Consider the following 115,343-nt stretch of genomic DNA (forward strand, 5'->3'; position numbering starts at 1 on the left):
GTACGCAACGGTGCCTTCGGGTCAATGATGATGACACTGTCGTTGTCATCCACCCTTACCTCGAACCAACGCTCACCAACCGGTGCATACCACTTGTCTGCAAGTGGATACAGGTTCAAGTGGCGCCCGGGCGTTTTGTTTTGTTCGCCAAGGTTATCGGGTTTGGCGACGTTGAAGCCGTCAAGTGTCTTGGCCAGGCCCAAGCGGCTATGGCTCAGGGCCCCCAGGATGTGTACGGCGTCTTGATGCTTGGCGGGCAGTTGGCTGTCGGGAATATTTGCTTGTTGCACAGCAGTATATTTTTTCTCGGTGACGGGTGGTTTATTGGCAGTTTCGATCGGTGTTGACTCGGATTCAGTTTCGATCTTCGGCGCCTCGAACTGTTCCAGCGGGCGCGGATGGCGCAGGGCGATGTGCAGGGTCAGAGCCATGCCCAGGTTGAGGAATACATCGACTAACGCTGTCCACGAAGCTTGTTGATCCCCCTTGTTCACAGCCTCCTCGGTGGCTTGCAGGTCGTCCATGATTTGCCAGACCCAGGCGGCAATTCCGACGGTACGGCCCATGAACGGCAGGGCAGCGTTGAAGATTTGCCAGCCAGTGTGTCGAAACGTCGCCCAGCGTTTCTGCACATTGGACACCGACTGGCGGTCCGCCAATTCGACCATGGCGGTGGCGTTGGCCTTGAACAGCATTGCCAGGGCGTCATTGCCCACTTCTTCATCGGTCAGGGTCACGGGGCCGCTCATGTACAGCACGGTAAGGGGTTCGACCAGGGCTCGCACCACCGTCCAGGGCGAGGGCAAGGTGTCCGGGAACACATATTGGGCGTAGTTGAAGCTTTGCGCTTGCGGCAGCCAGGCCAGCACCGATTCGCGCAAGGGGCGGTCATGTTTGATGGCGTACAGCAGGTTTTGCCGTGACGGGAATTGCATCAGCATCGGTTCCAGCAACGGGCGATAAAGCAGGCACGGACCGGCGCTGGCGTTCCTTGGACCGATCACGAACATATTGGCGACCACGTCGCGCTCATGGCCGGGGCGCAGGGTGGGCACGAAGGCCAGGGCGCGGATAACAATGGGCTGCCCGTCTACATGCCGGTCGTATTCATCGGCGTGCATCACGGCGGCAACGTAGCGGTAGCCGAGTTCATCAATTGCGCCCTGTTGGCGGATTTTCATTTGCAGGGCCAACAGCGGCAGTTGCAGGCGCAGGTGGTTGATGTAGAGCTGCTGGCGGTGACTGGATTGCGCCGGGTCATCGAGCAGTTTCTGTTTGATCAGCACGGGATAGTGCTTGCCGATATCAACGTCTTCGATCAGGTCTTTCAAATAGCTGAAGGTCAGCCAACTGGGGACGCCATCGTCATTGCCGTTGTAGTGCACCGTGGTGTTGCCGGTGGGCAGGCCGGTGAGGTTGTCCAACGCCAGATCGATCAGGCTGCGACGGGTGATGTCCACGCTGCCCGGCACGACGAGCGTGCCCCACACCACCGGGCTTTCGATCACCACCTCGATTTTGTCCAGGTTCAGGCTCGCACCGTCTTTATGCGAGTGGATGCGGCTTTGCAGTTGTGTGCGGGCATAGTCGCGAATGGGGGCAATGCCGTCCCGGAATGTTTCGCCGTGATAATGGGTATGCAGTTGGGCCAGGTCGATCATGTAGCGGCTATAGGCGGCGGTGTCCGAGTCCGATGCCGAAGCGAGCCAGTCGGGCAGTTGATGATGAACGTCTCGGATACTCGAGAGTTGGTGATCGCTCATCTCTTCGATGCTGGGCACAATGCGGGCGACGGTGGCCGGGCTTGCCTGCTCCTCTGCCGGCTCCTCGACAAAGGCCTGGCCGTAACTGCCGATGGCGCGGATTTGTAGTTCGATCAGAGTACAGGCCAGTGTGTCGAAAAAGTTGCCATCGGGTTCATACAAGCGCCATTGCAACGTGGTATCGCGCTTTGGCGCACTCAACCGGGCGGGCAGCGAGGCGCCGAATGTTTCAAGTGACTCAAAGGTTTCGTAACCGCTTACCAGCGAGTGCGTCAGGATCAATGGGCGTTTGTCATGCTCGCCAACCAACACGGCGATGTCCATGAAACTGACGTGGGTGGACTCGCCGTCCCGGAGTAGATCGACATCAACCAGGTAGGCGTGACTCTTGTAGCGATCATTCAACGAGCGTCTGTCCCGGTCGGGTTTCTGGAACACTCCACGGGCCATGGCCGCTTGGTGCTCATCCAGGCCTTGCTCTTCGGTGACGTTCCACACTTTCCTCAGCGAGTTGGAAAACGTCTGCCAGCGTGGTCCGCTGCTACCGTTGGAGGCGTTCCAGAAGTTAAGTTGCTGTTCCTGAAACGCGATGAACAGAAAGTCGGATAACTCATTGATCAAGCGCGCGATGGCATCGATCTTCACCTCAAGGTGCACAGGCGCCGCCGCGTACGGCTGCAAAGTGAGGAAGTGCTCGCCATCGATGTAAGTTACCCGCTCGCGGGACAGCGCTTGATGAGCCAGCACTGAGGTCAGGGATTGGAGAACGGCTGGCGCCGGCTCGACAGTGCTGCCCACGACATTCCAGCGAGGGCTGATCACCATGGCCAGGTCGGGGTCGATATTGAGGGTGGGGTAGAGTTCTTTGAGTGCCGCGCGCAACGTGGTGGCGGCGACCTCGTGGGTGGTGGGCCCGGTGGTTAACTGGGTGAGCAGTTCATAGGTGCTGGGTGGGCGATGATTGTTGTTAAGTAGATCGTTGGGCATGTGTTGCTCCGCTGCAATCGCTAGCCTGGACGGGCGTTGAGGATGTGCAAGGTAGCGATGGCCGTTGCCGGGAGGACGGTAGATAAATAGCGGTGGCGCCGCTAAATCAGATCAGACGCGTTCGCCCGTGAAGGGCCGGTAGAGAGCTGGGTGAGCAGCGCTATCCGTGCATCCGGACGCGGTGTGTTGGTGGGCGTGGTGCTTGAAGCGGAGGCGTTCATGATGAGGCTTCCCTGTCTGGCCGTTTGGTGGAACTAGCCTGAGGTAAAGGCCAGGCGTTCCATGCCAGGGCGCGGCCACACAGAGAGGCGGTGCTTGGATAGGCCCACCTTCACGAGCGCATTTGAAGGCGCCCGTCAAACCAAGGTGCTTCAGGTGCCGGATTTGATCTTGGTCCAGGCCCTTGTTCTGGCGCGTTCGGCTTTGCTGTCCAGAGGTTTAAGGGTGTAGAGCGTGGCCATGGCGGTGTCGGTCGGATACAAGTTGGGATTGTGGCGAATGGCAGGGTCGACGCTCTCGGTAGCGTCCTTGTTCGGATTGGGATAGCCGACAAAGTCACTGATGGGCGCGATCACTGTGGGTTGCAGCAGGTAGTTGATGAAGGTGTAGGCGTCGTCCGGATTTTTAGCGCCTTTGGGGATGGCGAGCATGTCGAACCAGATCGGCGCGCCCTCCTTGGGTAGACGCATGTCCACGGTCACGCCATTTTTGGCTTCTTTGGCACGGTTGGCGGCCTGGGAGAAACTGCCTGAATAACCCACCGCCACACAAATATCACCGTTGGCGATATCGGCCATGTACTTGGAGGAGTGAAAGTAGGTGATGTAGGGGCGGATCTTCATCAGCAGCGCTTCGGCCTTGTCGTAGTCCTTGGGATTGCTGCTGTTGGGGTCCAGGCCCAGGTGCTGCAAGGCCAGTGGCAGGATCTCGGAGGGCGAGTCCAACAGCGCCACACCACATTGCTTGAGCTTGCTGATGTTCTCTTCCTTGAAGATCAGATCCCAACTGTCTACCGGCGCATTGTCGCCCAGGGCGGCCTTGACCTTGGCCGGGTTGAAGCCAATGAGGATGGTGCCGTACATGTAAGGCACGGCGAATTTATTGCCGGGGTCGTTGGCTTCGATCAGCTTCATCAGCTTGGGGTCGAGGTGGTTCCAGTTTGGTAGCTTGCTGCGGTCCAGCGGCTGGAACACGCCGGCTTCGATCTGCTTGGCCAGGAACACGTTGGACGGCACCACCACGTCATAGCCGGAATTGCCGGTGAGCAGCTTGGCTTCCAGCGCTTCGTTGGTGTCGAAGATGTCGTAGACCAATTTGATCTTGGGGTTCTGCGCCTTGAAGTCTTCCAGGGCTTTGGGCGTGATGTAGTCGAACCAGTTGTAGACCTTGAGGGTTTTCTCTTCGGCGTGGGCCGCGCCACCGATGACGGCGGCGCAGAGGACGAGTGACTTGAGCCTGTTCATTGGGCTGCTCCTTCAAAACCTTCGAGGACGTTGACGGCGTTGATGCCGATTTCTTCCACTGCGTAGCCGCCTTCCATCACAAACAGCGTGGGCTTGCCCAGCCGGGCGATGCGCGCGCCCATGGCCAGGTAGTCCGGGCTGTCGAGCTTGAACTGCGAGATAGGGTCGTCCTTGAACGTGTCCACGCCCAGGGACACGACGATGATGTCCGCGCCGTAGCGCTCGATCTGGGCGCAGGCTTCTTCCAATGCGGCACTCCAGGCTGCCCAACCGGAACCGGCCGGCAGTGGATAGTTGAAGTTGAAGCCTTCGCCTTCACCTTCGCCCAGCTCGTCGGCATAGCCCAGGAAGAACGGAAACTCTGCTTCCGGATGGCCATGAATCGAGGTGAACAACACGTCGCTGCGTGCGTAAAAAATCGACTGGGTGCCGTTGCCGTGGTGGTAATCCACATCCAGGATCGCGACGCGTTTGTGGCCTTGGTCGAGGAAGGCCTGGGCGGCAATGGCGGCGTTGTTGAGGTAGCAATAACCGCCCATCAAGTCGCCCGCAGCATGATGCCCAGGTGGGCGGCACAGGGCGAATGCACTGTGGGCGCCGCTCTGGATTGCTCGTTGCGCCGTGAGGGCGACTTGCGCCGCGCTGTAGGCGGCTTGCCAGGTGCCGGCGGTAATCGGCGCACCGCCGTCGAAGCTGTAATAGCCCAACTGGCCATGCAGGCTTGTGGGGATCACCCGGCGCAGCGTGCGCGCGGGCCAGGTGTAGGGCAGCAAGTCGCCCTCCTGGCCGTACTCGGTCCAGCGCTGCCAGGCGCCTTGGAAGAAGTCGAGGTAGTCGTGGCTGTGGATACGCTGCAGCGGTGCCAGGCCGAAATCCTGCGGCGCGTGTACCGGGCCCAGTTCTCGGTCTTTGACCCGTTGCAACACGTGGTCGGCGCGCGAGGGCATTTCAAAGCAGGGCATCAGTTGCCCGTCCATCAATTCACAGCGGCCATGGTGCAGGTGGTGATCGTCCGAGTAGATCGTCAGCATTTGTTGTTCTCCGCAGGCTGTATCGGTGGGTCCAGTCTTGCGGCGGGCGTGCTTTAAGAGAACGGCAGGAGCGGCCAAAAGGGGATAATTATGGCCAAATTATCTGTCCTGAATTCGCCCCTCAATGAAGCATCATGCGCGAAATTGGCTCGGCGCCACGCCACTCCAACGCACAAAGGCATGCCTGAAACTTGCCGTTTCGCTGAAGCCCAGTGCCTCGGCAATCCGGTAAATCGGCCAGTGGTCCTCAGCCAGCAGTTGCTTGGCGCGCTCGAAACGCAGCTCGTCCAGCAGCTCCTGGTAGCTGCAGCCCAGGTCATGCAGATGCCGGCGCAGGGTGCGTGCCGAACAGTTCATCTGCTCGGCCAAGCCCTCCAGGCCCGGCGCGGCGTTGAGCTGTGCGGCGAGCAGCTGGCGAATTCTGCCGAGCCAGGCCTGGCGCCCGGTGAACTCCAGGTTTTGTTTGCGGCAACGCTCGGCCATCGCCTGGTGAGTAATGGCGTCGGCCAGGGGCAGCGGCTGGTCCAGCCAGTGTTTGTCGAAGGCAAAGGCATTGGCGGTGGCCTGAAATTGCAGCGTGCAGGGGAAGCGCTCGGCGTAGCGCATGCGATAGTCGGGGGCATCATGTTCAAAGCGCGCAGCCAGTAAGGGCAGAGGCTGGCCGAGCAGGTCGTCGCAGATCACTTTCAATGACGCCAGGCACAGCTCGACGTTGAACATTTCCAGGCTGGGGTTTTCCCGATAGTCGCCGGCGGTGAACCAGATTCGCTCACCGTCCTCTTCAAGGCTCAACTCGAACAGTGTTCCCAGCAGCGCCGGATACCGCAGGGCCAAGCGTAATGCGTCACCAAAGGTGGCACTGGTGAGCAGGGCGTAACCGAGCATGCCGTAGGCCGACACATGCATTTGTGCGCCCAGCTCCAGGCCGACATCGCGGCGCAGGGCCACGGCATTGGCGCACACGCGCATTTCCTGATTGGTGGTGATGCGCGTGTCGGCCCGGCTCAAGTCCGCCGCACAGATGCCGCTGCCGGCCAGCAGCGCCTCGTGCGGCAAGCCTTTGAAGGTGTTAAGCACCAGCGAAACAGCATTGAGGGTGGTGAGGTGGGAATGCAGCATGGAAACTTCCAGCCAGGGGATGGCTGGAAGTGGAGCAAGTTACATGCCGGTCAGCTCAGTTCGCCGCACAGGTCCAGTTCCACCAGGCGGCGCACTTCACTGGCCTCAAGCCCGGCGCCGAGCAGGGCATTGAGCTTGCCGAACGCCGCTTCACGGGTCATGCCGCCACCGGACAGCACGCCCACGCCGCGCAGGCGGCTGCCGGCTTCGTACACGTCCAGTTCCACGCCGCCTTCATGGCATTGAGTGATTGCCACGACGGTTACACCCAGTTCCTGCGCACGCTTGAGGCTGGCGAGAAAATCAGGGTTATCGCTCGGCCCGGTGCCGCTGCCGAAGCATTCCAGCACCAGCGCCTGGATGCCGCTGTCGATCAACGCGTTCAGTTGCGCGGCAGCGATGCCCGGCACCAGCGGCAACACGCCGACATTGGCCAAGGCTTTGGGCTGGCGGTAATGCAGGGCGGCCGGGATCATGTCGGCCTGGGCGACGCCGCCATTGCGCTGCAGGGCCGCAAACGGGTGGCGACCGAAGCTGCGGATTTTCGCGCAACGGGTCGGTGCCATCAGCGCGCCGTGGAAGTACAGCTGCACGCCCGGCGCCAGGCCTTCGCCCAAGGCTGTCAAGGCGCCGCTCACGTTTTCCCAGGCATCGCTGTCGGGCACGCCGGCCGGCAGCATGGAGCCGGTGAAGACTACCGGCGCCGGCAGGCCCAGCAGTTGAAAACTCATGGCTGCCGCGCTGTAGGCCAGGGTGTCGGTGCCGTGCAGGATCAGCACCGCATCGCAGCCTGCGTCCACGGCCTCGACCACGGCGCTGCGCAGATGCTGCCAGTAAGTGGGCGTCATGTTGGCGCTGTCGATCAGCGGCGACATCTCTTGAAAGCGCCAGATGGGCACTGCTGCATCGGTGAGCTGTTCGCGCATGCGCGCCTCAAAACCCGACGCAGGCGCCAGGCCGTTGGCGCTGGCCTGCATGCCAATGGTGCCGCCGGTGTAGAGCACCATCACGTTGTTAGCTGGTTGCATGAAAAATCTCCTGAACGAAAAACGCCGCCGGGCCCAGAGCATGCCCAAGGCCGGGCGGCGTGTCATCTAGCGGTGATTAACGTTGCGCTTGAGCGCTCAGTTCAGCCGAGGTGACTTCTGCCGGCTTTGCCGGGTTGGCCGGCCAGGCCTTGCGGTCCAGGTCCAGGTCAGGGAACTGGCTGGAGTCGAACACCGGCGTCTTGATGCCTGCGGCACGCTGGTTGTCGTAGTCATTGAGGATGCGCATGGCAATCTTGAACAGGAACGCCAGGGCGAACAGGTTGACGAACGCCAGCAGGGTCATGGTGATGTCGGCGAAGGCGAACACGGTGCTCAGGTTCTCGATCGAACCCCAGAAAATCAGCACCAGCACCAGCGCACGGTAGCCCATCAGCACCTTGCGGTTGTTACCCACCAGGAAGCGCAGGTTGCTCTCGCCGAGGTAGTAGTTGTACATGATCGAGGTGAACACGAACAACGCCAGGGCCACCGAGATGAACATCCGGCCCCAGTCACCGACCACCGCCGCCAGGGAGTTCTGGGTCAGGGCAATGCCGTCGCCTTCAAAACCTGGGGTGTAGAAACCGGAGAGCAGGATCAGCAACGCGGTGCAGGTACAGATCACGAAGGTGTCGAGGAACACGCTGAACGCCTGCACCACGCCTTGGGCGATCGGGTGTTCTACCGAGGCCACTGCCGCCACGTTAGGCGCACTGCCCAGACCGGCTTCGTTGGCGAACACGCCGCGCTTCACACCCATGATGATCGCGCTGCCCACCAGGCCACCGAAGGCTTGGTCGAGGCCGAAAGCGCTTTTGACGATGGTCGCGAGCATGGCCGGCACGTGGTCGAATTGCAGCACGATCACGTACAGGGTCACAGCGATGTAGACCAGGGTCTTGACCGGCACCAGCAGGTCGGCAATCGAAGCGATGCGCTTGATCCCGCCGATAAACACCAGGCCCAGCAATACCGCCAGCGCCAGGCCGGTGTAGGTGGTGTCCAGGCCAAAGGCGTTGTTCAGCGAGTGAGTCACGGCGTGGGCTTGCAGGCCGTTGAAGGCGAAACCGAAAGTCACCAGCAACAGGAACGCCATGACCATACCCAGCCAGCGCTTCTGCAAGCCGTGCTGGATGTAATACGCCGGGCCGCCACGGTAGGTGCCCTCGGCATCGGTGCGCTTGTACAACTGGCCGAGGGAGCACTCGATAAAGCTCGAGGACATGCCCACCAGCGCGGTGACCCACATCCAGAACACGGCACCCGGGCCACCCAGGGTCACGGCAATGCCGACACCGGCGATGTTACCGGCACCCACGCGGCCGGCCAGGCTGAGCATCAGCGCCTGGAAGGAACTGAGCTGGCCGGCGCTGCTCTTCAGGCTGTCTTTGAACACCGAGAACATGTGGAAAAAGTGACGCAACTGTACGAAACGCGAGCGGATCGTGAAATAACCGCCGAGCCCGACAATGAGCACGATCAGTACTTTCCCTGAGAGGAAGTCGTTGATGACTTCGAGCATGGAGTGTTCCTCGCTGATTTTTCTAATGGCAAACGCAGGACGGTCCGACGCGTCGCTCAGCACCAGGCAGTGCACGACGCTTCGCTCCAATCCTTTTGCGGGTGTTGTTATTCATGCGCTTTCGCGATGTCTGCGGGCCTCGTTACCGACGGCCGCAGACGCGAAGAGGGGCGGCACTATACCTAGGCGAGCGTGATCCGTCTGCACGGGGCGATTAAAGGTTTCAGCCAGGCGGTTGCAGGCAAGGAGGGTTTGCAGGGCGATATTGGATTTTTTATGGGCGTCATTTCACAACCTTGGGGCAAAAAAAAGGGCCTGAAGAACGAGCCTTCAGGCCCTCAAAAGGTGAGAGGTGTCTAGTCCCTCAACCTGGTGAGCGGTGCATCAAACGCTTAGGCCTTCAGCGGGACCAAACGTGGAGCAATCATGTTTTCGGGGCGCAGGATGTCGTCGAGCATGGCGTCGTCGAGCAAGCCTTCTTCGCGCACCAGTTCCAGCACGCCGCGGCCGCTTTCGAGGGCGATACGCGCAATGCGGGTGGCGTTTTCATAGCCGATGTACGGGTTCAGCGCGGTGACCAGACCGATGGAGTGTTCCACCAGTTCGCGGCAACGGGCTTCGTTGGCGGTGATGCCGACGATGCAGTGTTCGCGCAGCATGTCCATGGCGCGTTGCAGCAGGCGGATCGAGTCGAAGATCTTGAAAGCGATCAGCGGCTCCATCACGTTCAACTGCAGTTGGCCGCCTTCGGCTGCCATGGTCAGGGCCAGGTCGTTACCGATAACCTGGAACGCAACCTGGTTCACGGCTTCCGGGATCACCGGGTTAACCTTGCCGGGCATGATCGAGCTGCCTGGCTGGCGTGCCGGCAGGTTGATCTCGTTGATGCCGGTGCGTGGGCCGCTGGACAGCAGACGCAGGTCATTGCAGATCTTCGACAGCTTCACCGCAGTACGCTTGAGCATGCCGGAGAACAGCACGAAAGCGCCCATGTCGGAGGTGGCTTCGATCAGGTCGGCAGCCGGAACCAGCGGCTGGCCGCTGATCAGCGCCAGGCGTTGTACGGCCAGGGCCTGGTAACGCGGGTCGGCGTTGATGCCGGTGCCGATGGCGGTGCCGCCCAGGTTCACTTCGGTCAGTAGCTCTGGCGCCAGTGTTTTCAGGCGAGCCAGGTCTTCACCCAGGGTGGTGGCGAAGGCGCGGAATTCCTGGCCGAGGGTCATCGGCACGGCATCTTGCAATTGGGTACGGCCCATTTTCAGCACGTGGCCGAACTCGATGCCTTTGGCGGCGAACGCCTGGATCAGGCTGTCGAGGCTGGCCAGCAGCGCGTCATGGCCCAGCAGCAGACCCAGGCGGATCGCGGTTGGGTAGGCGTCGTTGGTCGACTGCGCCATGTTCACGTCGTTGTTGGGGTGCAGGTACTGGTACTCGCCCTTGTTGTGGCCCATGGCCTCCAACGCGATGTTGGCGATGACTTCGTTGGCATTCATGTTGGTCGAAGTGCCAGCGCCGCCTTGAATCATGTCCACCACGAACTCTTCGTGGAAATCGCCGCGGATCAGACGGGCACAGGCTTCGCTGATGGCAGCGTGCTTGGCTTCGCTGAGCTGGCCCAACTCGCGGTTGGCGTCAGCGGCTGCTTGCTTGACCATTGCCAGGCCGACCACCAATTTCGGGTAATGCGAAATCGGAACGCCCGAGAGGCGGAAGTTGTTCACCGCTCGCAGGGTCTGGATGCCGTAATACGCTTGAGCCGGTACTTCGAGTACGCCAAGCAGGTCTTTTTCTGTGCGGAATGATGCAGCGGAGGACATGACGGAAATCATCTCGATATGGACCCGGAACAGGCCGGAACGCTGCGAATGCTAGGCTTGTAGAAGTTTTTGGGCCAATGCTGTTCAGCACTGGCCTATGCACAAACGGCATAATGTTGATGTGACCCGGTTATCATGGCGGGCGTGTGTGCCAAAATGGTGCGTGTCCGTGGGAGGAAGCGATGAACCTTGAGAGCAAATGGCTGGAAGACTTCAGCGCCCTGGCGGCAACCCGCAGCTTTTCCCAGGCAGCGGAGCGGCGCTTTGTCACCCAGCCAGCGTTCAGCCGGCGTATCCGTAGCCTTGAAGCCGCGTTGGGCCTGACGTTGGTCAACCGTTCGCGCACGCCCGTCGAGCTGACGGCGGCGGGGCAGCTGTTCCTGGTCACCGCGCGCACGGTGGTCGAACAGCTCGGTGAAGTGCTGCGCCATTTGCATCACCTGGAAGGTGGGCAGGGCGAAGTCATGCAAGTGGCGGCCGCGCACTCCCTGGCATTGGGCTTCTTCCCGCGCTGGATCGCGCAACTGCGTAACGAGGGCCTTAACATCGCGACCCGACTGGTCGCCACCAACGTTGGCGATGCAGTGCACGCCCTGCGCGAAGGCGGCTGCGACTTGATGCTGGCGTTCTACGACCCGGATGCGGCCATGCAGATGGACGCGGAAATCTTCCCGTCGCTGCACCTGGGCAACACCGAGATGCTCCCGGTGTGCGCCGCCGACGCCGACGGCAAACCGCTGTTCGACCTGGAGGGTGAGGGCAGCGTGCCGTTGCTGGCCTACAGTGCCGGCGCCTTTCTCGGGCGCTCGGTAAATTTGCTGCTGCGCCAGCGCGCCCTGCGTTTCACCACCATTTACGAAACTGCCATGGCAGACAGTCTCAAGAGCATGGCCCTTGAAGGCTTGGGTATCGCCTGGGTGCCGCAGTTGAGCGTGCGTGCCGAACTGGCACGTGGCGAACTGGTGGTGTGCGGCGGCCCGCAATGGCATGTGCCGCTGGAGATTCGTCTGTATCGCTGCGCGTTGGTGCGCAAGGCGAACGTGCGGCTGCTGTGGCGCAAGTTGGAAGGCGGGGCTGCACAAAGCACCTGAGCGCAATGCAGATCAACTGTGGGAGCTGGCTTGCCTGCGATGCAGGCGCCTCGGTACATCAGCCATAAGTGAGGTGATGCTATCGCAGGCAAGCCAGCTCCCACATTGACCCTTTTTCTCAGGGGAAATTTGCGCCGGTTTCGCTGACTCGGAAGTCAATAAAACCGCCGCTTTGCGCCGTAAGACAGATGGTCATTCCAGGGGCTGTTTATCTGGATTATTACGGTATACTGCGCGGCCTTCGGCCGGTCCAACCGGCCTTAATTCGTACACCAAGCCACGCCGGATTTCCCGCGTGGCTTGTTGTTTTTTGACGCGCCTGCGGGCGCCCAGAGAGAAGAGGCACGACGATGAGTGCATTGGTTGGCGTGATCATGGGCTCCAAGTCCGATTGGTCCACCCTTAGCCACACCGCCGATATGCTGGAAAAACTCGGCATTCCGTATGAAGTGAAAGTGGTCTCTGCCCACCGCACCCCGGATTTGCTGTTCCAGTATGCCGATGAAGCAGAATCCCGTGGCATCGAGGTGATCATCGCCGGTGCCGGCGGTGCGGCGCACCTGCCAGGCATGTGTGCGGCCAAGACCCACCTGCCGGTGCTCGGTGTGCCGGTGCAGTCGTCGATGCTCTCGGGCGTGGATTCGCTGTTGTCCATCGTGCAGATGCCGGCCGGTATTCCGGTGGCTACATTGGCAATCGGCAAGGCCGGCGCGATCAACGCTGCGTTGCTGTCCGCCAGCATCCTGGGCGCCAAGCACCCGCAGTTCCATGCGGTGCTGAAAAAATTCCGTGCTGAGCAGACAGACAGCGTGCTGGACAATCCAGACCCACGTATCGCCTGAAGGTATTGATTGATGAAAATCGGTGTAATCGGTGGCGGCCAACTGGGTCGCATGCTGGCCTTGGCGGGCACCCCGCTGGGGATGAACTTCGCTTTCCTGGACCCGGCGCCGGACGCCTGTGCCGCTGCCCTGGGTGAACACCTGCGCGCTGACTACAGCGACCCGGACCATCTGCGCCAACTGGCCGATGAAGTCGACCTGGTGACCTTCGAATTCGAAAGCGTCCCGGCCGAAACCGTGGCCTTCCTGTCGCAGTTCGTGCCGGTGTACCCGAGCGCCGAAGCCTTGCGCATCGCGCGTGACCGCTGGTTCGAGAAGAGCATGTTCAAGGACCTGGGTATCCCGACCCCCGCCTTCGCCGATATCCAGTCCCAGGCGGACCTTGACGCCGCCGTTGCCAGCATCGGCCTGCCAGCCGTGCTCAAGACCCGCACCCTGGGTTATGACGGCAAGGGCCAGAAAGTCCTGCGCACTGCTGCCGATGTGGTCGGCACTTTTGCCGAACTGGGCAGTGTTGCCTGCCTGCTGGAAGGCTTTGTGCCGTTCACCGGTGAAGTTTCTCTGATCGCTGTGCGCGCCCGTGACGGCGAGACCCGCTTCTACCCGTTGGTGCACAACACTCACGACAGCGGCATTCTCAAGCTGTCCGTAGCCAGCACCGACCACCCGCTGCAGGCCCTGGCCGAAGACTATTCCAGCCGCGTGCTCAAGCAGCTGGATTACGTCGGCGTGATGGCGTTCGAGTTCTTTGAAGTCGACGGCGGCCTCAAGGCCAACGAAATCGCCCCGCGCGTGCACAACTCCGGGCACTGGACCACCGAAGGTGCCGAGTGCAGCCAGTTCGAAAACCACCTGCGGGCGGTGGCGGGCTTGCCGCTGGGTTCCACAGCGAAGGTCGGCGAGAGCGCCATGCTCAACTTTATCGGCGCAGTCCCGCCGGTAGAAAAAGTCATCGCCATTGATGACTGCCACCTGCATCACTACGGCAAGGCTTTCAAGGCCGGGCGTAAAGTTGGCCACGCCAACCTGCGTTGCAAGGACCGTGCGACCCTTGAGGCGCAGATCCTCAAGGTCGAAGCATTGATCGCCGAGCAATAACCTTGAGGGCGGCGGGAACCATTGGTTATCGTCGCCTCTCTGATTGCAGGACGCTAAAGTCTGACTAGGCTTTTGTGTAGTTCACATCATTCAGAGGGAAATGCCATGGGTATCATCGGAACCATCTTTATCGGCTTGATCGTCGGCCTGCTGGCTCGTTTCCTCAAGCCTGGCGACGACAGCATGGGCTGGATCATGACCATCCTGCTGGGTATCGCAGGTTCCCTGGTCGCCACCTACGGTGGTCAGGCCCTGGGCATCTACCAGGCGGGTCAAGGCGCGGGCTTCCTCGGCGCGCTGATCGGCGCCATCGTGCTGTTGGTGATCTACGGCCTGCTGAAAAAGAAATGATCTAAGCGACAAAGCCCTCTGCGCTGCGCAGGCGCAGAGGGCTAGAATGCTCGGCATCTGAACTTGCCGAGCTTTTTCATGCGCCGTCTTTTATTCACACTCCTCCTGTTGGGCTCAGGCCTGGCGCACGCCGGTGAACTGCCGGAAACCGATTGGCTCGACTTGATGCCGCTTTCAGACCAGAAAGCCCTCGAGGCCATGCCCGAGATCGACCACAACTCCCCCGAAGCCCAAGGCACCTTCACCGACAAAGGTGGCTTGAAGCAGAGCAAAGGCTTGCCGGCGGTAATGTACTCGACCAAGACCGTGGCCGCCATGAACGGCAAGAACATCCGCATCGGTGGCTACCCGGTACCGTTGGAAACCGACGCGAAGGGCCGCAGCACCCTGTTTTTCCTGGTGCCGTACCCAGGCGCCTGCATCCACGTGCCGCCACCGCCGCCTAATCAGTTGGTGCTGGTGCGTTATCCCAAGGGGCTGAAGCTGGATGATATCTACACGCCGCTGTGGGTGACGGGCACGTTGAAGGTGGAGAAGGTCAACAATGACCTGGCAGATGCGGCGTATGCGCTGGATGCGGGGAAGGTCAGGGTAGTGAAAGAGTCCGATCTCTAGATCATGACGCAGAACCCAATGTGGGAGCGGGCTTGTGTGGGAGCAGGCAAGCCAGCTCCCACACAAGCGTGCTCACACATGTTGATTGGTTTTTACAGGGCGATACTGTTGATGCTCACGCCCAAAGTATGGCTTTGACCCGGCGCCAAGCTCACCACATCATCCAGCACATTCGCCGTTTCGATGCACAGCATGCCCTGCCAGCCATCATCGGCCATGTCGTCAAACGCCTTGGCGCGTTCGGTCCATGGGTTCCAGATCACGGTCGAGCTCGAACCCTGGCTGGTGAGCTGAATGCGGCGCTGCCAATCCTTATCGACAATATCCAACTGCGCCGGAGTATCCAGGTAGATACGATCAGTCTCGGCACTGAAGTGCAGCAGGCCGGACTGCTTCTTCTCGGCCCAGCCATCGGCGGTGTCGATATACGCCAGCCCATCCAGCCCTTCGACCTGCACCTTGCGTACGTCACTCACGGCGAAGTAAGTGTGCAGCGCCTGGCTGAGGGTCACGGTGTCGGTGCCACGGTTGTGACTGGTCAGGCGAATATGCAGTTGATCGTCCAACAGCAGGCTCAGTGTCAGGTCGACCTGATGCGGCCAGCCGGGGAAGCCGCCCTCGGGAACCGGCAGCACCAAATCCACCCGTAGCGCCTGGCCTTCGAGTTCGCTCGCAGCCAACTCCCACTGTGCCGTGCGCACAAAACCATGGGCACCGGCCGGTTGCTCGCTCTGGCGCATTGCCTTGACGCTCTGCGGGTTGCGGTCAAACACGCCAAACCATGGCCAGCATACCGGCACGCCGGTACGGATGCCTTTGCCTTGCTTGAACACCGCCGCAGGGTTTGGCCATATCAGCGGCTGCTCGCCCTTGCGCTGGTAACTGAAGATGTGCGCGCCCTGTTGGGCCACCATCAATTCAGCGCCGTTGTGGCGAATGCGCCAGCAGTCCAGTTCGTCGATTTTTACGCTTTCAACGTGGGGCACAGGCATACGAAGCACTCTTTAATGGCAGGCAATGGGGCAATTGACCGTCAAAACCCGACGAGGTTTAACGCGCGCGCGACGGTACCGAGCGCGTGCGGCCGCTGCCATCGATGGCGACGAACACGAACACCGCCTCGGTAACTTTGCGCCATTCACTGGACAGCGGGTCGTCGCTCCACACTTCGACCATCATCTGGATCGAGCTACGGCCAATTTCCAGGGCTTGGGTATAGAAGGACAATTGCGCACCGACGGCGACCGGCACCAGAAAGGCCATGCGATCAATGGCCACGGTAGCCACGCGGCCGCCGGCGACCTTGCTGGCCATTGCCGTGCCTGCCAGGTCCATCTGCGCGACCAGCCAGCCGCCAAAAATATCGCCAAAACCATTGGTTTCACGTGGCAATGCGGTGATTTGCAGGGCGAGATCGCCTTGCGGGATAGGATCTTCTTGTTCGAGTTCGATCATGCCAAGGGTGCCTCTGACCCGTAACGCTTCATGGGTGTTTCAAGTGGATAGCCGTCTTCGGGAAAAACGTTTCAGCACCAACATACACCGCTCGATACGTTTCTCGTAAGGCGCACTAAAGGGAAACTCTGCCAAAACGGCTGGGTGGCACCCAACGACGTTTTGGCACAGCAGCCCCTCAAGACAGCGGGTTTGGCGCTTGCAAGGGCCGAGTATATCGAGACGCTGGCGCCGCGACGACCTCCCGGCGCTCATTTGGTCGGCAAATCGCGGCTGTTATGCGGCTTTTTCGCGCAACTGTGTTTCTGATTGCAGGGAAAGCGCACGAATGGGGAATATTTCGCCCATTTGAACTGTGATTCGGTAGACGCTGTGCTTTTTCAAACGATTTGCTATCTTGCCAAACCTGCCGCAAGTCCCGGGCTTGCTGTTCTGATTACTATAAGAGAAGCCTTGCCATGTCCTCCGTGCCCGCAAGCAGCGCGCAACCTTCGCGCCCGCTGACCCGCAACGACTACAAAACCCTTTCGCTGTCTGCCTTGGGCGGGGCGCTGGAATTCTACGACTTCATCATCTTCGTGTTTTTCGCTACCGTGGTCGGGAAGCTGTTTTTCCCCGTCGACATGCCCGAATGGCTGCGCATGATGCAGACCTTCGGCATCTTCGCCGCCGGTTACCTGGCACGCCCGCTGGGCGGCATCATCATGGCGCACTTCGGTGACCTGCTGGGCCGCAAGAAAATGTTCACCCTGAGCATCTTCATGATGGCCGTGCCGACCCTGATCATGGGCCTGCTGCCGACCTACGCACAGATCGGCCTGTGGGCGCCGCTGCTGTTGCTGCTGATGCGCGTCATCCAGGGCGCCGCCATTGGCGGCGAAGTACCTGGCGCCTGGGTGTTTGTCTCCGAACACGTGCCGCCGCGCCACATCGGCTATGCCTGCGGCACCCTGACCAGCGGCCTCACCGCCGGTATCCTGCTGGGTTCGCTGGTGGCTACCGCCATCAACACCCTCTATACCCCGGAGCAGGTCTCGGATTACGCGTGGCGTATCCCGTTCCTGCTGGGGGGGGTGTTCGGCCTGCTGTCGGTGTACTTGCGCCGTTGGCTGCACGAAACACCGATCTTCGCTGAGATGCAGCAGCGCAAAACCCTGGCTGCCGAGTTGCCATTGCGCGCGGTATTGCGTGACCACCGTGGCGCCATCGTGCTGTCGATGCTGTTGACGTGGTTGCTGTCGGCGGGTGTGGTTGTGGTCATCCTGATGACCCCGACCGTGCTGCAAACCGTCTACCACTTCAGCCCGACGGTTGCGCTGCAAGCCAACAGCCTGGCGATCGTTACGCTGAGCCTGGGCTGCATTGCGTCCGGCGCGCTGGCTGACCGTTTTGGTGCCGGTCGCGTTTTGGTCACCGGTTGCGCGTTGCTGCTGGCCACTTCCTGGACGCTGTATCACAGCCTGATGGCCCACCCGGACTGGTTGTTCCCGCTGTACGCGTTGACCGGCCTGTTTGTGGGCACCATCGGTGTAGTGCCTTACGTGATGGTGAAAGCATTCCCGCCAGTGGTGCGTTTCAGCGGTTTGTCGTTCTCCTATAACGTGGCCTACGCCGTATTTGGTGGTTTGACGCCACTGGCGGTATCGCTGCTGATGAAGGAAAGCCCGATGGGGCCTGTTTACTACGTGGCTGTCCTGTGTGTAATGGGGATGGCGGTGGGCGGCTACCTGTGGAAGCGCGGGCGCTGAATGATCGTTCCCACGCTCTGCGTGGGAATGCCGGCCTGGACGCTCTGCGTCCGCTTTTGAAGGTCGTGACGCAGAGCGTCACTGGATGCGTTCCCACGCAGAGCGTGGGAAGGATCAATGCCAGCAACGATTACAGAGTGTTTCCGAAACATCGCTCCAGCCGCCTAAACCTCCTCGCAAGCCCCGGATTTATTGCACTTCCCCCTTCCTGTCAGGTTTTTCATAAATACTGGCCTTTCATCTAATTGTCATATTCCAGACATAGAGTGTTCACACGGCCTACCGATACTTGGCCCCGATCCAACTATCCCTATCTGCTAGGAGCAAGGCATGAAACTGAAACGTTTGATGGCGGCAATGACTTTTGTCGCTGCTGGCGTTGCGACCGCCAACGCGGTGGCCGCTGGTGTTGATCCGGCAATCCCGGCTTACGTTAAGACCACTGGTGTGTCGGGCAACTTGTCCAGCGTCGGTTCCGATACCTTGGCTAACCTGATGACCCTGTGGGCCGAGGGTTACAAAAAGGAATACCCGAACGTCAACATCCAGATTCAGGCTGCCGGCTCCGCCACTGCACCTCCTGCGCTGACTGAAGGCACCTCCAACCTGGGCCCGATGAGCCGCAAGATGAAGGACACCGAACTGGCGGCCTTCGAGCAGAAGTACGGCTACAAGCCAACCGCTATCCCGGTTGCCGTGGATGCCCTGGCTGTGTTTGTGCACAAGGACAACCCGATCCAGCACCTGACCATGGAACAAGTCGACGCGATCTTCTCCTCGACTCGTCTGTGCGGCGCTAAAGCCGATGTTAAAACCTGGGGCGACCTGGGTGTGACCGGCGACCTGGCCAACAAGCCGGTTCAGTTGTTTGGTCGTAACTCGGTATCCGGCACCTACGGCTACTTCAAAGAAGAAGCCCTGTGCAAAGGCGACTACAAGCCAAACGTGAACGAACAACCAGGCTCGGCTTCGGTCGTGCAGTCGATCAGCTCCTCGCTGAACGGCATCGGTTACTCGGGCATCGGCTACAAAACTGCTAGCGTGAAGACCGTGGCCCTGGCCAAGAAAGGCAGCACTGACTTCATCGAAGACAGCGAAGAAAACGCCCTGAACGGTAAATACCCGCTGTCGCGTTTCCTCTACGTGTACGTCAACAAAGCCCCGAACAAGCCTCTGGCCCCGCTGGAAGCTGAGTTCGTGAAACTGGTTCTGTCCAAACAGGGCCAGGAAGTAGTAGTGAAAGACGGTTACATCCCACTGCCAGCCAAAGTTGCCGCCAAGGCACTGGCTGACCTGGGCCTGAAAGAAGGCAACTAAGCCTGCAATACCGGTGTAGCAGCGGGCCCTGTGGAAGCGGGCTTGCTGTGGCGAGGGAGCTTGCTCCCGTTCGACTGCGTAGCAGTCGCAAGCCTTGGGGGCGCTTCGCCCCCCAGCGCAAGCAAGCTTGCTCGCCACAGTAACCCCTTACTCTTCAAGCCCGTCTACACCTCTAATTCTTTAATCCGCTGCCAGCCCTGCTACGCGGCGGATTTCTTGCGTCACTGCATTGTCATCTTTCTGTCATACAGGATCGCTAGGGTGTGCGCATGAATGATCTGGCCAATTCCACCATGACGACGACTTCTCCCCCCAAGCGTATTGATTTCAATACGCCTGAGCTGCAACGCAAGCGCCGCATTCGCGCGCTCAAAGATCGCCTGACCCGTTGGTATGTGTTGATCGGCGGCCTCGCCGTGCTCGGCGCAATTACCCTGATCTTCTTCTTCCTGGCTTATGTCGTTGCACCTTTGTTCCAAGGTGCTTCGCTGACCAAGGAAGACGCGCTGACACCCGCCTGGATGCAGGACGCCGGCAAGCCGTTGATGATCTCCCTCGAAGAACAGAACCAAGTTGCCATGCGGGTTTCCGACAAGGGCCAGGCGCTGTTCTTTGATGTGAGCACCGGTGCCGAGCTCAAACGTGTCGACCTGCCTTTGCCTGCTGGCGCCACTGTGGTCTCGATCGGCAAGGACCAGCCAGGCAGCCCGTTGGTGATCCTCGGTTTGTCCAATGGCCAGTCCCTGGTGTTCCGCCACACTTATAAAGTGTCGTACCCGGACGGCAAAAAGACCATTACGCCGGCCATTGAATACCCCTACGGCGAAACGCCCATCGTCCTCGACGAGCAGGGCCGCCCGCTGGAGCACGTCGCCCTCAACGCCACTGACTCGTCGCTGGTGGTTGCAGGTTCCGCGGGTTCGTACTTGAACGTACTGAGCCTGAGCCGCGAAGAAAACATGATGACCGGTGAAGTCACCAGCGAGCAGAAGCGTATCGAGCTGCCGCAAATGACCGAACCGGTGAAGGCAATCTTCATCGACCCACGCCAGCAGTGGTTGTATGTGATCAACGGTCGTGTGCTCGCCGATGTGTTCAGCCTGCGCGACAAGAGCCTCAACGGTCGTTACAAACTGCTGGAAGACGGCAACGCCGAAATCACTGCCAGCACCCAGCTGGTGGGCGGTATCTCGCTGATCGTCGGTAACTCCAAGGGCGGCCTGGCCCAATGGTTCATGGCCCGTGACCCGGACGGCGAGCAACGCCTGAAGCAGATCCGCACCTTCCAGATGGGCACCGCGCCAATCGTTGAAATCACCGCCGAGGAGCGTCGCAAAGGCTTCACCGCCCTGGACGCATCCGGCAAGTTCGGCGTGTTCCACAGTACCGCGCACCGCACGCTGCTGGTCGATCCGGTGGTGGATGGCCAAGGCCTGTTCGGCATGTCGCCACGCGCCAACCGCGTGATCGTCGAAGCCGGCGGCAAGCTGCAACCGCTGCTGCTCGACAACCCGCACCCGGAAGTGTCCTGGAGCGCGCTGTGGAGCAAGGTCTGGTACGAAAACTACGACGAGCCTAAATACGTCTGGCAATCGACCGCCGCCAACACCGACTTCGAACCCAAAATGAGTTTGGCCCCGCTGACCTTCGGTACCCTGAAGGCTGCGTTCTACGCCATGTTGCTGGCGGCGCCACTGGCAGTTGCCGCGGCAATCTACACCGCTTACTTCATGGCCCCGAGCCTGCGCCGGAAGGTCAAGCCGGTGATTGAACTGATGGAAGCGATGCCGACGGTGATCCTCGGCTTCTTCGCCGGCCTGTTCCTGGCGCCTTATGTAGAAGGGCACTTGCCGGGGATTTTCAGCCTGCTGATGTTGCTGCCGATTGGCATCCTGGTCGCCGGGTTTGTCTTCAGCCGCCTGCCTGAATCGCTGCGCCTGCGCGTTCCGGATGGTTGGGAAAGTGCGATCCTGATTCCGGTGATCCTGTTTGTGGGCTGGCTCTCGCTGTACATGAGCCCGTACCTGGAGACCTGGTTCTTTGGCGGCGACATGCGCATGTGGATCTCCCACGACCTGGGCATCACCTACGACCAGCGCAACGCCCTGGTCGTCGGTCTGGCCATGGGTTTTGCGGTGATCCCGAACATCTACTCCATCGCCGAAGACGCCGTATTCAGTGTGCCGCGCGGCCTCACCCTGGGCTCATTGGCCCTGGGCGCCACGCCATGGCAGACCATGACCCGCGTGGTGATCCTGACCGCGAGCCCGGGCATCTTCTCCGCACTGATGATCGGCATGGGCCGCGCAGTGGGTGAAACCATGATCGTGCTGATGGCCACCGGCAACACCCCGGTGATGGAGATGAACCTGTTCGAAGGCCTGCGCACATTGGCGGCCAACGTTGCGGTGGAGATGCCTGAGTCGGAAGTCGGTGGCAGTCACTACCGCGTGCTGTTCCTCTCGGCGCTGGTGCTGCTGCTGTTCACCTTCATCATGAACACCCTCGCCGAGCTGATCCGTCAGCGTCTGCGCAAGAAATACTCGTCGCTTTAAGAAAGGTAGAAGTCTGTGAAACAGAACTCCCTGAATGGATGGTTCAAGAGCGGCGCCCCCGGCGTCTGGATCAGCGGTGGCGCGGTGTCCATCGCGGTCATCATGACCATTGGTTTGCTGGCCGTGATTGCCGTGCGTGGTCTGGGCCACTTCTGGCCGGCCGACCTGATCCAGGCCAACTACAGCGTGCCTGGCCAGGAAAACCATATCGTCATCGGCGAAGTGGTGCAGAAGGAAGAAGTGCCGCGCGAACGCCTGAAAAGCGCGGGCCTGCCGGTGCCGGACCAAGGCCCGGAATTCATGACCCGCGAGCTGATCAAGGTCGGTAACCGCGACTTGAATGGCAACGACTTCACCTGGATCGTCGGCGAGTGGTTGAAAGACCAGACCACCCCGAAGAACCTGATGGCCATCGAGCGTCGTGAGTGGGGCAACTTCTACGGCACCCTGGTCAACGTCAAGCAAGATGGCAAGGTGATCGCCGAAGGCGAAGCCGCATGGCCGGAGCTGCAAGCCCGCGTCGATCGTGTGAACAAGTTGGCGGCCCAGCTCAAGAGCCTTGAGAAAACCGACATCGGCGCGATCAACGCTGGCCTGGAACGCATCCGCCTGCACGGGCGCAAGCTGGAGCTGGAAGGCAAGCTCGACGCTGCCGCCCAGGCCGACATGGACTCCGGCCGCGCCGAGCTGAATGCCCGTTACCAGGACATCGAAGCGCGCCTGGCCGACCTGCACACCCAGTTCAACCGCGACAGCCTGACGGCCCGCGACGGCAACGGCAAAGAAATCGAAATCGGCATCGGCAAAGTGGTGCACGCCTACCAGCCGAACGCCATGGGCACCCTGACCAAGGTGGGTTTCTACTTCAGCAAGGTCTGGGAATTCTTGAGCGACGACCCACGGGAAGCCAACACCGAAGGCGGGATCTTCCCGGCCATCTTCGGCACCGTGATGATGACCCTGATCATGGCGATGATCGTGACCCCGTTCGGCGTGCTGGCGGCGGTGTACCTGCGTGAATACGCCAAACAGAACACCCTGACCCGCATTATCCGTATCGCGGTGAACAACCTGGCCGGCGTACCGGCCATCGTTTACGGCGTGTTCGGCCTGGGCTTCTTTGTGTATGTACTGGGTGGCTCGGTCGACCGTTTGTTCTTCGCTGAAGCTCTGCCGGCGCCGACCTTCGGTACGCCTGGCCTGCTGTGGGCTTCGCTGACCCTGGCGCTGCTGGCGGTGCCGGTGGTGATCGTGGCCACCGAAGAAGGCCTGGCGCGGATTCCTCGTACCGTGCGTGAGGGTTCCCTGGCACTCGGCGCAACCAAGGCGGAAACGCTGTGGAAGATTGTGCTGCCGATGGCCAGCCCGGCGATGATGACCGGCATGATCCTCGCCGTGGCCCGTGCCGCCGGTGAAGTGGCGCCGCTGATGCTGGTGGGTGTGGTGAAACTGGCACCGTCGCTGCCGCTGGATGGCAACTACCCGTACCTGCACCTTGACCAGAAGATCATGCACCTGGGCTTCCATATTTATGACGTTGGCTTCCAGAGCCCCAACGTCGAAGCCGCACGACCGCTGGTATACGCCACCGCCTTGCTGCTGGTGCTGGTGATCGCCACGCTCAACCTGTCGGCGGTGTGGATTCGTAACCACCTGCGCGAAAAATACAAGGCGCTGGACAGCTAAAGCGATCCCCTGTGGGGCCGGCTTGTGTGGGAGCTGGCTTGCCTGCGATAGCATCATCGCGGTGTGGCTGACACACCGCGGTGCCTGCATCGCGGGCAAGCCCAGCTCCCACACAAGCCAGCTCCTCAAGGGTCCAGAGACAGACACAGATTTTTGAGTAAACCGCCCCGGCGGTTCAACCAAACGAATTGGTAGCACAGGGAGCATCCCATGCAACATGAAACCCATACCCACGGCATCAACATGTCGGCCCTGGGTCGCGACAAGCAGAGCCTGAGCCTGGCCCAGGAAACCGTGGCCATCGAAGTTCCGGGCCTGAGCCTGTACTACGGTGAAAAGCAGGCGCTGTTCGACGTCAGCATGAACATCCCCAAGCAGCGCGTGACCGCCTTTATCGGCCCGTCCGGCTGCGGCAAGTCCACGCTGCTGCGCACCTTCAACCGCATGAACGACCTGGTTGACGGTTGCCGCGTAGAAGGCGCGATCAACCTGTACGGCACTAACATCTACCGCAAGGGCGAAGACGTGGCCGAGCTGCGCCGCCGCGTGGGCATGGTGTTCCAGAAGCCGAACCCGTTCCCCAAGACCATCTACGAAAACGTGGTGTATGGCCTGCGCATCCAGGGCATCAACAAAAAACGCATCCTCGACGAAGCCGTTGAGTGGGCCTTGAAAGGCGCGGCGCTGTGGGACGAGGTTAAAGACCGCCTGCACGACTCGGCACTCGGCCTGTCCGGCGGCCAGCAGCAGCGTCTGGTGATCGCCCGCACCATCGCCGTGGAGCCGGAAGTGTTGCTGCTCGACGAACCCTGCTCGGCACTCGACCCGATCTCGACGCTGAAAGTCGAAGAGCTGATCTACGAACTCAAGTCCAAGTTCACCATCGTCATCGTGACCCACAACATGCAACAGGCGGCGCGGGTTTCCGACTACACCGCGTTCATGTACATGGGCAAGCTGGTGGAGTTCGGCGACACCGACACCTTGTTCACCAACCCGGCGAAGAAGCAGACCGAAGACTACATCACCGGTCGTTACGGCTAGCCCCAGCTGCAAGCCGCAAGTTTCAAGCGGCAAGTGGAAGCAGTTTGATCAACGACACACATCAGCTTGCAGCTTGTAGCTTGCGGCTTACAGCTTTTGCGGAGCAAACCCATGATTAGCAAAGAAGGCCTTACCCACCACATCTCCGCGCAGTTCAACGCCGAGCTTGAGGAGGTGCGCAGCCACCTCCTGGCGATGGGCGGGCTGGTGGAGAAGCAAGTCAACGATGCCGTTACTGCGTTGATCGAGGCCGACTCTGGCCTGGCCCAGCAAGTGCGCGAGATTGATGACCAGATCAATCAGATGGAACGCAATATCGATGAAGAATGCCTGCGCATTCTGGCCCGTCGCCAGCCGGCGGCCTCCGACCTGCGTTTGATCATCAGCATCTCCAAGTCGGTGATCGATTTGGAGCGCATCGGCGACGAAGCCACCAAAATCGCCCGCCGCGCTATCCAGCTGTGCGAAGAAGGCGAGGCGCCACGCGGTTACGTGGAAGTGCGCCACATCGGTGACCAAGTGCGCAATATGGTGCGCGATGCGCTGGACGCTTTCGCCCGCTTCGACGCCGAATTGGCGTTGTCGGTGGCGCAATACGACAAGACCATCGACCGCGAATACAAGACCGCACTGCGCGAGCTGGCCACCTACATGATGGAAGACCCGCGCTCTATCTCGCGGGTCTTGAACATCATCTGGGTATTACGTTCCCTGGAACGGATCGGCGACCACGCGCGCAATATCTCGGAATTGGTGATTTACCTGGTGCGCGGCACCGACGTGCGGCACATGGGCCTCAAGCGCATGAAAGCCGAAGTTGAAGGCACGGCCGATCAAATCCCTAATGTTCCGGGCGAAACTGACGATAAGTAAGGTTGCCCGAGACATTAACGCCCGGCCTTTGGTCGGGCGTTTTCGTTTGTGGCATCTGAATTTATTTGCGCAGCAGGAGCAATAAGTCCTTCTGTGACCAGCGAGTTTTGGCAAAATGCCATCAGTCAGGCGTTTTGCATGCCGAAGTTTTAATAGGATGAAGGGTCGATGAGTAAAGTCAGTGTATTGGTGGTGGACGACGCCTCGTTTATCCGCGATTTGGTGAAGAAGTGCCTGCGCAACTACTTCCCAGGCATCAAGATTGAAGACGCGGTAAACGGCAAAAAGGCGCAATCCATCCTGATGCGTGAGACCTTCGACCTGGTGCTGTGCGACTGGGAAATGCCTGAGATGTCTGGTCTTGAGCTGTTGACCTGGTGCCGTGAACAAGCCCATCTCAAAGCCATGCCGTTCGTGATGGTGACCAGCCGTGGCGACAAGGAAAACGTTGTGCAGGCGATCCAGGCCGGGGTTTCCGGTTACGTCAGTAAGCCGTTCACCAACGAGCAACTGCTGAACAAGGTCAAGCAGGCTTTGCACAAGATCGGCCGTCTCGACGCCCTTATCGCCAGCGCGCCGACCAAGATGAACTCGGCCTTCGGCAACGACTCTCTCAATGCCTTGACCGGCGGCAAGCCCGAGGCGGCCAAACCGGCGCCGATAGCTGCGCCGAGCAAAGGCCTGCTCAACAGCCAACCGGTGCAAGCGCCTGCTGCCTCGCCTGCCGGCGGTCGCGGCCAGGGCCAACTGCGGCTGTCCAGCGGCAACCAGCAATGTGTGATCAAGGCGCTGAGCATTAAGGAAGCGTTGCTGGTGGTCCGTCGCGGTGAAGTGCTGCCCCAGGTGCTGGAAAGCGCCGTGCTCGACCTTGAGCAAGGCGAGAACGCCGAAGTCGCGCGCCTCAACGGCTACCTGCACGCCATCGTCGCCTATGAGCCACGGCCTGACAGCGACTGGCTGCAACTGACCTTCCGGTTTATTGACCAGGATGCGCAGAAGCTCGACTACATCTCCCGCCTGATCGCGCGCGGTACGGCGCAGAAGCACTTCGTGCCGGGAGCTTGATCGCCTGAATCAAGGGAATCGACCGACCGTCTGATTCCCGCTGGGTCGCTTGATTTATATCCATTTCGATATAGTCTCTCGATAACGCGTCAGTGTTATCGAGCCTTTGCTATGCCTTGAAACACACCTGCACCGCCTTTGGCTGAATCGTCGATTAGGCTTCTTCTTTCCAGGAAAGGAGAAGCAAATGCCAAGGCATAAGGATGTGGTGTTTTTAGGAATCTCGCTCAAGGATCTCAACGAATTCCCTCTCGACGCCCGAAGGGCTGCCGGCTTTCAGTTGGATCTCTTGCAGCAGGGTGAACAGCCTTTTGATTGCAAACCGATGAAGACTATCGGGAGGGGCGTCAGCGAAATTCGGATCACTGAGGAATCAGGAGCGTTTCGAGTGTTCTATGTGATTAATCGGCCGGAAGCAGTCTATGTGCTGCACGCGCTGCGCAAAACCACACAGAAAACCGAAGGGCGGGATATCGAACTGGCTCGTGCCAGATTGCAGGAGATAGGTTAAGCCCATGACAGACTCAAAAATTCACACCGAACGTTTCAGCAGCGTCTGGGATGCTCTGGAAGACACGCCCCAACAAGCCGCCAATATGCGCATGCGCTCAAAGTTGTTGTTGGAGTTGTGCAACACCATCCGCAGCTGGGAGCTTTCTCAGAAAGACGCGGCACAAAGGCTCGGTATCAGTCAGCCGCGCTTGAACGACGTGCTCAACGGCAAGATCGACAAGTTTTCCCTTGATGCGCTGGTCAACCTGTCGGCCGCCGCCCGGATGAATGTGGATATCTGCTTTACCGCGCTGCCCGCTTAGAGCTGTCATCAACCCTTGCTAGCCTGCCGAACAGTCCTCCCGGCAGGTACGTCATGTTCATTCGCCTAGTCCTGTTCTGTGGGCTGGCCACGGTTTGCACTTCGACCCTGGCCATGACCCTCTACAAAACCACCGATGCCAATGGCGTGGTGTCTTTCAGCGACCGGCAAACGCCGGGCGCCCAGGCATTTGTGATGCAGGAGCGCCGGGTGGAACGGACCAAACGGCCGGTGCTGGATATGCCCACATCAAGTTATCCACAGCAAGCCTATCGCTATCCTTTGCCTTGGCGTGGTGGGCCGTTTCGCTTGACCCAAGGCCCTAACGGCAGCTTCAGCCACACCGACGCCAAGAGCCGCTACGCCATGGACATCGCCATGCCCGAAGGCACACCAATCATTGCGGCGCGTAGCGGGATGGTGGTGAAGACCGAAAATAACCAGGCCGGGCGCGGTAATGACGCGTCCGGGAATTTCGTGCGCATACGCCACGATGACGGCACCGAGGGCGTGTATTTGCACCTCAAGCAAGGTTCGGTCAGCGTAAGGGCAGGGCAGCGTGTGGTGGTGGGAAGCCCACTGGCGTTGTCGGGCAATACCGGCAACAGCAGCGGGCCGCATCTGCATTTTGTGGTGCAGAAGGCTTCCGAGGCCGGGCTGGTTTCGATTCCGTATGAGTTCAACCAGCCGCTTGGCAAATTGCCCAACTTTGCGTTGGGCAATTGAGGCGTCAATCCAGCAGCAACACCTTGGCCAGGACGATCTTCGGCCCTTTCATCTTCTTGATGATGATGCGCAAGCCTTCAACTTCCAGCACTTCTTCCTCTTCCGGCACGCGTTTCAACGTGTCGTAGATCAAGCCGGCCAGGGTTTCGGCTTCGATGTGGTCCAGGTCCACGCCCAGCAGGCGCTCCACCTTGAACAGCGGCGTGTCGCCACGCACCAGCAGTTTGCCTGGCTGGTAGGCGAGGATGCCACGCTCGGCCTTGCGGTGTTCGTCCTGGATATCGCCGACCAGCACTTCCAGCACGTCTTCCATGGTCAGGTAGCCGATGACTTTGCCGTCGGCTTCTTCCACCAGGGCAAAGTGCGCGCCGCCTTTGCGGAACTGCTCCAGCAACTGCGACAGCGGCATGTGCCGCGAGACACGCTCCAGCGGGCGGGTCAGCTCGGCCAGGTTGAACGACTCGGGGATGTGGTCCAGGGCAGCCAGTTCCAGCAGCAGGTCCTTGATGTGCAGCAAGCCGACAAACTCGTTGCGATCGGCGTCATACACCGGGTAACGGCTGAATTTGTGGCGGCGGAACAACGCGAGGATTTCCTTGAGCGGGGCGTTGAAGTCCAGGGTCACCAGGTCTTCGCGGGAGTTGGCCCAGTCCACCACTTCCAGCTCGCCCATTTCCACAGCCGAAGCCAGTACGCGCATGCCTTGGTCGCTTGGGTCCTGGCCACGGCTGGAGTGCAGGATCAGCTTGAGTTCTTCGCGGCTGTAATGGTGCTCATGGTGCGGGCCGGGCTCGCCTTGGCCGGCGATACGCAAGATGGCGTTGGCGCTGGCATTGAGCAGGTAGATCGCCGGGTACATGGCCCAGTAGAACAGGTACAGCGGCACCGCCGTCCACAGCGACAGCAGCTCGGGTTTGCGAATTGCCCAGGACTTGGGGGCCAATTCACCGACCACGATGTGCAGGTAGGAAATCACGAAGAAGGCGGCAAAAAACGACACGCCTTTGATCACTTCAGGCGATTGCACGCCGATGGCGCCCAGCAATGGCTCGAGGATGTGCGCAAAGGCCGGCTCACCGACCCAGCCCAGGCCCAGGGAGGCGAGGGTAATACCCAATTGGCAGGCCGACAGATAGGCGTCGAGCTGACTGTGGACGGTGCGCAGGATCTGCCCGCGCCAGCCGTTCTTGTGGGCGATGGCCTCGACCCGGGTGGCGCGCAGTTTGACCATGGCAAATTCCGCTGCAACGAAGAAACCGTTGAGCAGTACCAGGATCAGTGCAAAAAGAATCATGCCGAAATCGGCGAAGAGTGTAGCGAGGGTGATACCAGGGGAAGGGTCCATGATGGGGTTTTGCAGGTTCCGTGTGTTCAATAAGGGGTGACAGACAGGCCTGAAAGGCAGGCGCAAGTCGGCCAATGTAGCGGCTGACGGGGCGCTTGCCTAGTGCCCGCTGCCGGGCGGAGCCTGGAAAGCCTTCTGCCAAACCATGCAAATCCAATGTAGGAGCTGGCTTGCCTGCGATAGCGGCCTGCCAGTTGAGGTGATTTCAGCTGACCCACCGCCATCGCAGGCAAGCCAGCTCCCACACTTAGATTTACGTTGTTTTCGGGTTATTCATCTGTGCCGATCACCCGCGAACGGGTCATCTGCGCCGGTGGGAAATGGCAGGTAAAGGTGCTGCCATGCCCCAGCACGCTGCTGATCTCCAACCGTGCGCGGTGGCGCAACAGCACGTGTTTGACGATCGCCAGGCCCAGCCCGGTGCCGCCGGTGTTGGAGTTGCGGCTTGAGTCGACGCGGTAGAAGCGTTCGGTCAGGCGCGGCAGATGCTTGGCGTCGATACCGATGCCGGAGTCCTGCACGCTCAAGTGTGCGCCGTGCTCATCGCTCCACCAGCGGATGCGGATATTGCCCTTGTCCTGGGTGTACTTCACGGCGTTGAACACCAGGTTGGAAAACGCGCTGCGCAACTCACCTTCGCTGCCTTTGAGCAATACCTGCGAGTCGGCCTCCAGTGTGATCTGTTGCCCGCGCTCGCCGGAAAGCGCCTGGGCGTCATTCTTGATGGTCTGCAGCAGGCTTTGCACCGCCACCGGATGGTTGTCCGATGGGTAATCGGTGGCTTCCAGCTTGGCCAGCAACAGCAGGTCATTGAGCAGGGTTTGCATGCGTGAGCCCTGCTGTTGCATCTGCTGCAGGGCACGGCTCCAACGCGGGTTGATCTCGTCGACGTTGTCCAGCAGCGTCTCCAGGTAGCCGCAGATCACCGTCAACGGCGTACGCAGTTCGTGGGAGACGTTGGCGACGAAGTCTTTGCGCATCTGTTCCAACTGGTGAATGCGGGTCACGTCGCGCACCAGCATCAGGTGCTCGTTGTTGCCATAACGCGTCAGGTACAGCTGGATGCGCACGCGGTCATTGGTAGGCGAGGGGATTTCCAGCGCTTCTTCGTAGTTTTCCTGCTCGAAATATTCCTTGAAGCGCGGGTGGCGCACCAGGTTGGTCACCGGCTGACCGCTGTCCTGGGGCGTCTTGAGGCCCAGCAAGGTCTCGGCAGCGCGGTTCCACCACTCCAGGTTGCCGTCGCTGTCGAGCATGATCACCGCGTCTTTGAGCGCAGCGGTAGACTCCTGCACCCGGTCGATCACCGCCTGCAGGCGCCCGCGAACCCTTTGGTCGCGGCGTTGCAGGTGGTAGATGCTGTCGAACACTTCGCCCCACAGGCCGTAGCCGTCGGGTGGTGCTTCGTCGGGTTTGTGCTGGCGCAGCCATTCATGCAGGCGCAGCAATTGTTTGAGGGTCCAGCCCAGGTACAGGCCGATACCAACGGCCAGGCTCCAACCGTAATAACCGCTGATCAAACCCACCACCAAGCAACCGGTGATCAACAGAAGCATGTGGCGAATCAGGGTGCCATGCCAGTTCTGGTTCACTTAAACATGCGTCCTTGTCAGCTGTTAAGGAAAGGAAGGGCCGGCTCAACCTTTGGTGGAAAAGCGATAGCCGGTGCCGCGCACGGTTTGTACCAGATTCTCGTAGGCATCGCCCAAGGCTTTGCGCAGGCGGCGGATATGCACGTCAACCGTGCGCTCCTCCACATACACATTGCCGCCCCACACCTGGTCCAGCAATTGCCCACGGGTATAGGCGCGCTCCTGGTGGGTCATGAAAAATTGCAGCAGGCGGTATTCGGTCGGCCCCATCTCGGCCGGCTTGCCGTCGATGGTCACGCGGTGGCTGATCGGGTCCAGGATCAGCCCGTCGACTTCGATCGGCGCTTCGCCATCGGTAGGGCCGGCACGGCGCAGTACGGCCTTCAGGCGCGCTACCAGCTCACGTGGGGAAAACGGCTTGGTGATGTAGTCATCAGCGCCGACTTCCAGGCCCTGGATCTTGTTGTCCTCTTCACCCTTGGCGGTGAGCATGATGATCGGGATATCCCCGGTCAGCTCGTCACGCTTGAGGCGACGGGCCAGTTCGATGCCGGAGGTGCCGGGCAGCATCCAGTCCAGCAGGATCAGGTCCGGCTTGCGGTCGACGATAATGGCATGGGCCTGCTGGGAGTTCTCCGCCTCCAGGCAGTCATAGCCGGCCATTTCCAACGCAACGGCGATCATCTCGCGAATGGGCGCTTCGTCGTCAACGATCAGAATGCTCCTGCCAACCATGCTCAAAATCCTCTTGTCATTTAACTGTCTTGCGCCGCATTAGATAACGGAATTATTGCAGTCGTGTGACAGTAATTTAGACGATCGGGCAATTCACGGCACTCTGGACTACCCTTTGGGTCCGAATCCTGACAACCACAAAAGGAAGGTTCCGATGACTTACAGCACTGTTTCATGGAAAGCCCTGTTGGTATCGGCGGCGTTGACGCTGCCGGGCCTGGCGTTTGCGGCGGAGCCGGCGATGACTCACGACGGAATGTTGGTGGATCACAAGGGGCTGACCCTCTACACCTTTGACAAGGATGCCGACGGCAAGTCGGTGTGCAAAGACCAGTGTGCGACCAACTGGCCGCCGCTGAAGGCTGAGTCTACTGACAAGTCGATGGGTGATTGGACAGTCATTACCCGCGACGACCAGACCAGTCAGTGGGCTTACAAAGGCAAGCCTGTCTACACCTACAAGGATGACAAGAAGGCGGGTGACAAGACCGGTGATGGCAAGGGCGGGGCGTGGCACGTAATCAAGCCCTGACCACGCAGTGCGGCTGAAACCATCGCGGGCAAGCCCGCTCCCACAGGGGAATGCGTTCCAAATGTGGGAGCGGGCTTGCCCGCGATGGCGTCAGCACTGACTTACCGAAACCCGTAATCCGCCACAATCCCGACAAAAATCGCCAACCCCGCCCAGTGGTTATGCAAAAACGCCTTGAAGCATTTCATCCGATCCTTGTCCCGGGTGTACCAGAATTCCCAGGCAAAACAGCCCGCCGCCGCCAGCAACCCCAGATGGAACCAGCCACCCAGCTCGAACCGCTGCCCCGCCAATAGCAGGCACACCAGCGATAAACCTTGCAGGGTCAGAATGATCACGCGGTCCGCATCGCCGAACAGAATGGCGGTGGATTTCACCCCGATCTTCAAGTCGTCATCGCGGTCGGTCATCGCGTAATACGTGTCGTAGCCCACCGTCCACAGCAAGTTGGCGATGTACAGCAGCCACGCCGTGGCCGGCAAATGCCCGGTCTCGGCAGTGAATGCCATCGGCATGCCCCATGAAAACGCCGCGCCCAGCACCACTTGTGGGTAATAGGTGTAGCGCTTCATGAACGGGTAGCTCGCCGCCAGCGCCAGGCCGCCCAAGGACAGCAGGATGGTGGTCGCGTTGGTCAGCAGCACCAGCAGAAAACTGATGCCCATCAGCACCGCAAAAAACACCAAGGCCTCTTTGGAACTGATCTTGCCGCTCACCAGCGGCCGTTGCTCGGTGCGTTTCACATGGCCGTCGACCTTGCGGTCGGCCCAGTCATTGATCACGCAGCCGCCGGCGCGGGTCAGCACCACGCCCAGCACGAAAATCACGATATTGAGCAACGACGGCGAGCCCTTGCCCGCAATCCACAGCGCCCAAAGCGTCGGCCACAACAGCAGGTAAATGCCGATGGGTTTGTCCATGCGGGTCAACTGAATGAAATCCCACGCCCTGGGGTTCAGGCGGTTCAAGGACTTGAGCAGACGTTGATACATCAGCAGTTCTCCGGATGGTCATGCAGCGCATGCCAGAAGCTGGGCAGGAAAATTTCCGCGACCAGCACGCTCAACGGCCCGCGATCAAAGCGCGAGCGGCGCGCCCACAGGCCATCGGCCTGGTCGGCGCTCGGCAGCCATTGCCGTGGGTAATGGCATACCTTGATCGCCTGGCGAGTGAAGGCCTGATCGCAGAACAGCAACTCGCCCAGCGAACGGCTGCCCAATTCGTCCATGTGCAAGCCATCGCCCTGCAAGGCACTGCGCGCCGCCACGCTGCGGGCAAACACCCACGGTTGGCCATGCCCGCGCAAATACACCTCGCGTACCCAGCCGACCGTGGCCGGGGCCATACCCAACGCCGCACATTCATCCTCGCGCAGTGGCTGCCAGCCTTCGAACAGTGGCGTCACGCTGAAGCCGTCGTTGGAAAGCCACGTAAGCCGGCGCGTCAGCGAGCCTTCGTCGAACAGCCAGTTGAGGGTCAATGGCGCGGGCATTGGGCTCAGAAGGCTCTGGGTCAGCCATTGGCAAGCATCGGGACAGGCGATTGAGTGCGGCACGGTGAGTCAGTTTTGGCAGTAAAAGAGGCGGCGAGCTTACCATGGCGTCCTGAACTTTTGCCGGGCTGAACCGGCCGTTTGCGCCGAACATGCTTGCATCTGCCGGCCCCGATCAGTACAAAACGCCCTGAGCCGCACGGCAACGTTGGTCTATCGACCGTCGGCCAAGATGCCTGGACCCTGAGGAAGCAAGTAATGAAGAAGTGGCAATGTGTAGTCTGCGGCCTGATCTATGACGAAAAAGACGGCTGGCCGGATGACGGTATCGCACCGGGCACCCTGTGGCAGGACGTCCCGGAAGACTGGCTGTGCCCGGACTGCGGCGTGGGCAAAATGGATTTCGAAATGATCGAAATCGGCTAAACATCGGTTTAAGAAACGTACTACAAGGAGAAAGGAATGAACGCACCTGTCGTGATCATCGGCACAGGGCTGGCCGGTTACAACGTGGCCCGGGAATTTCGCAAGCTCGACAGCGAGACCCCGTTGCTGCTGATCACCGCGGATGACGGGCGCTCCTACTCCAAGCCCATGCTCTCCACCGGCTTTGGCAAGAACAAGGAAGCCGATGGCCTGAGCATGGCTGAGCCGGGCGCCATGGCCGAGCAACTCAAGGCCGAAGTGCGCACCCACACGCGCATCAGCGGCATCGACCCGGGCCACAAACGCCTGTGGATCGGCGAGGAAGCGGTAGCCTACCGCGACCTGATCCTGGCTTGGGGCGCAGAAGCCGTGCGCGTGCCGGTCGAAGGCGATGCGGCGGAACTGATTTTCCCGATCAATGACCTTGAAGATTACGCACGCTTCCGTGCCGCTGCTGCCGGTAAGCGCCGTGTGCTGCTGCTGGGCGCGGGCCTGATCGGCTGTGAATTCGCCAACGACCTGATACTTGGCGGCTATGAAATTGATCTGGTCGCACCCTGCGAGCAAGTCATGCCGACTCTGCTGCACCCAGCAGCGGCTGGCGCTGTGCAAGCCGGGCTGGAAGGCCTCGGCGCGCGGTTCCACTTGGGCCCGGTGCTCAACCGCTTGCAGCGCACGGCGGATGGCCTGGAAGCGCACCTGTCGGATGGTGAAGTGATCCACTGCGACCTGGTGGTCTCGGCCATCGGCCTGCGTCCGCGCGTGGACCTGGCTGCTGCCGCCGGCCTGCAGATCAACCGTGGAATCATGGTGGACCGCCACCTCAAGACCTCCCACGCCAACATCTACGCCCTGGGCGACTGCGCCGAGGTCGATGGCCTCAACCTGCTGTACGTGATGCCATTGATGAGCTGCGCCCGCGCCCTGGCCCAAACCCTTGCCGGCAACGCCACCGCCGTCAGCTATGGGCCGATGCCGATCACCGTCAAAACCCCGATCTGCCCTCTGGTGGTATCGCCGCCGCCACGCGGCACCGAAGGCGTGTGGAGCGTCGAAGGGCAGGGCGCCGACATCAAGGCCTTGTGCCGCGACGCCAGCGGCCGCCTGCTGGGTTATGCGCTGACCGGCAGCGCCGTCATGGAAAAACTTGCCCTTAACAAAGAACTTCCGCCATTGCTGGCGTAAATGCCGGTCGTTCTGTCGGAATCAGCACCTTCTTACCCCCAGAAAGGTCGCCGCGAGACTGGCGGAGCGTGCGAGGGCATGCCATCCTCACTCCCGTCTGCCGCAGAGTAGAGCCTGCGGCGCCTTGGGCGCTGCTCCACCAGAGAGCAGCACGGACATAACAACAAAAAACCGTCAAAGAGGCTTCACTTATGCGTAAACCAGAACTCGCAGCCGCTATTGCAGAAAAAGCAGACCTGACCAAAGAGCAGGCCAACCGCGTCCTTAACGCCGTTCTCGAAGAAATCACCGGCGCCCTGCACCGCAAGGACAGCGTCACCCTGGTGGGCTTCGGCACCTTCCTGCAACGCCACCGCGGCGCCCGCACCGGCAAAAACCCGCAAACCGGTGAGCCAGTGAAAATCAAGGCGAGCAACACCGTTGCATTCAAGCCGGGCAAGTCGCTCAAAGACAGCGTCAACCCGTAATAGCAGGACCGTCTGAAGGGAGGCGGGTTGGTAAGAAAATGGGCACGCCGACTGGGTTGGGTGCCCATTTTTGTTGGGCGTCGTTAAAGCGGGTGATGGCACCGGCACTTCAATGGCTCTAAAGGTGGGGGGCAAAGCAACGGGTCGTCTCGATGTTTTTTATAACTATTTAAATATTCAGATTCAGCGCAGTAGTCACGCGTACGGAGTTAGGCTGCTATTTGAATTGGAACGGTTTTGCTTTATGCAACCACGTATAGGCTGAGGTTGCAGGGAGCCCTCCTTAAGTCGATAACTTACTTGGAGAAAAAATGAAACTATCCAATCAAGCCTATGTTCCCCTCCTTCCGCCCCTGACTAACGTCGATGTGGCACAACCAAAACTACCGGTGCCACCAGGACTACTCGATCAGTCCTCCCAACCGACTAAACCGGGCGCGCATACATTAGATCCAAATGCTTACCCTGAAGGTACCGCTGAGGAGCATAGTAATAGAACGATCAGGGGTTTTAGGTTTCGCCCCAGAATACCTGCAACAAGGCCACTCAAACCGCCAAAACCGCTAGCGCCACCTAAACCACCTAGGCCCGCACCCTCGGCGAGTAGGCCAAGCAGTGTCGCGAATGCTGCCAATACCGCCAGGGCTGTTGGCGCTTTGCAGTTCCCTCCCATTGCCTCCTCACTGGCCACTCAGGCGCGAAACTCGTTCGTTGAGGCGGGTGTAAGTACCCTGATCAACCTTCCACTCAGCGTTGCCCAGCATGTAACGTCGAAAGCCATGACGGATAGAATTGACGCGCAATCGAAAATGCCCGGCGCAGAGAAAAAGAACGTAGACGGAACAAAGAGTACTGTAGATCCGTCCGCGACAGATCAACAAAAAATAGAAGCACGCCTGGAAGGTGCTGAAATAAAAACAGAGTTATTGGCCAACACCATTCTGTCCATCAACGAAGGGGCAGACGCTAACGCGGTAGGTAAAGACCCCGCGGCGTCAACCGACATCAATGCGCGATTGACCGGCCTTGAGAAGAGGATGGACACAATAGAGGGGCAGATGGAAGGCATCGCTGAACGATACGGACTTGTCTACTGCCCCTATTCCGAACCTGAATCTTCGCAAGCACCGACAGATAAGTCTCGTGTAGAGACTATTGAGCAGCGCTACAAGTATATGAATACAATGGTTAAAAAATTGAAAGCTGCCAAGGAAATCGATAAAGAGGATGATGCGGAATAAGATTTTTTAAGAAAGGGAGGAGGGGACAGATTTATTTAATTTTGCTGAGTTTAATAAAGTTGTCTCCTTTTCCGTTGTTGTTGCAGGGTAGGTGTTAGCGGAAAAGGGGACGCATTTATTTAAGAGCTAGAGTGAGATGAGAAATAAATCTGTCCCCATTTTTCCCCTCAACCAACCGACTTTCCGCGTCATACGCAAACCGCTGCACCCCTCGCTTGGCGCTGCGCTTCTCGACCATTCGCCCAAACGCGTCGTAGCGATAACGCTTGTCCTGAAACGTCAGCAGCTTGTTATGCACCACCAACCCGGCGCCTGCGTGCGGGCTATCCAGCAGGTTGGCGGCGGCGTCATAGGCAAAGGTTTCGCGCTGCCCATGCAGGCTGTCCTGGCTGGCGATGATGCGGCCGGTGGCGTCGTAATGCAGCAGTTGGCGATGTTGCGCGGCGGGTTGCTGGTCGAGTTTGCCGATCAGGTTGTCGGCGGGGTCATATTCGAACTGTTTTTGCGCTGTCGCCGGCATCAACGATGGCTGAGCCGCAAGACGCCGTTGGCGTGAGCGCAGGCGGCCGCTGCGGTCGTATTCGCTGCGGGTGCTGAGCTGGCCCTGGGTGCGCAGCACTTCGCGGTGCAGGCGGTCGCGCTCGAAATCGCTGATGACCTGGCCGTCGAGGTTGATCTGGTGCAGGTGGCCGAGTTCGTCGTAGTGATGTTGCAGGTTGCCACCGGCACTCTGTTCGGCAAGTAACTGGCCGAGGGCGTCGTAGGCGAAACCCAGCGCCTGGGCGTTGCCTTGCAGATCAGGTCACAGCCGTGAGCTGATCTACCGCATCGTAGCTGTAGTCGGTGCGGCCATCGTCGGTGGTTTTGGCGACCAGTCGGCCGACCGCATCACGCTCCAGCCGATGAACGATGGGCGCGGGTGGCGTCTCGGGCACCACCGCCAGTCCATTGCCATAAGGTGCAGGATGAGCAGTCACCGCGGTGATGTTGTCGAGCAAGTCATAGTTGTAGCGTTTGGCGCTGCCGTCGAAGTCTTGCTGCTCGGTCAGCCGATCCCCGACGTCCCATGCGAACCGAGAGCTCTCACCGTTCTCATTGACCAGCGCTTGCAGCCGCCCGTAGCTGTCGTAACCAAATTGCACCTGCCGCCCATGGGCATCGGTGCGCTGGCGTACCTGGCCACGCCGGTTGTGTTGGTAGAGCGTGGTGTGCCCGGCGGGGTCGGTATAGCCATAAAACCTGCCCTCTTTTCTCCCGTTTTTATTGGGCGGCGAATAATGCTTGTGCGCTGAGTGCGGCCTTATTTACTCGTTCTGAGGCGATGGTGCTATCAATGCGCAAGTCGGGGGGTAACTTCTCATAGTCCATCGGCTCAGCATCAGAGATCGCTCCACGTAAGTGTGCGATCACCCTGAAAATAATGTGATGCATGCGCCAGCAGATGGATGGCTCAATGTTGTTCAGCTGTTGCTCTGTAGCGGGCTTGCTGACACCGCCTACCCAGATTTCTGACTCGAACGCGAATTGAATTTCGTCATATCCAGAGGACTCTTTTTTGTAGTCCGGATCACTGAAAAGGATCTTCCATCGAGGAATTTCCGAGAAAAGCATGCTGCAGAAAATCGGTCGGAACAGACGTGTGGAGGTGTCTACCTCGCTCAATGACACGGGTATTTGCGTATAAAATTTCGCAAAAACCTCGATCAGATGCCCCAGCGCAGGGGGAATGAGCTCGATATAGCGGGCAATAACAAACCCAGTCTCATCTGAAGAATTGAGGGCCGGGATATAAAAAAGATCGCCCGGTTTAGGTGACTTCAGGGTTTTCATGCAATGGCCTCATTTATGTACAGGATTTGACTTTGCTTGGTTTGAGGCCCAGCGCCTTCGCCGCAACTTTATAGTTTTTATAGTGAGATTTTCCACGCGCATCAGTGCGGCCTTTATTAATGGGTTCAATGACGTTGCCTGGGAATTTGCCCTTCGTTTTATATTTCTCGCGATACGCTTGTTCATAGCCCTTGGCTTGAGTGTAAGTCATCTTGCCATCCTGGCCCTTCAACACTCTAAGCTCCCCTTTTCCGAGACGTGTGGACCTGTCGTGCTGTTTTTCACGTGCGGCGGGAAGTTGCTCTGTGTGACCAATGTAATACGGTGTTTTGGCATTGGGGGCGTAGAGTCCGTATACATAAAAACCAGGTTTGTTCAGCGGTGTTTGAACCCAGCCTAGTGGATCGCTCCAAGTAAAGGGATTTGCGCCGTACAAGTAGAGATTCAGGCCACCTTGCAACCCAATCGGATCCGGCGTCGTAAACCGTCCCATATCCGGATCATAAAACCTGAACGTATTAAAATGCAGCCCCGTCTCCCGGTCCAGATACTGCCCCTGAAACCTGAGGTTCTGCTCCTCAATGTAATAAGGCTCACGCACCTCTTCCAGCGTGTTGCCCCACACCCGATAAGTCGCCTGCCAGAGCATGTGGCCATCCATCTCTGTCAGCTGCTCCGGCAACCCATTCAGGTCGTTATGGTAGTAACGAATCTTCTGCAACGGCCCGGCACCGTCAACGCGAGCCAAGGGTTGGTAGCCTTCATCTTCATAGACGTACAGGCTTGTTTGACTGTGCTTATGCTCCTGCAATAACCGCAAGCCGTCCCAGGTAAACCGCGTTTCCCCCAGTGGATATCCATCACCGCCATGCTCGGTTTTTTCTATCCGACGGCCTAGCGGGTCATACACCATCCTGACCACGCTACCATCGTCATTACGCACCTCAACCAACCGGCTCTCAGCGTCATACGCAAACCGCTGCACCCCTCGCTTGGCGCTGCGCTTTTCAATCATCCGCCCAAACGCATCGTAGCGATAACGCTTGTCCTGATACGTCAGCAGCTTGTTATGCACCACCAACCCGGCACCCGCTTGCGGGCCATCCAGCAGGTTGGCGGCGGCGTCGTAGGCGAAGGTTTCGCGCTGCCCGTGCAGGCTGTCCTGGCTGGCGATGATGCGGCCGGTGGCGTCGTAGTGCAGCAGTTGGCGATGTTGCGCCGCGGGTTGTTGGTCGAGTTTGCCGATCAGGTTGTCGGCGGGGTCGTATTCGAACTGCTTTTGCGCCGCTGCGGGCATCAGCGTTGGCTGGCTGTTCAGGCGGCGCTGACGTGAGCGCAGGCGGCCGCTGCGGTCGTATTCGCTGCGGGTGCTGAGCTGGCCTTGGGTGCGCAGCACTTCGCGGTGCAGGCGGTCTCGCTCGAAATCGCTGATGACCTGGCCGTCGAGGTTGATCTGGTGCAGGTGGCCGCTGCCGTAGTACAGGCGGTTGAGCCAGCGGCCGTCCGGCAACTGGGTCTGGATCAGGTTGCCGAGTTCGTCGTAGTGATGTTGCAGGTTGCCACCGGCACTCTGTTCGGCAAGTAACTGGCCGAGGGCGTCGTAGGCGAAACCCAGCGCCTGGGCGTTGCCTTGCAGATCAGTGAAGGTCACAGCCGTGAGCTGATCTACCGCATCGTAGCGGTAGTCGGTGCGGCCATCGTCGGTGGTTTTGGCGACCAGTCGGCCAACTGCATCACGCTCAAGCCGGTGAACGATGGGCGCCGGTGGCGTCTCGGGCACCACCGCCAGTCCATTGCCATAAGGTGCGGCAAGCGCAGTCACCGTCGTGATGTTGTCGAGCAAGTCGTAGTCGTAGCGTTTGGCGCTGCCGTCGAGGTCTTGCTGCTCGGTCAGCCGGTCACCGGCGTCCCACGCAAACCGATAGCTTTCACCGTTCTCATTGACCAGCGCTTGCAGCCGCCCGTAGCTGTCGTAACCAAATTGCACCTGCCGCCCATGGGCGTCGGTGCGCTGGCGTACCTGGCCTCGCCGGTTGTGTTGATAGAGTGTGGTGTGCCCGGCGGGATCGGTGTAGCCCACCAACTGCCCGCTGGCGTCGCGCTGATACTGCTCGGTGCGCCCATCCGGTAATTGGCTGCTGAGCAAACGCCCCTGGGCGTCGTAGCTGAACTGCGTGCGTTCACCCAAGGCATCAGTGATGACCTGCAAATAGCCACGGTCGTCGTAGCTGAAACGCGTCGGGTAGCCCGAGCAGTCGATATGCTCGACCAACTGCCCAAACGGATTCCAGCGCAGTTGTTTGCTTTTGCCAGTGGCATCAATGATTTCTACTGGCTGGCCGTGGGCGTCATAGCGGTAACGGGTGATATAGCCCAGCGGATCGGTCTCGGCGATGCAATTGCCGCGAGGGTCGTAGCGATACTGCCAACTGTTGTCGGCGGCGTCGGTTTCCACCAGCGGTAAAGCCCAATGCTCCAGCCACAAGGTCGAATCACTGCGGCCCAGCGGGTCGGTTTCGCCAATTACGTTACCGCTATCATCGTAGCTGTACTCATAGCGCCCACCCAGCGGGTCAGTCGCGCTGAGCAACTGACGTTCGTCGTTCCATTCGAACAGCCAGGTTTGGCCGAGGTTGTCGCTGTATTGAGTGATCTGGTGCTGAGTGTTCCAGTGCCGCGTGCTCACGCGCTGCAGGCCATCGGTGATGCGCGTTAAGCCAGCCTGCAGGTCATAGTCGAACTGGTAAGCATCGCCCTCATCGGTCCAATGCCGAACCACGCGCCATTCCAGGCCTTCGATCAACGCCCACTCATAGAAACAGCGCAATCCGGTGGGTAATTGATGCTCCACCATTCGGCGCCCGGCATCGTAGGCAAAACGCCGCTGCACTTGATCGGTTGCATCACGCACTTGCACCAGATTGCCCGCCGCGTCGTAGCCATAGCTCACCAGCACTTCGCGACGTTGATCCGGGTACAGGCGTTCGATGCGGCTCAGATAGCCCTGATCGCGGATCAGCTCAACCTGTACCAGATCGAACGTGTCGCGCAGACGCACCAAACGTCCGGCTTCGTCATAGTCGATATAGATACGGTTGTCGTTACGATCACCCAGTTGGCTCAGGTGCAGTCGTGCCGAGTTTGCGGGGGCCGGCTCGAACAAACGATACATGCCGTCGTCGCTTTCGATCAGCAATTGCCCATTCAGGTGTCGCCGCACCGCAAGCCCTTCGCCCGGGCTGAACACTGCGCCGCCCAACGGAATGGCGCCCATGTCGATGGGCCGGCCCTGCTCGTCGGTATACACGAGCGTTTCTCCGCCTTCGGGATGCGGCCGAATGTCGACGCACACCTCGTAGGGCACGCTCCAGCCGACGCCAAACAGGCTGCCCTGGCGTTCATCACGGCTGTTGTAGAAGCGCTGCCAGTCAATCGGGAGGATACCCGGCAGCACGAAATCCAGGTCGTCGACGTCGCCCAATACCTTCGCACCCGTCGCGGCATGCACCGGGTTCGACGAGCCCATCGCGGCGTTGGCCGCAGCGCCCATCGCGCTGCTGATGGCCATCGAAGTGGCGCCGCTGACCAACATGCACGGCAACTTGCTGAAGAACTTGCCCTTGCCACCCTTTAGCATCAACAACGCCGTAACCGCCAACCCGACGCCAGGCGTCTTGCCGCTGCGAATCTCACGCACCACCACCGAACCGCCACCAATGGTCACGTTGGAGGAAATCAGCCCGGACGACACCACCGTCGCATCGCAGGTACTGCGATCACCACTGCGCACGGCGGGTTGGCCGTTGACCGTGACTTTTTCCGACCCCTCGGCCAGAAACTGCGGCGGCATGGGCGGGTGCTTCATACACACCACCAGGTCCAACGGCTTGGGCACAGCGCCTGGCGCAGGTGTGGCAACGGTAGGGCGCCACATCTGCGAGAAGAACCCCTCGGCCATGTCCAGGAAGCTGGGTTCCGGTGCGGGCGGGGGGGCTTCCAGCTCGGTACCGGCCGGTTCGACATGGGAGCTGATTGCTCCCGCAGCGCGGGCGGCTGGCATCTTGTTGGTCAGGGTATTGGTGGAGCCGGTGAGAATGTTCGCCTGCACCGTGGGCGGAAACAGGGCGTTGCTAAAAGCGTCGCATAAATGGGTCAGCCCTTTGTCTGCTCCGCTCTTGCTCATCAGCAGGCCGACAATCGTGCCCACCACCGCGCCGAGCAGGATGCACCCAAGCCCGCCTGTGGCGACGGTGATACCGGTGACCGCCACCACGGCAACCGTCGCCGCAGCCGTGATCGCGATATTGGCCGCCACCTCCAGCACACCGCCGAGGATGTCCGCCATCATCGAAGTGTGGGAGAGCGCATCGCCCATCCGGGCTGCCCATAACGCGTCAGACATATAGGTTAAAGACTGTACAAAATATTGTAGAAGGAGGTTTGCTTATCGTTTATCAGTGACAGATCGTGGCCTGTTGGAATCTTTTCAAATTGCACTTTAGTAACGGCCATTCGACGCTTGATCACGGCTTCCAGCAGTTTGCCGAATAGCGCATCATCATCGACGAATTTTTTTAGCTTCAGAATCTCTCGTGGGCGGGTTCGCAGGATATAAAAAGCATAATTCATCAAAATAATACTGGAAACGAAAAGGTTTTCGGTTGATTGAAGTGGGTTGACGGTATCGACCAAGGCTTCAAAAGCCTGCTGCCTGTGGTGGGTATAGGTATACAGGAACACGTCGGGATACATGAGCTCGCTATAACGATCATTAAAATTCAAGCGATAATTTTTATTGTCCGGCGTAACCAATAGTTTAACGATGTTTGTCTGGAACGTTTTCAAGGTGCTCAGCAGTGCATGTTCTTTTCTGGTGTCTGCTTTAATCGTCTTGTATATCACGTTAATCAGGTCCAGCAGTGCTATAGATCCAAAAGCCTCGGTCACCATCAGCAGCTGGTTATCCTTGATACTGAACCTGCGATATACCTCGTCATCAATGCTCAATTCAAAAAGCAGGAACGTGAGCATGTGGTTCCTGAACGCCGCGTCCTCATCGATAGGGCTATTTTTTAGACTGATCAGTTGGATCAGATAGAAGAAAATAAAATAGTCTTTATTAGTGCGTTGACGATTGTCGATGTCCAACAAATGACCAAAGCGAGACAGGACGAGTAGAAGGGCATAGCAGTCCGCCTCCGTAAATCCCTGTTTCGACATGGCTTTTTCAAAAGCGCTCGCGGAAAAAAGATCGTGCCAACGGCTCACATAAAGCGTTGTTCCATTGCTTTTCTTGGCGGCAGCGGAGAGTAATAAAGGTTCGTCTTCCTGATAAAAAATAACGCCCAGTGACTGAGGAACTGGCCGGATGTTCAGGAAACTTTCAAGCTTGTATGAAATGAGATTGAAGAGATCCATTTTGTCGTTATCCGCAGGTCTTCCACTTTCCGTTCGCCCCTTTTTTCTCGACGCGAAAAGAGGTGATGGTTTTGTTGAATTTGTCGAGTATCCGAAAACCTACACCTTTTGCCTTGGGCTCATTGGTCTTGGAGAGTACGCCATCTTTGAGGCCCGTCTCTTTATAGTCAACGGTAGAAATGTCCTTATGGTCGTTGAGCATGCTCACCCCTTCGTTATTGACGGTCGCTACCACGCGGTACTCTTCACGGCGAAAAAGGGGATGAATTATGATGCTTGAACGAGCCGGAAATAATCTGTCCCCATACTTTTTATTGGGCGAATATCGGTGTGTGCTGACGCTTTAATGCTTGATCGAACTCTGAGTTAAACATGATGTTGCGGACTACGTGCGTCATAGCTTATCGAGGCTGGCAGCGGTGGTGGTGTAAAACGGCATGCCTGACTTGTCGATGACTTTTATTCTTCCGTTTTCTTCCTTGATATCCTTTAGGTAAGGAAGGAAGACCACTTCATCGGGAGCTGTTCGCAAGATCTCTTTGTCGAGCACACAGGTGTTGCTCTTCAAAACTTTAAAACTCAATAAGAAAAAATCGATTGTCAGGCGGCATTCAAGTACGCAGGTACACGCAGGGTTTTTTATTTTTTTACTCTTGAAAACCCACTCGTTTTTAAAGTGGTTACGGCGAAACTCATCAAGGGTGTCTTTGAATAGGGCGACAGGAAGCGCTATGTGCTTTATCGCTTTTGCCAACCCATTCAACAGCAGGCTTATAAAAAACTCATTGAGTTCGTCGGACGTTACGCAGTTTTTATAGGCGACCTCGTCCATAGTCACCGGCACAATGAGTGCGCTGCTGGAGTTCACGTAGACCTCCTGCGTAGTTTGTCTGGTTCCGACAAAACAAATTTTTTTGAAGCCCACCGCCTCGAATTTTTGGGCGCTCAAATGGCGTTCCAGGAAATTGCAGACAGACCGGCTTTGATCGCGGAACGGATGAATGATCTCGTCGCTGTATTCGGTCAAGTCCGGGTACAGATACACTTCTTTTAAAATCATGGCCTTGAATGCCTCGCTGGGTCTAATTCCTGCCTGCGGCGGTTCGCATTTCGTTGCTCCCAACGCTCGATTTTCCACCGAGCGCCGGGGCCAGCCGGCACCTTTTTGATTACTCTGGACTCATACCGTCCCGTATTACCCGGTTCTGCGTTCCAGTCTCTAACCTGTTTTTCGGCTCGCGCCGATTTTCCATTTTTCTTTATTCTGCCGCCACTCACACCGGTCTTCGCAACTTTTCCGGTGCGCGTGTCTACGACTTCATAGCCGTGTTGTGCCTTGCGGCTTTTTCTCGAGTTGCCGTGGCATGACCAGCCCCAAGGATCTATCCACCCTAAAGGGTTGGGAGCGTATTGGTAAAGGTTGATTCCCCCCAATAGCTCGATGGGGTCTGGTGTGGTGAATCGCCCAATATCCGGATCATAGAAACGAAAGGTATTGAAGTGCAGGCCTGTCTCGCGATCCAAATATTGGCCCTGGAATCGCAGATTCTGCTCTTCGATGTAGTGAGGCTCACGAACCTCTTCAATGGTATTGCCCCAAACCCGATAACGAGCATGCCAGACGATATTACCCGTGGCATCCGATAGTTGTTCGGGCAGTCCGTTCTGATCATTGTGGTAATACCGAATTTTCTGTTGGGCACCCACACCATCCACACGTGAAAGCGGCTCATGGCTGTCTGTTCCATAGAGGTACAGGCTGTTCAGACTGTTCTTTTGCTCTTGAAGCAGCCGCAATCCGTCCCAGATGAAATAGGTCTCGCCTAGTGGAAACCCTCGGATGTCATGTTCAGTTTTTAGTGTCCTTCGACCGAGGGGGTCGTAGCACATTTTGACGACAGTTTCTTGAACTCCGTTGATGTTGTGAACTTCAATCAAACGATGCTCTGCATCATAAAAGAAGCGTTGCACTCGATGACTACCGGTACGCTTCTCTACCATTCGACCGAAGGCATCGTAGCGATATCGTTTGTCCTGATAGGTCAGTAGTTTGTTATGTACCACCAGCCCTGCACCGGGCTGGGGACCGTCCAGCAAGTTGGCGGCAGCGTCGTAGGCAAACGTTTCGCTCAGCCCCTGAAGGTTGTCTTGGTTGGCGACAATACGTCCCGTCGCATCGTAGTGGAGCAATTGTTGACGACTGGCAACCGGCGTACGGTCAATGCGGGTGATCAGATTGTCGTTGGCGTCGTAATTGAACTGCTTCTGTATTCTGGGCGGTAGCAGTGTTGGCTGGTCGGCATTGCGCAGTATGCGCGAACGCAGGCGCCCACCACGGTCATACTCGCTCCGCGTAGTAATGTGTCCCTGAGTACGCAGAACCTCACGATGCAGCCGGTCCCGCTCGAAATCACTGATCAACTGACCATCGAGGTTCAGTTGGTGCAGATGACCACTTCCGTAGTAGAGACGGTTGATATGGCGCCCATCGGGCAATTGCGTTTGTATCAGGTTACCCAGTTCGTCGTAGTGATGACGCAGGCTGCCTGCTGAGCTTTGTTCTTCCAGCAATTGGCCGACAGCATCGTAAGTAAATGACAGGCTTTGCTCGCAGCCTCGGGTATCTGTGAATGTGGCAACGGTAAGTTGGTTGACGCTGTCGTAGGTGTAGTCGGTTCGACCATCGGCCGTTACTTTTCGGATCAATCGGCCAGCGGCGTCCCGTTCCAAATGATGAGTGATGGGATCTATTGGTGTATCGGGTACAAGTGCCAGTCCAGAACCATAGGGGGCGGGTATATGGGACTCGAGAATGGCATTGCCTAATCCGTCGTAGGCATAGCGTCGGGCGCTGCCATCCAGGTCTTGTTGCTCGACGATTCGGTCGACCGCATCCCAGATAAATCGATACTGTTCACCATTTTCATTGGTCAGTGCCTGGAGACGACCATAGGCATCATAGTTAAATTGAACGTGGCGTCCGTGGGCGTCGATGCGTTGGCGAACTTGCCCACGTCCATCGTATTGATAGGCGGTGGTGTGGCCGGCCGCATCGATGTGTTGGGTGAGCTGGCCACTTGTGTCACGCAGGTATTCTTCAACGCGACCATCTGGCAGCTGATAATGCAGCAGACGCCCGCGAGCGTCATGCAGGTAAGTCGTGCGCTCGCCGAGCGCATCGGTGATGGTCTGTAAATAACCGCGATGGTCGTAGTTGAACTTTGTTGAGTAACCTGAGCAGTCGATATGCTCTGACAGCTGCCCGTATTTATTCCAACGCAAGGTGTTGCTTTTACCTGCGGGGTCGACAATCTCTACGATCTGGCCACCAGCGTTATAACGGTAGCGAGTGACGAGACCCAGCGGGTCTGTTTCGCGGACACAATTGCCGCTGGCGTTATATTCGTATTGCCAACTGCTGCCGGCACTATCGGTTTCAACCAGTGGAAGAGACCAATGTTCCAGCCATAAAACGGATTCAATACGGCCCAAGGGGTCACTGGATGTACTGAGGTTACCGCTCTCATCGTAGCTGTACTCATAGCGCCCACCCAGAGGATCAGTCGCGCTGAGCAACTGACGTTCGTCATTCCACTCGAACAGCCAGGTCTGGCCAAGGTTGTCGCTGTACTGAATGATCTGATGCTGAGTGTTCCAGTACCGCGTACTCACGCGCTGCAGGCCGTCGGTGATGCGCGTGAGGCCAGCCTGCAGGTCATAGTCGAACTGGTAAGCGTCGCCCTCATCGGTCCAATGCCGAACCACGCGCCATTCCAGGCCTTCGATCAACGCCCACTCATAGAAACAGCGCAATCCGGTGGGTAATTGATGCTCCACCATTCGGCGCCCGGCATCGTAGGCAAAACGCCGCTGCACTTGATCGGTTGCATCACGCACTTGCGCGAGATTGCCTGCCGCGTCGTAGCCATAGCTCACCAGCACTTCGCGACGTTGTTCCGGGTACAGGCGTTCAATGCGGTTCACATGGCCCTGATCACGGATCAGCTCAACCTGCACCAGATCGAACGTATCGCGCAGACGCACCAGGCGCCCCGCTTCGTCATAGTCGATATAGATACGGTTGTCGTTACGATCACCCAGTTGGCTCAGACGCAGTTGCGACGGGTTCGCTGGCGCAGCTTCGAACAAGCGGTACATGCCGTCGTCGCTTTCGATCAGCAACTGCCCATTGAGGTGTCGTCGCACCGCAAGCCCTTCACCGGCGCTGAACACTGCGCCGCCCAAGGGAATGGTGCCCATGTCGATGGGCCGGCCCTGCTCGTCGGTATAGACCAGCGTTTCGCCGCCCTCGGGATGCGGCTGAATGTCGACGCATACTTCGTAGGGCACGCTCCAACCGACGCCAAACAGGCTGCCCTGGCGTTCATCACGGCTGTTGTAGAAGCGCTGCCAGTCGATAGGCAGAATGCCGGGCAGCACAAAATCCAGGTCGTCGACACCGCCCAGTACCTTCGCGCCCGTCGCGGCATGCACCGGGTTCGACGAGCCCATCGCGGCGTTGGCCGCAGCGTCCATCGCGCTGCTGATGGCCATCGACGTCGCGCCGCTGACCAACATGCATGGCAACTTGCTGAAGAACTTGCCCTTGCCACCCTTGAGCATCAACAGCGCTGTAACCGCCAACCCGACGCCAGGCGTCTTGCCGCTGCGAATCTCACGCACCACCACCGAACCGCCACCAATGGTCACGTTGGAGGAAATCAGCCCGGACGACACCACCGTCGCATCGCAGGTACTGCGATCACCACTGCGCACGGCGGGTTGGCCGTTGATCGTGACCTTATCCGAGCCTTCGGCCAGAAACTGCGGCGGCATGGGCGGGTGCTTCATGCACACCACCAGGTCCAGCGGCTTGGGCACGGCACCCGGCGCAGGTGTGGCGACGGTAGGGCGCCACATCTGCGAAAAGAAACCTGCGGCCATGTCCAGATAACTGGCTTCGGGTTCCGGTTCGGGCGCTTCCAGCTCGGTACCGGCCGGTGTGACATGGGAACTGATCGCCCCGGCCGCACGAGCCGCAGGCATGTTATTGGTCAGGGTGTCGGTGGAACCGGTGAGAATGTTCGCCTGCACCGTGGGCGGAAACAGGGCGTTACTGAAGGCATCGCATATCTTGGTCAGCCCTTTGTCCGCGCCACTTTTGCTCATGGCCAGGCCAACAATCGTGCCCACCACCGCACCCAGCAGGAAGCAGCCGAGGCCACCGGTGACCACGGTAATGCCGGTGGCCGCAACCACGGCCGCCGTCGCCACCGCCGTGATCGCGATATTGGCCGCCACTTCCAGCACACCGCCGAGGATGTCCGCCATCATCGAGGTGTGGGAAAGCGCATCGCCCATCCGGGCTGCCCATAACGCGTCAGACATGCAGGCGGCTCATCAAGAAATAGCGTCGAACGACAACGAGTTTTTGATCAATGCCCAGTGCGCAGCCTCGGCATCGCCTAGCTTTTCGGCCTTCACATAACTCAAGGCGAGCATCTTGCGCGTACCCGGCAACACCAGCGCCAGCTGATACTGGAACACCTTGTCATTGCCCTTGTTGAACTGGCTGCGCAACTCGATACCTTCCACCTCTTGAGCGGCGCCCAGGCTCACGGTAACGCTGGGTTGGCAGCGCAAATCCTGCACCTGTTTTTCCAGGCGCTTGAGTTGGTCGTCGAAGTTGCTGTGCAACGTTTCGCCTTCGGCCAGCAAGCTGCGGCTGACGATCAAAGAAGTGCCCAGCTCGGGAAACTTGAGAATATTGATCGTCGCGTCCTGCAACTCTGCGGCCGGCAGCTGGAACTGAAATTCGTTGATTCGGTACGTCATGGCAAACAGGTCTCGTCAGGAGCTTTTAGGCGTGGGGAACGCGGCTTTGATATTGGCGTCGATGCTGGCTTTGACGCCTTGGCCATCGGGCGTGGCGCCAGCGCCGCCGCCGTTGTTGAGGTGCAGAAGGCCACCGGTATTAAACTCGGCATCGCCGCTGGCATAGAAGCTGATGTTCACACCCGTGAGGTTGATCTGGCCGCTGGCATTCAACTCCAGAATGCTTTCGCCGCAGACCAGCCGCAGGTTCTCGCCCACTTCAATCACGTAGCTCTGGCTGATGCTGTCGGTCTTCCTTTGGCCCACCGAGAGAATGTCCTCCTGCTTGACGATGCGCAGGCGGTTATTACCAATCATCACCGTCTCGTTATGCCCAATGCTCTTGTTGCGGTCATGCCCCACCGAGTGGCTTTCATCCACCTCCACCACGATGTCCTGATTGCGCTCGGCGTGGATATACAGCTGCTCCAGCCCCTTCTTGTCCTCCATACGGATTTCATTGAAGTTGGCCGGCGTGCCGCCTTTGCTGGAGCGGCTTTTCATGCCGCTCTGGGTGGCGTTTTCCGGCAGGTCGTAAGGCACGGTCTGCTCGGCGTTGTAGACACGGCCGGTGATGATCGGGCGGTCCGGGTCGCCTTCCAGAAAGCTCACGATCACTTCCTGGCCGATCCGTGGGATCTGCATCGAGCCCCAGTTTTTACCGGCCCAGGACTGCGACACACGAATCCAGCACGAGCTGTTTTCGTTGGATTGGTCGTGACGGTCCCAGTAGAAGTGCACCTTCACGCGGCCGTACTGGTCGGTCCAGATTTCCTCGCCCTTGGGGCCGACCACCAGCGCAGTCTGCGGGCCTTTGACGATGGGCCGATAGGTGCTGGCCAGCGGTCGGAAGCTTTGTTGGGCGTCAATACAGGTGAGGCTGCTTTCGAACTGCGCCGACCCTGAGCCGCCGCCGGTTTCCAGGCTTTCCTGGACGATGGCATAGCGGCAGCCGACGATCAGGTATTCGCGGTTCTGGTCCTGGCGGCTGAAGCCGGTGAGGCTGAACAAATGGCCTGAGCCCAGGCCCCGCGCATTACCGTTGAACTCGATCTGCTCATGCAGGGTTTGCAGGGCTTCGATGCGGGTGCGCGCATAGTGCTCACCGTCGGCGCTTTGCACGTAGGTGCCGGGGTAGTCGTACAGCGGGTAGTCGCCGGCGGTGTGCGGGCGCGGCATGGCCGAGCGCACGTCGATACTGGCGCTGGGGCGCTGGAAGTCGTAGTCGTTAAGCTCCAGCGACCCAGGCTGCACTTCCTGCGCCAGGTGCCAGTTGTGCATATGGTCGCGTTCGCGCTGCTGCTCGTCCTTGGGGTAGTACGGGATCGACGCATAGCCCGGCACCGTGGTGTGGGCGCCATAAGCATCGGCCAACACCAGCACATGACGGTCCTGTTCATGGCGGAAGAAGTAGTAGATACCTTCCTGTTCCATCAAGCGGCTGACGAAATCGAAGCTGGTCTCGCGGTACTGCACGCAGTATTCCCACTCGCGATAAGGGCGGCTCAGCGCGTCTTCGAAGTCGGAAAAACCCAGGTCGCGGAACACTTGCTTGATGATCTGCGGGATGCTCAGGTTCTGGAAAATCCGGCAGTCCGAGGTGCGGCTGAGCAGCCAGAACCACGGGCGCAGGGTCACCTGATAACTGGCGAACTGGCCTTGGTCGATATTCTGGCTGCAACGCGCAACGATGCCGTGGAAGTGCCGCTCGCCACCGTCCGCCAGCTGCACGCCAACGCTCATCGGCTTGCCCAGCAACTGGTTAAGGTCGATGTTGGCGTCCAGAGAGGTCAGTCGCAGCTCATAGTTGAACAACCTGCCCAGCTCTTCGCCGCCGCCCATTTCATTGAGCAGCAGCACATCCGGCCCGAGCGGGCTGGTGATCTTGGCCAGGCGTGAGGCTTGGTTGAATAGCATCGGTAGTCCCGTAAATACCTAAATAACTGAAGAAACCGAATCCAACTGTGGGAGCGGGCTTGTGTGGGCGCCGGGCTTGCCCGCGATGCAGGCACCTCGGTGTGGCAGGCGCACTGAGGTGATGCTATCGCAGGCAAGCCAGCTCCCACACAAGCCCACTCCCACAGTTGAATTGCGTTTCGTCAGGTCAATCGCTGAAGTCGTAGTGCAATTCATTATCCCGGCTGCTGATACGCACACCCGCCAGTGCCTTGCCTTCGAGCATGCGCGTAAGAAACTCACGGCTCATGTCCGGCAGCAGGCTGTTGGTGAGAATGGTGTCGATCATGCGCCCGCCACTTTCGGTTTCGGTGCAGCGCGAGACGATCAAATCGACCACAGCGTCGTCGTAATCGAAGGCGACTTTGTGGGTGTTCTCCACGCGCTTTTTGATGCGGCCCAGTTGCAGGCGGGTAATCGCCTTGAGCATTTCGTCGCTCAGCGGGTAATACGGAATCGTCACCAAACGGCCCAGCAGTGCCGGCGGAAAAATCTCCAGCAGCGGTTGGCGCAGCGCCTTGGCGATTTCTTCCGGCTCCGGGATGTTCGCCGGGTCTTTGCACACGTGGGAAATCAGCTCGGTACCGGCGTTGGTGGTCAGCAGGATCAGGGTGTTCTTGAAGTCGATCACCCGGCCTTCGCCGTCCTCCATCACGCCCTTGTCGAACACCTGGAAGAAGATCTCGTGCACGTCCGGGTGGGCTTTTTCCACCTCGTCCAGCAGCACCACGCTGTAGGGTTTGCGCCGCACCGCTTCGGTTAGCACGCCGCCTTCGCCGTAGCCGATATAACCCGGTGGCGCGCCCTTGAGTGTGGACACGGTGTGGGCTTCCTGGAACTCGCTCATGTTGATGGTGATGACGTTCTGCTCACCGCCGTACATGGCTTCGGCCAGGGCCAGGGCGGTTTCGGTCTTGCCCACACCCGAGGTGCCGGCGAGCATGAACACGCCAATCGGCTTGCTTGGGTTATCGAGCCCGGCGCGGGAGGTCTGGATGCGCTTGGCGATCATCTGCAAGGCATGGTCCTGGCCGATGATGCGTTTCTTCAGGTGCTGGTCGAGGTTGAGCACTGTCTCCAACTCGTTGCGCGCCATGCGGCCCACCGGGATGCCGGTCCAGTCGGCGACCACCGAGGCCACGGCCTGGTAATCCACGGTCGGCAAGATCAGCGGGGTTTCGCCTTGCAGCGCAGTGAGGCGTTGTTGCAGGTCGAGCAGTTGGGCGCGCAACTCATCGTTGCCGCTGTCTACCACGCCAGCTTTTTCGCGCAAGGTCGCGCGAGTTGCCAATAGCTCATCAACCAGGGTTTTTTCTTCGGCCCAGCGGCTTTCCAGAGTCGCCAGGCGCTCACGTTCGGCGCTCAGCAAGGTTTCGCTATTGGTTTGGCGCGCACCAATGGCGATACCGATGGCATGCTCGCGGGCGATGATTTGCAGCTCGGTTTCCAGCGCTTCGATGCGACGGCGGCTGTCGTCCACTTCGGCTGGTACGGCGTGCAAGCTGATGGCGACGCGTGCGCAGGCAGTGTCCAGCAAGCTGACGGACTTGTCTGGCAACTGACGTGCGGGGATGTAGCGGTGGGACAACTTCACCGAGGCTTCCAGGGCTTCATCAAGGATCTGCACCTGATGGTGTTTTTCCATGGTCGAGGCCACGCCGCGCATCATCAGCAGCGCTTTGTCTTCCGACGGCTCGGCAACCTGTACCACCTGGAAGCGGCGGGTCAGGGCCGGGTCTTTCTCGATGTGTTTTTTGTACTCGGCCCAGGTCGTGGCGGCCACGGTACGCAAGGTGCCACGGGCCAGCGCAGGCTTGAGCAAGTTGGCGGCGTCGCCAGTCCCGGCGGCGCCACCGGCACCTACCAGGGTGTGGGCTTCGTCGATAAACAGAATGATCGGCTTGGGCGAAGCCTGCACGTCTTCGATGACCTGGCGCAGGCGCTGTTCGAACTCGCCCTTCATGCTGGCACCGGCTTGCAGCAGGCCCACGTCGAGGCTGCGCAGTTCCACATCCTTGAGCGCAGGCGGCACGTCACCGGCGACGATGCGCAGGGCGAACCCTTCGACTACAGCGGTCTTGCCCACGCCGGCTTCGCCAGTGAGGATCGGATTGTTCTGACGTCGACGCATCAGGATGTCCACCAGTTGGCGGATCTCTTCATCACGCCCCACGATCGGGTCGAGTTTGCCACTGCGCGCTTGTTCGGTCAGGTCGACGGTGAAGCGCTTGAGCGCTTCCTGCTTGCCCATCGCACTCGGCGCCATGGCACCGCTGGCTTCGCCAGGTACGCCGGCGTTGAAGCCATCGCTGGCGCTCAACGCATTCTCCGGTGAGTCGCCGACGTATTCGTCAAAACGCTCGCTCAAGGCTTCGGGTTTGATCTTGTCGAACTCGGCGGACAAGCCCAGCAGCGCATGGCGCAGGCTCGGCGTCTTCAGGATACCCAGCACCAGGTAGCCGGTACGCACCTGGCTTTCGCCGAACATCAGGCTGCCATAGACCCAGCCGCGCTCTACCGCTTCTTCCACATGCGACGACAAGTCGGTGATCGACGTCGAACCACGCGGTAAGCGGTCCAGCGCTTCGGTCAGGTCACGGGCCAGGCGCGCCGGCTCCACGTTGAACTGGCGGATGATGCGGTGCAGGTCCGAGTCCTGCAGTTGCAGCAACTGGTGAAACCAGTGGGCCAGTTCCACATACGGGTTGCCCCGCAGTTTGCAGAACACGGTGGCGGCTTCGATGGCCTTATAGGCCACGCTGTTGAGTTTGCCGAACAGTGCGGCGCGACTGATTTCACCCATGCTCTGGATTCCTTGAGGTAGTGGCGTGATCGGCGTAATGCCGGGCCAGGATTAGGTCGTTGGCGTCATGCTCGGGTTGGCCGAGCCAAGTGTTGAAGCCCAGGCGGAAGTGGCCATTAAGTTGCAGCTTTGGGACTTCGGGTTGTTGCAAAACCAGGTTCAAGTCCCAGTCCAGTTCATGACCCAGGTACTCGGCCACCCACGCCACCAGCTCGTTGAACGGCTGGCTGCCGGGCAGCATGCCCATGTAATCGTCCAGCTTGAGCGGGCCGAGGCGGATGCGGAATTTATGCTGGCGATCCCACACATGGCTGCCCAGGCAAAAGTCCACGCCCAACTGGTTGGCGCTGACACTCACGCGGCTGCGCTCTGGCAGTTCCAGCCACTGGCCGACGTATTCTTCAATCTCTACCGGCAGGCCGAAGTACTCGCTGAGAATGGCCTTCAAGCCGTCCGGGTAGCGGGTTTGCGCCGACAGGTGACCGCTGTAGTGCAGCTTCGCGGTATCCGGAATCAACCCCTGATTCAGCAGGCTCGGCATGCCTCGACCACACAGCGCTGCGAGGCGCGCGGACCAGTAGTCATCATCCGGGCGGTCGTGGCTGACGGTCGGTCGCGCCTCGGCCCAGGCCCGGTAAAACAGGCTGAGCAGGCGATGGTGGAACACATCCAAAAACTGTTTGCTGGTGCTGTCGGCGTTGTTGCGCTGGCGTTCGCGCACGTACTCGGTGATATGCAGCGGCAACGGGCCGTTGGGGCCGCCGAGGCCGAAAAAGAATTGCTCCAGCCGCGCTGGTTTGCCATCGCCGCCAGGGTCGACCGAGGCCAATGTGGCCGGTGCGAAGGTGCAGTCCGCCTGCTGCCCCAGGCGCAGCGGGTCATCGGCCAGGCGCAGGGAATGGCCCAGGCGCGGCAGCGCTGGCGATTCGCACTCGATACGTCGCAGCGCCTGGAAGAAATCGTATTCCCAGGGCTCCTGATGCATCGCATCCAGTGTGTTCACAGGGTCGGACGTCGACCGGGCTTGGCTTTCCATCGCATGATCTCGCCGCGTTCGGTGGTACGGATCACCGTCTCGGTAAAGCTGTTGATCGACACATAACGTGCCAGGAAGCGTTCCAGCACCGCACCGAGCAGAAACACGCCGGTGCCGCGAAACGCGTTTTCATCGAATTCCAGGGTGATTTCCAGACCGCGCCCAAACACGATCGGGCCGGGCATCGGCAGGCGCCGGGTCACCGCTTTGCTGCTGACCTCACGTAAACCTTCGATCTGTAATTGCAGCGCCGCGTCGTTGCTGTCGCCATACAAGCGCAACAGTTCGCGCAAGGCGCCGGCGCCCTGGCCCTGCTCGCTCAGCGACAGGTAGTTGAGCGACAGCTGGCTGATCAGGCGCCAAGCCTTGGCGTCATGGGCATGGCTGGCACGCGGACGACTCGGCCCGGCCACGCAGCGCACCGACAACACCGGCGCGCTGTCGGCCAAGGTGAAGTCGGTCTTGCCGTTGCCCACGCTCATGAACAGCGGCAAATCGCGGTTGGTACACAGCGCGGTCACGCCGAGCTGGCGCAAATCATGGCGGTACGGCGCTTGCTGGCTGTCGACCAGGCTGACAAAGGTTTCGCTGCCCACATAGGTAGAGCGCGGGCCGTTACGGCGTTGGTCGCTGGACAACACGCGAGGTTCACGGCGCAGGGTGTAGTACGCCTGGTCGCGGCCATAACGCGATGGATCACGCACCGCATAGAACGGCAGGAACGGCTGCTCCGGCCCAGTGCCATGGCCGGTGATGCCGCTCAACGAGTGAATTTCGAAATCCATCGGCCGCGTGCGGTCGGCGATGACATGGTGTTCGTTGACACGGTCCGACAGGTGAATGCGGTCCACGCGTTTGGGAAACAAGTTGATCGCCGGCGTGCAGAACGGCATGAACTGCGCCGCGCCGACGCTGCCTTCCAGGCTCGGCTCGTGACGGTCGAACAGCACGATCAGCTCCAACTCCTGGCCGTCGCAGCGTTTCACCGCACGGCTCAGCTGCGCGAATTCAACGAACAGGAAGCGGTGGGGCAGGGCGAAGTATTCCTGCAGTAGCCGATAACCCTGAAACGCGCGCGCCACCACCGGCATGGCCGCATCGGCATCGTCAAAACCACGGGAGCGCAGCGCGTCTTGCGGCAGGCGCTCGACCCAATCACCACCGGGTTTGCGAGCAAACACGGCGCAGGCGTTGCCGAGTAACTGTTCGTAGAGCCGAAACGGCTGCTCATCGGCACCGCTGAGGTACAGCGGCAGGTTATCGAGGTCGAGGCTGTTGAAGGGTAATTCGGCGCCGGTGCGCAGAGTCAGGCGCAGGCCGGCTTTGGCTTTGGGCTCGCTGGCGGCCAGGCGTCCCAGCACAGCGGCGGGGTTGCCGAAGTACTCAGCATTACTGACTTGCAACGGCCACAGCGTCACCGGGTGCGCGGTGCGGTACTCGCAGCAGGTCTGGGTTTCGCGGCCCAAGGCGGCGCGCAACACTGTGTCGCGCGGCAATAGGAAACCACTGGCCAGCGAGCCTTCGTCGGGGTCGGTCTGCATTTGCACCACGGTCATCGACGGCGTGGGCGCGAGGTAGTGCGGGTAGGCGATTTCCAGCAGGTTATGGGTGAAGGTCGGGTACTCGGCGTCGAGCTTGAGCTGCACCCGGGCAGTCAGGTAGGCAAAGCCTTCGAGCAAGCGTTCGACGTACGGGTCGGCGCAGTCCATGCCGGACAACGTCAGCCGACTGGCGATCTTCGGGTATTCCTTGGCGAACTCGGCGGCGCTTTCGCGCACGTGGTGCAGTTCCTGGTTGTACAGCTCCAGCAGGCGCGGGTTCATGGGCGCCTCCGCTGGTCGGCATTGACCACACGCACATGCCCGGATTCCAGATCGAGGTCGGTTTGCAGCAGCAGGCGCAACGGCACCGGCTGCGCCCACAGGTCGCCTTCGATCTCGAAACTCAATGCGTTGTGGTTCATCTCGCCATGGCCCACGCGGGCTTTTACGCGCAGCGTGTGGCGCAAAATACGTGGTTCAAAAGTGGCAATCGCCTGGTAGATCAAGGCTTCCAGGGCTTTGATATCCACACTGGAAACGCTGTTGCCGGCCAGCGCAGGCAGGCCGTAATTGACCACCGATGTGCCAGCCGGGGTGTGCAACGTGGCATCGGCGTCGAGGAGCGACGTGGTGTTAAGCAACCACGCCAGGTCACGCAGCACCGAGGCTTTTAATTGGGTCAGGGACAGCACGCGTTTGTCGGCGCTTTCCTTGAGGTTGGTCGGGTCATCGTCGGTCAGCCGGTCCAGCAGGGACGGTTGCAGACGGTCGCGGGAAGCGATTTCAGTTACCACCAAAGCAGCTCCACGGACGGGCTAAGAGAGGGACAAGGTGCCAGGGGCCGCAGCGAGGTGCTGCGGCCGCCAGGGCTATCAGCGCTTGGTGTTGGAACGGATGTTCCAGCCAAACTTGATCGCGCCGCCGTCTTTGGTGCCGTCGGCTTTCTGCGGCTGGTAGTCGACCATCACCTGGGCAAAGTTCAGGGTGACGTTTTCGGTCAGGCGATCATCGGTGCCCGAGCCGCCGGTGCTCAGGGACGTGACCAGCACTTCTTCCAGGTTGATCACCATGTACTCGACCTGGCTTTCGCCGCCGGCCTTGCGCACGGTCAGCTTGACCTTGTCGATGTGCTTGCCGCTGGCGCAGTGCATCATCAGGTTGGGCGAAGCCTTGTCGACGTACTTGGTCAGCGACAGGTCCTGGATATTCACCTTGCCCGCGCCGCCACCGCCGCCCACATGCATGTTGCCGGACTGGGCCATGCCCCAGCTCCAGTTCAGCACGTCGATTTCGTCCTTGTGGGCCTTGTCCATGGACTCGCCCTTGATGTCGCCGATCTTGATGAAAATATCAACAGCCATGTTTTCTCCCTGTGTGGCACGGGCCACTGAATTTGGTGATGCCCAAAGGGGCAATGCTGTTCTGTGGGAGCTGGCTTGCCTGCGATTGCATCACCGCGGTCTGACTGACAAACCGAGGTGCCTGCATCGCGGGCAAGCCCGGCTCCCACAGAAGAGCCGGTTCAACCGTTAGTTATGCGCTTTTTGCCGAAGGCAGTTTCGATACCAGGCGCAACGACACGGTCAGCCCTTCGAGCTGGTAGTGCGGGCGCAGGTAGAACTTGGAGTTGTAGTAACCCGGGTTGCCTTCGACGTCTTCCACGATCACCTCGGCGGCGGCCAACGGGTGCTGGGCCTTGGTGGTTTCGGTGGAGTGCGCAGGGTCGCCGTCGACGTAGTTGAGGATCCAGTCCTGCAACCAACGCTGCATCTCGTCCTTCTCTTTGAAGGAACCGATCTTGTCGCGCACGATGCACTTCAAGTAGTGGGCGAAGCGGCAGGTGGCGAACAGGTACGGCAGGCGCGCGGCCAGGTTGGCGTTGGCGGTGGCGTCCGGGTCGTCGTATTCGGCCGGTTTCTGCAACGACTGGGCGCCGATGAACGCGGCGAAGTCGGTGTTTTTCTTGTGCAGCAGCGGCATGAAACCGTTCTTCGCCAGCTCCGCTTCACGGCGGTCGCTGATGGCGATTTCGGTCGGGCACTTCATGTCCACGCCACCGTCATCGGTAGGGAACGTATGGGCCGGGAGGTTTTCCACTTCACCGCCGGATTCCACGCCACGGATGCGCGAGCACCAGCCGTAGTGTTTGAACGAGCGGTTGATGTTCACCGCCATCGCGTAGGCGGCGTTGGCCCAGGTGTACTTGGAGCTGTCGGCGCCGTCGGTGTTTTCTTCGAAGGCGAAGGCTTCCACCGGGTCGGTCTTGGCGCCATACGGCAGGCGCGCCAGGAAGCGCGGCATGGTCAGGCCGATGTAGCGCGAGTCTTCCGATTCACGCAGCGAGCGCCAGCCAGCGTATTCCGGGGTGGTGAAAATCTTGGTCAGGTCGCGCGGGTTCGACAGTTCCTGCCACGAACCCATGCCCATCACGGTGGGCGAAGCAGCGGCAATGAATGGCGCGTGCATGGCGGCGCAGACCTTCGACAACTCACCCAGCAACTCGACGTCCGGTGGAGACTGGTCGAAGTAGTAATCGCCCACCAGGCAACCGTACGGTTCGCCGCCGAACTGGCCGTATTCTTCTTCGTACATCTTCTTGAAGATCGGGCTCTGGTCCCACGCCGTGCCCTTGAATTTCTTCAGGGTCTTGTGCAGTTCAGGTTTGGCGATATTGAGCACGCGAATCTTCAGTTGCTCGTCGCTCTCGGTGTTGTTGACCAGGTAGTGCAGGCCACGCCAGGCGCTTTCCAGCTGCTGGAAATCCGGGTGGTGGATGATCTGGTTGACCTGGGCGGTGAGCTTGGCGTCGATGGCGGCGATGATCGATTCGATCGACTTGATCGCGTCATTGGAGACCAGGTCCGTCTGCGCCAGGGCTTGTTCGGCCAGGGTGCGCACAGCGGTTTCCACGGCTTCGCGGGCACGCTCGGTCTTGGGTTTGAATTCTTGCAGCAGCAGGTTGGCGAACTCGCTGGCTTCTTCGGTAGCACCCAGGATCTGGCTGCCTTCGCGGGCGGTATTGTCGGTCATGATTACTGGTCCCCTGCTGGCTTAGGCGCGCTGGCAAGTGCCTGAAGCAGTGCCGGGTCCTTGATCGCCTTCATGATGATTTCTTCAGCGCCGGTCTTGCCGTCCATGTAGGTCAGCAGGTTGGCCAACTGGGTGCGGGCTTCGAGCAGTTGCTTGAGCGAATCGACTTTGCGGGCCACAGCGGCCGGGCTGAAGTCGTCCATGCTTTCGAAGGTGATGTCCAGGCTCAGGTTGCCTTCGCCGGTCAGCTCATTCGGTACGTGGAAGGCTACGCGTGGCTGCATGGCCTTGAGGCGCGAGTCGAAGTTGTCGACGTCTACCTCAAGGAACTTGCGATCAGCCACAGGCGCCAGCGGCTCGGCAGGCTTGCCGGCGAGGTCGGCCATCACGCCCATCACGAAGGGCAACTGGACCTTTTTCTCGGCGCCGTAAAGCTCGACGTCGTACTCGATCTGCACTCGAGGCGCACGGTTGCGCGCGATGAATTTCTGAGAACTTTGCTTCGCCACGTTGCTGCTCCTGGTCGCTTGAGCGACGGTGTTGTTACTGCACAGTCCGGCGGCTTATTCGCTTTCCGGGCCGCGCAGGTTTTCAAATTGGGACATGCCGTCGGGGATCAGATTGCGCACGATGGCCGCAAAGTCGGCGTGCACCAGATGCTTCGCCCGGTTCAACAGCACCGGCAGCGGGCTCGAAGGCTCGTGCCGGGTGTAGTACGCAAGGATCTTGTCGAGGCTGCGCAGCACGTCATCGCGGGTGGCGATGTCGCCCGTTGGGCGCGGTGCTGCGGGGGCGGCGGCGAAATCGACCGAGGGGGCATTGTCTTCACTGACAGCCTCGGGTTCGCTGCTGCCTGCAGGGTCGGGTACGGCTTGATTGAGGATCTGCAGCGCCTGCTTGAGCGGTTGCTTCAGCAGGCTCAGGTCCACGCCCTGGGCCGAGCCGACCTGGTCGCTGACTTGTTGTTCGATGGCCTCGCAGGCGGCACGCGCGGCGCTCAGGGCGTCGCGCGTGGCTTGCAGCTGCTCGGGGTCGCTGTCGAGGAACGCGGCGTTGAGTTGCTGGGCGCCGAGTTGTTCATCCGGGAAGTTCGACAGGCCGCTGGCGTTGAGCGCCGCGCGCAGGCTCACTGGCCCAAACGTGCGCGAGCGCGTGAGGATGCTCTCGCGCAGCAAGCGTATGGTTGCGTCGCTGGTCAAGCCGGACAGGGCGTTGATGCGTACGGTGGGGTCGTTATCGTCGTCGGCATCCAGGCGCGGGTACAGGTCGGCCCAGTATTCGCGCAGCAGCGCGTTGATCAGCGTAAGGACTTCGGCAAGCCCGGCCACACCCTGGAGGGCGAGGGAGCTTTGCAACAGGAAATGGGTGATGCGCAGGTCTTTGCTGCGTTGCAACAAGTCGAGGCTTTGCTGCTGGATGCTACGCCACTGCGGGGGTTCGGCGGGCAGGATCGAGTCGCCCATGCTGCGCTCGGGTTGGCCCTTGGCGTCACGTTCCAATTGAAGGAATTGCGCGTCATATTCCATGTCTTCACCACAGGGCGAAGTCGCGGAAACGGCGGCGAGCAGCAACGGCACATCCACTTGATTCGATCTCCTTATCAGCCCGTTAGACGGCGGGCAATGCATGCATAAGTTACGCAATGAACTTTGCATGTTTTCTTGGTCATATATTCAGTGCGCCACTATTGCGCCATCACTTATGTTCAAGAAGTTGTGCATTTTTGGTGTAGTAGTTACGCGTTGTCAAGGTAAGCTACTCGCCCTCTGTGACAGATGTGCGGTGTTTAACACACTGCGCGACTGACGGGTCTGACGGCGGCCCAGGACAGGGTTTTTGTCACAGAAGCCGGTTAAGATCAGCAATCATGCTGACAAAAGCAGATTTTACGGTCGTTTGCACGACTTGGCAGGGCGCTTGCGGGAAGCGCCCTCCCTTGGAATAGGCCGCGCGCGATGTATCAGCAAGGAGGCAAGATGTCGCTGTGTTTGACTATCACTAGTTATCACAAGATTACCCCTGGGCAATGCCCTGAAAAGTCCATGGATCAGGGCGTGATGGCTATTGGCCGCAATTCCGACAATGACTGGGTACTGCCTGACCCAGAGCGGTTAGTCTCCTCGCAACATTGCGTTATTCAATACAAAGATGGCCGTTACTACCTAACCGATAACAGTACGAACGGCGTGGAGCTGGTTAAGGCCGGCATCCGAATGCGCAGAGGGAACAGCGAGCCGTTGCAGGATGGCGAGTTGATCCGCATCGGCGATTACGAGATCCAGGCACGTATCGACTTCAATGTGCAGGCGCTTGATAGCCAGCCGTTCAGCGGCGATTCGCCGAACAGTTTTGAAGCGCTGATGGGCGCGGTGGCGAACAAGCCTGCACCTTCACCTGTGATCGCGCCGCAGTTCCAGGGCGCCTCGTCGATGGACACGCTGCCGGACCTGTTCGACTTCCTCACCCCGACTACCGTGCCGCCGCCAACCGTGGCGGACCACGTACCCAGCGAGCAGCACGATTTTCGTCCGCCAACGCCGGTCGCGGTGCCTGTGGTCGAGCAACCCGTGGTGTCGGGCTCGGTTATTCCTGAAGACTGGGATTTGTTCGGCGACACGCCCGCGCCCGTTGTTGCAGCGCCACAACCGGTTGCACCACCTGAACCGCCAGCAGCGCCGGTCGTCCAGCCAACCGCCCCGGCCATCACCCAACAGCCCGACTTGCTGCAAGCCTTCCTGCGCGGCGCCGGGCTGGACCAATTGCGCCTCGACAAGGCTCAAGCCGAAGCACAAATGGAAAGCATCGGCCGCAGCTACCGCCTTATGGTCGAAGGCCTGATCGACGTGTTGCGTGCCCGCGCGAGCCTCAAGGGCGAGTTCCGCATGCAGCAGACGATGATCCAGCCGGCTGAAAACAATCCGTTGAAATTTGCGCCGAATGCTGACGAAGCCTTGCTGCTGCTGCTTCGTCATGGCAACCAAGCGTTTATGGCGCCGGACGTCGCCGTGCGCGAGAGTTTCGACGACCTGCGCGCTCACCAACTGGCAGTAATGGCCGGTGTGGAAGCGGCGATCAAACACCTGCTCACGCGTTTTGAACCGGCACAGCTGGAAGAGCGCATGGGCAAGCCCGCCGGGCTGTCGAGTCTGTTCAACGGCTCGCGCCAGGCGCAGTACTGGCAGCAGTTCACCGAGCTCTACAGCAATATTTCCCGTGAGGCCCAGGAAGATTTCCAGGACCTGTTCGGTCGCGAATTCAGCCGAGCATACGAAGAACACAGCGCACGACAGCGACGCTAAAACGCGCCGCAATAATGGATAAAACGGATAGCTAAGTACGTCATTGAGGACGCAGGATGATTCCCAGGTTTTTACTCGCAGCCGCCACCGCGCTGTTGCTGACGGCGTGTGCCAAGGACGCGGTCAAACCCGAGGTTGCCGCTGAAGCCGAAGCGGGCACTGCCGCCGTCGAGCTGCACTTTCACGCCATTGCCGGGCTAAACCCCGGCGCCAACGGCCAGGCTGCTCCGGTGCGGGTGCGCATTTTCGAACTGAAAAACGCCGCCACCTTCAGTCGCTCCGACTACTTCGCCTTGGCCGATCGCGCGCAATCCACCCTTGGCCTGGACCTGCTGGACCAGGATGAAGTGATGATCCAACCCGGCCAGCAACTGAGCATCCAGCGCGACCTTGACCCTTCCACACGCCAGATCGGCTTGTTGGTGGGCTATCGCGAGCTGGACCGCGCGCAATGGCGCACGGTGCTCACGGTTCCGGCGCGCCAATACACCGAATATCAGATCAGCCTCGATGTGCGCGCCGTACGCGCCGACGTCGTGGTTCCCCCATCCAGCCCTGCCCAATAAAACCCTCGGAGCCCCCATGTCCTGGAACAATCGCGTGGTCTGGTCGGAAGGCATGTTCATCGGAACGCAGCACTTCCAGCAGCATGACCGTTACCTGGAAAACCTCATCGACGCGCGCAGCCGACCGTTGTCCGCCGGTGCCTGGGGCTTTTCCGAGTTGCTTATTGATCAGGGCCTGCTGGCCCAGGGCAAGCTGGCGATCGTGTCGGCGCGTGGCCTGTTGCCCGACGGCACGCCGTTCAATATTCCCCAGGATGATCTGGCGCCGAGCCCGCTGAATATCGACGACAACCTGCGCGACGGCCTGGTGTACCTGGCCTTGCCGCTCAAGCGCGCCGGTGCGCGAGACACGGTGGATGAAGGCGAAGCGCTGGAAGCGGCACGGTACGTCAGCCAGGTGCGCGAAGTGCGCGACGATAACGCGCCGTTTGAAAACCGCGCGCCAGTGGCTGTGGGTTCCCGAGCGCTGCGCCTGTTGACCGCGCAGGATGGCATCAGTGACTACGCCGCCATCGGCCTGGTGCGCATCAAGGAAAAGCGTGCCGACCGTGCACTGGTGCTGGACGATACTTACATCCCACCGGTGCTGGACGTGGCCGCGAGCAAACCACTGACGGCCTTTCGCAGCGAACTGCTCGGCCTGTTGCACCAGCGCGGCGAAGCCCTGGCGGGCCGCGTGGTCGCCTCGGGCGCGGGTGGTGCTTCGGAAATTGCCGACTTCATGCTGCTGCAATTGGTCAACCGGGCGCAGCCGCTGATCCAGCATCTGAGCCAGTTAAGCCCGCTGCACCCTGAGCGGTTTTTCAGCGAGCTGGTGAGCCTGGCGGGTGAGTTCGCCACGTTTTCCACCACGGGCCGGCGCCCGCAGGAATACCCGCAATACCAACATGATGACCTGGCCCTGAGCTTCGCCCCGGTGATGGCAGCGTTGCGTGAAGCCTTGTCGATGCTGATCGACAGCAAAGCCACGCCGATCCCGATTGTGGAAAAAGCCTATGGCATCCACGTGGCCATGCTCGCCGACAAAACCCTGCTCGACAGCGCCAGTTTCATCCTCGTGGTACGCGCCGACGTGCCCGGCGAAACCCTGCGCGCCCGCTTCGGCCAGCAGAGCAAAGTCGGCTCGGTGGAGCACATCCGCGACATGGTCAACCTGCAATTGCCAGGTATCGGCCTGCTGCCGTTGCCGGTTGCGCCACGCCAGATCCCGTACCACGCAGGCAGCACCTATTACGAGCTGGACCGTGGCAGCGAGCACTGGCAGCAACTGAACAACTCCGGCGGCTTTGCCTTCCATATCGCCGGGCAGTTCCCGGGCTTGAACCTGGCCTTCTGGGCGATCCGAGGATAATTGGCGATGCATCCCAATGATGATGACCGCACCCAGTTCATGCCTCGCCCAGGTGGTCGTGCACCGGAACCTGCACGTGCCGAACCGGCGCCTTTGTCGATGCCGGCCGCGCCGATCCTCACCGGCAAAAGCCAGGGCCTGAACCCGTTGGAAAGCGCCGCCGGGCCGCTGTTGGCGCTGTTGACGCGCCTGCGCAACACCATCGCCCATCCGGCGCCGGCCAGTTTGCGTGCGCAGTTGCTGGCCTACCTGCGCCAGTTCGAAGAGCGCGCCGAAGCCGCCGGTGTGGCGCGCAACGAAGTGCTGCTGGCGCGTTACGCGCTGTGTACGGCGCTCGATGAAGCCGTGCTCAGCACGCCGTGGGGCAGTGCCAGTGACTGGGGCAAGCAGAGCTTGTTGATCACCGTGCACAACGAAGCCTGGGGCGGCGAAAAAGTCTTCCAGTTGCTCGACCATTGCCTGCAAAGCCCGCGTGAGCGCCTGTACCTGCTGGAGCTGCTGTACCTGTGCATGTGCCTGGGTTTTGAAGGCCGCTACCGCGTGATGAATGACGGTCGCAGCCAGCTGGAAGCCTTGCGTGAACGCACCGCCGCAGCGATTCGCAGTGCGCGTGGTGAGCACGAACGCGAACTCTCGCCGCATTGGCGCGGCGTGACGGTGGCACGTGATCGCCTCGCGCAATTCATGCCGCCGTGGATCGCTGTGGCCATCGGCCTGGCGCTGCTGCTGGCGTTGCTGTTTGGCTTGCGCATGAAACTGGCGTCGGATGCGGAGCCGGTATTCAAGAATATCCATGCCCTGGGCGAGATTCCGGTGCAGGCCATCGACCGCCCGGTGGCGCAGCCCAAAGTCATTGAGCGGCCGCGTCTGGCCGGCTTTCTCGTGGAAGACATCAAGGCGGGCCGCGTGGCGGTGGAAGACAAGGTCGACCGCTCCGTGGTGACGATTCGCGGCGATGAACTGTTCGCGTCTGCCAGCTCCAGCATCCGCGATGACTTCGAGCCACTGATGCTGCGCATCGCTGACGCCATCCGCAAGGTCAAGGGCCAGGTCCGCGTGACCGGGCACAGCGATAACCGCCCGATTGCCACGCTGCGCTTCCCGTCCAACTGGGCATTGTCCGAAGCGCGGGCCAAGTCGGTGCTGGACATCCTGGCGGCCAAGACCGGCCAGGCGGATCGCTTCAGCGCTGAAGGCCGCAGCGACACCGAGCCGGTGGCGACCAACGCCACCGCCGAAGGCCGTGCCCGCAATCGTCGGGTTGAAATCACCGTATTGGCGGAGGGCGTCGAGTGAAGGCGTTTTTCAGTTTCATGATTCGCTGGGTGATCCCCGTGCTGGGCCTGATTGCCCTGAGCCTGATCATCTGGTTTGTGGGGCCGTTGCTCGATGTGCTGGTGCCGGAAGGGCGGCGCTGGGTGTTGATTATCTTGGTGTTTGCGCTGTGGATCGCCTACCGCGTAGTGCGCATTATCCAGGCGCGCCGCCAGGCCGCCGAAGTGATGCGCAGCCTCGCCGCCGAAACCCCGGCCGACCCCAACAGTGTCGCCACGGCCGAAGAGTTGTCGACCTTGCGCCAGCGCATGGACGAAGCCCTGGCATTGCTGAAAAAGGCCAAGCTCGGCGGTGATGAGCGCCGCAATCTCTATGAGCTGCCGTGGTACGTGATCATCGGGCCGCCGGGTTCGGGCAAGACCACCGCGCTGGTCAATTCCGGCCTGCACTTTCCACTCGCTGCGCAGTTGGGCGCCGGTGCTGTGCGCGGCGTTGGCGGTACGCGCAATTGTGATTGGTGGTTTACCGACCAGGCCGTTTTGCTCGATACCGCTGGCCGCTACACCACCCAGGACAGCAACTCCACAGTGGATAAAGCCGCGTGGCTGGGCTTTCTCGATCTGTTGAAAAAGCAGCGTTCACGTCGGCCCATTGATGGCGCGTTTATCGCCATCAGCCTCTCGGATCTGCTGCTCGGTACGGAGGCCGAACGCGCCGCCCATGCGGCGGCGATTCGCCTGCGGATCCAGGAGCTGTACACCCAATTGGGCGTGCGTTTCCCGATCTACCTGATGCTGACCAAGCTCGACCTGGTGCCGGGTTTCATGGAGTTCTTCGACAACCTGAGCAAGGAAGACCGCGCCCAGGTGTGGGGCATGACCTTCGCCCTGGACGACGGCAAAAACAGCGACAGCCCGCTGGCCCATCTGCAAAGCGAGTTTGCGGGTCTTGAGCAGCGCCTGAATGAACGGCTGGTGGAGCGCCTGCAACAGGAGCGTGACCCGGCGCGGCGTGACCTGATCTACGGCTTCCCGCAGCAGTTCGGCGCGTTGAAAGATTGCCTGCAAAGTTTCCTCGAAGGCGTGTTCAAACCCAACGCCTTCGAAGAGCGCGTGTTGCTGCGCGGAGTCTATTTCACCAGCGGCACTCAGGAAGGCAGCCCGATTGATCGCTTGATCGGCGCCATGGCCCAGAGCATGAATCTGGACCGCCAGCACCTGGCACGACAGAGCGGCACCGGGCGCAGTTATTTCATCGAAAAGTTGTTCACCGCCGTGGCGTTTGCCGAGCGTGGGTTGGTGGGCGTGAACCCGAAAGTCGAGCGCCGCCGCAAGTGGATTGCACGCGGTGTGCTGGCCGCTACCATCGCCCTTGTGGTGGTGGTCAGTGGCCTCTGGTGGGTGAGTTATCGTGCCAACCAGGCGTATATCGCCCAGGTTGACCAGAAGGTTGCGCCGCTGGGCCAGACCGTACAAAACCTCAGCCCGGCGCAGCGTGAAGTGCTGGCAGTGTTGCCGCTGCTCAACGCGGTGAAGAACCTCGCGGGCGATTCGCCGAGCTGGTCCGAAGGCCTGGGCCTGTATCAGGGCGATATGCTTGAAGCCGAATCCGCCAGTGTCTATCGCAAGCTCTTGATCGCCGTGTTCGCGCCGCGACTAGTGACGCGCATCGAAGAGCAACTGCATGGCGGCGGCAATTCCGACTTCCTCTACGAGGGCCTCAAGGCCTACCTGATGCTCGCCGATAACGAGCACTACGACCCGGACTTCATCAAGGCCTGGGTCGCCCTGGATTGGGACCGCAACCTGCCGCGTGACCTGCCGGCCGATCAGCGCCAGGCGTTGACCGGGCACTTGCAGGCGCTGTTCGACCGTCACCCGCCGAATGCGCGGCTGGACCCACGCCTGATCGATGACCTGCGTCGCCAACTGCAACAGCTGCCGGTGGCGCAACGCGTGTACGACCGGGTCAAGCGCCAGAAGCTGCCCGAGGGCATCCCCGACTTTCGCCTCAACGAAGCCGCCGGCCGCGATGCTGCGTTGGTGTTCAGCCGTAAAAGCGGCAAGCCATTGGGCGAACCGTTGAGTGGGTTCTTCACTGCCAAAGGCTATCGCCAGGCGTTCCTGCTCAGCAGCCTGAACCAGACTGGCACGCTCGCGGAAGAACAATGGGTGTTGGGCCGTGAGCAAGCCGATCAGCAGAACGTGGTGAGCCTGGCCGCCGACGTGCGCCGCCTGTACTTCCAGGACTACCAGCGCCAATGGGACGCCTTGCTCGCGGACATCGACTTTGTGCCGATCACCAGCGTGGCCCAGGCGGCCGATGTGCTGCGGGTGATTTCCGGCCCCACTTCGCCGCTTAAAAAGCTGCTGGTAGCCGTGGCCAAAGAGACCGATCTGCAAGCTGAAGAACGCCAATTGGCCGCCAAAGGCGTGCCGGTGGAAGGCGGCGTCGACAAGCTCAAGGAACGCCTCGGCAGCCTGCTCGGCCAGGAGCAACCAAGCGCTAATGCACCGCAAGCGGCGGACGATCCGGTGACCGCGCACTTTGCCGAACTCAATAGCATCGTCAGCAAAAACGAAGGCGAACCGGCGGCCATCGACGGCCTGTTGGCGGACATGAACGCGCTGTATGTGCAAGTCAGCGCCATGGTCGGCGCCAGTGGCGACGCCTTGCTTGGCGAGGCCAAGAACCAGGCGGCCGCTGCGGCCACGCGGGTCAGCTTGAATGCCGAGCGCCAGCCGCCGCTGGTGCAGGGCATGGTCAAGTCGGTGGTCAACTCCACCACCAACAGCATGATGGGCGGGGTGCGTAACCAGCTGAATGCGGCGTGGGTGAGTGAAGTGGTCAACGTGTATCGCCAGTCTCTGGCGGGGCGTTATCCGATGTCGCCGGGCAGCGCGCGGGACGCCACGCTCGATGACTTCGGCCAGTTCTTCGGCGTGGGCGGGGTGATGGATAACTATTTCCGCAAATACCTGCAGCCTTACGTGGATACGTCCGCACAGACCTGGCGCTGGCAGCCGGGCGCGGCGCAGAAGCTTGGGATCGCGCCGGGCGTGCTGCAAACCTTCCAGCGTGCGGCGGCTATTCGTGACGCGTTCTTTAGATCGGGGGGCACCCAGCCGATCGTGCGTTTCGAGCTCAAGCCGGTGTCGATGGACCCGACCATCACTCAGTTCTTGCTCGACCTCGACGGCCAGCAACTGAGCTACGACCACGGCCCAAGCCGGCCGGTAGCGATGCAATGGCCGAACCCCGGCAGTATCGGCGTGGTGCGTATTTCGATCACGCCGCCGTCGGCCAGTGGCCGTTCCGGCGTGACCCTGGACGGCCCATGGGCATGGTTCCGTCTGCTGGAGCAATCGGACCTGAGCGCCGGCAATTCGCCGGACCGCTTCAACCTGCGTTTGCGGGTTGATGGCGCGAGCATCGCCTACGAGTTGCGCGCCAACAGCGCCTTCAACCCGTTCAAGAGCCGCGTACTCAGTGGCTTCAGCCTGCCGGAGCGGCTATGAACACGCTGGGCTTCTACGGCAAGTTGGCCAGCCGCGGTGACTTTGTCAGCCGCGCCTTGCCCCAGAGTTTTATCGGCCCGTGGGACAGCTGGCTGGCCGCAGGTTTGCTCGCCAGCCAGAGCAGCCTGGGTGGCGATTGGCTAAACGTCTATCTGGTCAGCCCGTTGTGGCGTTTTGTGCTGGCGCCGGGCGTATGCGGGCCGGACGCGGCGGCAGGCGTGGTGATGCCAAGTATTGATCGGGTCGGGCGCTATTTCCCGTTGGCCGTGGTGGCGTTGCTTGATCACGACACTAACCCGGCGTCATTGGTGGGTGGCCCGGATACGTGGTTTGAGCAGGCTGAAGAGCTGTTGCTCAGCACCCTGGATACTGGCGCTACGTTTGAAGGCTTTAACGATGGCGTTGACAGCCTGGGCATCCCGGCCAGTGAACCGCGCGCGGTAGACAGTCGCTTCGCGGGCCTGCAGCGGGTCGCCGCCACCGTGCCCCACAGCCGCATGACCGCACTGGCCGAGCAGGCTTGTGAGGGTGCCAGCCTGTGGTGGGGCCGTGGCTCACAACGTATTTCCCCAGGTTTATTGCGGTGCCAGGGTTTGCCGGCTGCCGGCGATTTTGCGCAGTTTTTGCTCGGACAAGAAGGTGTGGTGTAGATGGGGGCGACGTTTAAATCCGCGAGCAAAAGCCATGTGGGCATGGTGCGCCAGGTCAATGAAGACGCGTGCCTGGACCTGCCGGAAAACCGCCTGTGGGTGGTAGCCGATGGCATGGGCGGGCATGCGGCCGGCGATTACGTCAGCAGCTTGATCGTCGACAGTCTGCGCAACGTGCCGGTGGGGCGCTCTCTCGATGAATACTCGGCGGCCTTGCGCAATGACCTGATCCGCATCAACGCCACGGTGCGTGAAGAAACCGCCAACCGTGGCGTGAGCATGATGGGCAGCACCGTGGTGGTGCTCGCCGCACGTGGCCTACGTGGCGTGTGTTTATGGGCCGGCGACAGTCGCCTGTACCGCCTGCGCGAAGGGCAGTTGGACAGCATTTCCCGCGATCACAGCTACGTGCAGGACCTGCAAGACAGCGGCCTGCTCAGCGAAGCCGACGCGCGCGTGCATCCTCGCGCCAATATCGTCACCCGCGCCGTGGGCGTGGAGGCGCAGTTGGACGTGGCGGTGACTGACCTGCTGATTTCCCCCGGCGACAGCTACCTGCTGTGCAGCGATGGCCTGAACAAGACCGTCGAAGACCATGAAATACGTGAAGTGCTGAGCCACGACGCGCCGGACGAAATCGTGCGCAGCCTGGTGCACCTGGGGCTCAACCGTGGCGCGCCGGATAATATCACTGCCATTGTCGTGAAGGTCTCGCCATGAACATTGTGATCCCTGGCTACGACATCGAAGGCGAGATCGGCGAAGGCGCCATGGCCAGCGTGTACCTGGCGACCCAGCGCTCGCTGGAGCGCAAGGTGGCCTTGAAGGTGATGGCGGCGGCGCTGGCGGCCGACCCGAGCTTCTGCGAGCGCTTCCTGCGCGAGGGCAAGACGCTGGCGCGCCTGTCGCATCCGCACACGGTGACCATCCATGACATCGGCAATGTCGGTGAGCTGTACTACATGGCCATGGAATACCTGCCCAACGGCACGCTAAAGGAGCGTATCGCCGCCGGCCTGACGCCGGAGCAGGGCGTGACGCTGATTCGCCAGATCGCTTCGGCGTTGGGCTATGCGCATGCACAGGGTTTGGTACACCGCGACGTCAAACCAGCGAACATTCTGTTTCGCGCTGACGGTACCGCCGTGCTGTCAGACTTCGGCATCGCCAAGTCCCTGGACGATCGCACCCAGTTCACCCAAGCCGGTTTTGCCGTGGGCACGCCGAGCTATATGAGCCCGGAGCAGGCGCGTGGCCAGGAAATTGATGGCCGCGCCGACCTGTATGCGTTGGGCGTGGTGCTCTACGAAATTCTCGTCGGCAAGCTGCCGTACAGCGGCACCGATGCGCTGTCCACTGCGCTGGCGCATCTGACCGAGCCGCTGCCGGAACTGCCGGTGCACCACGGGCGTTATCAGGAGGTGCTGCGCAAGCTGCTGGCCAAAGACCCGGCCGAGCGTTTTCCGGATGCGGCGGCGTTGCTGCGCGCGCTCGACCAACTGCCCGCGGATTCGCCGGAAGCCACGCTGGTGCGGCCGTTACCGATTCCGCTGAGTTTTGACTTGGCCGGAATGACGCCAGTGTCCATCGAGATTCCGACCGACAAACCCCAGCCGCAACCGGTGCGTCAACCGGTGGTAACTCCCACGCAACACCGCGCCGTGTCCGAGCAGCGCCGTGGCCCGGTGCTGGCCCTGGCCGCTGTCGCTGTGGCGGTTGCACTGGCCATTGGTGGCGCCAGTTACTGGTGGCTGAGCGGCAGCGATGAACCTGCCAAACCGCCTGTCGCCGTGGTGCCCAAGACCACGCCACCGCCGGAGGTAAAGCCGGTGGTGGCCGAGGCGGATGGCGGCCAGCGGCCGTTGCTGATGGCCGGTAAAAAGACCTTGTTCCAGCGCGTGCTCAGCAAGCCGGGCGCCAAGCTGTCCCATGATGCCGGTGGTGCCGCAGACGAAGCCCTGCCGGCGTTTTCGGTGCTCTATGTTTACCAGCGCAAAGACATCGACGGCAGCCCGTGGGTGCGTGTCGGCGCCGCAACCGATGGGCGCAGCGATGGTTGGTTGCCCGCCGCTCAAGTCAGCGACTGGAAGCAAAGCCTGGTGCTTAAGTTTACCGAGCGCTCGGGCCGGGCGCCGGTGATGTTCCTGCGCCAATCGGCGCAGGTGGAAAAGCTGTTGGCTGATCCCGCCGCCGCCAAAAACGTGTTGGCCAAGGCGCAGAAGAACCGCGAAGACAATCAACAGGTGCTGGCGCTTGAGCCGACAGCCAGTGCTGTGCCGCAAAACCAGTTTTACCTGCTGCCGATTTTTGATTCCAAAGAGAGCTTCGACGAAAACGGCCAGCCGGTGCAGTTGCTCAATGTGGCGTCCATCGACCCGGGCAGCGCGGCGGCCAAGCCGGCCACCAAAGCAATCGCCGCAGACGCTTTCCGCACGGCCGTGGTGTTGGTGGTCGACACGACGGTTTCGATGCAGCCTTACATCGACCAGGTTCGCGATGTGGTGCATGAGTTGCAAACTCGCATTGCCGAGCGCGGTGAGCTTGATAGCGTGAGCTTCGGGCTGGTGGGCTTTCGCAACAGCATCAAGAAAACCCCTGGTTTGGAATACGTCGCCAAGACGCTCATCAGCCTTGATCAGGGCCGCGACCCGCAGCGCTTCCTCGATATGGCGCGCCAGGTCAAAGCGTCCACGGTGTCCAGCCACTCATTCAATGAGGACGCGTTTGCCGGGGTGATGCAGGCGGTCGATGGCATGGATTGGTCTGGCTACGGCGGGCGCATCATTTTGCTGGTCACCGATGCCGGCGCGCTGCGCAAGAACGACCCGTTCACCGCCACCCAGATGAACGAAGCCGAAGTGCGCCAGGCAGCACTCGGCAAGCAGATCAAGATTTACGCCCTGCACCTGCGTACCGATGCCGGCAAGAAAACCCACGCCGGTGCCGAAACCCAGTACCGCGTGCTGACCGCAGACGCCAACCCGCAGATCGGCGACCTTTACACGCCGGTGCCCGGGGGTGATGTACACAAGCTGGGCGAGCGGGTTGATGAGATTGGCACAGTGTTCGCCAACCTGGTGCACCAGGTCCGCAGCGACACACCGCAACCGGTGCCGCTGCTGAGTAGCGCGCCGAGCCTGGCGGATAAATCCGCAGCAGTCGGCTACGCCATGCACATGGACTTCCTCGGCCGTAAAACCGCCAGCCAGGCGCCGCAACTGGTCAGCGCCTGGACCGCCGATCGTGACCTGACCAATCCGGCGCTGCCGGCGTTCCAGGTGTGCGTGATGCTCACAAAATTGCAGCTAAACGACCTGCAGCAATCGCTGAAACTGATCGTGGATGCCGCGCGTAAAACCCAGACCTCGCCCAAGGATTTCTTCCAGGAAATTGCCAGCGCTTCAGCCTATATGAGCCGTGACCCGCAGGCCCTGCGCAAGGGCGGCAACCTGGCTGATGGTGGCCTGCTCGGTGAATACCTGGAAGGCCTGCCGTACCGCAGCAAGTCGCTGAACATGACCCAGGACTTGTGGTTGTCGCTGAGTGTGGCCGAGCAGGAAGACTTTATCGACGAGCTGGATTCGAAAATCCGCCTCTACGAAACCTTTCACAATGATGTGGCCAACTGGGTCCGTTTCGGCGATGCCGAGCCGGGCGATGCGTTGTACCGCGTACCGTTGTCGACGCTGCCGTAATGCTGAACTTGAGCGCGGTGCACAAAAGCCGGGGCACGGGAAACCAGCGTTACAGCCTGGTGATTCCGGCCTTGCAGCTGCGTGCCGGTGAGCAGTTGGCGATTATCGGGCCCAGTGGCTGCGGCAAAAGCACTTTGCTGGATTTGCTCGCGCTGGTGTTGGCGCCGGATCAGGCGGGCCGGTTTGAATTCGACAACACCGATATCGGCGGGCTATGGCGTGCCGATCAGCAATCTACCCTGGCTGCGCTGCGCAGCCAGCACTTGGGTTACGTGCTGCAAACCGGCGGCCTGCTGGGTTTTCTCGATGTGCGCGGCAATATCGCCTTGTCGCGGCAATTGCTGGGTTTGAAGGATGACGGCAGCGTGGCGCGCCTGGCTGAGCAGCTGGAGATTAGTGACCAGTTGGCGAAGAAACCGGCGGACCTGTCGGTGGGCCAACGCCAGCGCGTGAGTTGCGCCCGTGCCCTGGCCCATGCGCCGCAATTGGTGCTCGCGGATGAGCCGACCGCGTCGCTGGACCCACTGAATGCCGAGCGCGTGATGCAGGCGTTGCTGGCCCAGGCCCGCGAACACCGTGCCGCCTGCGTGATCGCCACCCATGACGAACCCCTGGCCCGCGCCAGCGGCTTGCAGGTACGGCGCATCGGTTGCCGCCGCGACCCTGATGGCGGCGTCACGGCCACGCTCGGGGAGGTGTGCTGATGCGCATCGGCTTGGTGGCCTCGCTGGCCTGGCAGGATTACCGCAATGACGCCTGGCTGTCGGCCTGTTCGGTGCTGGCGCTGGTGGCAGTGATCGCGCCGCTGCTGGTGTTATTCGGCCTGAAATTTGGACTGGTTGGCAGTTTGACCGAACGCTTGGAGACCGATCCGGCCACCCGTGAAATTATCCCATTGGGCGGTGGTCGATTCAGCAGCGAATTTATCCAGCAGCTAGGTCGGCGCAGCGATGTGGCCTTTGCCGTGCCGCGTACCCGACAAATTGCGGCGACCGCGCAGGTGGGCACGCTGGCGTTGGAAATGCTGCCGACGGCGGCGGGTGACCCGTTGCTCAGTGGTTTGCCAATGCCCAAGGGCCTGGACCAGATCGTGCTGAGCCACACCGCAGCCGAAAAGCTTGCGGCGCGGCCTGGGGATTGGCTGGAAACCCGCTTTGCGCGGCAAGTGGCGGGGCGTGTCGAAGCCCGCAACGCGCGCCTGCAGGTGCTGGCGGTGTTGCCGTTGGAAGCCTTCGCCCGTGACGGCTTGTTTGCTGATTTGGGCTTGCTGGAAGCGGCGGAAGATTACCGCGATGGCCGTGCCGTGCCGGTGTTGGGCTGGGACGGGGATGAGGTCGGGTTGAACGAGCAGCGTGTGTACCCGGCGTTTCGTCTTTACGCACGCAACCTTACTGATGTGGAGCCGCTGCGGGTGTATTTCGCCGGGCAGAATCTGTTGGTGTCGACCCAGGCACAGACCATCGCCCAGGTGCAGTCGTTGAGCCGCAACCTGTCGTTGGTGTTCTGGATTATTGCCGGGCTGGCCTTGGTCGGGGCGTTTGCAGCGATCTTCGCCGGGGCGCTGGCGGCTGTCGCGCGCAAGCGGCGGGAATTGTCGGTGTTGCGCCTGTTGGGGTTTTCCACCGGCGCACTGTTGTTGTTTGTGGTGTTGCAGGCGCTCTACAGCGCAGGGTTTGCCGCCGTGCTAAGCGCCGGGCTGTATGGCCTGGCCGAGGCTGCTTTGAATAAACTATTTGTGCAAGGGGCGGGCGAATATGCCAGTCACCTGCTGGCGCGTCACTACGTCCTGGCCCTGGTTGCAATCCTCGGCGTCAGCGCCGTGGCGGCGGCCTGTGGCGGTTGGCGAGTGGCGCGGATCCAGGCTTCTGAAGGAATCAGAGATGTATAAGTTACTGGGCGCCTGTGTGGCGCTGAGCCTGGCCTCGTTGGCCTGGGCCGATGAAGCGAGTGACAAACTGGATAACCCCAAGCCGTTGCCGGATGATGTGAGCCTGCCGCTGCCCTGCGAAGGCAACATGGTGTTCCGCTACGCCTACGTGCTGGCCCAAGGCACGCTGGATGACCGCGAGATCAGCCTCGGTTACCCCTTTGCCGAAGGCGAGGCGGGTTATCAGCAATCGTTTATTTCCGGCTACCGCCGCGACTTTATCAACGGCCAGTTCACGCTCAAGGATCTGCCCAAGGACTGGAACAAAGTCATCGCGCCGTTGATGCCGAAAACCGACGCCAAAACTCCGCTCAAGCCGATGCTGTATTTCATCGGCAAGTACGAAGTGACTGCCCGCCAGTATGCGCAGGTGATGTCCCAGGCGCAGTCGCTGGCCAGCGGCGAACCAGCTCCAGCCTGTGATGCGCCGACCGGCATGGCCGCGCGTTTGCCCAAGGTAAAACTATCGCGTTTCGAAGCTGAACGTTTCTCGGCGGTGTACAGCGCCTGGCTGATGAAATACCACCGTGAGCTGCTGCCGGTGAGCGGCCGCGGCTCTTCGGCCGACGACGGCGGCCTGGGTTTTGTGCGCCTGCCCACCGAAGTGGAATGGGAATACGCCGCACGCGGTGGCCAGGCGGTTAGCCGTCAGGAACTGGAAGGGCGACTGTTCCCGCGCCGCGTCGACGGCAGCGAGAGCGACGGCCCGCTGGGTGATTACGCGGTGTTCAACCAGGTTGCCGGCGGCACCGGTCAGGCTGCGCGCTTGATGCCCATCGGCACCAAATTGCCCAACCCGATCGGCCTGTTTGACGTGATCGGCAACGCAGCGGAAATGGTCCAGGAATCGTTCCAGCTGGTGCATGCCGGGCGCCGCCAGGGCACCTACGGGGGCTTTGTGGTCAAGGGCGGCAACTACCTGGAAGGCGAGGGCACGCTGTTTACCGGCATGCGCCGTGAGTACCCGTTATTCGCCGCTGACGGCACCGAACAAAGCAACGAAACCACCGGTTTTCGCGTAGCGATCGGTGCGTTGTCGGCGCCGCGCTCGCGCTACAAGGAGCTGTTCGCCCAGTGGCAGAAAGAAGGCCGCCTGGCGTCGCTGACTGACGCCATCGATGACGCCCAGGACCCGACCAAGCGCCTGGACAGCATCATTGCGGCCAGTGTCGACCCCAAGCTGCAAGCCGAACTCGGCCTGGTCAACGAAGAGCTCAAACGCAACGTTTCATTGATCGCCCAGCAGCGCGAAGAGGCCGCGGGCAACCTGATCCAGTCGGCCGCGTTGGTGGCCGAGACCATCAGCAATTACAACATCCGCCTGGCCAACTTGCAGAAGAGCCGCCAAGAGGCCAAAGACAATAAGGATGAGGCCAGCGCGCAGCTGTTCGACATGGCCATCACCAATGGCCGCAGCGCCCTCGACGGCGCGGTGGCGATTTACATCGACAACCTGGCCACCGGCACGCGCTACACCGATGCGGTGATCCAGGCCCAGTTTCAACGAATCAAGGAAGAGTTGGATCGCAAGCCAGTGCTCGGCAAGAGCCTGGTGACGCGCGCGACACTGTTCGTTCGCCATGTCGGCAACTACCGCAAGCAACAGCGGGCCGACCCGGCAACGATCTTGAAGGAATTGCTCGCAGCGAGCGGTCAGCGGTCTTGACCGCTGGTTGTATGGCGAGCTTGGAAAGGACTCAGGCGGCGGTGGGCCGTGCTGGGCAAGTCAAACTTAAAAGAGAACACACCTATGCTTTTTTCCCGTAAGGCGGTTTCCAAGCGTCACCTGCTGCTGATCGCAGCTGGTTTCAGCACCGTGTTGACAGGTTGCGCCACGTCGCCGGCTTCCAAGGTCGCGTCGAGCACCAAGGTCGAGTACTACCCCAACTGCTACGAGCCGGTGCAGCACTTGCGTGCAACCGATTCGAACATGACCAAGTCGGTCGTCACCGGTGCGGCGCTTGGCGCAGCCGGCGGTGCATTGCTGGGCGCGCTGACCGGCGACTCCGACAAGCGTGGCCGTAATGCCGCCATCGGTGCAGCGGGCGGCGCCCTGGCGGGTGGCGCAGCGGGTTACTACACCGAGCGTCAGAAGCAGATCACCGATGACAACCAGCGCATCGCGTCCTACTCCACCGACTTCAATAAAAGCGCGTCCGACATCGACCGCAGCACGGCCTACGCCAAGGCGTCCCAGCAGTGCTATCAGAGCGCATTCACCAAGCTGGTGGCCGACCGCAAGGCCAAGACCGTCAACGACACCGAAGGCCGCAAGCGCCTGGCGGAAATCGTGGCTGGCTTGAAAGAGTCCAATGACCTGATCGTTGCAGTGAACGGCAAGGCCAGCGAAGACTTGAACAACTACACCCAGGCTTACGAGCAAGACCTGAAACAAGTGGGTGTGCAGCGTGCTGACGTAGTGACCGTGGCCCAGGCCGACACGACGCCGCAGGTGGTGCCGGCGAAGAAAGGCAAGACGCCTGCCAAAGTCGCCAAAAAACCGGTGCTGCCAACCGTGCCGAAAGAAGCGGTGACCACCGAGAAGAGTATTCAGACCGTGCAAACCAAGCAGGCTGAAAGCAAGCAGGTCGCCAGCGCTGGCAAGGCGCAGATCGAAGGCACCTGCCGCGATCCGAACCTGGCCGACTGGGCGCCAGTGCCGTGCCCTAACGTTTAAGCAACATGTTTCTATAAGCGTTAAACGCCTGCCGATCTCCTGCTAAAGCGCGAGATCGGTGGCGTTCTGCCGGTAAATCGTTACACTGCTGCGGCCACTTAATAAATACACTGAGGCTGTGTGCATGAAATTTCGTCTTCTGCTGTGGGTGCTGGGCCTGATGATGGGCAAAGCCAGCCGCACCAATCCTGCCTTTCAGCAACAGCTGGGTGATAAAGACCTGGCGTTCCAGTTGCAGACCCTCGACGGCAAGGTTGCCCGTCACTTCATCGTCAAAGACCAGCGCATCACCAGCCGCTCAGGTGTTCACCCGGCGCCAGCCTTTGCTATCGCCTTTAAAGATGCCGCCTACGGCTTCGCCACGATGCAGGCGAAGAACAAGCAACTGGCGTTCATGACGGGGATTCAGGACAAGTCGATCCAGATCAAGGGCAACCCGGCGTTGGTGATCTGGTTTCAGGGGCTGACCAAGTATTTGAAGCCGCGTAAAAAAACAGCTGGTTAGCTTTTTGGAGCCCTCGGGGCACAGAAACCCCGAGGAGAGCCAGTATAAGTTGACCGTCAGTCCTGTTGGTTTACACGTATACGACGGTCTTTGGCTGGGTCGAATCTGCCTGAAAACCGTATGTCTCCATCGGTCACATGTTGCCGGCTCTTATATTCGTTGGTTTCGGTATTTCCGGCACTTTCATGAATGTCGACTTCGGTATCAAATTGCCGGTAAAGTTTTATAGAGGTGAATTGGGCCTTGGTCTGGATATACGTGTTGTCAGAGCGGCCAATAATAGTGTCGCTTGTACCTTCGGCGGAGATCGCCGTTCGAGATGAATCGCTGGGTGTACCACCCCTTATAGTGTTTTTTCCCGCGCCACCATTAATGAAGTTACTGCCTGTACCTCCTGCCAAGGTATCATCGCCGTTTTCACCGTATAATTCTCCGCCGCCATAGGCTAGTTCACCGGTATCATTGCCGTCGCCCAGATATACTTGAGCGTAGCCGCCTCCCGTGCTCACGGTGTCTTTGCCTGGGCCAGTGTGAATGGTTACACTGGTCTTGACGTCAGGGGCTATCTTTACACTGTCATCGCCACCGCCGCTGTCTATGAACAGTTTGCCTTGATTGCCCTCGGGGTTAGAGGCGTCGATGTCCAGCTTGACGGCTTGCCCATTGATAATGGCGACGACGCGATCATTAATAACTTTTATATCGATTTTATCATCCGCATGTCCCGTATAAATTCTTACTTCGGAGGCGGGGTGATAAGTGCGGCCATTGACGTTTTGTGGTGCGCCTGGGTCAGGCGTCGTTACAACCAGTACGGTCCCATATTGGTCTCTGCGAGGTGTAAGACTGCCGTTGATGTTTACAGAGGGTTCGGTAGCTGTAGGTGAAGGGTAGGCGCTTATTGGGTTGTTAGTTATAAAGTTGCTAACGGTGGATGAAATAGACATAGGCAGAATCCAGAGTTTTAATGGTAAGAAAACTTACCGACATGCTCTATGTGGATTAGTTGGGCGGGACAGTTCCGTATCAGATGTTACTTTATATTTGTAAGTTGTTAGAGTGCCATGATTTCGTTGGGTAGGTATGTCACTTTCGCCTTCGCCGCTCAAAAGGCGAGGAGTAATTAACTGGCATTATGATGCGATTCAGGATCAGACCATCCAGATCAGGGCAACCCGCTCCCACATTCGACCGCGTTCTACAGTTGGAACGCAGTTAAGTGTGAGAGCTGGTTTGCCTGCGAAAGCTATGTAGCAGGCGACAGACTTATGCCTGGCTGAACTGGGACGCGAGTTCGCGTAGCAGCACCTCGGCATCCAGTACCTTGCCGACCACTTCCTCAGCCTTTTCCCGGCTCAAGCCCAAACGTTCGATCAGGGCGTCGGGTATCGCCTCATCCGGCCCGGAACCAATTCCACGACTGCGCAGCAAACGTACCGCCAAGCACACCAGGTTGGGATATTCAGCATATTGCCCGTCATAGGTCGGGTCGTGCTGAAAGCGCAGGGCGGTGGACAGTTCGTCCGGCATGTCCCAGTAGCGCATCAGCCAGGCGCCGATCTGCTCGCGGCTGATGCCCAGCAGGTGCTGCTCGACATAGCTGTGGCACAGGTGCGGGTTGACCTCCAGGTGGCGACAGATCAGCGAGAAGTGCGGCGGGAACACATGGGCCAGCAGCAAGTAACCGAAGTTATGCAGCAGGCCGGCCAGGTAGGTCAGGCCAGCTTCCGGGCGCTGGGCGCGGGGCATGGCGCGGGTCAGGCCTTCGATCACAGCAGCGGTATAGATCGACTGGTGCCAGTACGGCGTGGACTGGTGCGGGTGGTCCTTGGGCAGGCTCAGGGTTTTGCCCAGGGCCAGGCCCAGCGCCAGGTTGATCACCAGGTCAAAGCCCAGCACGCGCACGATGGCGTCCTCCACTGAGCGAATCTTGCCCGGCGAGGCGTAGTACGGCGACGCTGCCCAGCTCACCACTTGGGCGGCGAGGGCTGGGTCGGTTTCGACGACGCTGGTGATGTCATCGATGGTGGCGTTGGGGTCGACGCGCAGCTTGATGATTTTCTGCGCGGTGTCGGCCAGCGGCGGAATCTCGATGGTCGCTTCCAGACGCTGCTGGATTCGGCGGGCGGTGAACGCCTGCATCGCCTGGGTGATTTCCTCGCGGTCATCGTTCGGGCGATCGAGGTTGGGGCGGATGTTGCTCAGCGGTTCGCCGAAGTGCCCGGCGCTGGCCTTGGTGAGCATGGTCTTGAAATCGATGCTGGCGATTTCCAGCAGCAGCCCGGCTTCGCCGGAATGCACCAACAGGCTGGGTTCGCTGAGCAGGCTGCCTTCATACAGGCACGGCGAACTGGTCAGTACCGGCAGGCCGGGCAACAGGCTCAAGTCGTGCTTGGCCAGCATGCGCTCGATGCGGTCCGGCGACACGGCCGTGAGGCGGCGGCCGGTGAGTTCAGCCAGGCGGTTGAGGTCGAGTAACTGGCTTTGCGGGAACAGCACCATGAGTGCGCCCACGGCATCTTCCAGCAGTACTGCCTGGACTTTTTGTGCGGGATTCAGGCCGGCGTGTTCGGTCACTTCCGTGTAGGGGATGGCGAGTTTTGCGAGCAGAGCCCGAATGACCGGCGGGGCGGTCAGTGGGGCTGTGGCGAGGGCAACTTCTGACATGGCCTGATCCAATTTCGTACAGTCACCGAAGTATAACCAGCTTGATACAACTGTTGGTTGGATAAGTGAGTCAGGCGTCACACTTGGCCGTATTGCTGCCCATGCCTGAGCCAGCGATCGAGCAAGGGGCTGACATGTTCCGGCCAACGCTCCAGCAGCGCTTGCGCCGCATCACGCACAGCGGGCAGCAAGTCGGCATCGCGCATCAGGTCGGCGACCTTGAATTGCAGCAGGCCGGTCTGGCGAGTACCAAGCATTTCGCCGGGCCCGCGCAGTTCGAGGTCTTTTTCGGCGATGACAAAACCGTCGTTGGTCTCGCGCATGATGCCCAGGCGCTGACGGCCGATCTGAGACAGCGGCGGGTGGTACAGCAGCACGCAGTGGCTGGCGGCGCTGCCCCGGCCGACACGGCCGCGCAGTTGGTGCAGTTGGGCCAGGCCCAGGCGCTCGGGGTTTTCGATGATCATCAAACTGGCGTTGGGCACGTCCACGCCGACTTCAATCACCGTGGTGGCTACCAGCAGTTGCAGGTTGCCAGCTTTGAACTCGGCCATCACCGCGGCTTTTTCCACAGGCTTCATGCGCCCGTGGATCAGCCCGACCTTCAGCTCGCCCAGGGCACTGGTGAGGTCCTCAAACGTGGTCTCGGCGGCCTGGCAGGTCAGCTCTTCGGATTCTTCGATCAGCGTGCACACCCAATACGCCTGACGGCCTTCGGCGCAGGCGCCGCGCACGCGTTCGATGACCTCGACGCGGCGCGTGTCGGTGACCAGCACGGTATTGACCGGCGTGCGGCCGGGCGGCAGCTCATCGAGGATCGACGTGTCGAGGTCGGCGTAGGCGCTCATCGCCAAGGTGCGCGGGATTGGTGTGGCGGTCATGATCAACTGGTGCGGGTTCATGCGCCCGCCCACGCCTTTCTGGCGCAAGGCCAGGCGCTGTTGCACACCGAAGCGGTGCTGTTCGTCGATGATCACCAAGGCGAGGTTCTTGAACTGCACTTCGTCCTGGAACAATGCGTGAGTGCCCACCACCATCGGTGCGCCACCGGCAATCTGCTCCAGCGCCGCTGCGCGGGTCTTGCCCTTGAGCTTGCCGGCCAGCCACGCCACTTCCAGGCCCAGCGGTTCGAGCCAGCGCTTGAAGGTGATGAAGTGCTGTTCGGCGAGAATTTCGGTGGGCGCCATCAGCGCCACTTGGTAACCGGCTTCCAACGCCTGCAAGGCGGCGAGGGCGGCCACCACGGTTTTACCTGCGCCCACGTCGCCCTGGATCAGCCGCAGCATGGGTTCGTGCTGGCTGAGGTCGTAGGCGATTTCATTGCCCACGCGTTGCTGGGCCCCCGTTGGCGCAAAGCCGAGGTTGGCCAGGTATTGCGCAGGTAGTCGCGTGGCCTTGGGCATCGCCGGCGCGCGCAGGGAGCGCATACTTTCGCGCAGGCGCTGCTGGGACAGTTGGTGCGTCAGCAGCTCTTCAAAGGCCAGGCGATGCTGGGCCCAGTGATGGCCCAGTGCGAGTTCGTCGACGTCGGCGTCGGCGGGTGGGTTATGCAGGTAGCGAATCGCATCGTCCAACGGCGCCAGTTGGTAGTCGCGCGCCAGCTCCAGAGGCAACCAGTCGGGCAAGCTTTTGGGGCCGAGCATCGTCAGCGTTTGCATGCACAGCTGGCGCAGGCGTTGTTGGGTCAGGCCTTCGGTCAGCGGGTAGATCGGCGTGAGAGTGGTATCGACCGGAGGCGGCTCGTCGCCGGTGATTGCGCGGTACTCCGGGTGGTAGATTTCCAGGCCGGATGCACCGGGGCGGGCTTCGCCGTAGCAACGCACGCGGGTGCCACGCTTGAGGCCTTCCTTTTGCGCGTTGCTGAAATGGTAGAAACGCAGGCTCAGGCCGCCGGTGCCGTCCTGCAGGCGCACGACTAAACTGCGGCGCTTGCCCATCACCACATCGGCGCCGCTGACGGTGCCTTCGACCACAGCATCCTGCCCAGGGCGCAAGTGGCCGATGGGCACCACACGCGTGCGGTCCTGGTAGCGCAGGGGCAGGTGGAACAGCACGTCCTGGAGGTTCTCCAGGCCGACCTTGGCCAGCTTTTCGGCCATGGCGTCACCGACACCTTTGAGTGCGGTGACCGACACCTGCGACAGCTCTGTCATACCGTTAATCAGCTCGCAGCATTCGGCTTGGCCACCGAGCACAGACGGACCGAGTCGGCCAGGATCTCAATGGCTTTCGGGCGCGGGAAGCTCGCGCGCCAGGCAATCGCCACAGTACGGAACGGCACCGGCGGCGTGAGTGGGCGCACTTCGATCACGCCGGGGGCGTAGTGATGGCTGTCCACTGCCGACAGCGGCAGGATCGAAATACCCAGGCCGGAAGCGACCATATGGCGAATGGTTTCCAGGGAACTGGATTCCACGGTGGTATGTTTGGCGCCGTCGTTGCCCTTGGTCAGGGTCGGGCAGGCTTCCAGTACCTGATCGCGGAAGCAGTGACCTTCGCCCAGCAGCAGCAAGCTCTTGTCGTTGAGCAGGCCGGCGTCGATGGTGTCCTTTTGCGTCCACGGGTGGGAGGCCGGCATCAACACGTAGAACGGTTCGTCGTAGAGCGGCAGGGTCAGCACGTCTGCTTCGTTGAACGGCAGGGCGATGATGATCGCGTCCAACTCGCCATTGCGCAGTTTGTCGCGCAGTACATGGGTGAAGTTTTCTTCGATATACAGCGGCATCTGCGGCGCAACGCGGTGCAGTTGCGGAATCAGGTGCGGGAACAGGTACGGGCCGACGGTGTAGATGGCGCCGACTTTGAGCGGTGCAGTCAGCTGGTTCTTGCCGGCCTGGGCCAGCTCGCGGATGCTTTGGGCTTGCTCCAGTACCTTTTGGGCCTGGGCGACGATGCCTTCGCCCACCGGCGTGAGGCGCACGGCGCTCTTGCTGCGCTCAAAAATCAGCACACCGAGTTCGTCTTCAAGCTTCTTCACACCCACCGACAGCGTCGGTTGGCTGACATGGCAACGCTCGGCCGCGTGGCCGAAGTGCTGCTCTTGGGCGAGGGTCACGATGTAGCGTAATTCTGTAAGAGTCATAGCGGGCGTCCATGAGGTTGCGGGCCAAGCATACCGGCTGCAATCGATAGACGCACGTTATCAGAACTTTGATGGGGATTGAGCGGGGAATGTTGAGGATTTTGCTGAAGTGGTGAAACCAAATGTGGGAGCTGGCTTGTGTGGGAGCTCCCACACCAGCCGGCTCCCGTTTGCCGCTTACCGGCGGCGCTTCTCAATGTTGTAAACAAATGGCGCGACGATTTCGACGCTGCCGCCTTTCAACATATCGGCCGGTGGTTTGGGCAGTGGCTGGGCTCGACGGATCATGTCCAGGGTCGCACGGTCCAGATCGGCGTTGCCGGAGCGGCCCACCAACTCATAGGACAGCACGTTGCCTTCGGCATCGACCACAAAGCGCAGGCGGTTCAAGCCTTCCTTGCCTCGCTGTTGGGCACCTGGCGGATACTTCTTGTACTTCTGCAAGTGCGCCAGCAGGGCGCCTTCCCAGGACGCTTTGGCTGCGACCTGTTGTGGCGACGGGCCCGGAACCGGCTGGGCAGACTTTTCAGCTGGCGCATTGTTTTGTGGCGATTCGCTCGGCGGTTCTTCGGAAGGTTTTTCCTTGGGCGGCTCGGGCTTCTTTTCCACCGGCTTGGGCGGCTGCGGCTTCGGTTTTGGCTTGACCGGCTTGGGCACCTGGATCGTTGGTTTAGGTGCCTCAGCCAGTTTTGGCAGGGGCAGCTCTTCCACGGGGGCAGGCGGCTGCGGCGGTGTGACAACCTTGGGTGGAGCCGGCGGCGGCGGTGCAGGCATCGGCGCGAGGTCGATGACCATCGCCGCCGGTGGCAGTGTTACCGGATGCGGCGCGGACCACTGGAGCGCGATGATAATCGCGACGGCATGCACGCCCAGCACGACGGCGAGGCTGGTGCCATAACGCGTCAGTTTGTGGCGCGTCGTGATCATTTCTTGGCTGCCGTCTCAAGTCCGACCAGGCCTACCTTGAGGTAGCCGGCTGCCCGCAGGGCATCCATCACACTCATCAGGTCGCCGTAGTCCACGCCTTTGTCGGCCTGGAAGAAGATCGTCGTGTCTTTCTTGCCTTGGGTCTTGGCGTCGAGCACCGGGCCCAGGGTTTCAGCTTTGACTTCTTCTTCGCCCAGGAACAGGCGTTGGTCCGCCTTGACGCTGAGGAAAATCGGCTTCTCCGGCCGCGGCGCAGGCTTGGCGCTGGACGCGGGCAGGTCGACCTTGATATCCACGGTCGCCAGCGGCGCGGCCACCATGAAGATGATCAGCAGCACGAGCATTACGTCGATAAACGGCGTGACGTTGATCTCGTGGTTCTCGACGAGTTCGTCGTCGCCTTGATTCAAATGCAGGCCCATGGCCGATTACCCCACTTTCACCATGTGCGGTTGCGAGCTGCGCTCGGTAGGCAGGTGATCGAGGTCGCGGCTGACCAGCAGCAGGACTTCTGCCGACGCGTCCGATACCTGGGCCTTATAGCCGGCAATCGAACGGGCGAAGACGTTGTAGATCACCACCGCAGGGATTGCTGCAACCAGGCCCAGCGCGGTTGCCAGCAGGGCTTCGGCGATGCCGGGGGCGACGACGGCGAGGTTGGTGGTCTGGGTTTTTGCGATGCCGATGAAGCTGTTCATGATGCCCCACACGGTGCCGAACAGGCCGACAAACGGTGCGGTGGAACCGATGGTGGCCAGCACGCCGGTGCCGCTGCTCATGTTACGGCCGCATGCTGCAACCAGGCGTTCGAGACGGAAGCTGACGCGTTCCTTGATGCCTTCTTTTTCGCGGGTATTGACCGACAGACGCATTTCTTCCAGAGCGTCGTGTACCAGCAGGTTGGCCAGGGTGCCCTTCTTGGTCGCGCTCTCGCTGGCTTCCTTGAGGGTGGTGGCTTTTTTCAGGTGGACGATCTCGGCGCGCAGACGGCGCTTGGCGCCCAGCAGCTCGAAGCCCTTGGCGATCCAGATGGTCCAGGTGATGATCGAGGCGATGGCCAGGCCGATCATCACGGCTTTTACCACGACGTCAGCGTTCTGGTACATGCCCCACGGCGACAGGTCATGGGCCATGCCCAGGCTGTTGTCTTCTTCCAACACTACACCGGTTTCGTCGGCAGGTGCGACGTCGCCTGCAGCCTGGGCCGGGTCTGTGGCAACCGGGGCGGCAACAGGAGCAGCTGGCGTAGCGCCGGTGTGCTCGGCAGCAGCCGGTGCGGCTGGGGCGGTGGCATCAGCGAAGGCAGCGGTCGGTGCCAGCAGTACGCTGAACAGCAGCGCAGCAATCGCACGCCAGGCGCGGGATGGGCTGTGAAGCTTGGTTGGCGAAGCGGGGTTTGTATTACGTGTCATGCTGGCCGGACCTGAGAGGAAAAATTGAGTGATCGTCCTGCCAGACCCTTGAGGGTCGAGGACAAATGGGCCGTTATTATTGCAAGTAATTCTTGTTAACAGAAGTAATACAGTAACTTTATTTGTGCTTTTTCTGGCCGCTCGTCATCTGCGAGGGCTAATCTAGACCTTTAAGAACGGAGTTTTATGATGTCTGCGCCTTCTGTTGTGATTGCCGGTTGCGGCGATGTGGGGAGCCGGCTGGCTAGCCAATTGCTCGGCGCGAATTGGGAGGTTCATGGCCTGCGCCGTGATGTTTCAAAGCTCCCCGATGGCGTGATCGGCATTGCCGGCGACCTGTTCAAAAAGGATTGTCCTGAGACCTGGCCGATCGGCGCAGTGGATTACCTGGTGTATTGCGCGGCCGCCACCGACCACGATGAGGCCGGGTATCGCGCGGCATACGTGCAAGGGTTGCAGCATGTGTTGGAGTGGCTGAGTGACTACGGCCAGGCGCCCAGGCACCTGCTGTTTGTTTCCAGCAGCAGCGTGTATGGCCAGCAGAATGGTGAGTGGGTCGACGAAACATCTGATACCAGGGCGACGGGCTATTCCGGCCAGGTCATGCTGGAGGCCGAGCAGGTCGCGCTCAACAGTGGGATCCCAGCGAGTATCGTGCGCTTGACCGGGATTTACGGCCCGGGCCGCGAATGGCTGCTGACCCAGGTACGCCAGGGCTATCGCGTGGCGATCGATCCGCCGTTGTATGGCAACCGGATTCACGCGGATGATGCGGCAGGTTTGCTGGCCTTTTTGCTGCGTCATGTAGAGCAGGGTGGCTCGCTGGAAAAAATCTACATCGGGGTCGACGATGCCCCAGCGCCATTGGCGGAGGTGGTGGGCTGGTTGCGCGAGTACCTGGGCGTGACGGAGTGGGCGGATGACGCCAGTGTAAGGCGTGCCGGCAGCAAACAATGCAGCAACGCCCGGGCTAAGGCGTTGGGCTGGGTGCCGACCTACCCGACTTATCGCGAAGGGTATGCGGCGATTCTCAAGGGCTGAAACGCAGTCAAAAAATGTGGGAGCTGGCTTGCCTGCGATAGCGAAGTATCAGTCGACCTCTATCTCGACTGAGCCACCGTCATCGCAGGCAAGCCAGCTCCCACATTTGCTTCAGGGTGATGCTGGTTATTTCTTCTCAAGCAGCCATTGGCGCGGGCCGGGCGTGAACTGCGGCACCTCGTCGGCCAGCGCGGTGTTGATCGCTTGGAATATCGCCAACTGCTTGCCTTTGCGCGTGAAGATCCAGGGGTTGCCCTGGCCGTTCAATTGCAGCCAGATGCTGTCGTAGCCGCCGCTCATAGAGGCGCAGTCGCCCGCCAGACACAGCGAGTAGCGGTCGACGCCTGGCAGGCCGGCGACCTTTCCGTCGGCCTGGAACTGCACTGTGGAACCGTCGCCGTTGCCGTCGGTAATCTTCCAGTCGCCGCCCATATAGGCTGCATACAGTGCCCGTTCGAAGTTGGCGCCCAGTGGCGCACCTTCCGGGGCGGGATCCTTGGCACGGGCGAACAGTTGCTCGGGCTCGTTATCGTTGGCCACTTGCAGCAGTTGTTTGCCTTTGCGCTTGAGTTCGGTGGCGGAGCTGCCGTAGAACTCGACGTTCCAGGCGCCGGATTTATCCCCGAGCAACTTGCCTTCGGCGACTTCAAAGCCGTTGTAGTAGCGCGCCTGCAAAGCCTTGGTATTGACCTCCCATTCGAGGTTCGGGCCAAAACTCTGCAGCGCTTCGCGCAAAGGGCCGCCCTTGGCTGCCGCGTTGATGGCGGCCTGGTTGATCCAGGTGCCACTCACATCCAGGTCGGCGGGGTTGCTGGCGCAGCCGCCGAGCAACAGGGCGAGCAACGAAGTGGCTACAAGCGCTTTGCGCATCATGAAATCCTTCTGAAACGAAGTCGGCGCAGCCTGTTGAGGCTGCGCCGGGTGTTTTACTCGATGACCAGAATCGCGTCCATCTCAACCTGTGCGCCCTTTGGCAGCGCAGCAACGCCGATGGCAGCGCGGGCTGGGTACGGCTGTTCGAAGTACTTGCCCATGATCTCGTTGACCTTGGCGAAGTGGCTCAGGTCGGTGAGGAAGATGTTCAGCTTGACGATGTCCTTGAACGAACCGCCGGCGGCTTCGGCTACGGATTTCAGGTTTTCGAAGACTTGTACGGTTTGTGCTTCGAAGCCTTCAACCAGTTCCATGGTCTTTGGGTCCAGCGGAATCTGGCCGGACATGTAGACGGTGTTGCCCGCCTTGATCGCCTGGGAGTAAGTGCCGATGGCGGCCGGGGCTTTGTCGCTGGTGATAACAGTCTTGGTCATGAGTTGCTCCTTGTAAGAGAGGGGCTATGCACGCATACGGGTGATGCGGATCACTCCGGTCAGGGCGCGCAGTTTCTTGATCACGCGGGCCAGGTGCACGCGGTCGTGCACGCTGACCACCAGCTGGACCACGCTGATGCGCCCATCGCGTTCATCCATGCTGATTTTTTCGATATTGCCGTCGGCCGCGTTGACGCTGCTGGCAAGCAGTGCGATCAGGCCGCGCTGATGTTCCAGCTCCACACGCAGCTCGACGTTGAATTCGCCGGTGACATCCTTGGCCCAAGAGAGCTGGATGCATTTCTCCGGGTTGTGGCGGATTTCGGTGATATTGCGGCAGTTGTCCAGGTGCACCACCATGCCTTTGCCTGCCGACAAGTGGCCGACAATCGGGTCGCCCGGGATCGGCGTACAGCATTTTGCGTAGCTGAGCACCAAGCCTTCGGTGCCGCGAATCGCCAGCGGACCTTCCGGGCTTGGCAATTGTTCGCCTTCGCCGAGCAGGCGGCGAGCGACTACATAGGCCATGCGGTTACCCAGGCCGATATCTTCCAGCAGGTCTTCGCTTGTTTCCTGGCGATACTCGTGGAGCATCGCTTGTACGCGCTCTGTCGGAATTTTATCCAGGGCACTGTCGAAACCGTTGAGGACCTTGTTCAACAGGCGTTCGCCGAGGCTGATGGATTCGGAGCGGCGTTGCAACTTCAGGGCGTGGCGGATGTGTGTCCGCGCTTTACCGGTGACCACGAAGTTGAGCCAGGCCGGGTTCGGGCGCGCGCCGGGAGCACTGACGATCTCGACCGTGGAGCCGCTTTGCAGCGGTTCGGACAGCGGCGCGAGGCGACGGTTGATCCGGCAGGCAATGCAGCTGTTACCGACGTCGGTGTGCACCGCGTAGGCAAAGTCGACCGCCGTGGAGCCTTTGGGCAGCTCCATGATTCGGCCTTTGGGCGTGAACACGTAGACCTCGTCCGGGAACAGGTCGATCTTCACGCTTTCGATGAATTCCAGGGAGTTGCCGGCACGTTGTTGCATTTCCAGCACGCCTTTGACCCACTGGCGAGCGCGGGCGTGGGTGCCTTTTGGCTGTTCGTCACCGCTGGATTTGTATAGCCAGTGGGCGGCGATGCCGTTGTTGGCCATCTCTTCCATTTCCCGCGTGCGGATCTGGATCTCGATCGGCACCCCGTGCATACCGAACAGCGTGGTATGCAGCGACTGATAGCCGTTGGCCTTGGGAATGGCGATGTAGTCCTTGAAGCGCCCCGGCAGGGGTTTGTACAAATTATGTACAGCACCCAGCACGCGGTAGCAGGTGTCTACCTTGTCGACGATGATCCGGAACGCGTACACGTCCATGATCTCGTTAAAGGCCCGGCGCTTGCCGCGCATCTTCTTGTAGATGCCGTAGATGTGCTTCTGCCGGCCGCTGACTTCGCCTTCAATCTCGTCGATCGCCAGGCAGTGGCTCAGCGACTCTTCGATCTTGTTGACGATTTCCTTGCGGTTGCCCCGTGCGCGCTTGACCGCCTGGTAGATGCGCGCCGAGCGCATCGGGTGCATGGCCTTGAAGCCGAGGTCTTCGAATTCGATACGAATGGCATGCATGCCCAGCCGATTGGCGATGGGGGCGTAGATTTCCAGGGTTTCCTTGGCGATGCGCCGGCGTTTTTCGCCGGACAGCACTTCCAGCGTGCGCATGTTGTGTAGCCGGTCGGCCAGCTTGACCAGAATCACACGGATATCCCGCGCCATGGCCATGGCCATTTTCTGGAAGTTTTCTGCCTGGGCTTCAGCCTTGGTCTCGAAGTTCATCTGGGTCAGTTTGCTGACCCCGTCGACCAGTTCGGCCACGGTTTCACCAAATTGCGCGCTAAGCGCTTCCTTGGCGATGCCGGTGTCTTCGATCACGTCATGCAGCATCGCGGCCATCAGGCTCTGATGGTCCATGTGCATGTCGGCAAGAATATTTGCCACCGCAAGAGGATGGGTGACATACGCCTCGCCGCTTCGGCGGCGCTGGCCGTCGTGGGCTTGTTCGGCGTAGAAATACGCTCGGCGGACCAGGTTGACCTGGTCTGGGCCGAGGTAGGCCGATAAGCGATCGGCGAGGGCGTCTATGCTCGGCAAAGTATGAACTCCTGCCGTTGGCTGTGACCCCGCGCCGTGCTACGTCGACCAGGCATAGGCTTAGACGGCCTCGTTGGACTCGTCCTCGAACGCTGCAAACAGCGGTTCGTCTTCAACGATTTCAGCGTTGGCGATGAACTCGTAGCTCATCAGGCCTTCAGCGATTTCACGCAGGGCTACAACGGTAGGCTTGTCGTTTTCCCACTGGACCAGGGGCTCTTTGCCGCCGGTGGCCAGTTGACGGGCACGCTTGGTAGAGAGCATGACCAGCTCAAAGCGGTTATCCACGTGTTCTAGGCAGTCTTCAACGGTTACGCGGGCCATGGTATTCCTCGGAGCGAATGCAAGATGCGCGCTGCCCGGTTGGGCGAGCGGACTAAACAGTTTAAAAAATCACCAGCGTTTAGGGAAGCGCTGATTTTCCCCGCGCCCTCGCAAAACCGCTACAAGTGCCAATGTAAAGCCCTTGCAGCGGTTTTGGGAAGCGCCAATCAACCAAGCAGTTCAGCGAGTAATTTGCCAAAACGCTGCTGTTGGCGCTTTTGCTGGAGCTGATTGGTGCGAAAAATCGCCTTCAAGTCATCCAGTGCGTGGGCAAAATCGTCATTAATGATCAGGTAGTCGTAGTCGACGTAGTGGCTCATTTCGCTGACGGCTTCGCGCATGCGGCCTTCGATGATTTCGTCGCTGTCCTGGCCGCGGTTGGTCAGGCGCTGGTGCAACGCTTCCAAAGACGGCGGCAGGATGAAGATGGAACGCGCCTTGGGCATCAGTTGGCGCACTTGTTCGGCGCCCTGCCAGTCGATCTCCAGGATCAGGTCGTGGCCTTCGTCCAGCGTCTGCTGCAGGTGGCTTTGCGAGGTGCCATAGAGGTTGCCGAACACTTCCGCGCGCTCCAGAAAGTCGCCGTGTTCGATCATCTTGACGAACTCGGTGCGCTCGACGAAGTGATAGTGCACGCCGTTCACTTCACCTGGGCGCATGGCGCGGGTGGTGTGCGAGACCGAAATGCGGATTTGCTCGTCGGCGTCGGTCAAGGCTTTGACCAGGCTGCTCTTGCCCGCGCCCGATGGCGCAGAAATGATGTAAAGGGTGCCGGTGCTGTGGGTCATGGAAGTTGCCTTACTCAATATTCTGTACTTGTTCGCGCATCTGCTCGATCAACACTTTGAGGTTGACCGCAGCCGTGGTGCTGCGCGGATCAAACGCCTTGGAACCCAGTGTATTGGCTTCGCGGTTGAGTTCCTGCATCAGGAAGTCCAGGCGCCGACCGGCGGCACCCGCTGATTTGAGTACGCGGCGCACTTCGAGGATGTGGGTGCTCAGGCGGTCGAGTTCTTCGGCTACGTCGCTCTTTTGCGCCAGCAGCACCATTTCCTGCTCCAGGCGCACCGGGTCGAGGTCGGCCTTCATGTCGGTGAAGCGGTCCAGAACCTTCTGGCGCTGGGTGGCGAGCATCTGCGGCACCAGCTCACGCAGGGTGACCACGTCTTCTTCGATCGAAGTCAGGCGCTCATTGATCAGGCGGGCCAGTTCGGCGCCTTCGCGCTCGCGGCCGGCCTTGAGTTCCTTCAAGCCCTGGGTGAACAGGGCGAGGGCTTCGGCATTGAGGGCTTGCGGGTCGGTGGCGTCGGCCACCAGTACGCCGGGCCAGGCCAGCACTTCCAACGGGTTCAGCGCGGCCGGTTGCTTGATCAGGCTGGCGATGGTTTCGGCGGCGGCTACCAGTTGCGCGGCGCGATCGCGGTCGACCTGCAGCGGCTTGCCGGTGGTTTCTTCGGTAAAACGCAGGGTGCATTCCAGCTTGCCCCGCGAGATACCCTGGCGCAACGCTTCACGCACGGCGCCTTCGAGGTCGCGGAAGGATTCCGGCAGGCGCAGGTGCGGCTCCAGGTAGCGGCTGTTGACCGAGCGCAGTTCCCAGCTCAGGGTGCCCTGGGCGCCGGCTTTTTCGACGCGGGCGAAGGCGGTCATGCTGTGCACCATGGAAGTACCTCGCGATGCAGACCCGCAAATGCGGGCTGATGGGTAAATTTTGAAGCCGACAGGCTGCGAAGGCGCAGGATTGTAGCGCAGTGGGGCGAGCGCGCCCAAACAATGGGCGCCGACCAGGCCATTCGTAACCGAATTTTTTAGAAGTGCCCCGAAACGGTTCGCGGCTCTATAATGCTCGGCAGTTTTTCGTCCTTCGTACAGGTATCCCCTATGAAACGTCCAAGTGGTCGCGCTGCCGATCAGCTCCGCTCGATCCGCATTACCCGCAACTACACCAAACACGCCGAGGGATCTGTACTGGTCGAGTTTGGCGATACCAAAGTGATCTGCACCGTCAGCGTCGAAAACGGCGTGCCGCGCTTCCTTAAAGGCCAAGGTCAGGGTTGGTTGACTGCCGAGTACGGCATGCTGCCGCGCGCTACCGGCGAGCGTAACCAGCGTGAAGCCAGCCGTGGCAAGCAAGGCGGCCGCACCCTGGAAATCCAGCGCCTTATCGGCCGCTCGCTGCGCGCAGCCCTGGACATGTCCAAGCTGGGCGACGTGACCCTGTACGTCGACTGCGACGTGATCCAGGCTGACGGTGGCACCCGCACCGCCTCCATCACTGGCGCCATGGTGGCCCTGGTAGATGCGCTTAAAGTGATCAAGAAGCGCGGCGGCCTCAAAGGCGGCGACCCGCTCAAGCAGATGATCGCCGCTGTTTCGGTTGGCATGTATCAGGGCGAGCCTGTGCTGGACCTGGACTACCTGGAAGATTCGGCCGCCGAGACCGACCTGAACGTAGTGATGACCAGCACCGGTGGTTTCATCGAAGTGCAGGGCACCGCCGAAGGCGCGCCATTCCAGCCAGCCGACCTGAACGCCATGCTCGCCCTGGCCCAGAAAGGCATGACCGAAATCTTCGAACTGCAGAACGCCGCACTGGCCGACTGAGCCTGCCTCAAGGAGAAGCGCCATGAATGACAGCCAAATGCCCGTACCTACGCCTTCCTACGAAGTGCGCCAGGGAGCCATGTTGTGTCATCTCGCGGCGTTTCTGGGGTTTGTGTTCCCCTTCGGCAGTGTCGTGGGGCCGCTGATCCTGTGGCAGATGAAGAAGGAAGTGGACCCGTTCATTGATGATCAGGGCAAGGAAGCCCTGAACTTCCAGATCACCGTAGCCATCGCCTGGATGGCGTGCATTGTGCTGGCCTTCGCGGTGATCGGGTTTTTCCTGATGTTTGCCCTGGCAATCGCCACGGTGGTGCTGACGATCATCGGTAGCATCAAGGCCAACAAGGGGATTGCCTATCGCTACCCCTTGACCTGGCGAGTGGTCAAATAATGAGCAGGCACAAAAAAACCGACAGCGATGTCGGTTTTTTTGTGCCCGGAAAAAGACCTTAGATGGTCAGCGTCCAGTCGTAGTCCACGATCAGCGGCGCGTGCTGCGAAAAACGCGGCTGACGCGGCAGACGTGCGCTGCGAACGAACCGGCGCAGACCTGGGGTCAGCAACTGGTAGTCAAAACGCCAGCCCAGGTTGAGCATCTCAGCCTGTTCGTTATCCGGCCACCAGCTGTACTGGTCGCCTTCACGGCTGACTTCGCGCAGGGCATCCACATAGCCCATGTTGCCGACAATCTCGTCCATCCAGGCCCGTTCCGGCGCCAGGAAACCCGGTGATTGCTGGCTGTCGCGCCAGTTCTTGATATCCAGCTTCTGTTGCGCCACGTACAGCGAGCCACAGTAAATGTACTCGCGACGTTTGCGTCGCTGTTTATCCAGATAACGGGCGAAATCGTCCATTAGCTTGAACTTCTGGTTCAAGTCTTCATCGCCGTTCTGCCCCGAAGGGAGCAGCAAGGTCGCGATGCTGACCTTGTCGAAATCGGCTTGCAGGTAGCGCCCGTAGCGGTCGGCTGTCTCGAAGCCGAGGCCGCTGATGACCGCCTTGGGTTGCAACCGTGAGTACAGAGCCACGCCACCTTGGGCAGGGACTTCGGCATCACAGGCATAAAGGAAGTAGCCATCCAGTTGGAAGGCTGGGTCGTCCAGTTCAAAGGCGGAGGCGCGGGTGTCCTGCAGGCAGATGACGTCGGCATTCTGTGCTTGCAGCCAACTGAGCAAACCACGCTCGACTGCAGCCTGAATACCATTGACGTTCACACTGATGATCCGCATAAATGGCCCCAAAAATCGCGTGCGTGTATGATACACGCCGTCTACCTAATTAGCTAAATCCGTGGTATCTGAGGCTTTTTTCATGCAGGCGTATCAACGCGATTTCATTCGTTTTGCCATCGATCGCGGCGTTTTACGCTTCGGTGAGTTCACTTTGAAGTCCGGGCGCACCAGCCCTTACTTCTTCAATGCAGGCCTGTTCAACTCGGGTTCGGCCCTGGCTCAGCTGGGTCGTTTCTATGCGGCAGCCATCGTCGATAGCGGTATTTCCTTCGACGTGTTGTTCGGGCCAGCTTACAAGGGCATCCCTCTGGCGGCCGCTACGGCCGTGGCCCTGGCTGAACATCATGAGCTGGATTTGCCATGGTGCTTCAACCGCAAAGAGGCCAAGGCTCATGGCGAAGGCGGCAGCCTGGTCGGTGCGCCACTCAAGGGCGACGTGCTGATCATCGACGATGTGATCACCGCCGGCACCGCCATCCGTGAAGTGATGCAGATCATCGCGTCCCAGGAAGGTGCCAAGGCCGCCGGCGTGCTGATCGCGCTGAACCGCCAGGAGCGCGGCAACGGTGAGTTGTCGGCAATCCAGGAAGTGGAGCGTGATTTCGGTATTCCGGTGGTGAGCATTGTTTCGTTGAACCAGGTGCTGCAATACCTGGAAGATGACGCGCAGCTCAAGCAGCATTTGCCTGCAGTGCGTGCGTACCGTGAGCAGTTCGGCGTCTGACACCGAACCCCTGTGGGAGCGGGCTTGCCCGCGATAGCGGTATGTCAGGCGGTGCAGTTCTTGAATGTGCCGCCGTCATCGCAGGCAAGCCAGCTCCCACATTGGAACTGTGAAAACAAAAAAGGCCCCGCTCAATTTGATTGAGCGGGGCCTTTTGGTTTTTGGCGTTTAAGGCCGCTTGCGGTTACTGATCAGCGTACCCACACCCGTATCGGTGAAGATTTCCAGCAGGATCGCATTCGGCACGCGGCCATCCAGGATCAGCGAACTGCCCACGCCGCCTTGCACGGCTTCCAGCGCGCAACGGATCTTCGGCAGCATGCCGCCGTAGATGGTGCCATCGGCAATCAGCTCGTCCACTTGTTGAGTGGTCAAACCGGTCAATACCTTGCCTTCCTTGTCCATCAGCCCGGCGATGTTGGTCAGCAGCATCAGCTTCTCGGCTTTCAGTGCTTCAGCCACTTTACCGGCGACCAGATCGGCGTTGATGTTGTAGGACTCACCGTTGGCGCCCACGCCGATGGGCGCGATCACCGGGATGAAGTCGCCCTTGACCAACAGGTTCAGCAAGTCGGTATTGATGCCGATTACTTCGCCTACCTGGCCGATGTCGATGATTTCCGGCTGGGTCATTTCCGGCGTCTGGCGGGTCACCGTCAGTTTTTTCGCGCGGATCAGTTCCGCGTCCTTGCCGGTCAGGCCGATGGCACTGCCGCCATGGCGGTTGATCAGGTTAACGATGTCCTTGTTGACCTGGCCGCCAAGGACCATCTCCACCACGTCCATGGTTTGCGCGTCCGTGACGCGCATGCCATCGATGAAGTGACTCTCGATCGACAAGCGCTTGAGCAGGTCACCGATTTGCGGGCCGCCACCATGGACGACCACCGGGTTGATCCCCACGGCTTTCATCAACACGATGTCGCGGGCAAAACCGGTTTTCAGCTCGTCGCTTTCCATGGCATTGCCGCCGTACTTGATCACCAGCGTCTTGCCGACGTAGCGTCGAATGTAAGGCAACGCTTCGGACAGGACCTTGGCAGTGTTGGCAGCGGCTTCGCGTTCGAGGGTCATTCAGGGCTCCGGTAAAAAAATCAGAACGGTAATTGGAGATCAGGGGCAACACGTTTCAACTGGGCGTGGAACACGTCCTTGATGCGCTGCAACTCAGCCTCGGTATCCGCCTCGAAACGCAGGACCAGCACCGGTGTGGTGTTGGACGCGCGAACCAGGCCCCAGCCTTTGGCGTAATCGACTCGCACACCATCAATGGTGGTCAGGTTGGCGCCTTCGCCCCATTGCGCATCGTGCAGTGCGTCAATGATGCTGAATTTGCTCTCCTCGGTCACATGTATATTGATCTCTGGCGTAGAAATATCGTTCGGGAAGGTCTGAAACAGCTCTTGCGCCGTGGATTTTTCCTTGCTGAGGATCTCCAGCAGACGGGCGGCGCTGTAAATGCCGTCGTCGAAACCGAACCAGCGCTCTTTGAAGAACACGTGGCCGCTCATTTCACCGGCCAACAGTGCGCCGGTTTCCTTCATTTTCTTTTTGATCAACGAATGACCGGTCTTCCACATTAGCGGGCGACCGCCATATTCCTTGATCAACGGCGTGAGGCGGCGGGTGCACTTCACGTCGAAGATGATTTCGGCGTTGGCATTGCGCGCCACCACGTCACGGGCAAACAGCATCAGCAGGCGGTCGGCGAACACGTTTTCGCCGGTGTTGGTCACCACGCCAACACGGTCGCCGTCACCGTCGAACGCCAGGCCCACGTCGGCGCCGGTTTCCTTGACCTTGGCGATCAAGTCCACCAGGTTTTCAGGCTTGCCTGGGTCCGGGTGATGGTTGGGGAAGTTGCCGTCGACGTCGCAGAACAGCGGGATCACTTCACAGTTGAGGGCTTCGAGCAGTTGCGGAGCGATCACGCCAGCCGCGCCGTTGCCGCAGTCCACCACCACTTTCAGGCGGCGGGCCAATTTGACGTCGCCGGTGATCTGGTCAGAGTAGCGTTGCAGAATGTCGACTTTGGTGACACTGCCTTTGCCGCTGGTCAGGTCGTTGGTCTTGAGGCGGTCGTGCAGGGCCTGGATCTGTTCGTTGGCCAGGGTGTCACCGGCGATGACGATCTTGAAGCCGTTGTAGTCCGAGGGATTATGGCTGCCGGTGAGCATCACCCCGGACTTACCGGCCAGTACGTTGGCCGCGTAGTACAGCGCTGGTGTCGGCACCAGGCCGACGTCGCTGACGTGGCAACCGCTGTCAGCGAGGCCCTGGATCAGTTGTTCCACCAGCTCCGGGCCGGACAAGCGGCCATCACGGCCTACCGAGACATTAGGTTCGCCCTGGGCCAGGCTCTGGGCTCCGATGGCGCGGCCGATCCAGTAGGCGGTTTCGGCGGTCAGGGTCTTGGGCACCACGCCACGAATGTCGTAGGCGCGGAAGATGCTGTCGGGGAATGTCGGGGCTACTCGGGCTGCGGTACTCATCGCGGGGGTGAACTCCATCTGAAGGGGGGCAAAGCTGGCCTTAAAGTGGCTGACCGGCAGGCTCAAACTGAAGGGTATGACGGTGTTTTCGGCAGAGAGTTCGTGGTGCAAAAATGCCATCGGCGTGCCGAGGCACTTTGGGAAAACGCGTAATGCATTGATTTCATTGTGGAAATTTCGCTGAATAAATCCGCACATTCTTCATCCTGAATAGCCATGCGGTGGCGTCTTGCCGGACAACTGCATCCGGCAAGGTTCAGCTTAGTCAGTGGCTGCCGGAATGCCCAAAACCACCTGCGCCGCGCTGAGTTTCGTCGAACTCCTGCACCAGTTCGAAGTGTGCCTGTACCACCGGTACCAGCACCAACTGGGCGATGCGCTCGCCGACAGCGATGTTGAACGCGGTGTTGCCACGGTTCCAGCACGACACCATCAATTCGCCCTGATAGTCCGAATCGATCAGGCCTACGAGGTTGCCCAGCACGATGCCATGTTTGTGGCCCAGGCCGGAGCGCGGCAGGATCAATGCCGCCAGGCCTGGGTCGCCGACGTAGATCGACAGGCCGGTAGGAATCAGGATTGTCTGGCCTGGCTCAAGGACGGTGTCTTCCTTGAGCATGGCGCGCAGGTCCAGGCCGGCGGAGCCCGGAGTGGCATAGGCCGGCAGAGGAAATTCGTTGCCGATGCGGGGGTCGAGGATCTTGGCTTGCAAAGCGTGCATGTAAATTAAACCTGGTTCAGCCGTTGGGCGATAAATGAGATCAGTTGGCGGGCAATCTTGCCCTTGCTGGTCTGGGCGAAAAGGGTGGCGTGCAGCTCGCGGTCGATCACGCTGCAGGCGTTTTCCTCGCTGTTGAAGCCGATGCTCGGGTTGGCGACATCATTGGCAACGATCAGGTCGAGGTTTTTGTCTTTCAATTTGCGTGCGGCGTAGTCCAGCAAGTGCTCGGTTTCGGCGGCGAAACCGACACTGAACGGGCGGTCCGGGCGCGTGGCGATGGTGGCCAGGATGTCCGGGTTGCGCACCATTTGCAGGAGCAGGCCGTCGCCGCTTGTAGGGTCTTTCTTAAGCTTTTGCGGGGCGACGACTTCCGGGCGGTAGTCTGCAACCGCTGCCGAGGCGATAAACAGGTCGCAGGGAATGGCCGCTTCACAGGCCGCCAGCATGTCCCGGGCGCTGACTACGTCGATTCGTGTGACGCGATCAGGGGTTGGCAAGTGCACCGGGCCGGTGATCAGGGTGACGCGTGCGCCTGCCTCGACCGCGGCTTCCGCCAAGGCAAAGCCCATTTTTCCTGAGCTATGGTTGGTGATGTAACGCACCGGGTCGATGTTTTCCTGGGTCGGGCCGGCGGTAATCAGCACATGTTTGCCCGTGAGAGCCAGGTGCTGAAAGCACTCGGCGGCGCACAGCGCGAGGTCAGTAGCCTCAAGCATGCGGCCCATGCCCACGTCGCCGCAGGCTTGGCTGCCCGAAGCCGGGCCAAATACTTTAAGGCCACGGCTTTGCAGGAGTTGGGTGTTGGCCTGGGTGGCCGGGTCGCGCCACATGGCCTGGTTCATGGCCGGTGCGATGGCGACGGTGGCGTCGGTGGCCAGTACCAGAGTGGTCAGCAGGTCATCGGCGATGCCTTGGGCCAGGCGGGCGATCAGGTCGGCGGTGGCCGGGGCGATCAACACCAGGTCGGCCCATTTTGCCAGCTCGATGTGGCCCATGGCAGCTTCGGCCGCCGGGTCCAAAAGGTCCAGGTGAACCGGGTGCCCAGACAAGGCCTGCATGGTCAGCGGGGTGATGAACTCACTGCCACCACGGGTCATGACCACGCGCACTTCGGCGCCCTGGTCCAGGAGCCTGCGAACCAGTTCTGCGCTCTTGTAGGCGGCAATGCCGCCGCCGACGCCGAGAACGATGCGTTTCCGATACAGACGCTGCATTGGTTTGCCTTTCCAGTTCAGTGATGCCAGTTCAGTGACGCCTGCGATGCCCCCTCCCCAGGGGAAATCACATGCAAAAAAGAGGGCTTAAGATAACACAGCGACCGCCAGGCAACAGCGGCGCACGTGCAGAGGGAGGCGGGATGAGTATTCGCGATTGGCCTGTGGCGGAACGCCCACGGGAGAAGCTTTTGGAATGGGGCGCGGCGAGTCTGTCGGATGCCGAGTTGTTGGCGATCTTCCTGCGTACCGGGGTTTCCGGCAGAAGCGCAGTCGACCTGGCGCGCCATCTATTGGCGCAATTCGGTGGCCTGCGCCCGTTGTTGGAGGCCAGCCAGACGCTGTTCAGCCAGCACTTGGGGCTGGGGCCGGCGAAATTTGCCCAGTTGCAGGCGGTGCTGGAAATGTCTCGGCGGCATATGGCCGAACGCTTGCGTGCCGACTCGGTGCTGGAAAGCCCGCTGGCCGTACGTGAGTACCTCAAGGCCTTGCTGCGCCACGAGCCCCACGAAATATTCGGCTGCCTGTTTCTTGACTCAAAGCACCGGGTGCTGGGCTTTGAGGCGCTATTTGAGGGCACCATCGACGCGGCCATCGTTTATCCGCGACAAGTGGTCAAGCGCGCGCTCGCTTACAACGCGGCGGCTCTTATCCTGTGCCACAACCATCCGTCCGGGAGCGTCGAGCCAAGTGCGGCTGATCGAAAATTAACCAAAATATTGCAAAAGGCCTTGGAGTCGGTAGATGTGCGGGTGCTCGACCACATCATCGTGGGAGATGGCGACCCGCTGTCGATGGCGGAATACGGCTGGTTGTAGGATGGGAGCAGCTGCAAGGTTGAAGCTGCAAGCCACAAGCGGCTTGCAGCTTGCAGCTTAGGGCTTGACGCTGACCTTGGAGAAATCCTGGCGCCCAAACGGGCTCACCTGGTAGCCGTCAACATTCTTGCGCGTCAGGGCGAATGCGGTGGGGTGTGCCAATGGCAGCCACAATGCCTGCTGCTGAATCTGAGCCTGGGCCTGTTGGTACAACTTGCTGCGCACGCCTTGTTCACTGGTGGTCTTGCCGGCGCTGATCAGCTTGTCCAGGGCCGGATCGCAGTAGCGGGCAAAGTTGGTGCCGGATTTTACCGCAGCGCATGAGAACTGCGGGGTGAGGAAGTTATCCGGGTCGCCGTTGTCGCCGGCCCAGCCCATGAACAGCAGGTCATGTTCGCCGGCTTTGGCGCGGCGGATCAGTTCGCCCCATTCGATTACGCGAATCTCGGCCTGGATGCCGACTTTGGCCAGGTCCGCTTGCAGCAACTGGGCACCGAGGTTGGGGTTGGGGTTCAGCAGGCTGCCAGTGGGGCGAGTCCAGATTGTGGTCTTGAAGCCGTTCTTGAGTCCGGCGCGCTCCAGCAGCGTCTTGGCCTTGGCGATGTTCTGTGGATAACCTGGCAAGTCCTTGGCGTAACTCCAGGTATTGGGTGGGTAAATGCCATTGGCTGCTTCGGCGGTGCCTTCAAATACGGCCTTGAGGTAGCTGTCTTTGTCGAAGGCCAGGTTGATTGCCTGGCGCACTTCGGGCTTGTCCAGCGGCGGGTGCTGGCTGTTGATCGCGACGAATGCGGTCATGAAGGCCGGGGTTTTTTCTACTTTGAGTGCAGGATCTTTCTCGGCTTCACTCACATCCAGTGGCTTGGGCGACAGGGCGATCTGGCATTCATCGCGATGCAGCTTTTGCAGGCGCACGTTGGCATCCGGGGTGATGGCGAAGATCAAGTTATCCACAGCCGGTTTGCCAGCAAAGTAATCCGGGTTGGCTTTATAGCGGACCACGGCATCCTTCTGGAACCGTACAAACACGAACGGGCCGGTGCCGATTGGCTGGCTGTTGAGTTTTTCAGGCGTGCCGGCCTTGAGCAGTTTGTCGGCGTATTCGGCCGGGTAGATCGAGGCAAAACCCATGCTCAAGGCGGCGAGGAAGGTGGAGTCGGCGTGATCCAGGGTGAAGCGCACGGTTAATGGGTCGAGAGCATCGATCTTCTTGACCAATGCGGGTAGTTGCAGCGACTGCGCATGGGGGAAGCCGCTCTGGGCGATCTTGTGCCATGGGTTGGCCGGGTCGAGCATGCGTTCAAAGCTGAAGCGTACGTCTTCGGCAGTCAGGGTGCGGCTTGGATTGAAGTACTCGGTGCGGTGGAACTTCACGTTCGGGTGCAGTTTGAAGGTGTAGGTCAGACCATCGGGCGACACTTGCCAGCTGTCCGCCAGGCTCGGCACCAGCTTGCCGGCCGTGGCGTCGTAGTCCACCAGGCGGTTCATCAGCACGTCGGCCGAGGCGTTGGTGGTGGTCAGCGAGTTGTACTGCACCACATCGAACCCTTCGGGGCTGGCCTCGGTGCAAACGCTCAGATTGGTGGCGGCAGAGGCCAGCGGCGCGATAAATAGAGGGGCGAGCAATAGCGGTAGGGCAGCGAGGCGCATATTCGGTTTCCTTTGCAGATCGAAGGCCCATCTGCGAGTGCAGTCTGGAAAAAGCCTACCGTAGTGGTCTGATTGATAAATGACTAGCCCATTTTTGCCTGTGCTTTTGGCGCAAATGCTGTTTTGATGGCGCCTCAGCGCGTTTCGCCTTGTACTTTTGTGTGCGGGCGAGCGCGGTAAATCATTCTGTGCGACGAGTGGTCGGCTGTTACAGCGGCCCCTCCTGGCAACGGTTCGGGCGTCTATTGCCAAGATTTACGCCGGTAAAAACACACGGGCTGTTGTTGCATTGGGGTCTTTCTGGTATAAAGCAGCGCTCTTTTCTAGGGGCCCGGTTCCTTCACTGTAGGTGTAGCCGGTAAGACCCTTAAAGAAACGCGGCGCCTGGCGCCAAATGACTGAGAGATTAAGCGGCCAACCCATGCCGGGTTGGGCATGTGGTTTTAGAGGGCTGAGGCATGTCGAGAGTCTGTCAAGTTACCGGTAAGGGTCCGGTGACTGGGAATAACATTTCCCACGCAAATAACAAAACCCGTCGTCGTTTCCTGCCGAACCTGCAGCATCACCGCTTCTGGGTTGAAGAAGAGAAACGTTTTGTTCGCCTGCGTGTATCTGCCAAAGGCATGCGTATCATCGACAAGCGTGGCATCACTGTCGTGCTGGCCGAAATCCGCGCCGCTGGCAAGATTTAAGGAGCTTTATCATGCGTGAATTGATTCGAATGATCTCTAGCGCCGGTACTGGTCACTTCTACACTACCGACAAGAACAAGCGTACTACCCCGGACAAGCTCGAAAAGAAAATGTTCGACCCGCGCGTTCGCAAGCACGTGATCTACAAAGAAGGCAAAATCAAGTAATTGATTTTCTTCCTTGTGAAAAAAAGCCCGTCTCTCACGAGACGGGCTTTTTTTTGCCTGAAATGTGCTGATCAGGCTTTCTGCTCGAACACCACGTAGATCTTGCGGCACGGCTCCAGCACTTCCCAGGTGCCGCTGAACCCGGCAGGAATTACGAAACGGTCGCCGGCACGCAAGGTCTTGGCATTGCCATCGGCATCACGCAGTACCGAAACCCCCTGCACAATCTCGCAATACTCATGCTCGCTGTAATTGACCTTCCACTGCCCGACTTCACCTTCCCACACGCCGGCGTTCATCTGGCCGCACGGGCTGTTGTAGTGGTTATAAATCGTCTGCTCGGGGTCGCCCTTGAGGATTTTTTCGGCGGCCGGGCGGTAGCGGTCCGGGGTGGTGTTGGCTTGGCTGAAGTCGACGATATCCTGGATGCTCATGTGCGTGTCCCGTCTGGCCTGCGGTTGGAGAGCCCAAAGTCTATGTTTATTAAAATGAACATCGCAAGGGCGTTTACCGCCGTTATGTCAAATATATTGAAACACCCCCAGCCGCTGGTTTAGGGTGGCAGCTGCCTTGAGCCGAACAGCAGGCTGGCCGGGCAAGAATTCTTTGAGGCTGCCGGGGGACATCACCTGGCCCTTGTATTCAATAAGAGGAGGACACTCGCATGACCACCCTGCCCCGTGCCGATTGGGAACAACGCGCCAAGGATCTGAAGATCGAAGGCCGCGCCTACATCAATGGTGAGTACACCGCTGCTGTTTCCGGTGACACGTTCGAATGCATCAGCCCGGTCGATGGCCGCTTGCTGGCTACCGTTGCCAGCTGCGACGCCGCCGACGCCCAGCGCGCTGTCGAGAACGCCCGCGCTACGTTCAATTCTGGTGTCTGGTCGCGCCTGGCGCCGGCCAAACGCAAAGCCGTCATGATCCGTTTCGCCGCGCTGCTCAACGCCAATGCCGAAGAACTGGCGCTGCTCGAAACCCTGGACATGGGCAAGCCGATTTCCGACTCCCTGGGAATTGACGTGCCTGGCGCCGCCAACGCCCTTAGCTGGAGCGGCGAGGCGATCGACAAGATCTACGACGAAGTCGCCGCCACCCCGCACAACCAGTTGGGTCTGGTGACCCGCGAGCCGGTCGGCGTAGTGGGCGCCATCGTGCCGTGGAACTTCCCGCTGATGATGGCCTGCTGGAAACTCGGCCCTGCGCTGTCCACCGGTAACTCGGTGATCCTCAAGCCGTCCGAAAAATCCCCACTGACGGCCATCCGCATCGCGGCCCTGGCCGTTGAGGCCGGCATCCCTAAAGGCGTGTTGAACGTGCTGCCGGGCTACGGCCACACCGTCGGCAACGCGCTGGCGCTGCACATGGACGTCGACACCCTGGTGTTTACCGGTTCCACGAAAATCGCCAAGCAACTGTTGATCCGCTCCGGCGAGTCGAACATGAAGCGTGTATGGCTGGAAGCGGGCGGCAAGAGCCCGAATATCGTGTTTGCTGATGCGCCGGACCTGCAAGCCGCCGCCGAATCTGCCGCGGGCGCCATCGCCTTCAACCAGGGCGAGGTCTGCACCGCCGGCTCGCGCCTGCTGGTCGAGCGCTCCATCAAGGATAAATTCCTGCCGCTGGTGATCGAGGCTCTCAAGGGCTGGAAGCCAGGTAACCCGCTGGACCCGGCGACCAACGTCGGTGCCCTGGTGGACACCCAGCAGATGAATAACGTGCTGTCGTACATCGAAGCTGGCCATGCCGACGGCGCCAAGCTGGTGGCGGGTGGCAAGCGCACCCTGCAAGAAACTGGTGGCACCTATGTGGAGCCGACGATTTTCGACGGCGTGACCAACGCCATGAAGATCGCCCAGGAAGAAATCTTCGGCCCAGTGCTGTCGGTTATCACATTCGACAGCGCCGAAGAGGCGGTCGCTATTGCCAACGACACCATTTATGGCCTGGCCGCAGCCGTGTGGACCGCTGATATCTCCAAGGCACACCTGACTGCCAAGGCCTTGCGCGCCGGTAGCGTGTGGGTCAACCAATACGACGGCGGCGACATGACCGCACCCTTTGGTGGTTTCAAACAGTCGGGTAACGGTCGCGACAAGTCGCTGCACGCGTTCGACAAGTACACCGAGCTGAAATCGACCTGGATCAAGCTGTAAGCAACACCGCAGGTCAAATGTGGGAGCCGGTTTGTGTGGGAGCTGGCTTGCCTGCGATAGCATCAACTCGGTGTAACAGATAAACCGAGGTGTCTGCATCGCGGGCAAGCCCGGCTCCCACACAAGCCCGCTCCCACACTGTTTTGTGTGATCTTGATAATTATCCACAGGAGCGTGGAAATGCGTTGGGCGACTTATTTCGCCGTGCTGGCCTCTGTCCTCAGCGTCGGCCTGGCCTTGGGCGTGAGCATGCCGCTGGTGTCCCTGCGTCTCGAAGGCTGGGGTTATGGCAGCTTCGCCATTGGCGTGATGGCCGCCATGCCGGCTTTTGGCGTACTGCTCGGCGCGAAGGTCTCCAGCCGGCTGGCCTCGTGGCTGGGCACCGCCAACCTGATGCGGCTGTGCCTGTGGGCCGGTGCCATCTCCATCGGCTTGCTGGCAATACTACCCAGCTACCCGGTGTGGCTGGTGCTGCGGCTGATGATCGGCGTGATCCTGACCATTGTGTTTATCCTGGGTGAAAGCTGGATCAACCAGTTGGTGGTCGAGCAATGGCGTGGCCGCCTGGTGGCGCTGTACGGTTGCAGCTATGCCTTGAGCCAATTGTCGGGCCCGTTGCTGCTGGGCGTACTCGGCACTGACCATGACTATGGCTTCTGGGTGGGCGTTGGCTTGTTGGTGGTCGCGCCGCTGTTGCTGCTAGGGCGTTCCGGTGCCCCAACCGCCGAGTCCTTCAGCGTGACGTTCAGTGACCTGTGGCGTTTCTGCCTGACGCTGCCGGCAATTGCCTGGGCGGTCGCCTTGTTCGCCGCGTTCGAGGCGATGATTCTGACGCTGCTGCCGGTGTATTGCCTGCAGCAGGGTTTCACCGCCGAGATTGCCTTGGCCATGGTCAGCACCGTGGTGGTCGGTGATGCGCTGTTGCAATTGCCCATTGGCGCTTTGGCCGACTACTTGCCACGGCGCACCTTGTTCTTGAGCTGCGCGGTGTTGTTGCTGGCCTCAAGCCTGGCGATTCCTTTGCTATTGCATACGCAGTTGATCTGGCCGGTGTGGGTGATCTTTGGCGCGAGTGCCGGTGGGTTGTTCACCTTGTCGCTGATCCTGATCGGTGAGCGTTATCGCGACGATGCGCTGGTGCGCGCCAATGCTCACGTAGCGCAGCTGTGGGGCATCGGTTGCCTGATCGGGCCTCTGGTAGCGGGCGCGGGCAGCCAATGGATCAGCGGGCATGCGCTGCCGCTGTTGATGGCGGCCGGGGCGCTGGGGCTGGTGGTGTTGTTGCTGCGCCAGGGCGCATTTGGCGCCGTACAGCCTGCCTAAGCATTTGAAATGCAATCAACTGTGGGAGCTGGCTTGCCTGCGATAGCGGTGTGTCAGCTTGCCCAAATGGCGCCTGATACTCCGCTATCGCGGGCAAGCCCGGCTCCCACAGTTGACCCTGTTGTTCTTACAGCATGCGCTCCAGGCCAACACTGGTGGCGAACCACGCATTAAACCTGCGCCACCAACTGCCCGGCTCCCGCGTCAGGGTGTGCAATTGGCCGTTATCCTCGGTCACCCACACCACCTGGCCATCCTGCAGTTTCGCCTCATAGCTCAACGCCGGCGCCATGCCTTGCAGCGCCAGGTTGCGCACGTGTTCCGCCAGTTCGGGGCTGTCTACCAGCACCCCGACTTCGGTGTTCCACAGCACCGAGCGCGGGTCGAAGTTGAACGAGCCGATAAACGACTTTTGCCGATCAAAGATCATCGCCTTGCTGTGCAGGCTGGAGTCCGAGCCGTGGAAGGCGCCTCGGCGAAACAAGTGTGGGCCACTGCCACCGCCCGCATCGCCCGGTTGGCGGCGCAGCTCATAGAGTTTCACGCCGTGTTCCAGCAACGCCTTGCGATAGGGCGCGTAGCCGCCGTGTACGGCAGGCACGTCGGTGGCTTCGAGGGAGTTGGTCAGCAGGCTGACTGACACGCCCGCATCGGCGCGCCCGGTCAGGTACACCAGCCCGGGTTGCCCCGGCACGAAATACGCCGAAATCATTATCAGCTCATGGCTGACGCCTTCCAGCTCCGGCGCCAGCTGAGTGGTTAGCAGTAAGCGTGGATCAGGGTCAGCCTTGGCCAGCACTTTGCTCGGCGCATCCCACAACGCCTGGTTCCAGGCCCAGATCAGCTCGCGCCGCCAGATGTCCATGCGCGGTTGTGTCTGGTAAGTGCGCAAGCGGTTATAGAGGGCGTGGTTCTGCTGGCGCGACTCAGCCAACGAGTCTTGCAGGCGTGCGCGTGCGGCGTTCAGGTCACCCTTGGACGGGGTGCTTGAGACGAAGTCGTCAATGGGCTTGCTCAGCGCGCTGTTCCAGTACTGATCAAAGCTGTGCCCGAGCTGCTCGGCCACCGGGCCGACGCTGAGCATGTCGATATCGGTGAAGTTGAGATTGGGCTCGGCATCGAAATACTCGTCGCCCAGGTTGCGCCCGCCGACAATGGCCACGCTGTTATCCGCCAGCCACAGCTTGTTGTGCATGCGCCGGTGTTGCAGCGACAGGTTGAACAGCCGGCCCATCGCCCGTGTCACGCCGGTGCTGCGGCCCAGGTGCAGCGGGTTGAACAGGCGAATCTGGATCTGCGGGTGGGCGGCGAGGGTGGCGATAACCTGATCGAGGCCGTCGCTGGTGGTGTCGTCCAGCAAGATACGGATGCGCACACCACGGTCGGCGGCCTTGAGCAGTTCATCCACGAGCATGCGCGTGCTGATGCCGTCGTGCACGATGTAGTACTGCAGGTCGAGGCTGCTCTGAGCATTGCGGATCAGTTCGGCACGGGCCATGAAGGCTTCGCTGCTGTTGGGCAACAGGCGAAAGCCCGAACGACCTTGGTACGGCGCCGCCTGGGCCTGGATCGAGCGCCCGAACGAGGATTGCGCCGCAGGCAGGGCGTCGCTGGGGATGCGCGGTGCATCGACCGTGGCGCAGCCACTCAGCGTCAGGGCGCCCAGCAGTAAAAACGGTAAAAGCCGTCGAATCATCAAAGGCACTGCTTCCAGGTCAGGGCGGTTGTGGGATATGACGGCAGATTGCGGGGAAAGGTCAGTCGGTCACCTCGGCAAGCATCTTCATCGCGGCGGCCCCGACCTTGCGCACTGCCTCTTCGATCTGCGGCGTTGGCTTGGCAGCGTAGTTCATGCGCAGGCAATTACGGTATTTGCCGGAGGCGGAAAAGATGCTGCCCACCGCCACCTGTACGCCTTGTTCCACCAGCACACGGTTAAGCTTCAAGGTATCAAAGCCTTCCGGCAGCTCGATCCATAGCATGAAGCTACCTTGGGGCCGGCTGGCACGGGTGCCGGCGGGGAAATAACGGCTGACCCAATCGAGCATCAAGTCGCGATTGCGCTGGTATTGGGTGCGCATCCGCCGCAAATGCGGCTCGAAGTGACCGTTTTTGAGGAACTCGGCGATGGCGATCTGCGGTTGCGTCGCCGTGGAACCGGTGCTGATGTATTTCATGTGCAACACCCGCTCAAGATAGCGCCCTGGCGCTACCCAGCCGATGCGCAGGCCGGGCGCCAGGGTTTTCGAGAACGAGCTGCACAGCAGCACACGGCCATCTTCGTCGAAGGATTTGATCGTGCGCGGACGCGGGTAGCTGTAGGCCAATTCGCCGTACACATCGTCTTCAATAATCGCCACGTCAAAGCGCTGGGCCAGGGTTAGCAGTGCGCGTTTGCGTGCCTCGGGCATGATGTAACCCAGCGGGTTATTGCAGTTGGGGGTCAGCTGGATGACCTTGATCGGCCACTGTTCCAGTGCCAGCTCCAGTGCTTCGAGGCTGATGCCGGTGATGGGGTCGGTGGGGATTTCCAGGGCCTTCATGCCCAGACCTTTGAGGGTTTGCATCGCGCCGTGAAAGCTTGGCGAGTCGACCGCAACAATATCGCCAGGCTCGCAAATCGCGTGGATGCTGGCGGACAGCGCTTCATGGCAGCCGGTGGTGATCACGATATCTTCGGCGGTCAACTGGCAGCCGGAATCCAGAGACAGTCGAGCGATCTGCTCACGCAACTCCATACAGCCAAGGATATTGTCGTAATACAGCCCCGGCAGGTCCTGGCGACGGCTCACCCGGGCCAGGCTGCGCAGCAGGGGCTTCATGGTCGGCGACAATACGTCCGGCATGCCACGGCCCATCTGTATGACGTCTTTGCGCGGCACGGCGCGAATCAGTTCCAGCACCTGGTCCCACTGCGAGATTTCCACCGGGCGCTGTGCCGGACGGCCGATTTCCGGCAGCGCCGGCAACTCGCGTCCGACCGGCACAAAGTAGCCCGACTTGGGCTTGGGCATCGCCAGGCCGTTGTCTTCCAGCAATCGGTAGGCTTGTTGCACGGTGCTCAGGCTCACTCCGTGTTCCACACTCAAGGCCCGCACGGAAGGCAAGCGATCACCGGGGCGATAGAAGCCCTGCTCGATGCGCGTGCCCAGTAATTCGGCGAGGTTGACGTAGAGGGTCATGGTGATCGCTCCGAGGGGACCAGTACAGATAGGCGCAAAATACAGGATTCAGCCTTTCATGGGCAGTATCTGTATGGATTTAATAAAGATTGGTTGAATCTGTAATGGTTTGGCCCGCGCGCTCATCCTAGTCACTCATGGCAACAGGCAAATGAGGGGCAACACGATGAACGGCATGAGCGATGTGCGGCTGATGTTACACAGTCAGCAATTGCAGGCAGGGCAGGAGCGGGCGAAGGCGCCGCGCGATATCAGCCGCTGGAGTCTGTTCTGGCACCGCCGCTACACGCGCAAAGCCTTGCTGCACCTGACCGGTGAGCAACTGCGTGACGTCGGGTTGACTGCCGAACAGGCGCGCCAGGAAGGCATGAAGCCGTTCTGGCGCGACTGATTAGAGCAGCTCTTTGACCCGGTGCCAGAGCATCCCCAGCGCCAACAGCGGCGAGCGCAGATGTTTGCCGCCGGGGAAGGTGATGTGCGGCACCTGGGCGAACAAATCAAAACGCCCCTGCTGTTGGCCGCTGATGGCTTCGGCGAGCAGCTTGCCGGCCAGGTGCGTGGCGTTGAGGCCATGGCCGGCGTAGGCCTGGGCGTAATACACGTTGGGCTGGTCGGCCAGCCGGCCAATCTGCGGCAGGCGGTTGGCGCCGATGCCGATCATGCCGCCCCATTGGTAGTCGATCTTCACGTCCGCCAGTTGCGGGAACACCTTGAGCATTTTGGGGCGCATATAGGCGCCGATGTCCTGCGGGTCGCGGCCGGAATAGTGGCAGGCTCCGCCGAACAGCAGGCGGCGGTCGGCGGACAGGCGGAAGTAATCCACGGTCACGCGTTGATCGCACACCGCCATGTTCTGCGGCAGCAGGCTGGCGGCCTGGGCTTCGTTCAAGGGTTCGGTGGCGATGATGTAGCTGCCGGCGGGCAGCACCTTACCGCTCAATTGCGGGTTCAGGCCGTTGAGGTAGGCGTTGCAGGCCAGCACCAGGGTGTTGGCGCGCACGTTGCCATTGGCGGTGTGCACGTTGACCTCGGGGCCGTAGTCGATGCGCGTCACTTCGGACTGCTCAAACAGCTTCACGCCCAGCTGCTGCGCGGCGGCGGCTTCGCCGAGGGCCAGGTTCAGCGGGTGCAAATGGCCGGAACCCATGTCGATCATGCCGCCTGCATAGCGCTCGGAGCCGATCACGCTGCTCATCTCGTTGGCTTGCAGCAGACGTACTTCATGGCGATAACCGAGGTTGCGCAGTTCTTCGGCGTCTTCGGCCAGGCCGATCAGATCGCGGGGTTTGTTGGCGAGGTCGCAGTAACCCCAGGTCAGGTCGCAGGGGATCTGATAGCGCTCGACCCGCTCGCGCACGATCTCGACGGCTTCCAGGCCCATCAGCTTCATCTGGCGCACGCCGTCGCTGCCGATCACGTTGCTGAACTGGTCCAGGCCGTGGCCGACACCGCGAATCAGCTGGCCGCCGTTGCGGCCGCTGGCGCCCCAGCCGAGCTTGCGCGCTTCCAGCAGCACCACGCTAAAGCCACGCTCGGCCAGCTCAAGCGCTGTGTTTAGGCCGGAATAGCCGCCGCCAATCACGCACACATCGGCGCGCACTTCGCCCATCAACGCCGGGTAGTCGGGCTGTGAAACGCTGCTGGCGGCGTAGTAGGAAGCGGTGTGCCGGGCGCTGGCGGTCATGGGGAGCATCCCTGTTTGGAAAATTTGACGCAGGATACAGCGGTCGGACGAAGCTGTCTGCGCAGCACGTTTTGCGTCAGAATCCACGCCTATTCGCCGTTCGGTAAGTGTTTCGATGAGTTGCAACAGCCAGAAAATCAGCGCGCTGCGCAGGCAGATCCCTTCGTTCGAGTGCGTCCCCGGCTGCCACGACTGCTGTGGGCCGGTGACCACCTCACCCGAGGAAATGTCGCGCCTGCCACGCAAGACTGCCGCCGAGCAGGAGGCGGCCATGGACGAGCTGAACTGCGTGCACCTGGGGCCGAATGGCTGCACGGTGTATGACGAGCGGCCGCTGATTTGCCGGCTGTTTGGCACTACCAAGACGTTGCCGTGCCCGAATGGGCGGCGGCCGGTGGAGTTGATTCACCCTAGGGTTGAGAAGCAAATTCACGAATACATGGCGAGTACCCGGCAAGTACTGGTCTGACGGATGTACTGGATCAAAAAAATGTGGGAGCAGGCAAGCCAGCTCCCACATTTGACCGAATTGTGTCATTTGGTCAGTCGGGGATCGGCAGGTTCAGGCTCTCTTTCACCTCTTCCATCACGATATAGCTCTTGGACTCGCGCACATGCGGCAGCTTGAGCAAGATATCGCCGAGCAATTTGCGGTACGAGGCCATCTCGGAGATCCGCGCTTTCACCAGGTAGTCGAAGTCGCCTGACACCAAGTGGCACTCCAGCACATGGGGCAGCTTCAGCACGGCGCGGCGGAATTCCTCAAAGGTGTCGCCCGACTTGTAATCCAGGCTGATCTCGACAAATACCAGCAAACTCCCCTTCAAATGCTGCGGGTTGAGCCGCGCGTTGTAGCCCATGATGATCCCTTCACGCTCCAGGCGGCGGACCCGCTCGGTGCACGGCGTGGTCGACAGCCCGACCTTTTCCCCCAGCTCCGTAAACGAAATACGCCCATCGGTTTGCAGGATGCGCAGGATATTGCGGTCGATCTTGTCCAGCTCCCGCTTGGTCTGGGTGTTGGTACGCATAGGGGATACGCCTCTGTGAAAAGGGTTTTTGCCGAGAATTGTCGCCAAATATAGGCATTTATATAGTGAAATGCACTGGTCATTGTTTTTTACACTGCGTCCATCATTGCTCGAATAACACACGTCAGCGGCTAAGCCCGTGATGAGGATATAAAAATGCGCGTTCTGGTCTTGGGTAGCGGCGTCATTGGGGTGACCAGTGCCTACTATTTGGCGCGGGCCGGCTTTGAAGTGGTTGTGGTCGACCGTCAGCCCGCCGCTGCCATGGAAACCAGTTTCGCCAACGCAGGCCAGGTGTCGCCGGGTTATGCCTCGCCCTGGGCCGCGCCAGGCGTGCCGCTCAAGGCCATCAAGTGGTTACTGCAACGCCACGCGCCACTGGCGATCAAAGCCACCGCCGATATCGATCAGTACCTGTGGATGGCGCAGATGCTGCGCAACTGCACCCAGAGCCGTTACGCGGTGAACAAAGAGCGCATGGTGCGCCTGTCCGAATACAGCCGTGACTGCCTTGACGAACTTCGCGCCGAAACCGGCATCGCCTACGAAGGCCGCAGCCTGGGTACTACCCAGTTGTTCCGCACCCAGGCGCAATTGGATGGTGCGGCCAAAGACATCGCCGTATTGAAAGAATCCGGCGTGCCGTTCGAGCTGCTCGACCGCGCCGGCATTGCCCGCGTTGAGCCAGCCCTGGCCAGCGTCACCGATATCCTCGCCGGCGCCCTGCGCCTGCCCAACGACCAGACCGGCGACTGCCAGATGTTCACCACGCGTCTGGTGGACAT

Annotated in this window: 99 protein-coding genes and 2 pseudogenes (2 of these 101 cut by a window edge); 46 read left to right on the plus strand and 55 right to left on the minus strand. The window is 60.4% G+C overall.

Annotated features, from left to right (window positions below; genetic code table 11):
* The 6 genes from HBO23_RS04110 to HBO23_RS04135 all read right to left on the minus strand — a co-directional run.
* A protein-coding gene (locus HBO23_RS04110) for a DUF6543 domain-containing protein (RefSeq protein ID WP_170036666.1) crosses the window boundary here: on the minus strand, positions 1–2,750 show its 5' portion. It extends 1,873 nt beyond the left edge of the window; only the first 2,750 of its 4,623 coding nucleotides appear in the window; its start codon is at positions 2,748–2,750; the stop codon falls past the left edge of the window.
* A gap of 371 nt (positions 2,751–3,121) precedes the next feature.
* Entirely contained in the window at positions 3,122–4,213 is a 1,092-nt protein-coding gene (locus HBO23_RS04115) for a polyamine ABC transporter substrate-binding protein (protein ID WP_099550236.1), read from the minus strand.
* Positions 4,210–5,244 carry a histone deacetylase family protein gene (locus tag HBO23_RS04120; RefSeq protein WP_017135788.1) on the minus strand — a complete coding sequence of 345 codons (1,035 nt, stop codon included), beginning with the start codon at positions 5,242–5,244 and terminating at the stop codon, positions 4,210–4,212. The genes HBO23_RS04115 and HBO23_RS04120 overlap by 4 nt, the downstream gene beginning before the upstream one ends.
* Before the next feature lie 132 nt (positions 5,245–5,376).
* A complete protein-coding gene (locus HBO23_RS04125; protein ID WP_138450578.1) occupies positions 5,377–6,363 on the minus strand; it encodes an AraC family transcriptional regulator in 987 nt (328 codons plus the stop codon).
* 50 nt (positions 6,364–6,413) lie between these two features.
* Entirely contained in the window at positions 6,414–7,391 is a 978-nt protein-coding gene (locus HBO23_RS04130) for an asparaginase (protein ID WP_138450576.1), read from the minus strand.
* Positions 7,392–7,467: 76 nt separating this feature from the next.
* Positions 7,468–8,913: an alanine/glycine:cation symporter family protein gene (locus HBO23_RS04135; RefSeq protein ID WP_017135791.1), complete on the minus strand. Its 1,446-nt coding sequence runs from the start codon at positions 8,911–8,913 to the stop codon at positions 7,468–7,470.
* Positions 8,914–9,105: 192 nt separating this feature from the next.
* On the opposite strand from HBO23_RS04135, the gene HBO23_RS04140 reads away from it, so the two are divergent.
* A complete protein-coding gene (locus HBO23_RS04140; RefSeq protein WP_170036668.1) occupies positions 9,106–9,273 on the plus strand; it encodes a hypothetical protein in 168 nt (55 codons plus the stop codon).
* Between the two features lie 32 nt (positions 9,274–9,305).
* Here the strand turns inward: HBO23_RS04140 and aspA are convergent, their stop codons facing one another.
* On the minus strand, positions 9,306–10,730 hold the full coding sequence (gene aspA, locus HBO23_RS04145; RefSeq protein WP_138450573.1) for an aspartate ammonia-lyase: 1,425 nt from the start codon (positions 10,728–10,730) through the stop codon (positions 9,306–9,308).
* Between the two features lie 182 nt (positions 10,731–10,912).
* Between aspA and HBO23_RS04150 the strand changes: the two genes are divergently transcribed.
* From HBO23_RS04150 to HBO23_RS04170, 5 genes are all read left to right on the plus strand, one after another.
* A complete protein-coding gene (locus HBO23_RS04150) occupies positions 10,913–11,821 on the plus strand; it encodes a LysR substrate-binding domain-containing protein (RefSeq protein WP_043048142.1) in 909 nt (302 codons plus the stop codon).
* Between the two features lie 350 nt (positions 11,822–12,171).
* Positions 12,172–12,663: a 5-(carboxyamino)imidazole ribonucleotide mutase gene (purE, locus tag HBO23_RS04155; protein WP_003195648.1), complete on the plus strand. Its 492-nt coding sequence runs from the start codon at positions 12,172–12,174 to the stop codon at positions 12,661–12,663.
* 12 nt (positions 12,664–12,675) lie between these two features.
* A complete protein-coding gene (locus HBO23_RS04160; protein WP_017135794.1) occupies positions 12,676–13,761 on the plus strand; it encodes a 5-(carboxyamino)imidazole ribonucleotide synthase in 1,086 nt (361 codons plus the stop codon).
* Between the two features lie 105 nt (positions 13,762–13,866).
* Positions 13,867–14,112: a GlsB/YeaQ/YmgE family stress response membrane protein gene (locus HBO23_RS04165; RefSeq protein WP_058424295.1), complete on the plus strand. Its 246-nt coding sequence runs from the start codon at positions 13,867–13,869 to the stop codon at positions 14,110–14,112.
* A gap of 78 nt (positions 14,113–14,190) precedes the next feature.
* Positions 14,191–14,727, plus strand: coding sequence for a DUF3299 domain-containing protein (locus HBO23_RS04170; protein ID WP_017135795.1), 537 nt, complete (start codon positions 14,191–14,193; stop codon positions 14,725–14,727).
* Between the two features lie 92 nt (positions 14,728–14,819).
* Here HBO23_RS04170 and HBO23_RS04175 read toward each other — a convergent pair whose 3' ends face one another.
* The gene (locus tag HBO23_RS04175) at positions 14,820–15,719 is read right to left on the minus strand and encodes a D-hexose-6-phosphate mutarotase (RefSeq protein WP_170036670.1); all 900 of its coding nucleotides are present in this window, start codon (positions 15,717–15,719) and stop codon (positions 14,820–14,822) included.
* Positions 15,720–15,777: 58 nt separating this feature from the next.
* The gene (locus HBO23_RS04180; protein ID WP_003176975.1) at positions 15,778–16,182 is read right to left on the minus strand and encodes an acyl-CoA thioesterase; all 405 of its coding nucleotides are present in this window, start codon (positions 16,180–16,182) and stop codon (positions 15,778–15,780) included.
* Positions 16,183–16,640: 458 nt separating this feature from the next.
* On the opposite strand from HBO23_RS04180, the gene HBO23_RS04185 reads away from it, so the two are divergent.
* The 10 genes from HBO23_RS04185 to HBO23_RS04230 all read left to right on the plus strand — a co-directional run bounded on the left by HBO23_RS04185 (position 16,641) and on the right by HBO23_RS04230 (position 28,010).
* Positions 16,641–17,930, plus strand: a complete 1,290-nt coding sequence (locus HBO23_RS04185; protein ID WP_170036672.1) for an MFS transporter — start codon at positions 16,641–16,643, stop codon at positions 17,928–17,930.
* A gap of 330 nt (positions 17,931–18,260) precedes the next feature.
* Positions 18,261–19,247 (plus strand): phosphate ABC transporter substrate-binding protein PstS, encoded by a 987-nt coding sequence (locus tag HBO23_RS04190; RefSeq protein WP_017135798.1) that lies wholly within the window; start codon positions 18,261–18,263, stop codon positions 19,245–19,247.
* A gap of 521 nt (positions 19,248–19,768) precedes the next feature.
* The gene (locus HBO23_RS04195; RefSeq protein WP_170037024.1) at positions 19,769–21,802 is read left to right on the plus strand and encodes an ABC transporter permease subunit; all 2,034 of its coding nucleotides are present in this window, start codon (positions 19,769–19,771) and stop codon (positions 21,800–21,802) included.
* A gap of 15 nt (positions 21,803–21,817) precedes the next feature.
* A complete protein-coding gene (pstA, locus tag HBO23_RS04200; RefSeq protein ID WP_017135800.1) occupies positions 21,818–23,488 on the plus strand; it encodes a phosphate ABC transporter permease PstA in 1,671 nt (556 codons plus the stop codon).
* A 210-nt stretch (positions 23,489–23,698) separates the two neighbouring features.
* A complete protein-coding gene (gene pstB / locus HBO23_RS04205) occupies positions 23,699–24,532 on the plus strand; it encodes a phosphate ABC transporter ATP-binding protein PstB (protein WP_017135801.1) in 834 nt (277 codons plus the stop codon).
* Between the two features lie 111 nt (positions 24,533–24,643).
* Entirely contained in the window at positions 24,644–25,405 is a 762-nt protein-coding gene (gene phoU, locus HBO23_RS04210) for a phosphate signaling complex protein PhoU (protein WP_016971674.1), read from the plus strand.
* Between the two features lie 168 nt (positions 25,406–25,573).
* Entirely contained in the window at positions 25,574–26,470 is an 897-nt protein-coding gene (locus HBO23_RS04215) for a response regulator (protein ID WP_017135802.1), read from the plus strand.
* A gap of 187 nt (positions 26,471–26,657) precedes the next feature.
* Positions 26,658–26,981, plus strand: coding sequence for a type II toxin-antitoxin system RelE/ParE family toxin (locus tag HBO23_RS04220; RefSeq protein WP_138453081.1), 324 nt, complete (start codon positions 26,658–26,660; stop codon positions 26,979–26,981).
* A 4-nt stretch (positions 26,982–26,985) separates the two neighbouring features.
* The gene (locus tag HBO23_RS04225) at positions 26,986–27,285 is read left to right on the plus strand and encodes an XRE family transcriptional regulator (protein WP_099550240.1); all 300 of its coding nucleotides are present in this window, start codon (positions 26,986–26,988) and stop codon (positions 27,283–27,285) included.
* A gap of 53 nt (positions 27,286–27,338) precedes the next feature.
* Complete coding sequence (locus HBO23_RS04230) at positions 27,339–28,010, plus strand: peptidoglycan DD-metalloendopeptidase family protein (protein ID WP_099550241.1); 672 nt, start codon at positions 27,339–27,341, stop codon at positions 28,008–28,010.
* Between the two features lie 4 nt (positions 28,011–28,014).
* Here HBO23_RS04230 and HBO23_RS04235 read toward each other — a convergent pair whose 3' ends face one another.
* The 3 genes from HBO23_RS04235 to phoB all read right to left on the minus strand — a co-directional run bounded on the left by HBO23_RS04235 (position 28,015) and on the right by phoB (position 31,682).
* Positions 28,015–29,355, minus strand: coding sequence for a hemolysin family protein (locus HBO23_RS04235; RefSeq protein ID WP_017135804.1), 1,341 nt, complete (start codon positions 29,353–29,355; stop codon positions 28,015–28,017).
* 269 nt (positions 29,356–29,624) lie between these two features.
* Positions 29,625–30,911, minus strand: a complete 1,287-nt coding sequence (phoR, locus tag HBO23_RS04240; RefSeq protein WP_186354650.1) for a phosphate regulon sensor histidine kinase PhoR — start codon at positions 30,909–30,911, stop codon at positions 29,625–29,627.
* Between the two features lie 81 nt (positions 30,912–30,992).
* A complete protein-coding gene (phoB, locus tag HBO23_RS04245; RefSeq protein WP_003195617.1) occupies positions 30,993–31,682 on the minus strand; it encodes a phosphate regulon transcriptional regulator PhoB in 690 nt (229 codons plus the stop codon).
* Between the two features lie 154 nt (positions 31,683–31,836).
* Here phoB and HBO23_RS04250 point away from each other — a divergent pair, with 154 nt between their 5' ends.
* On the plus strand, positions 31,837–32,214 hold the full coding sequence (locus tag HBO23_RS04250) for a hypothetical protein (protein ID WP_017135806.1): 378 nt from the start codon (positions 31,837–31,839) through the stop codon (positions 32,212–32,214).
* 101 nt (positions 32,215–32,315) lie between these two features.
* On the opposite strand, the gene ubiA is transcribed toward HBO23_RS04250, so the two are convergent.
* Together ubiA and HBO23_RS04260 are read right to left on the minus strand one after the other, a co-directional pair.
* The gene (gene ubiA, locus HBO23_RS04255) at positions 32,316–33,206 is read right to left on the minus strand and encodes a 4-hydroxybenzoate octaprenyltransferase (protein ID WP_017135807.1); all 891 of its coding nucleotides are present in this window, start codon (positions 33,204–33,206) and stop codon (positions 32,316–32,318) included.
* Positions 33,206–33,769, minus strand: a complete 564-nt coding sequence (locus HBO23_RS04260) for a chorismate lyase (RefSeq protein WP_170036676.1) — start codon at positions 33,767–33,769, stop codon at positions 33,206–33,208. Before HBO23_RS04260 ends, ubiA begins: the two co-directional genes overlap by 1 nt.
* A gap of 195 nt (positions 33,770–33,964) precedes the next feature.
* Between HBO23_RS04260 and HBO23_RS04265 the strand changes: the two genes are divergently transcribed.
* The 4 genes from HBO23_RS04265 (at position 33,965) to HBO23_RS04280 (ending at position 37,025) form a co-directional block, all read left to right on the plus strand.
* Complete coding sequence (locus HBO23_RS04265) at positions 33,965–34,132, plus strand: rubredoxin (RefSeq protein ID WP_003213373.1); 168 nt, start codon at positions 33,965–33,967, stop codon at positions 34,130–34,132.
* Between the two features lie 36 nt (positions 34,133–34,168).
* A complete protein-coding gene (locus tag HBO23_RS04270) occupies positions 34,169–35,317 on the plus strand; it encodes an FAD-dependent oxidoreductase (RefSeq protein WP_017135809.1) in 1,149 nt (382 codons plus the stop codon).
* A gap of 191 nt (positions 35,318–35,508) precedes the next feature.
* Positions 35,509–35,784, plus strand: coding sequence for an HU family DNA-binding protein (locus HBO23_RS04275; RefSeq protein WP_003213368.1), 276 nt, complete (start codon positions 35,509–35,511; stop codon positions 35,782–35,784).
* A gap of 779 nt (positions 35,785–36,563) precedes the next feature.
* On the plus strand, positions 36,564–37,025 hold the full coding sequence (locus HBO23_RS04280; RefSeq protein ID WP_099550244.1) for a type III secretion effector protein: 462 nt from the start codon (positions 36,564–36,566) through the stop codon (positions 37,023–37,025).
* A 157-nt stretch (positions 37,026–37,182) separates the two neighbouring features.
* Here the strand turns inward: HBO23_RS04280 and HBO23_RS04285 are convergent.
* From HBO23_RS04285 to tssA, 17 genes and pseudogenes are all read right to left on the minus strand, one after another.
* Positions 37,183–38,257: pseudogene (locus HBO23_RS04285) on the minus strand (type IV secretion protein Rhs); the annotation flags it as partial.
* Between the two features lie 28 nt (positions 38,258–38,285).
* Entirely contained in the window at positions 38,286–38,855 is a 570-nt protein-coding gene (locus tag HBO23_RS04290; protein ID WP_017134641.1) for an Imm26 family immunity protein, read from the minus strand.
* Between the two features lie 13 nt (positions 38,856–38,868).
* The gene (locus HBO23_RS04295) at positions 38,869–43,257 is read right to left on the minus strand and encodes an RHS repeat-associated core domain-containing protein (protein ID WP_170036678.1); all 4,389 of its coding nucleotides are present in this window, start codon (positions 43,255–43,257) and stop codon (positions 38,869–38,871) included.
* Between the two features lie 5 nt (positions 43,258–43,262).
* Positions 43,263–44,273, minus strand: coding sequence for a hypothetical protein (locus HBO23_RS04300; RefSeq protein WP_170036680.1), 1,011 nt, complete (start codon positions 44,271–44,273; stop codon positions 43,263–43,265).
* A gap of 7 nt (positions 44,274–44,280) precedes the next feature.
* On the minus strand, positions 44,281–44,508 hold the full coding sequence (locus tag HBO23_RS04305) for a hypothetical protein (RefSeq protein WP_017135812.1): 228 nt from the start codon (positions 44,506–44,508) through the stop codon (positions 44,281–44,283).
* A 159-nt stretch (positions 44,509–44,667) separates the two neighbouring features.
* The gene (locus HBO23_RS04310; RefSeq protein ID WP_169988100.1) at positions 44,668–45,333 is read right to left on the minus strand and encodes a hypothetical protein; all 666 of its coding nucleotides are present in this window, start codon (positions 45,331–45,333) and stop codon (positions 44,668–44,670) included.
* On the minus strand, positions 45,330–49,661 hold the full coding sequence (locus tag HBO23_RS04315) for an RHS repeat-associated core domain-containing protein (RefSeq protein WP_170036682.1): 4,332 nt from the start codon (positions 49,659–49,661) through the stop codon (positions 45,330–45,332). The genes HBO23_RS04310 and HBO23_RS04315 overlap by 4 nt, the downstream gene beginning before the upstream one ends.
* 12 nt (positions 49,662–49,673) lie before the next feature.
* Complete coding sequence (locus HBO23_RS04320; RefSeq protein ID WP_017135816.1) at positions 49,674–50,108, minus strand: DcrB-related protein; 435 nt, start codon at positions 50,106–50,108, stop codon at positions 49,674–49,676.
* A 15-nt stretch (positions 50,109–50,123) separates the two neighbouring features.
* Positions 50,124–52,064, minus strand: coding sequence for a type VI secretion system tip protein VgrG (locus HBO23_RS04325; RefSeq protein ID WP_099550246.1), 1,941 nt, complete (start codon positions 52,062–52,064; stop codon positions 50,124–50,126).
* Positions 52,065–52,251: 187 nt separating this feature from the next.
* On the minus strand, positions 52,252–54,906 hold the full coding sequence (gene tssH, locus HBO23_RS04330; protein ID WP_169988091.1) for a type VI secretion system ATPase TssH: 2,655 nt from the start codon (positions 54,904–54,906) through the stop codon (positions 52,252–52,254).
* Entirely contained in the window at positions 54,899–55,942 is a 1,044-nt protein-coding gene (tssG, locus tag HBO23_RS04335) for a type VI secretion system baseplate subunit TssG (RefSeq protein WP_099550247.1), read from the minus strand. The genes tssH and tssG overlap by 8 nt, the downstream gene beginning before the upstream one ends.
* Positions 55,906–57,765, minus strand: a complete 1,860-nt coding sequence (gene tssF / locus HBO23_RS04340) for a type VI secretion system baseplate subunit TssF (RefSeq protein WP_099550248.1) — start codon at positions 57,763–57,765, stop codon at positions 55,906–55,908. The genes tssG and tssF overlap by 37 nt, the downstream gene beginning before the upstream one ends.
* Positions 57,762–58,277, minus strand: coding sequence for a type VI secretion system baseplate subunit TssE (gene tssE / locus HBO23_RS04345; RefSeq protein ID WP_026013585.1), 516 nt, complete (start codon positions 58,275–58,277; stop codon positions 57,762–57,764). The genes tssF and tssE overlap by 4 nt, the downstream gene beginning before the upstream one ends.
* Before the next feature lie 78 nt (positions 58,278–58,355).
* Entirely contained in the window at positions 58,356–58,844 is a 489-nt protein-coding gene (locus tag HBO23_RS04350) for a type VI secretion system tube protein Hcp (protein WP_005792512.1), read from the minus strand.
* A 172-nt stretch (positions 58,845–59,016) separates the two neighbouring features.
* Entirely contained in the window at positions 59,017–60,513 is a 1,497-nt protein-coding gene (gene tssC, locus HBO23_RS04355) for a type VI secretion system contractile sheath large subunit (protein WP_017135822.1), read from the minus strand.
* Between the two features lie 2 nt (positions 60,514–60,515).
* Positions 60,516–61,022, minus strand: a complete 507-nt coding sequence (tssB, locus tag HBO23_RS04360) for a type VI secretion system contractile sheath small subunit (RefSeq protein WP_017135823.1) — start codon at positions 61,020–61,022, stop codon at positions 60,516–60,518.
* A 54-nt stretch (positions 61,023–61,076) separates the two neighbouring features.
* Entirely contained in the window at positions 61,077–62,096 is a 1,020-nt protein-coding gene (tssA, locus tag HBO23_RS04365) for a type VI secretion system protein TssA (RefSeq protein WP_017135824.1), read from the minus strand.
* A 393-nt stretch (positions 62,097–62,489) separates the two neighbouring features.
* On the opposite strand from tssA, the gene tagH reads away from it, so the two are divergent.
* The 13 genes from tagH (at position 62,490) to HBO23_RS04430 (ending at position 79,976) form a co-directional block, all read left to right on the plus strand.
* Positions 62,490–63,812: a type VI secretion system-associated FHA domain protein TagH gene (gene tagH / locus HBO23_RS04370; protein WP_170036684.1), complete on the plus strand. Its 1,323-nt coding sequence runs from the start codon at positions 62,490–62,492 to the stop codon at positions 63,810–63,812.
* A gap of 56 nt (positions 63,813–63,868) precedes the next feature.
* Complete coding sequence (tssJ, locus tag HBO23_RS04375) at positions 63,869–64,378, plus strand: type VI secretion system lipoprotein TssJ (RefSeq protein ID WP_099550251.1); 510 nt, start codon at positions 63,869–63,871, stop codon at positions 64,376–64,378.
* 16 nt (positions 64,379–64,394) lie between these two features.
* A complete protein-coding gene (gene tssK, locus HBO23_RS04380) occupies positions 64,395–65,729 on the plus strand; it encodes a type VI secretion system baseplate subunit TssK (protein WP_138450366.1) in 1,335 nt (444 codons plus the stop codon).
* A 6-nt stretch (positions 65,730–65,735) separates the two neighbouring features.
* Positions 65,736–67,025, plus strand: a complete 1,290-nt coding sequence (locus tag HBO23_RS04385) for a DotU family type VI secretion system protein (protein WP_017135828.1) — start codon at positions 65,736–65,738, stop codon at positions 67,023–67,025.
* Positions 67,022–70,522 carry a type VI secretion system membrane subunit TssM gene (tssM, locus tag HBO23_RS04390; RefSeq protein ID WP_138450367.1) on the plus strand — a complete coding sequence of 1,167 codons (3,501 nt, stop codon included), beginning with the start codon at positions 67,022–67,024 and terminating at the stop codon, positions 70,520–70,522. Before HBO23_RS04385 ends, tssM begins: the two co-directional genes overlap by 4 nt.
* The gene (tagF, locus tag HBO23_RS04395; RefSeq protein WP_017135830.1) at positions 70,519–71,172 is read left to right on the plus strand and encodes a type VI secretion system-associated protein TagF; all 654 of its coding nucleotides are present in this window, start codon (positions 70,519–70,521) and stop codon (positions 71,170–71,172) included. Before tssM ends, tagF begins: the two co-directional genes overlap by 4 nt.
* Positions 71,173–71,892: a protein phosphatase 2C domain-containing protein gene (locus HBO23_RS04400; RefSeq protein ID WP_170036687.1), complete on the plus strand. Its 720-nt coding sequence runs from the start codon at positions 71,173–71,175 to the stop codon at positions 71,890–71,892.
* Positions 71,889–74,867: a serine/threonine-protein kinase gene (locus tag HBO23_RS04405; protein ID WP_170036689.1), complete on the plus strand. Its 2,979-nt coding sequence runs from the start codon at positions 71,889–71,891 to the stop codon at positions 74,865–74,867. The genes HBO23_RS04400 and HBO23_RS04405 overlap by 4 nt, the downstream gene beginning before the upstream one ends.
* Positions 74,867–75,571: an ABC transporter ATP-binding protein gene (locus HBO23_RS04410; protein ID WP_017135833.1), complete on the plus strand. Its 705-nt coding sequence runs from the start codon at positions 74,867–74,869 to the stop codon at positions 75,569–75,571. Before HBO23_RS04405 ends, HBO23_RS04410 begins: the two co-directional genes overlap by 1 nt.
* Entirely contained in the window at positions 75,571–76,755 is a 1,185-nt protein-coding gene (locus HBO23_RS04415; protein WP_017135834.1) for an ABC transporter permease, read from the plus strand. The genes HBO23_RS04410 and HBO23_RS04415 overlap by 1 nt, the downstream gene beginning before the upstream one ends.
* Positions 76,748–78,460, plus strand: coding sequence for an SUMF1/EgtB/PvdO family nonheme iron enzyme (locus HBO23_RS04420; RefSeq protein WP_170036699.1), 1,713 nt, complete (start codon positions 76,748–76,750; stop codon positions 78,458–78,460). Before HBO23_RS04415 ends, HBO23_RS04420 begins: the two co-directional genes overlap by 8 nt.
* Positions 78,461–78,544: 84 nt before the next feature.
* Positions 78,545–79,471 (plus strand): type VI secretion system-associated lipoprotein TagQ, encoded by a 927-nt coding sequence (tagQ, locus tag HBO23_RS04425; RefSeq protein ID WP_017135836.1) that lies wholly within the window; start codon positions 78,545–78,547, stop codon positions 79,469–79,471.
* Between the two features lie 124 nt (positions 79,472–79,595).
* Complete coding sequence (locus HBO23_RS04430) at positions 79,596–79,976, plus strand: hypothetical protein (RefSeq protein WP_017135837.1); 381 nt, start codon at positions 79,596–79,598, stop codon at positions 79,974–79,976.
* Positions 79,977–80,032: 56 nt separating this feature from the next.
* Here HBO23_RS04430 and HBO23_RS04435 read toward each other — a convergent pair whose 3' ends face one another.
* The 7 genes from HBO23_RS04435 to exbB all read right to left on the minus strand — a co-directional run bounded on the left by HBO23_RS04435 (position 80,033) and on the right by exbB (position 88,064).
* Positions 80,033–80,923: a hypothetical protein gene (locus tag HBO23_RS04435; RefSeq protein WP_170036701.1), complete on the minus strand. Its 891-nt coding sequence runs from the start codon at positions 80,921–80,923 to the stop codon at positions 80,033–80,035.
* Between the two features lie 319 nt (positions 80,924–81,242).
* Positions 81,243–82,643: an aminoacyl-tRNA deacylase and HDOD domain-containing protein gene (locus HBO23_RS04440; protein ID WP_017135839.1), complete on the minus strand. Its 1,401-nt coding sequence runs from the start codon at positions 82,641–82,643 to the stop codon at positions 81,243–81,245.
* 77 nt (positions 82,644–82,720) lie between these two features.
* The gene (gene recG / locus HBO23_RS04445; protein WP_026013586.1) at positions 82,721–84,796 is read right to left on the minus strand and encodes an ATP-dependent DNA helicase RecG; all 2,076 of its coding nucleotides are present in this window, start codon (positions 84,794–84,796) and stop codon (positions 82,721–82,723) included.
* 8 nt (positions 84,797–84,804) lie between these two features.
* Positions 84,805–85,725: a hydrogen peroxide-inducible genes activator gene (locus HBO23_RS04450; protein WP_017135841.1), complete on the minus strand. Its 921-nt coding sequence runs from the start codon at positions 85,723–85,725 to the stop codon at positions 84,805–84,807.
* 177 nt (positions 85,726–85,902) lie between these two features.
* Positions 85,903–86,652: an energy transducer TonB gene (locus HBO23_RS04455; RefSeq protein WP_017135842.1), complete on the minus strand. Its 750-nt coding sequence runs from the start codon at positions 86,650–86,652 to the stop codon at positions 85,903–85,905.
* Positions 86,649–87,074 (minus strand): TonB system transport protein ExbD, encoded by a 426-nt coding sequence (gene exbD / locus HBO23_RS04460; protein WP_003195519.1) that lies wholly within the window; start codon positions 87,072–87,074, stop codon positions 86,649–86,651. The genes HBO23_RS04455 and exbD overlap by 4 nt, the downstream gene beginning before the upstream one ends.
* Positions 87,075–87,080: 6 nt before the next feature.
* Entirely contained in the window at positions 87,081–88,064 is a 984-nt protein-coding gene (gene exbB / locus HBO23_RS04465; protein ID WP_017135843.1) for a tonB-system energizer ExbB, read from the minus strand.
* Between the two features lie 189 nt (positions 88,065–88,253).
* Here exbB and HBO23_RS04470 point away from each other — a divergent pair, with 189 nt between their 5' ends.
* Entirely contained in the window at positions 88,254–89,105 is an 852-nt protein-coding gene (locus HBO23_RS04470) for an SDR family oxidoreductase (RefSeq protein WP_017135844.1), read from the plus strand.
* A gap of 126 nt (positions 89,106–89,231) precedes the next feature.
* On the opposite strand, the gene HBO23_RS04475 is transcribed toward HBO23_RS04470, so the two are convergent.
* From HBO23_RS04475 to HBO23_RS04500, 6 genes are all read right to left on the minus strand, one after another.
* A complete protein-coding gene (locus HBO23_RS04475; RefSeq protein WP_017135845.1) occupies positions 89,232–89,975 on the minus strand; it encodes a hypothetical protein in 744 nt (247 codons plus the stop codon).
* Positions 89,976–90,031: 56 nt separating this feature from the next.
* Positions 90,032–90,412, minus strand: a complete 381-nt coding sequence (locus HBO23_RS04480; protein WP_003176922.1) for a RidA family protein — start codon at positions 90,410–90,412, stop codon at positions 90,032–90,034.
* Between the two features lie 24 nt (positions 90,413–90,436).
* Positions 90,437–92,542, minus strand: a complete 2,106-nt coding sequence (gene spoT / locus HBO23_RS04485) for a bifunctional GTP diphosphokinase/guanosine-3',5'-bis pyrophosphate 3'-pyrophosphohydrolase (protein WP_170036703.1) — start codon at positions 92,540–92,542, stop codon at positions 90,437–90,439.
* Positions 92,543–92,602: 60 nt separating this feature from the next.
* Positions 92,603–92,866, minus strand: a complete 264-nt coding sequence (rpoZ, locus tag HBO23_RS04490; protein WP_003176920.1) for a DNA-directed RNA polymerase subunit omega — start codon at positions 92,864–92,866, stop codon at positions 92,603–92,605.
* Between the two features lie 167 nt (positions 92,867–93,033).
* Positions 93,034–93,654, minus strand: coding sequence for a guanylate kinase (gene gmk / locus HBO23_RS04495; protein WP_010168203.1), 621 nt, complete (start codon positions 93,652–93,654; stop codon positions 93,034–93,036).
* A 10-nt stretch (positions 93,655–93,664) separates the two neighbouring features.
* Positions 93,665–94,528: a YicC/YloC family endoribonuclease gene (locus tag HBO23_RS04500; protein ID WP_017135846.1), complete on the minus strand. Its 864-nt coding sequence runs from the start codon at positions 94,526–94,528 to the stop codon at positions 93,665–93,667.
* A gap of 219 nt (positions 94,529–94,747) precedes the next feature.
* Between HBO23_RS04500 and rph the strand changes: the two genes are divergently transcribed.
* On the plus strand, positions 94,748–95,470 hold the full coding sequence (rph, locus tag HBO23_RS04505) for a ribonuclease PH (protein WP_003213280.1): 723 nt from the start codon (positions 94,748–94,750) through the stop codon (positions 95,468–95,470).
* Between the two features lie 22 nt (positions 95,471–95,492).
* On the plus strand, positions 95,493–95,861 hold the full coding sequence (locus HBO23_RS04510; RefSeq protein ID WP_017135847.1) for a DUF4870 domain-containing protein: 369 nt from the start codon (positions 95,493–95,495) through the stop codon (positions 95,859–95,861).
* A 58-nt stretch (positions 95,862–95,919) separates the two neighbouring features.
* Here HBO23_RS04510 and HBO23_RS04515 read toward each other — a convergent pair whose 3' ends face one another.
* Positions 95,920–96,699, minus strand: a complete 780-nt coding sequence (locus tag HBO23_RS04515; protein WP_003176915.1) for an exodeoxyribonuclease III — start codon at positions 96,697–96,699, stop codon at positions 95,920–95,922.
* Positions 96,700–96,781: 82 nt separating this feature from the next.
* Between HBO23_RS04515 and pyrE the strand changes: the two genes are divergently transcribed.
* Positions 96,782–97,426, plus strand: coding sequence for an orotate phosphoribosyltransferase (pyrE, locus tag HBO23_RS04520; RefSeq protein WP_017135848.1), 645 nt, complete (start codon positions 96,782–96,784; stop codon positions 97,424–97,426).
* 168 nt (positions 97,427–97,594) lie between these two features.
* Here pyrE and argB read toward each other — a convergent pair whose 3' ends face one another.
* The 4 genes and pseudogenes from argB to coaBC form a co-directional block, all read right to left on the minus strand.
* Positions 97,595–98,500 carry an acetylglutamate kinase gene (gene argB, locus HBO23_RS04525; protein WP_015886532.1) on the minus strand — a complete coding sequence of 302 codons (906 nt, stop codon included), beginning with the start codon at positions 98,498–98,500 and terminating at the stop codon, positions 97,595–97,597.
* A gap of 20 nt (positions 98,501–98,520) precedes the next feature.
* A pseudogene (locus HBO23_RS04530) lies at positions 98,521–99,942 on the minus strand (phosphomannomutase/phosphoglucomutase); the annotation flags it as partial.
* 241 nt (positions 99,943–100,183) lie between these two features.
* Positions 100,184–100,639, minus strand: coding sequence for a dUTP diphosphatase (gene dut / locus HBO23_RS04535; protein WP_099550262.1), 456 nt, complete (start codon positions 100,637–100,639; stop codon positions 100,184–100,186).
* A gap of 5 nt (positions 100,640–100,644) precedes the next feature.
* Entirely contained in the window at positions 100,645–101,853 is a 1,209-nt protein-coding gene (gene coaBC, locus HBO23_RS04540; protein ID WP_015886530.1) for a bifunctional phosphopantothenoylcysteine decarboxylase/phosphopantothenate--cysteine ligase CoaBC, read from the minus strand.
* Between the two features lie 143 nt (positions 101,854–101,996).
* Here coaBC and radC point away from each other — a divergent pair, with 143 nt between their 5' ends.
* Positions 101,997–102,671 (plus strand): DNA repair protein RadC, encoded by a 675-nt coding sequence (radC, locus tag HBO23_RS04545; RefSeq protein ID WP_017135851.1) that lies wholly within the window; start codon positions 101,997–101,999, stop codon positions 102,669–102,671.
* Positions 102,672–102,728: 57 nt separating this feature from the next.
* Here radC and HBO23_RS04550 read toward each other — a convergent pair whose 3' ends face one another.
* The gene (locus HBO23_RS04550) at positions 102,729–104,321 is read right to left on the minus strand and encodes an ABC transporter substrate-binding protein (protein WP_017135852.1); all 1,593 of its coding nucleotides are present in this window, start codon (positions 104,319–104,321) and stop codon (positions 102,729–102,731) included.
* 458 nt (positions 104,322–104,779) lie between these two features.
* On the opposite strand from HBO23_RS04550, the gene rpmB reads away from it, so the two are divergent.
* Both rpmB and rpmG read left to right on the plus strand, forming a co-directional pair.
* Complete coding sequence (gene rpmB / locus HBO23_RS04555; protein ID WP_003176907.1) at positions 104,780–105,013, plus strand: 50S ribosomal protein L28; 234 nt, start codon at positions 104,780–104,782, stop codon at positions 105,011–105,013.
* Positions 105,014–105,024: 11 nt separating this feature from the next.
* Positions 105,025–105,180, plus strand: coding sequence for a 50S ribosomal protein L33 (rpmG, locus tag HBO23_RS04560; RefSeq protein WP_003176906.1), 156 nt, complete (start codon positions 105,025–105,027; stop codon positions 105,178–105,180).
* 71 nt (positions 105,181–105,251) lie between these two features.
* Here rpmG and HBO23_RS04565 read toward each other — a convergent pair whose 3' ends face one another.
* Positions 105,252–105,614 (minus strand): cupin domain-containing protein, encoded by a 363-nt coding sequence (locus HBO23_RS04565; protein ID WP_017135853.1) that lies wholly within the window; start codon positions 105,612–105,614, stop codon positions 105,252–105,254.
* A gap of 230 nt (positions 105,615–105,844) precedes the next feature.
* Here HBO23_RS04565 and HBO23_RS04570 point away from each other — a divergent pair, with 230 nt between their 5' ends.
* Together HBO23_RS04570 and HBO23_RS04575 are read left to right on the plus strand one after the other, a co-directional pair.
* Positions 105,845–107,338 (plus strand): aldehyde dehydrogenase, encoded by a 1,494-nt coding sequence (locus HBO23_RS04570; protein ID WP_170036705.1) that lies wholly within the window; start codon positions 105,845–105,847, stop codon positions 107,336–107,338.
* Positions 107,339–107,518: 180 nt separating this feature from the next.
* Positions 107,519–108,661, plus strand: a complete 1,143-nt coding sequence (locus tag HBO23_RS04575; protein ID WP_170036707.1) for an MFS transporter — start codon at positions 107,519–107,521, stop codon at positions 108,659–108,661.
* A gap of 127 nt (positions 108,662–108,788) precedes the next feature.
* Here HBO23_RS04575 and HBO23_RS04580 read toward each other — a convergent pair whose 3' ends face one another.
* Both HBO23_RS04580 and HBO23_RS04585 read right to left on the minus strand, forming a co-directional pair.
* The gene (locus tag HBO23_RS04580) at positions 108,789–110,357 is read right to left on the minus strand and encodes a phospholipase D family protein (protein WP_170036709.1); all 1,569 of its coding nucleotides are present in this window, start codon (positions 110,355–110,357) and stop codon (positions 108,789–108,791) included.
* A 61-nt stretch (positions 110,358–110,418) separates the two neighbouring features.
* Positions 110,419–111,843: a PLP-dependent aminotransferase family protein gene (locus tag HBO23_RS04585; RefSeq protein WP_099550264.1), complete on the minus strand. Its 1,425-nt coding sequence runs from the start codon at positions 111,841–111,843 to the stop codon at positions 110,419–110,421.
* A 166-nt stretch (positions 111,844–112,009) separates the two neighbouring features.
* Here HBO23_RS04585 and HBO23_RS04590 point away from each other — a divergent pair, with 166 nt between their 5' ends.
* Positions 112,010–112,234 (plus strand): DUF1127 domain-containing protein, encoded by a 225-nt coding sequence (locus HBO23_RS04590; RefSeq protein WP_017135858.1) that lies wholly within the window; start codon positions 112,010–112,012, stop codon positions 112,232–112,234.
* On the opposite strand, the gene HBO23_RS04595 is transcribed toward HBO23_RS04590, so the two are convergent.
* A complete protein-coding gene (locus HBO23_RS04595; protein WP_170036711.1) occupies positions 112,235–113,527 on the minus strand; it encodes an FAD-binding oxidoreductase in 1,293 nt (430 codons plus the stop codon).
* A 115-nt stretch (positions 113,528–113,642) separates the two neighbouring features.
* Here HBO23_RS04595 and HBO23_RS04600 point away from each other — a divergent pair, with 115 nt between their 5' ends.
* Entirely contained in the window at positions 113,643–113,996 is a 354-nt protein-coding gene (locus HBO23_RS04600) for a YkgJ family cysteine cluster protein (RefSeq protein ID WP_017135860.1), read from the plus strand.
* A 73-nt stretch (positions 113,997–114,069) separates the two neighbouring features.
* Here HBO23_RS04600 and HBO23_RS04605 read toward each other — a convergent pair whose 3' ends face one another.
* Complete coding sequence (locus tag HBO23_RS04605; RefSeq protein ID WP_003176896.1) at positions 114,070–114,558, minus strand: Lrp/AsnC ligand binding domain-containing protein; 489 nt, start codon at positions 114,556–114,558, stop codon at positions 114,070–114,072.
* 156 nt (positions 114,559–114,714) lie between these two features.
* Between HBO23_RS04605 and dadA the strand changes: the two genes are divergently transcribed.
* Positions 114,715–115,343, plus strand: the start of a protein-coding gene (gene dadA, locus HBO23_RS04610; protein ID WP_017135861.1) for a D-amino acid dehydrogenase. It continues 676 nt past the right edge of the window; 629 of the gene's 1,305 nt are visible here — the first part of the coding sequence; its start codon is at positions 114,715–114,717; its stop codon lies off the right edge, out of view.

Origin of the sequence: Pseudomonas sp. WS 5532, from assembly GCF_012985445.1 — a bacterium.
Lineage (GTDB): Bacteria > Pseudomonadota > Gammaproteobacteria > Pseudomonadales > Pseudomonadaceae > Aquipseudomonas > Aquipseudomonas edaphica.

Excerpts from the sequence above, each read along its gene's own strand:
- HBO23_RS04175 (WP_170036670.1), bottom strand. The coding sequence starts at position 15,719 with ATGCCTGTGCCCCACGTTGAAAGCGTAAAAATCGACGAACTGGACTGC.
- HBO23_RS04440 (WP_017135839.1), bottom strand. The coding sequence starts at position 82,643 with ATGTCAGAAGTTGCCCTCGCCACAGCCCCACTGACCGCCCCGCCGGTC.
- tssJ (WP_099550251.1), top strand. The coding sequence starts at position 63,869 with ATGATTCCCAGGTTTTTACTCGCAGCCGCCACCGCGCTGTTGCTGACG.
- HBO23_RS04570 (WP_170036705.1), top strand. The coding sequence starts at position 105,845 with ATGACCACCCTGCCCCGTGCCGATTGGGAACAACGCGCCAAGGATCTG.
- HBO23_RS04470 (WP_017135844.1), top strand. The coding sequence starts at position 88,254 with ATGTCTGCGCCTTCTGTTGTGATTGCCGGTTGCGGCGATGTGGGGAGC.
- tssC (WP_017135822.1), bottom strand. The coding sequence starts at position 60,513 with ATGACCGACAATACCGCCCGCGAAGGCAGCCAGATCCTGGGTGCTACC.
- purE (WP_003195648.1), top strand. The coding sequence starts at position 12,172 with ATGAGTGCATTGGTTGGCGTGATCATGGGCTCCAAGTCCGATTGGTCC.
- HBO23_RS04165 (WP_058424295.1), top strand. The coding sequence starts at position 13,867 with ATGGGTATCATCGGAACCATCTTTATCGGCTTGATCGTCGGCCTGCTG.
- HBO23_RS04500 (WP_017135846.1), bottom strand. The coding sequence starts at position 94,528 with ATGGTGCACAGCATGACCGCCTTCGCCCGCGTCGAAAAAGCCGGCGCC.
- HBO23_RS04510 (WP_017135847.1), top strand. The coding sequence starts at position 95,493 with ATGAATGACAGCCAAATGCCCGTACCTACGCCTTCCTACGAAGTGCGC.
- HBO23_RS04410 (WP_017135833.1), top strand. The coding sequence starts at position 74,867 with ATGCTGAACTTGAGCGCGGTGCACAAAAGCCGGGGCACGGGAAACCAG.
- HBO23_RS04220 (WP_138453081.1), top strand. The coding sequence starts at position 26,658 with ATGCCAAGGCATAAGGATGTGGTGTTTTTAGGAATCTCGCTCAAGGAT.
- tssH (WP_169988091.1), bottom strand. The coding sequence starts at position 54,906 with ATGGGTGAAATCAGTCGCGCCGCACTGTTCGGCAAACTCAACAGCGTG.
- HBO23_RS04430 (WP_017135837.1), top strand. The coding sequence starts at position 79,596 with ATGAAATTTCGTCTTCTGCTGTGGGTGCTGGGCCTGATGATGGGCAAA.
- HBO23_RS04135 (WP_017135791.1), bottom strand. The coding sequence starts at position 8,913 with ATGCTCGAAGTCATCAACGACTTCCTCTCAGGGAAAGTACTGATCGTG.
- HBO23_RS04265 (WP_003213373.1), top strand. The coding sequence starts at position 33,965 with ATGAAGAAGTGGCAATGTGTAGTCTGCGGCCTGATCTATGACGAAAAA.
- HBO23_RS04185 (WP_170036672.1), top strand. The coding sequence starts at position 16,641 with ATGTCCTCCGTGCCCGCAAGCAGCGCGCAACCTTCGCGCCCGCTGACC.
- HBO23_RS04350 (WP_005792512.1), bottom strand. The coding sequence starts at position 58,844 with ATGGCTGTTGATATTTTCATCAAGATCGGCGACATCAAGGGCGAGTCC.
- HBO23_RS04315 (WP_170036682.1), bottom strand. The coding sequence starts at position 49,661 with ATGTCTGACGCGTTATGGGCAGCCCGGATGGGCGATGCGCTTTCCCAC.
- HBO23_RS04400 (WP_170036687.1), top strand. The coding sequence starts at position 71,173 with ATGGGGGCGACGTTTAAATCCGCGAGCAAAAGCCATGTGGGCATGGTG.
- HBO23_RS04130 (WP_138450576.1), bottom strand. The coding sequence starts at position 7,391 with ATGCAACCAGCTAACAACGTGATGGTGCTCTACACCGGCGGCACCATT.
- tssK (WP_138450366.1), top strand. The coding sequence starts at position 64,395 with ATGTCCTGGAACAATCGCGTGGTCTGGTCGGAAGGCATGTTCATCGGA.
- HBO23_RS04190 (WP_017135798.1), top strand. The coding sequence starts at position 18,261 with ATGAAACTGAAACGTTTGATGGCGGCAATGACTTTTGTCGCTGCTGGC.
- HBO23_RS04160 (WP_017135794.1), top strand. The coding sequence starts at position 12,676 with ATGAAAATCGGTGTAATCGGTGGCGGCCAACTGGGTCGCATGCTGGCC.
- coaBC (WP_015886530.1), bottom strand. The coding sequence starts at position 101,853 with ATGCAGCGTCTGTATCGGAAACGCATCGTTCTCGGCGTCGGCGGCGGC.
- HBO23_RS04450 (WP_017135841.1), bottom strand. The coding sequence starts at position 85,725 with ATGACTCTTACAGAATTACGCTACATCGTGACCCTCGCCCAAGAGCAG.
- HBO23_RS04480 (WP_003176922.1), bottom strand. The coding sequence starts at position 90,412 with ATGACCAAGACTGTTATCACCAGCGACAAAGCCCCGGCCGCCATCGGC.
- HBO23_RS04280 (WP_099550244.1), top strand. The coding sequence starts at position 36,564 with ATGACGGATAGAATTGACGCGCAATCGAAAATGCCCGGCGCAGAGAAA.
- rpoZ (WP_003176920.1), bottom strand. The coding sequence starts at position 92,866 with ATGGCCCGCGTAACCGTTGAAGACTGCCTAGAACACGTGGATAACCGC.
- HBO23_RS04250 (WP_017135806.1), top strand. The coding sequence starts at position 31,837 with ATGACTTACAGCACTGTTTCATGGAAAGCCCTGTTGGTATCGGCGGCG.
- tagF (WP_017135830.1), top strand. The coding sequence starts at position 70,519 with ATGAACACGCTGGGCTTCTACGGCAAGTTGGCCAGCCGCGGTGACTTT.
- tagQ (WP_017135836.1), top strand. The coding sequence starts at position 78,545 with ATGCTTTTTTCCCGTAAGGCGGTTTCCAAGCGTCACCTGCTGCTGATC.
- HBO23_RS04215 (WP_017135802.1), top strand. The coding sequence starts at position 25,574 with ATGAGTAAAGTCAGTGTATTGGTGGTGGACGACGCCTCGTTTATCCGC.
- HBO23_RS04420 (WP_170036699.1), top strand. The coding sequence starts at position 76,748 with ATGTATAAGTTACTGGGCGCCTGTGTGGCGCTGAGCCTGGCCTCGTTG.
- HBO23_RS04270 (WP_017135809.1), top strand. The coding sequence starts at position 34,169 with ATGAACGCACCTGTCGTGATCATCGGCACAGGGCTGGCCGGTTACAAC.
- HBO23_RS04180 (WP_003176975.1), bottom strand. The coding sequence starts at position 16,182 with ATGATCGAACTCGAACAAGAAGATCCTATCCCGCAAGGCGATCTCGCC.
- HBO23_RS04605 (WP_003176896.1), bottom strand. The coding sequence starts at position 114,558 with ATGCGTACCAACACCCAGACCAAGCGGGAGCTGGACAAGATCGACCGC.
- HBO23_RS04455 (WP_017135842.1), bottom strand. The coding sequence starts at position 86,652 with ATGATCACGACGCGCCACAAACTGACGCGTTATGGCACCAGCCTCGCC.
- HBO23_RS04435 (WP_170036701.1), bottom strand. The coding sequence starts at position 80,923 with ATGTCTATTTCATCCACCGTTAGCAACTTTATAACTAACAACCCAATA.
- HBO23_RS04590 (WP_017135858.1), top strand. The coding sequence starts at position 112,010 with ATGAACGGCATGAGCGATGTGCGGCTGATGTTACACAGTCAGCAATTG.
- HBO23_RS04295 (WP_170036678.1), bottom strand. The coding sequence starts at position 43,257 with ATGTCTGACGCGTTATGGGCAGCCCGGATGGGCGATGCGCTCTCCCAC.
- phoR (WP_186354650.1), bottom strand. The coding sequence starts at position 30,911 with ATGCTTCTGTTGATCACCGGTTGCTTGGTGGTGGGTTTGATCAGCGGT.
- phoB (WP_003195617.1), bottom strand. The coding sequence starts at position 31,682 with ATGGTTGGCAGGAGCATTCTGATCGTTGACGACGAAGCGCCCATTCGC.
- HBO23_RS04310 (WP_169988100.1), bottom strand. The coding sequence starts at position 45,333 with ATGATTTTAAAAGAAGTGTATCTGTACCCGGACTTGACCGAATACAGC.
- HBO23_RS04125 (WP_138450578.1), bottom strand. The coding sequence starts at position 6,363 with ATGCTGCATTCCCACCTCACCACCCTCAATGCTGTTTCGCTGGTGCTT.
- HBO23_RS04325 (WP_099550246.1), bottom strand. The coding sequence starts at position 52,064 with ATGCTATTCAACCAAGCCTCACGCCTGGCCAAGATCACCAGCCCGCTC.
- HBO23_RS04575 (WP_170036707.1), top strand. The coding sequence starts at position 107,519 with ATGCGTTGGGCGACTTATTTCGCCGTGCTGGCCTCTGTCCTCAGCGTC.
- HBO23_RS04565 (WP_017135853.1), bottom strand. The coding sequence starts at position 105,614 with ATGAGCATCCAGGATATCGTCGACTTCAGCCAAGCCAACACCACCCCG.
- rpmG (WP_003176906.1), top strand. The coding sequence starts at position 105,025 with ATGCGTGAATTGATTCGAATGATCTCTAGCGCCGGTACTGGTCACTTC.
- HBO23_RS04415 (WP_017135834.1), top strand. The coding sequence starts at position 75,571 with ATGCGCATCGGCTTGGTGGCCTCGCTGGCCTGGCAGGATTACCGCAAT.
- HBO23_RS04600 (WP_017135860.1), top strand. The coding sequence starts at position 113,643 with ATGAGTTGCAACAGCCAGAAAATCAGCGCGCTGCGCAGGCAGATCCCT.
- HBO23_RS04580 (WP_170036709.1), bottom strand. The coding sequence starts at position 110,357 with ATGATTCGACGGCTTTTACCGTTTTTACTGCTGGGCGCCCTGACGCTG.
- HBO23_RS04195 (WP_170037024.1), top strand. The coding sequence starts at position 19,769 with ATGCAGGACGCCGGCAAGCCGTTGATGATCTCCCTCGAAGAACAGAAC.
- rph (WP_003213280.1), top strand. The coding sequence starts at position 94,748 with ATGAAACGTCCAAGTGGTCGCGCTGCCGATCAGCTCCGCTCGATCCGC.
- pyrE (WP_017135848.1), top strand. The coding sequence starts at position 96,782 with ATGCAGGCGTATCAACGCGATTTCATTCGTTTTGCCATCGATCGCGGC.
- HBO23_RS04405 (WP_170036689.1), top strand. The coding sequence starts at position 71,889 with ATGAACATTGTGATCCCTGGCTACGACATCGAAGGCGAGATCGGCGAA.
- HBO23_RS04115 (WP_099550236.1), bottom strand. The coding sequence starts at position 4,213 with ATGAACAGGCTCAAGTCACTCGTCCTCTGCGCCGCCGTCATCGGTGGC.
- HBO23_RS04120 (WP_017135788.1), bottom strand. The coding sequence starts at position 5,244 with ATGCTGACGATCTACTCGGACGATCACCACCTGCACCATGGCCGCTGT.
- HBO23_RS04225 (WP_099550240.1), top strand. The coding sequence starts at position 26,986 with ATGACAGACTCAAAAATTCACACCGAACGTTTCAGCAGCGTCTGGGAT.
- HBO23_RS04550 (WP_017135852.1), bottom strand. The coding sequence starts at position 104,321 with ATGCGCCTCGCTGCCCTACCGCTATTGCTCGCCCCTCTATTTATCGCG.
- pstB (WP_017135801.1), top strand. The coding sequence starts at position 23,699 with ATGCAACATGAAACCCATACCCACGGCATCAACATGTCGGCCCTGGGT.
- tssG (WP_099550247.1), bottom strand. The coding sequence starts at position 55,942 with ATGGAAAGCCAAGCCCGGTCGACGTCCGACCCTGTGAACACACTGGAT.
- dut (WP_099550262.1), bottom strand. The coding sequence starts at position 100,639 with ATGCACGCTTTGCAAGCCAAGATCCTCGACCCCCGCATCGGCAACGAA.
- HBO23_RS04475 (WP_017135845.1), bottom strand. The coding sequence starts at position 89,975 with ATGCGCAAAGCGCTTGTAGCCACTTCGTTGCTCGCCCTGTTGCTCGGC.
- HBO23_RS04320 (WP_017135816.1), bottom strand. The coding sequence starts at position 50,108 with ATGACGTACCGAATCAACGAATTTCAGTTCCAGCTGCCGGCCGCAGAG.
- argB (WP_015886532.1), bottom strand. The coding sequence starts at position 98,500 with ATGACCCTCGAACGCGAAGCCGCTGCCAACACTGCCAAGGTCCTGTCC.
- rpmB (WP_003176907.1), top strand. The coding sequence starts at position 104,780 with ATGTCGAGAGTCTGTCAAGTTACCGGTAAGGGTCCGGTGACTGGGAAT.
- HBO23_RS04235 (WP_017135804.1), bottom strand. The coding sequence starts at position 29,355 with ATGGACCCTTCCCCTGGTATCACCCTCGCTACACTCTTCGCCGATTTC.
- aspA (WP_138450573.1), bottom strand. The coding sequence starts at position 10,730 with ATGTCCTCCGCTGCATCATTCCGCACAGAAAAAGACCTGCTTGGCGTA.
- HBO23_RS04170 (WP_017135795.1), top strand. The coding sequence starts at position 14,191 with ATGCGCCGTCTTTTATTCACACTCCTCCTGTTGGGCTCAGGCCTGGCG.
- phoU (WP_016971674.1), top strand. The coding sequence starts at position 24,644 with ATGATTAGCAAAGAAGGCCTTACCCACCACATCTCCGCGCAGTTCAAC.
- HBO23_RS04300 (WP_170036680.1), bottom strand. The coding sequence starts at position 44,273 with ATGGATCTCTTCAATCTCATTTCATACAAGCTTGAAAGTTTCCTGAAC.
- tagH (WP_170036684.1), top strand. The coding sequence starts at position 62,490 with ATGTCGCTGTGTTTGACTATCACTAGTTATCACAAGATTACCCCTGGG.
- HBO23_RS04230 (WP_099550241.1), top strand. The coding sequence starts at position 27,339 with ATGTTCATTCGCCTAGTCCTGTTCTGTGGGCTGGCCACGGTTTGCACT.
- HBO23_RS04515 (WP_003176915.1), bottom strand. The coding sequence starts at position 96,699 with ATGCGGATCATCAGTGTGAACGTCAATGGTATTCAGGCTGCAGTCGAG.
- HBO23_RS04150 (WP_043048142.1), top strand. The coding sequence starts at position 10,913 with ATGAACCTTGAGAGCAAATGGCTGGAAGACTTCAGCGCCCTGGCGGCA.
- exbB (WP_017135843.1), bottom strand. The coding sequence starts at position 88,064 with ATGACACGTAATACAAACCCCGCTTCGCCAACCAAGCTTCACAGCCCA.
- tssF (WP_099550248.1), bottom strand. The coding sequence starts at position 57,765 with ATGAACCCGCGCCTGCTGGAGCTGTACAACCAGGAACTGCACCACGTG.
- HBO23_RS04290 (WP_017134641.1), bottom strand. The coding sequence starts at position 38,855 with ATGAAAACCCTGAAGTCACCTAAACCGGGCGATCTTTTTTATATCCCG.
- exbD (WP_003195519.1), bottom strand. The coding sequence starts at position 87,074 with ATGGGCCTGCATTTGAATCAAGGCGACGACGAACTCGTCGAGAACCAC.
- radC (WP_017135851.1), top strand. The coding sequence starts at position 101,997 with ATGAGTATTCGCGATTGGCCTGTGGCGGAACGCCCACGGGAGAAGCTT.
- recG (WP_026013586.1), bottom strand. The coding sequence starts at position 84,796 with ATGACAGAGCTGTCGCAGGTGTCGGTCACCGCACTCAAAGGTGTCGGT.
- HBO23_RS04595 (WP_170036711.1), bottom strand. The coding sequence starts at position 113,527 with ATGACCGCCAGCGCCCGGCACACCGCTTCCTACTACGCCGCCAGCAGC.
- HBO23_RS04385 (WP_017135828.1), top strand. The coding sequence starts at position 65,736 with ATGCATCCCAATGATGATGACCGCACCCAGTTCATGCCTCGCCCAGGT.
- gmk (WP_010168203.1), bottom strand. The coding sequence starts at position 93,654 with ATGACCCACAGCACCGGCACCCTTTACATCATTTCTGCGCCATCGGGC.
- HBO23_RS04585 (WP_099550264.1), bottom strand. The coding sequence starts at position 111,843 with ATGACCCTCTACGTCAACCTCGCCGAATTACTGGGCACGCGCATCGAG.
- ubiA (WP_017135807.1), bottom strand. The coding sequence starts at position 33,206 with ATGTATCAACGTCTGCTCAAGTCCTTGAACCGCCTGAACCCCAGGGCG.
- HBO23_RS04275 (WP_003213368.1), top strand. The coding sequence starts at position 35,509 with ATGCGTAAACCAGAACTCGCAGCCGCTATTGCAGAAAAAGCAGACCTG.